This window comes from Clostridium sp. CM037, assembly GCF_055081095.1.
Window position 1 is genome coordinate 1,621,273 of sequence record NZ_CM143650.1, and the last position, 115,343, is coordinate 1,736,615.

The window sequence follows — 115,343 nt, forward strand, 5'->3', positions numbered from 1 at the left end:
CCATAACAGATGGAAAAGTTATAATTCCTTTTGTATCTTCAAAAGATCATAAACAAATATTTGACGATGATAATGGACCTAATACAGGAGGTATGGGAGCTATAGCACCAAATCCATATTGTAATAAAGAGGTATTAGATGAATTTTATGAAAATATATTAAAGCCTACTCTTAAAGGAATTCAAGAGGAAAAAATGGATTATACGGGCATAATATTTTTTGGTATAATGATAACGAAAAAGGGTGTATATTTGCTTGAATATAATGTAAGGTTTGGAGATCCTGAGACGCAAGCGGTCCTTCCACTTATGAAGAGTGATTTTACAGAGCTTGTGATTAGTGCTATAGAGGGGGAACTTAAAAACTTTAATTTAGAATGGAATGAAGGATATTCTTGCTGCCTAATTGCTGCATCGGAGGGTTACCCTGGTATTTATAATACAGGATTTGAAATAAGTGAGCGTAGTAAATTAGAAGGTAAGTTATTTCTAGCAGGTGCAACATGCGATGATGGTATTATGAGGACGGCTGGTGGTAGGGTTTTGGGAATAACAGGTCTTGGTCAAACACTTAAAAAAGCAAGGGAAATAGCTTATGATGATATGAAGAAAATTCAGTTTGATGGAATGTACTATAGAATGGATATTGGGATATTAAAATAACAAAAAAGGTAGATGATTTATAAATCATCTACCTTTTCATTATGTAAGATTATTAAAAAATGCTTATAAGCATTTTCACGGCAACAGCTAAAGACATGGTTACAAATATAGGTTTTATAAGTTTTGAACCCTTATTTAATGCAACGGTTGTACCCACTTTAGCCCCTAAAATCATAGATATCGCAGCAGGTACTCCTATCATGTAATTTATTTTACCACTTATGGCAAACAAAATTAGGGCTGTAATATTGCTTATAAAGTTTAAAATGCGGGCATTAGCGGAAGATACTACAAAGTTAAACCCGAAGATACTTATAAATCCAAATACTAAAAAAGAACCAGTTCCAGGACCGAAAAAACCATCATAAAAACCTAGAGAGAGAGCAAGGATTATACCGTATATAACATTTTTTTTAGTAAGTCCTTGAAATTTATCTTCAAGTCCTAAAGATTTAGAAAAAAGAGTATAAATTCCGATAAATAAGATGAGAATTAATACCAACCCATTTAGAAATTTTTGGTCTATATTTAGTACTGTTCTAACACCTAACATTGCACCTATGAATGTAAAGGGAATAAGATATTTTAAAAGTTTAAAATCAGCCTTGCCTGATTTTATAAATCCGAGAGAACTAGTAAAAGAACCAGCAGTGGCACTGAATTTGTTAGTGCCAAGCACCATGTGAGGAGGCAGACCTGCAAGCATAAAGGCTGGGACGCTTATTAAACCACCACCCCCTGCTATGGAATCTACAAAGGATGCTAAAAAACCAGCTATGCATAGAAGAATAATTTTAGTAATCATATGGCACCTACCTAATTTTTATTATTTAAGAATGAATATAAAGTCCTACTATTAATATATATGATTTCTAAGATGTTGTAAAGGAATACAGTGATGATTTAAGTCAAGTAATAATCAAAATAGACTAGCATACTAATTTGTAATTTATTTGAATACTCCTTAATAGCCTATTGATTTATATGTAATATATACGTATTATATATAGATGGGATTAAAAAATTATAAATATTTCTCTAATGCGAAATTAACAAAATAAACTTTATGAAAATAATATAATATGGGGAGGATTTAAAATGGTAGAACAAAATGAAAAAACAATTGAAGCGGATAGTAACAAACAGGGTATTAGATGTGGAAATTCAAATGAGGTCAAAGCTATTAAACCTACTTTTGTAGATGCTTTTACAGCTAGCCTTATAGATTTGATAGTTATAGGGGCAATATCAACAGTAGGAGTATTTGTGATAGATGCGGTGATTAAATTAGCAGGATATGCTGTAGCTCAAAAGTTCCAAATGTCATTTGTAATCTTTATGGTTGTTATGGTACTATACATGAGCATTATGGAAAGTGGAAAAACGTCTGCTACATTTGGTAAGAAAGTATCTGGACTAATTATTACAAAAAGATAGGAGTTTGAGAAAATAATATGCAAAAAAGAAAAGAGTATGAATTTAATATAGAAAACTTAGAATTTCCAGCACAAGGCATAGCATTTTACGAAGGTGAAAAAGTTTTAATAAAAAATACATTGCCAGGTCAAAAGGTAATTGCTAAAGTAGCAAAAAAGAAAAAAGATGTAGTAGAAGCAAAGCTTGTAAAAGTTCTTGAGGATGTAGACTACAAAATTGAGCCTCCTTGCAAGATTACAGATTTATGTGGAGGATGTAGTCATCAATTTCTTTCTTATGAAAAACAATTAGAATTTAAAAAACAACAGGTGTTAAAGTTGTTTGAACAAGCAGAAATAAAAGATTTTGAGTTTCTAGGTATAGAAAAGAGTCCTGAACAGTTCGAATATAGAAATAAGATGGAATTTACATTTGGTGACTTTCGAAAGGGTGAAGAATTAACTCTAGGAATGCATACCAAAGGAAGAAGCTTTAGCATAGTTACTGTTGATGATTGTAGAATAGTAGATGTGGATTTTAGAGAAATTCTGAAATTAGTATTAAACTATTTTAAAGAGTTAAAATTGACACACTATAATGTAATGGGACGTGAGGGATATTTAAGAAACTTAGTTATTCGAAAGGCACAAAATACTGGTGAAATATTAGTAAATATAGTAACTACATCTCAAGTAGATTTTGATTTTAGTGAAATAACTAATATGCTTAAGGAATTAAAATGTGATGGAATCATTACAGGAATAATACATACATTTAATGACTCATTATCAGATATAGTTCAAGCTGATAAAACTGAAACATTGTATGGAAGAGAATACATTATGGAAGAATTATTAGATCTTAAGTTCAAAATTAATCCTTTTGCTTTTTTTCAAACAAATACAAAAGGAGCAGAAAAGCTTTATAGCTTAGTTAGAGATTTTTTAGGCGAATCAGAATCAAAGGTAGTATTTGATTTATATTGTGGAACGGGAACTATAGGACAAATTGTTGCAGCTAAAGCAAAAAAAGTTTTGGGAATAGAATTAATAGAAGAAGCGGTTGCTGCTGCAAATGAAAATGCAAGAATTAATAAATTAGACAATTGTGAGTTTATAGCAGGGGATATAGCGAAAGTTATTAAAGAGGTAAAAGATAAACCAGATAGCATTATTCTAGACCCTCCAAGAGCTGGAGTACATCCTACAGCATTAGATTATGTAATAAAATTTGATGCCAGGCACATAGTTTATGTTTCTTGTAACCCTAAAAGTCTAGTAGTTGATCTTAAGGAAATGATCAACAGAGGATATAAGGTGCAAAAGGTAATACTAATGGATATGTTCCCACACACTCCTCACATTGAAACTATTGTAGATATAGTAAAAGTTGTGTAGCAATATATATCAAGGGCTAAGGTAGAACTAAGGAGTGAATTTCCTTAGTTCTATTTTTTTGCTTTTTTTAGGGGCGAAGCCAGATAAAAACTCGGAATAAATACGCCGAAAATCCGTATTAGTCAGTAGTTAATTATTGTATAAAATGTTATAATTTATTTATAGAAGTTGTTTTAAAAGCGTAATATTAGGCATAAAGATTATCTGAAAGGTAGCTGTCACCTTTCAAAAATTAGAAATAAACTTTCAATAATGAGTACATCAATCAGTAATCTACGAATTAATATAAGCTAATAAATGGAGTTCTTAAAACTTGTAAAAAAAATTACTTATATATTAGGGGGGGAATATGATTCGATTAAGACCATATAAATTAAGAGATTCGCAATATATTTTAAATTGGTTTAACGATGAGTTAACTTTCGCACAATGGTGTGCAGATAAATTCACATATCCATTAACTAAAGAGCAATTGAATCAGTATTATCATAATTATGAAAAGGATGATAATGCGTGGATAATGAGTGCTCTTAATAAAGAAGGAACACCTGTAGGTCATTTTTTGATGCGTATGGCAGACTATCAAAATGAAAGCATCCATTTAGGATTTATTATTGTAGATTCACAGATTAGAGGAAAGGGGTATGGAAAAGAGATGGTATCTTTAGCCATAAGATATGCTTTTGACATATTAAAGGTAAAGAGAGTTACTTTGGGTGTATTTGATAACAATCTTTCTGCTCATTATTGCTACAAAGCAACAGGCATTGTAGATGAAAAGTATAATGAAGGGATCTTCACGTATGGAAATGACAAATGGGGGATTTATGATATGTCAATAGAAAAATAATTATCCCCATTATGTGCAAATGATTTAATTTAGGATATATGTAGCACTTTTAATTGTAGACCTTCAAAATGCATTAGTAATGAGGAGAGAATTAAGTGAGTATAGTATGTATTGGAGATAGTTTAACCTTTGGCTATGGAGTTAATAAATCAGAAAATTGGGTTAGACTTATAGCTAAAAGAATAAAAGAAAAAATTATTAATAAAGGGATACCGGGAGACACAACGTACGAAATGAAAGAAAGGTTCAGAAAAGATGTTGTTAATTACAATCCATCAAGGGTTTTAATTATGGGAGGAACAAATGATATATTTTCAGAAGTAGGTATTGGTACTATTTTTAAAAATATAAAAAGCATGGTAGAAATGTCTGAAACAAATAATATAGTTCCAATAATACTAATACCATTACCGGTTAAAAAAGATATTTCAATAAAATTAATGTTTGAGGATATGGATTATGCAAAGGTTAATAAGCAGTTAGGAGAGCTGCGAAATTTATTAATTAAGTATGGAAATGAAAAAAGCATTATATCTATAGATTTAGGAAATATTATACCAAAGACCATAAATATAGAAGAATATTTTTTAGCTGATGGAATACATGTATCAAAAGAAATTCATAAAGAAATGGCTGAAATAATATATAAAAAAATTTTACCAATTAAAGAGAGGAAATTAAAAATTATTACTATAAATAATTAGATTGAAAAATAATATATTTAACATGAGCACAAGCACAATTATTTCTGTAATTCAATTAAAACATGTACCCTTTTTTATTTGAATGGCATATTAAAGTAGTATAAACTCAAATAAGGAGGGTACGTGATGGTAGAGATAATTACACAATATGTATTAATAGTGCTTTTAGTAATGGGACTTGGGTATTTAGCTTATTTGTTAAAAGAAAAAGGTGTAAATATTAAGGATGACTATTTTGGTCTTGCTTATATAATACTTGATTCTTTAACAGCTGAAGAATCCACACCTGAAAATGCTAAGAAGATTATTAGAATTGTTTCAAAAGCAGTGCAATATGTAGAAACTAACTATAAAAACAACAAAAATACCCTTAAAGAAGAAGAAGCTCTTAAAATTGTGAAAGAAGAAATTAATTTACTGAATTTTCATAGTAATGTAGATGATGAAAGCGTAAAATATTTAATAAGATTAGCTGCGGCATTATTGCCACCAACTAATAAAAAAATAGATTGAGCATATTGGTGACTAAAATTAGAGCGAATTACTGTATTGACCAGTAGAAAAAGCTTATTCTGCCGGTCAATATTTTTATATAAAATTGGGTAAAAACAATATAAAAAAATAAAAACTCCTCTGAAAACAGAAACTAATGTTCTGATTTTTTATATAAATCCCTTTACCTTTTGCTAATAAACATATAAAATAACAAATGTATGATAAAATTTTATTGGAGGATTTTTATGAGTTTTGATAAAGAAGAAATTCAAACATATGATGTAACAGACTTAACTTCTCTAGAAAAGCTGGAGCCTGTGAGAATAAGGCCTGGTATGTACATAGGGTCTACAGGCAGCAAAGGTCTACATCATTGTATATGGGAGATTTTAGATAATTCTATAGATGAGATAGCTAATGGCTACGGCGATAGAGCTGAAATTATATTAAATAAAGATAAAAGTGTCACTATTGTTGATAATGGTAGGGGTATTCCAACAGGAATACATCCTATAAAAAATAAATCTGGTGTAGAAATGGTATTTACTGAGCTTCATACTGGCGGAAAGTTTAATAATAAAAATTATAAAACTTCTGGTGGACTTCATGGTGTTGGAGCAGCAGTTGTAAATGCATTATCAGAATGGTTACTAGTTGAAGTAAAACAAAAGGGGAAAATTTTTACTCAAAGATTTGAATATGCTTATGATGCTGAGCTAAAAAGACTTATGCCAGGTACACCGGTAGGTAAGCTTGAAATCATAGGAGAAACAAAAAAAACAGGCAGTAAGATTACTTTTATGCCGGATAAAAATGTATTCACTACTTTGGAATTCAGTTACGATTTTATTGATGAAAGATTACAAGAATTGGCGTTCCAAAACAAAGGAATTACATTAGTGTTTAAAGATAAGAGAAAAGACGGAAACATCATGAAGGAATATTACTCTGACAGGGGTCTTCTAGATTTTATTGATTATTTAAATGAAAGCAAAACGCTTCTTCACAAGGACCCTATATTCTTTCAAGGTGAAAAGGAGATAAATGGGATACAATTGTATGGAGAAATATGTATTCAATTTACTGATTCTACTACAGAATACATTGCGAGCTATGTCAATAACATACCAACTACAGAATCTGGAACTCATGAAACTGGATTTAAAACAGGGATGACAAGGGCTTTTAAAGAAGGAGCTAAAAAGCTTAATCTTTTAAAAGAGAAAGATAAGGAATTTGAAGGTGACGATTTGAGAGAAGGCATGACAGCAATAGTTAGAATTAAAATAAGTAACCCAATCTTTGAAGGCCAAACTAAAAGCAAACTAGGAAATAATGAGGCATACAGCATGATGAATGAATTGTGTTATGTTAAAATTTTAGAATGGATAGAAGACAATAAAGAAATGGCTACTAACATAATAAATAATGCACTGTCTGCCGCATCTAGGCGGGATAAAATAAAAAAGATTAATGAAGCGGAAAGAAAAAAAGTAGGTAAGGGAGCAGCTCCTCTTGCAGGGAAGATTGCAGTATGTACAATAAAAGATTCAAATGTTACAGAATTTATAGTAGTTGAAGGAGATTCAGCTGGTGGAAGTGCTAAGCAAGCTAGAGATAGAAGGTTTCAATCTATAATGCCATCAAAAGGTAAAATTATGAATACAGAAAAGCAAAAGCTAGAAAATGTACTAGCTAGCGAAGAGTTAAAAATATTCAACACTGCCATTGGAACAGGAGTTTTAGATAATTACCATGAAAAAGATTTAAAATATGATAAAATAATTATTTTAAGTGATGCAGATGTTGATGGCTATCATATTAGAACATTATGGATGACGTTTATTTATAGGTATATGAGGCCACTAATTGCAAAAGGTCATCTTTATATGGGAATGCCTCCACTTTATAAGGTTTATAGGAACACGAAAAATGGCGAAGTGGCTAAGTATGCATATAGTGATGAGCAATTAGCTGAGACGAAAAAAGAAATTGGGAAAGGGGCTTTTATCCAAAGATATAAGGGGCTTGGAGAAATGAATCCAGATCAACTTTGGGAAACTACACTAAACCCAGCTACAAGGACGCTTCAACAGGTTACTATAGAGGATGCAGCAAAGGCTGAGAAGATGGTTTCACTTCTAATGGGCGATGTTGTTGCACCTAGAAAAAATTATATGTATAAATATGCTGAGTTTTAACGGGGGGATTTGCTAAATGGCAAAAAAAATTGATGTACCTAAAGATAATAATATAGTAATGATTCCAATTGAAGAAGCTATGCCAGATAACTATCTTCCATATGCCGTGGAAGTTGCAAGAGAAAGAGCACTGCCAGATGTACGCGATGGTTTAAAACCAGTGCATAGGAGGATTCTTTATGGAGCATATATGCTAAAGGCATTTCCAGATAAGCCTTATTATAAATCAGCAAGAATAGTTGGAGATATTCTTGGTAAATACCATCCGCATGGAGATAGCTCTGTTTATGGTGCAATGGTAATACTAGCTCAATCTTTTGCCACAAGAAAACCATTGATAGATGGCCATGGAAATTGGGGAAGTCAAGATGGGGATAATGCAGCTGCAATGCGTTATACGGAGGCAAGACTTTCTCCTATTGCTCTTGAGATGATAAGAGATATTGATAAAGGTGTTGTGGATATGGTAGATAATTATTCCGATACAGAGAAGGAACCATCGGTACTTCCATCAAGATATCCAAATCTATTAGTAAATGGAACTTTTGGTATAGCGGTAGGAATAGCAACAAATATACCACCTCACAATTTAGGAGAGGTAATTGATGGGTTACTCGCTTATGCGGATAATAAAGAGATTACAACAAAAGAGCTTATGCAGTATATTAAAGGTCCCGATTTACCAACAGGAGGAGTAATAATTGGCAAAAATGCTATGGAATCTGCCTATGAGACTGGGGAAGGAAAGGTAACGTTACGTTCCAAAATGAAAATTGAAGCTTTAGAAAGTGGACGACTTGGCATAGTTATTACGGAGTTTCCATATAGAAAAAACAAGGCGAAATTACTTCAATCTATTTCTGATATGACAGCAGATAAAAAACATTTAAAATCTTTAGAGTCTATTGTAGACATTAGAGATGAATCTGATAGAAGCGGACTTAGATCAGTAATTGAATTTAAAAAGTCAACAAATAAGGAAACTGCCACCAAGGTACTTAAATATTTAATGATGAAAACAGAACTTCAGTGCAATATATCTTTTAACATGGTAGCTTTAGCCAATGGCAAACCCCAAACTATGGGGCTTAAAACCATATTAATGCACTACTTAAATCACCAAAAGGACGTTGTTACTAAAAGAACCCAAAGAGAACTAGAAGTTGCAGAAAGTAGATTCCATATTGTAGAAGGATTTATTAAGGCTGTAGATGTAATGGATGAAATAATTGCAACAATTAGAAGCTCAAAATCTAAAAAAGATGCTGGACAGAACCTGATAGATAAGTTTAATTTTACTGCGCTTCAAACCGAAGCAATACTTGAACTGATGTTATATAAGCTAACAGGACTTGAAATAAAGATATTTTTAAAGGAATACAAAAAATTAGAAATACTAATTAAGGGGTATAAAAAAATTCTTGGAAATGAGAATGAACTTCTTAAAGTAATAAAAGCAGAAATCTCAGAAATTAAAGAAAAATATAATGATCCGAGAAGAACGGAAATTATTGAGGATGATAGCCAAGCTAAAATAGAAGTAGAAGATATACTAGTAGTAGAGGATGTTATGATAACTTTATCTAACGAGGGTTATATAAAGCGAGTGCCTATGAAATCCTATAATAGATCAAATATTAACATAGAAGATATAGAGTATAGAGAGGGAGATTTTAATACATATTTACTACAGACCAATACTAAAGATACGGTAATTATCTTTACTGATCTAGGCAATATGTATCAACTAAGAGGAGATTTAGTGCCGGAATATAAGTGGAAGGAAAAGGGCGAAAGAATTGATACCCTTATTCGCGGGATAGATTTAACAAAAGAAAAGGTGATTTCTTGTTTTTTATTGGAAAATTTATCAGCTAATAAGGAATTTATGTTCTTTACTAACAGAGGAAATATAAAGAAAACAGAGTTAGATAAATTCATTACGAGTTATACTAAATTATCAGCTTTAAAACTAAGAGAAAATGAAAAGCTTCTTGAAGTTAAGTTAATCCCTGTGGAAAGACAGGAAAGGTTTATAAAGATAGTAACTAAAGAAGGCCTGGAATTTTGTGTAGAGGAACCTATACTTGAAGATGTTCCTAGAAATATATTGGGCACTCAGTTATTTAATTTAACGCAAGGAGACGTTGTGGTAAAATTAGAATTTACAGAGGGTTATGATTATAAAGAATTTAATTTTAGTATAAATGCAAAAGGTTCAATAAAAATATCTAGTAAAAAAACTAATACTCCATTAAGCACTTATACCAAATCATCGGCTACATTGCTTATATTTACGGAAAAAGGATTAGTACATAAACTACCTAGTTATATGGTTCAGAATATTAATAAGAAAGGCATATGTATTAATACTTTGCTGGATAATTTCAATATTGATGATAAAATAATAGGGATTATGTCTGTTGATGATTTCAACGAAGAAAGAAGTATATATCTTTTTACAAAGAAAGGATTTACAAAACGAACTAAGATTTGTGAATTAGATGGGGATTTCTTCTCTACGTTGGTGTGCAAACTTAAAACAGAAGAAGATAAATTAATCTTTGTAAAAATTAACTTAGATAATGTAGATAAAGATGTGTTAATGGTGACAAAAAAGGCAATGTGCATAAGATTTAACGTAAATAACATTAGTTTTATGGGGAAAGTTGCATCTGGGGTAACAGGCATAAGCTTAAAAGATGATGATGAAGTTATATTTGTAGATTTGGTAAATTCAGTAACGGAAAAGGTAGATAGCTGTAATGAAATAGTTGTGACGCTTGACGAGAATTTAAGATTAACAGTCAATTCATTTAAAGGGGAAAAAAAGATTATAAGACTTGAGGATATAAACGTTCAAAATAGAGCAGGTAGAGGTAAAAACTTAACCAGTGCTCTCACAGATGATTATGTAGAGGAGGTTATCTTAGGCATCTGAAAAAATATAAATAAGACATGCAATAAAAGTTAATTTTAGCATGTCTTCTTTTTATTAAAAACAAAAAACTTGTTAATTAAAAAACCAAGTAGGCCTATAATGGTAGAATCTATTAGGATACATATGTTAAACCACAAGTGGTTTAAGTGTATTATATTACTATGGTAATGCAGAAGAGAAATTAAAGGATTCCTACTTGTTAATAGCACTAACATAGAGCTGTTTAAAATCATACTAAAAAAAAGTACAGATGCATATTGAAGGTAGCCTTTTTGCTGCGGAGTTTCTTTAAAGGTGAACTTCTTATTTAATTTATAACTAGAAATTGAATAAACTGAGAATGCAATTATGCTAAAAACAAACAATATTTTTCCATGCGTTATGCCTGTGGTAAATGAAAGAATATTTAGTATTATAATTTCTATTATAATGTTAGTAGCACCAACTAAAGTATAATTTATAAATTGAGATAAGGACTGTAGTGTTTTATTTTTATTATTCATAGAAATTTATTCTTAAATAAAATATGTTAAGAAATTAGTCACCACCCTTTTTATGAAAAGAATATTATGATGCACTCATACACATTAGTGTACAACAAAAGAAAACAAAATAAAAGGAAAATATTTTAAAAACAAATAAAAGAATGAAGGTGGATGTATGGAAAAAATAATATTTGAAAATGGAATAAAGTTATTGTACAAGAAAGCGGAAAATAATTTAACTTCATTTACAATAGGGTTTAATGCAGGTGCAAATCAAGAGAAAAGTGAATATTTAGGAATTGCTCACGTGGTAGAGCATATGCTTTTTAAGGGGACGGTTTCTCGCACGGAATATGAAATAAATAAATTATGTGATGAAACCTTTGGGTTTTGTAATGCGATGACTAATTATCCCTACGCAGTATATTACGGAACCACATTAGATGAAGATTTTGAAAAGGGGTTTGAAGTTTACTCTGATATTCTTTTGAATCCTTCGTTTAAAGTGCATGGGTTCAAAGAAGAAATAGAAGTGATCAGCGCTGAACTAAAAGAATGGAAAGATGATTCGTACCAGTTTTGCGAAGATTCCATGCTCTATAATGGGTTTGAAAAGCGAAGAATAAAGAATTTAATTATAGGTACAGAGGTAAGCATCCGTGCTATAACCATTAAGCAAATCAAAGATTTTTATGAGAAGCATTACACCTCGGATAATTGCGTAGTAAGTGTAATATCTTCCATGAGCCTTAAAAAGGTTTCAGAGATAGTGGAGAAGTATATGGGTAATTTAAATCCTAAATTATCTAGTGGGAATGACCATTTGGAAAGGGATAAAGGGTGTCTATATGAAATTAATAAGCCAGGCACCTATTTTCAATATAGAGATGACTTGCAAGGTGCAAAAATCCAATACTGTTTTCCAATACATGATTTAAACCAGAGAGAAATTAGTGCTTTAAAGCTATTTAGCTTAGCTTTTGGAGAAGGTACAAGCAGTATTTTGTATGATGAAATTAGGACTAAAAGAGGACTTGTATATGATATAAGTAGCAAAATAAAAAATGAAACAGGAATAAAACTTTTCACAATAACCCTTGGAACTTCATGTGAAAATGTTAAAAAGACCATAGGAATTATTAATGATGAAATTGAAAAAGTTAAAGATCTTAGGAATTTTTTTGATAAGCAGTGTATTTTAAAACTATGCAAAAGCTACAAATTAAGAAGAATGATAGCCCTTGAAAAATCTATTCAAACTAGTGTAAATTTATGTGTATATGAAATTATGTATGGGGACAGTTCACAAATTTTCTCGGAATTTGATGGTATGAGAAACATTGTGGATGAAGAAATAGTGAGAGTAATTAACAAAGTTTTAGTGAATGCTACTATACAGGTTTTAACTACATTTCAGCTCCGCAGGAGATGATTTAACGACATTTTAGAAAGAAAGTGGGAAATAAATATGGGAAAAAAGTGGTTGATAAGGAATACCTCTAAAGACATTAGTTCAATAGCTAAAAGTTCAGGTGTAAGTGAGGTTATAGCTAAGATTCTAATTAACAGGGGGTTTAATAATGAAATAGACATAAAAAAATTTATGAGAGCAAGTATAGAGGATTTGTATGACCCATTTTTAATGAAAGATATGGCGAAAGCTACAGATTTAATTAGATTAGCAATTGAAAACAATAAAAAAATTGTAGTATATGGTGATTATGATGCGGATGGTGTTACTAGTACTGTTATAATGTATAAGGCATTAAAATATTGTGGCGCAAATGTAGAATACTATGTTCCGGATAGGGAACATGAAGGTTATGGAATAAATATTGATAGGATAAGAAAACTAAATGAGCAAGGTTTTGAAGTGATTATAACTTGCGATAATGGAATCGCAGCTACTGAGCAGGTTAAATTGGCAAAAGAACTAGGAATGATTGTCATAATAACTGATCACCATGAATTATCATTTGAAGAAGATGATAAGGGCATTCGAACTTTCAAGGTTCCACCAGCGGATGCTGTTATTAATCCAAAGCAAAAGGAATGTAATTACCCATTTAAACAATTGTGTGGTGCAGGTATTGCTTTTAAATTTGTACAAGCACTATATATAAAACTCGGAATTAATAAGGAATATGTAAAGGAATTTATAGAAATAGCAGGAATAGGTACTATTTGTGATGTGGTAGATTTAATTTCTGAAAATAGAATAATTGCTAAAAATGCTTTAGTTATGTTAACAAATACAAAAAATCTTGGGTTAAAATGTTTAAAGGAAATTTTAAGCATTAATGATAAAGAGATAAAATGTTATCATGTTGGGTTTCAAATAGGACCATGTATAAATGCTACTGGAAGGTTAGAATCGGCAGCGATTTCAGTAGAATTACTTCTATGCGAAGAAGAAACTAGAGCAAAAGAACTAGCTAAAACATTATTTGAACTTAATAAAAAAAGACAAGAGATGACAACCGAAAATGTGGAAGAGGTAATAGAACTTATACATCACTCCACTTTTAAAAATGATAAAGTGTTAGTAATTTATAAAGATACTATTCATGAGAGCATCGCAGGAATTGTAGCAGGCCGTGTTAGGGAAACTTTCAATGTGCCAACAATAATATTAACTAAAGGAAAAGAGAACCCAAAAGGTTCAGCAAGATCTATTGATGAATATAATTTATTTGAGGAATTAATAAAATGTGATGAGTTACTTGAAAAATTCGGGGGTCATCCAATGGCTGCGGGTTTATCTATAAAAGAAGAAAATATAGAAAAATTGAGGTGGAAATTAAATTCTCTTTGCAAGTTAACTAATGATGATATTGTACCTAAGGTAAGAATAGACCAGCGAATGCCATTAAACAAAATAAGTTATGAGATGATTCATGAATTAGAAATTTTAGAGCCTTTTGGTAAAGGCAATTCAACCCCATTACTTGCAGAAAAAAATATTCCTGTTTTAAAAATAGATATATTAGGTAAAAATGCAAATACACTAAAAATAAATTGCGTAATGCCTGGTGTAAATAAAACAATTAATGGAATATGTTTTAATAGAGTGGAAGAATTTATAGAAATGCTAAAAGATAGATATGGAGTAGAATATATGAACTATCTTAAGAGCCCAAAAGGAATGAAGATAGATTTAATTTTTTCACCTCAAATTAATGAATATAACGGATATAAATCTATTCAATTAAAAATTTTAGAATTTAAACTTAGTTAAATTATCTCCTACGGAGCTGCATCTTTTTCAAGCTAATCACCTACAGAGCTATCATCTCTTTCAGAGATGTTATCTCCGGCAGAGCTGAAGCCTTCGTTAAATAAAGGTACATAGACCTCGGTCTATGTACTTTTATCATATTATTTTTAAATTATAAATTTTTCTCATATTGCTCTACCATTTTTTTTACCATCTCTCCACCAACAGAACCGCACTCTCTTGAAGTTAAGTTTCCATTATAATCAGTAAAATTTACTCCTAACTCTTTTGCAGTTTCCATTTTAAATGAATTTAATCCAGCTTTAGCTTCAGGTACTAACTTTCTGTTTGACATTTGTTAATCACTCCTTTTATATTTTATTTTTGTTATGATAGTATCTTGTGTAGAAATTTATAAAATATAATAGAATACTTAAGGGAAATAAGGTAAGTACAACATTTTAAATTAATACCTGTTAGCATATGAAATATTTTAATAACATGCATATAATTACATGTAATTAAGTTGGATTTTACTTCAATGTCTTTAAATAAAGAGTACATATATTTATACAACTTAGGTCAAAATAGCAAAGTTAAGAGGCATATAACTAGCATATACCTCTTAACAATTTAGAATTTTAAATTATAAGTTTTTTTCGTATTGTTCTACCATTTTTTTAACCATTTGTCCACCAACAGATCCGTTTTGTCTAGAAGTAAGATCTCCGTTGTAACCCTCTGTTAAATTAACTCCAACTTCCTGAGCAGCTTCCATTTTAAATTTGTTTAAACCTGCTTTAGCCTGTGGTACTAATGTTTTGTTTGACATTTATAAATCACTCCTTCTATATTTTATTTTTTTACTGACATAGTGTTTCTTGTTTCTTATTATAAGTTCTTTTCGTATTGTTCTACCATCTTTTTAACCATTTGTCCGCCAACAGATCCATTTTGTCTAGAAGTAAGATCTCCGTTGTAACCTTCTGTTAGATTAACACCAACTTCCTGAGCAGCTTCCATTTTAAATTTGTTTAAACCTGCTTTTGCTTGTGGTACCAAATTTCTGTTTGCCATAATAAATTCCCTCCTTTTTTTTTGTAATTACTTTATGATAGTAGTTTATCCCTATATTCGATTTTTATATTAGTGAATTGAAGGGTGATTTTGAAAATTATAAACCCTTTAGGAAATTATGGATAAGATGATTTTTAATAAATACTAAACTTTTTAGTCTAATTGGTATATAATGATTTAGTACATACTGCATAAAGTATGTTTTTTAGAAGGGGTGTTAAAGTGGAAAAACACAAAATAATAATGACCGGTGGCGGTTCAGCAGGACATGTAACACCAAATCTTGCACTTATACCAAAACTTAAAATGCTAGGTTATGAAGTTGAATATATTGGTACAAAAGAAGGTATTGAAAGAAAGATAATAGAGAGTGAAAATATAAAGTATTATCCTATATCTAGCGGGAAACTCCGAAGATATTTTGATGTGAAAAACTTTACAGATCCTTTAAAAGTAATTAAGGGTATATTTGAAGCAAAAAAAATAATAAAAACACACAAACCGGATATTGTTTTCTCTAAAGGCGGATTTGTTTCCGTACCTGTAGTGCTTGCTGCATTTTTTAATAAAGTACCTGTAATTGCTCATGAATGTGATATTACACCAGGACTTGCTAATAAATTAGTAGCTCCTTACTGCACAAAAGTATGTGTAACTTTTCCAGAAGCATTAAATGAAATAAAAAATGGGAAAGGGGTAATAACTGGTAATCCTATAAGATACGAATTGTTTGAAGGAAGTAAAATAAAAGGGAACGAAATATGCGGATTTAAAAATAAAAAGCCAACATTAATGATTATTGGTGGTAGTTTAGGCTCTAAAGTTATAAATGAAGTGGTGAGGTCAATGCTTGAAAAATTAATTTTGGAGTATAATATTATTCATATCTGTGGAAGTGGTAATTTTGAAAAATCACTTCAAAGTAAAAATGGTTATAAGCAGTTTGAATACACGACGGATGAATTGCCTCATTTATTAGCTAGTGCAGATATTGTAGTCTCTAGAGCAGGAGCAAATGTCATTTTTGAACTCTTAGCACTTAGAAAACCTAATTTATTAATTCCATTATCAGCTAAGGCTAGCCGTGGCGATCAAATACTTAATGCAAAATCTTTTGAAAAAAGCGGTTATAGTATGGTTATTCAAGACGAGGAGTTAACGCCTGAAAATTTAGAAATGAAAATTAAAGAACTGTATAATGGTAGGTATAAATATATTGAAAAAATGAATTCTAGCAACACTGAAAAAAGCATTGATTTAATAGTAGAATTAATAGAGAAATATAGGAAAAGATGAAGAAAGTAAAATTTCTTCATCTTTTTTTATTTAATAAAATCATAAATATTATTTAAAAAGCAACATTTTTTATATAAAAAACAAAAAAGAGTGCAAACTGTAATTATAAGAATATGTTTTTGCTTATTATATAAATATAAAATATTTTTACAATGTAAAATAAAGGAGAAAAAAGATGGAACTTCAATGTTTAGGAGCAGCAGAATGCGTTACAGGGTCATGTCATTTGATAAAAGTGCGAAATAAAACTATTTTATTGGATTGTGGATTATACCAAGGAAGAGACGGAGACCATGGAAAAAATGAAAAGTTTCAATTTAACCCGAAAGATATAGATTTAGTTATATTATCTCATGCTCATATAGACCATAGTGGTAGAATTCCTTTACTATATAGGAAGGGATTTAAAGGCGAAATAATTTGCACAAAAGCTACAATGGAATTATGTCAGGTGATGCTAACAGATAGTGGTCATATTCAGGAGATGGAAGTAGCGTGGAAAAATAGAAAACTCAAAGAAAAAGGGTTACAACCTAAAGAAACCTTGTATTCTTCCAAAATTGCAGAAGAATGTTTAAAACTCTTTAAAAGTTATTCATATAACGCAGAAATAAAACCTTTTGATGGATTAACAGTTATATTTAAGGATGCAGGGCATCTATTGGGGTCAGCTATTATAGAGCTTCAAGTGGAAGAGAAAGAAGGCTCAAATATTAAACTTGTTTATAGTGGCGACTTGGGTAATTTTAACATTCCGCTTATAAATGATCCTACATTTATTGGCGCTGCAGACTATGTAATTATGGAAACAACCTATGGAGATAAAGTGCATAATAATTTCGAAAATGCAATGAAAGAATTATCAGATATAGTAAAAAAAACTTTCGATAGAGGAGGAAATGTTATAATCCCATCTTTTGCAGTAGGTAGAACCCAAGAGGTTCTATATGCATTGAATAAGTATATTGAAGAGGGGCTGGTTAAAAACTGCTACGTATATGTGGATAGTCCTCTTGCGGAAAAAGCGACAAAAATATTTGAAAATAACAGAGAAATTTTTGATGATGAGGCAAAGGAATTAGAAAAACATGATACTAACATACTGGATTTTGAGGGGTTAAAATTTACTCATTCCTCAGAAGAATCTATGGAATTAAATAAAATGCAAAGGGGGATAGTAATAATATCTACAAGCGGAATGTGTGATGCAGGTAGAATAAAACATCATTTAAAGCATAATTTATGGAGAAGCGAAAGCTCCATAGTATTTGTAGGATATCAAGCTGAGGGTACTTTGGGTCGTGAAATTTTAGAAGGGAATAAAATGGTAAAAATTTTTGGGAAAGATATTTCGGTTGCAGCGTCAATATATAATTTGCAAAGCCTTTCTGGCCATGCAGATAGAAATGGTTTAATTAATTGGATAAAAAATATTGAGGGAAAACCTAAACAGGTTTTTCTTGTACATGGTGACGAAAATTCTCAAAAAAGTTTTAAAGAATTATTAGATTTAAAAGGATACGAGTCTGTAATTGTTAAGAGTGGAGAAAAATATAAGCTAGAATAACGAGTAAGACCTTATAGTATTGATAAAAAAATAACAATTAATGGCTAAAATTGATATATTCTAATATGTAAACGTACAGTAGGATGCTAGTGGAAGTCAGTTGTTTTATTATTGTATGAAAAAAATAAAGAAGAATACACCAATTATAACAAAAAAACTTGAATATTTTTCATTTTGATGTATAATTAAGGGGTAATATAAACTATCTAATAATATGAAAGTATGGGGTGATAGTAATGAAAAAATTAGCAATAATTTATTTGAGCAATGGTGGAAACGTTGAAGTTTTAGCTAATCACATTGCTAAAGGTGCAAAAGATGCAGGGGCTGAGGTTCTAGTTAAATTAGCTAGTGAAGCTACAGTTGAAGATGTAACTAGAGCAGATGCAGTTGCGTTTGGAAGTCCATCAATGGATAATAATAGAATTGATCAACTAGAGATGCAACCTTTTATTGATAAGTTTAAATTAATCCCAATTAATAATAAAGTCACAGCTTTATTTGGATCTTATGGATGGGATAATGGAGAATTTATGAACAAATGGGTAAGTCTAATGAAAGAATATGAATTTAATGTTATACAAAGCTTAACTGTTAATGAAGCTCCTACTAATGAACAATTAGTTAAAGCAGAAGAAATTGGTAGAATGTTAGCTAAGTAACTTTTTATTACAGAAATATGTAATAATGAGGTAGTTTGCAAATTATGTAGATTATAAAAGCCTATCATGGCTAGCTAATGCTTAGGAGTGTTAGCTAGTTTTGCACAAAACCTGTTAGAAAGTTATTATTTTAGGTGTAGAGTTATTTTTAATACAATACGCTTATTTGTAATTCTGATAAAATTATTTAAGAAAGAAGGCCTATTAAATGAGAAAAATGAAAACTATGGACGGGAATACAGCAGCAGCACACGTTGCCTATGCATATACTGATGTGGCAGCAATTTACCCAATAACACCATCTTCAACAATGGCAGAGTATTGTGATGAATTAGCAGCTAAAGGAACAAAGAATGTATTTGGTCAAAAAGTTAAAATGATGGAAATGCAATCAGAAGCGGGAGCTGCAGGAGCAGTTCATGGTTCACTTCAAACAGGAGCATTAACTTCAACTTTTACTTGCTCTCAAGGATTATTATTAATGATCCCAAATATGTATAAAATAGCAGGAGAACTTTTACCTGGAGTATTCCATGTAGCTGCTAGAGCATTAACTACTCACGCACTTAATATTTTTGGAGATCATCAAGACGTAATGGCTACAAGACAAACTGGATTTGCTTTACTTGCATCTAATAGTGTACAAGAAGTAATGGATCTTTCACCAGTTGCTCATTTAACAGCTATCGAAGGGAAAATTCCTTTTGTGAACTTCTTTGATGGATTTAGAACTTCTCATGAAATACAAAAAATTGAGGCATGGGATTATGAAACTCTAGGAAGTTTGTTAAACAAAGAATCACTAGAAGCATTTAGAAATAGTGCAATGAATCCAGAACATCCTGTAACTCGTGGAACAGCACAAAATCCAGACGTTTATTTCCAAGGAAGAGAAGCTTCAAACACATTCTATGATGTTCTTCCAGAAAAAGTTGAAACATGTATGGGAAAAATAAATTCATTAATCGGAACTGACTACCATTTATTTAATTACTATGGTGCACCTGATGCAGATAGAATAATAATAGCAATGGGATCAGTTTGTGAAACAATTGAAGAAACTATAGATTATTTAAATGCAAAAGGAGAAAAGGTTGGAGTGCTTAAAGTACATCTTTTCAGACCATTCTCATTAGATCATTTCTTTAAATACATACCTAAAACAGTTAAGAAAATATCAGTACTTGATAGAACAAAAGAGCCAGGATCAATTGGAGAACCATTATTCCAAGATGTTAGAAGTGCTTATTTTGATAAAGAAAACAGACCAGTTATAGTTGGTGGAAGATATGGACTCGGTTCAAAAGATACTACTCCAGCTCAAATTGTTGCTGTATATGATGCTTTAAAAGCGGAGTCTCCAGTAAATAACTTTACTATAGGAATAGTTGATGATGTTACTAACAAATCACTTACAATTGGAGAAGCTATAACAACAACACCTGAAGGAACTAAAGAATGTAAATTCTGGGGCCTTGGATCAGATGGTACTGTCGGAGCTAACAAAAGTGCAATAAAAATCATAGGAAACCATACAGATATGTTTGCTCAAGCGTACTTTGCATATGATTCTAAAAAATCAGGTGGAGTAACAATTTCTCACTTAAGATTTGGTAAGAAAGCTATAAAATCAACATATTTAATTAGTTCTGCAAACTATGTTGCTTGTGGTAATCAAGCTTATGTAACTAAATATGATGTTTTAAAAGGAATTAAAGATGGTGGAACATTCCTATTAAATTGCATATGGAATATGGAAGATTTAGAAATACATTTACCAGCTTCAATGAAGAGATATATTGCTAATCACAATATCAACTTCAATACTATTGATGCAGTTGGAATAGCTGGAGCGATAGGTCTTGGAGGAAGAGTTAACATGATAATGCAATCTGCTTTCTTTGAACTTGCAGACATTATCCCTGTAGAAGATGCAGTTAAGTATCTTAAAGCAGCCGTTATTACATCTTACGGTAAAAAAGGCGAAAAAGTTATCAATATGAATAATGCAGCAATTGATAAAGGTGTTCAATCAGTTGTTAAAATTAATGTTCCAGAGAGCTGGAAAACTGTTAAAGATAATAATGAAACAGAAGAAGCTAGACCAGATTTCGTTAAAGATATTGCTGATGTAATGAACAGACAAGAAGGAGACTCTTTACCAGTTAGTGCATTTGTTGGAATAGAAGATGGAACACTAATGCCAGGAACAGCTGCATTTGAAAAGAGAGGAATTGCTGTTAATGTACCAGAATGGCAAGTAGATAAATGTATACAATGTAATCAATGTGCGTATGTATGTCCACATGCTGTAATAAGACCTTTCTTAACAAATGATGAAGAACTTAAAAATGCTCCAAAGACTTACGAAAGTAAAAAAGGTGTAGGTAAGGGTTTTGAAGGTCTACATTTTTCAATAGGTATAAGTAATGAAGATTGTAGCGGCTGTGGTAACTGTGCAGAAGTATGCCCTGCAAAAGAAAAAGCTTTAATCATGAAACCATATGCGTCTCAAGTAGATAAAATACCAAATTGGAAATTCAATATAAATTTACCTAAGAAAGAAAATCCAATGGGAACATCAAATGTTAAGGGAAGTCAATTTGAGCAACCATTAATGGAATTCAGCGGAGCTTGTGCTGGATGTGGAGAAACACCATATGCTAAACTTATTACTCAATTATTTGGAGATAGAATGCTCATTGCGAACGCTACAGGATGTTCTTCAATTTGGGGAGGAAGTTCACCAGCTTCACCATACACAGTTAATAAATGTGGTAAGGGACCAGCTTGGGCTAACTCATTATTTGAAGATAATGCTGAATTTGGATTTGGAATGTTCCTTGGAACTAGCCAATTAAGAAATAAAGTTGAAATGTCAGCTAAAGAAGCATTAACAATGAAAACAAGTGATGAATTAAAATCAGTTCTTAATGAATGGATTGAAAATAAGGAAGATGCTGAGGGTTCAAAAGCTGCAACATCTAAAATGCTACCATTATTAAACGCTGAAAAAGACAATAATGAAGCATTAAAAGAAATATTCAGCAAAAGAGATCATTTAGTTAAAAAGTCTCAATGGATATTTGGTGGAGATGGCTGGGCTTATGATATAGGATTTGGTGGAGTTGATCATGTATTAGCATCTGGTGAAGATGTAAATATATTTGTATTTGATACAGAAGTATATTCAAATACAGGAGGTCAATCATCAAAATCTACTCCAACTGCTGCTGTTGCGAAGTTTGCAGCAACTGGTAAGAGAACTAAGAAAAAAGATTTAGGTATGATGGCAATGACTTACGGATACGTTTATGTTGCGCAAATAGCTATGGGTGCTGATAAAGCTCAAACACTAAAAGCTATAAAAGAAGCAGAAGCTTATAAAGGACCATCACTTATAATTGCTTATGCTCCATGTATCAATCACGGTCTTAAGGTTGGAATGGGTTGTACACAACTTGAAACTAAGAGAGCTGTTGAATCTGGATACTGGGCTATGTATAGATTTAATCCAACTTTAAAAGAAGCAGGAAAGAATCCATTTATATTAGACTCTAAAGAACCAACTACTTCATTTAGAGAATACTTAATGGGTGAAGTAAGATATTCTTCACTAGCAAAAACATTCCCAGAAGTAGCAGAAGAATTATTTGTTAAAACAGAAAATGATGCTAAGGAAAGATTAGCAGGATACAAAAAACTTGCTAGTGAAAAATAGTATTTAAAATTATAAAGTAAAAGGAAGATGGATTAAATTTCATCTTCCTTTTACTTTTAAATAAAATAATAAAAAGAATTCAAAAAACCCTTTTATTATTTTATCATTTAGGGTAGAATTAAACTATACTCAAAGTAGGAGGTACTACATTATGAATGAAGATAAAAAAACATCATGCGGATGCGGATGCGGTGATCACGAACAGGACCAAGAAAATAAAGGTTGTGGATGCGGTGGTCATGAACATGACGAGAATGAAGGCTGTGGATGCGGTGGTCACGAACATGACGAGAATGAAGGCTGTGGATGTGGTTGTGGCGAGGGCGAGGCTTTAACAGTAGATTTAGAAGATGAAAATGGGAACATAGTTCCTTGTGAAATAGTAGATGGATTTACTTATAAAGATAATGAATTTGCGCTAGTTCAAAATCCTGAGGATGATTCAATATATCTTTTCAAAGTAATTGGAGATGAAGAAACAGGTGAGTTAGTTATCCCTGAAGATGAAGAATTCGCAGAAGTAACTGCATATTATGAAGAATTGATTAAAAGCGAAAAGTAATTCTTAAAAAGAGTCGTTGCAAATGCATCGGCTCTTTTTAAGTTTTTTTAAAAGAATTAATAGCGATCTTATGGTAATAATATTAATATTGCAGCGGCCAGGAGAGGATTAAAGGAGGATAAATAATGAAAGAAAAATTAGCTATTTTTGATGTGGATTACACTTTAACAAAACGAGAGACCTTAGTGGAGTTCTATTTTTTTATGATAAAAAAGAACCTTAAATTCATAAGATATCTGCCTAAAAGTATATTTTCATCTATATTTTACGTTTTCAAGATATATGATGCTTCAAAAGCTAAAAAAACCTTTATAAGATTTATTGATGGTATAGAAGAAAATGAAATGAAAAAGATAGTCAAAGAATTTTATGAAACACGTTTAAGTAAAATATTATATAAAGATGCTATAGATACCATAAAAAAAATGAAGATACAGGGATACAAAATTTATTTAATTTCTGCATCTGCTGAATTCTATTTAAATGAATTCTATAATATAAAGGAAGTGGATAAAGTAATAGGGACGCGGTTCGTTAAGGAGAATGGCTTACATAGGAATAAAATTTGGGGAGAAAATTGCAAAGGGGAAGAAAAAGTAAAAAGACTAAAAGAAATCTTGAAGAGAGAAAATATCCAAATTGATTTTGAAAACTCCTATATGTTTTCTGATTCTCTATCAGATTTACCTCTTTTTAATTTAGTGGGACATCCTTATTTAATAAACTTCAAAAAAACACACGATAAGATTGAAATTTTAAAATGGAAGTAGTAGGATATTTATAGAGGTTAACTTTAAATTAGCATTACTCGTGATGGGTTGATATTAATTATTATAAGATACAATTAAAACAAGGAGGGGTTTATATGGATAAGTGTATAAATGCATATTTTTTATTCGGAGGGGAAATTAAAAAATGTGAGGAATTTGAAAATTACCATAGAAGTAAAGGGAAATCATTATATGAAGTTATAAGGATAAGTGACGGAATCCCCATTTTTCTTATGGAACACTTAGATCGTCTTCACGATTCCGCAAAAATTATGAAATACAATTTAACTATTACTAGGGATGAAATTATAAATGAAATTCTTAAACTAATATATAAGAATAAAGCTCAGGTTGGAAATATAAAATTAGTTATAAATTATAGCCCAAGCGACGAGAAATGCAATAATAAAAATGACTTTAATGAAAAGGTTTTATTGTATTTTTTGCCACATGATTACCCTTCAAAAGAGCAGTACGTGGAAGGCGTAAAAACTATTACTTATCATGGAGAGCGAAGTAACCCAAATGCTAAAGTTATTAATAGTGTTTTTAGAGACAAAGTAAATGAGCGAATAAATAGTAAAGACGTATATGAAGCAATTTTAGTGGATGATGAGGGATTTATTACGGAAGGCAGTAAATCTAATATTTTTATGGTCGAAGGCTCAACAGTCGTAACATCAAAGGTTGCAAATGTATTACCTGGCATCACAAGACAATTTGTTATAAAAACCTGCGAAAAGTTAAATATCGTGTTTGAAGAAAAAAACATTCATGAAAGGGATCTTGAATCATTGACGGGTTTGTTTATTTCCGGAACCTCGCCAAATGTACTTCCAATAAAAAATGTGGATGAATTTTCTTTTGATTCATCAAAAAGTCAAATAATAAATTCAATAATGAAGAAATTTGATGATGAATTAACAGAAGATAAACAGAAATTTGTAAAGTTTATTCACAATAGAACGACTTAGGCTATTGCCAAGATACAACAATTAAGATTTTAGGAACAGTTAACGGGAGACGTTTTAATGGATATAAGTGTACTATCAATGGTAATGAACCAATCAAGGGTACAACAGTCAGCTGGGATAGTAGTGATTTCTAAAAAATAAATCCATCTATTTTTATTTTTTGATCATTTTAATATAATACTTTTAACATAATTGCTACATTGATAATACTATATGATGTAGCCCTTTATTTATATTAAAAATCAAAAATAAAATATGAAGGTGGAGATTATATGTATTTAGATAGTGTAAACACCTCAATTTCTTCAAAAATAGAGTATCTACATTCTAATCATAAAGAAATTTCTCACTCTGATTTGAAAGATATGTTTGAAAAAGGAATAGCTCAGCATGGGTTAAGCAATCAGCATGATGAATTTTTAGATCTTACTGCCAGACTTTTAATAAAAACTCACAAGGATAAAACGATTTTACATACTATAGTAGACATGATTTTTTTTAGAAATAGAGAAGGACTTTTTACTCATGATCTAATTTGGGCTTTCTTCCAAGCAAGAGAGCCCTGTAGCTTAATGTTAATTGCAAATTATTTAGATTCAGATGACGTAAACGATGTTAAATTGGCACGCAAACTTCTAGACTTTGTACCTTCCATAGATATGAATGTGGGAGAAGGTAGTAAACAACATAAAGCTTTTTTTTACTGGCTTAAAGAGAATTATCCGTTTTTATATTTTACTGGGGAAAGTTTTCAAAGAACCAGTAAACCAATACCCTATATCGTAGTTTTAGATGCAAAATATCTGTGCAGACGGGTATCACTTTATACTAAAAAACCACTCATACCATACACTGCAAAAGAAAAGAACTTATTAGGTTATTTTAACAACTTAGATGAAAACAACAAGCTATTGTTATCGAGATTCTCACTTAGAATTCATCATGAAAGCATATATTTATGGAAATCATGGATTAACCATTCCATAAATAAACAAATACGCATTGCAAAAGCTAGCTTAAGAGATTAGTAATCTATAATTATTGTTCTTAATATAAGGAATACAGGGAGGTTAGTAAATGATAATAATTTCCAATAATACTTATAAATCTGATACTTTTATAAATGAATATAAACCAAATAATATTGAGAAAGATATCATTAGAAAGATGGGTTTAAGTAAAGAAAAGTATGAATATAATTCATTAGATCAATTACGGTTCGAGTTAAAATTACGAAATAATATTGTTATTGCTGCTAAAAAACTCAATGAAGGTGATATGTCCTTTAAAACCTTTCGTAAATCAATGTGTAATCTTGATTATTGGGATCGTACTGATGAAGGTGGGTTTATATTGAAAAAGGGAATAAATCCCAGTGAAGCTATTGAGGATATTTCTATAAATAGTTCAAAATATGGTACTGAATGTGCCACTGCAATAATCATTATTTATTATCAAGCATTGCTTAATATATTTTCTGAGAAACTTTTCAATGAATTGTTTCCAGAAATACAATTAATGAATTGGCATTATATGGATAAAATGCTTGAGAGTGCAGGTTATTTAGAGAAGCAAAGTGATTATTTCCCAGGGGATAGAAGATACTTTGATAACCCTGATGTAGATCCAGTAAGGCCTGAATGGCAAGGAGAAAATGTTATAGACCTAGGTAATGGAATTTATTTTGGACATGGTATAGGCATAGGAACTGCTAATGAAATAATTAGTGGTTTAAATGAACTTAGAATAGAGGGTGCAAAAATATCATCTTATTTATTAGATTCAGCTGCACGACTAGATTTTAAAGCTTTAGCTGCTATAAAATAGCTATTGATGTCCATTAGATTTGGAGGTTATTCCTCAAATATTGAGACATAAAACTGATGTTATATCAGTTGAGCAGGAAGATTCGAAGCATGAACTTGCAGAAACTAAAGGTGAAGTTAAGTGTATGAAAAAAGACAATTTTAGTGTGGATTCACATGGTGTTGTAACTCAAAGAGCGCTTTAACTTAGATCTACTACTTTAAAAACTGCTGATGAAATCTGGTAAATGGCTAATAACCTTCGGGGCAAATAAATTTATTTTTGTATAAGATGTACTTCTAATAGTATGTCTTATTTTTGCTTGCCAGAAATAATTAAAAAATAGGTTTAATTAAAGCAGACCCTTCATATATTATTAGTAAGTACATAATAATATAATCGATAGTGGTAACTAACTTAAGAAAAAAACAGGGTTTAAAATAAATAAACAAAAATAGTGTTAACACTATCATATAATCATAGGAGGGATGAAAATGGGAATGGGGTATACAATTGGATGTTTAATTAGTATATTGCTATGGAGAGTAGATAGGCAGGGGTTGTTTGGTTTTATTAATGTAAAATTGAAGGAAAAAATTAAGAATATATATATGCTGCAGTTTTTATATTTATGTGGAGTAATAGCTATATATAGTGGGATTGCTTTTCTGGCAGACGTTACTTTTATAAAAAGCAATCAAGTATTTAATGCTATAACAGCGTTTATGGTAATAGATATAAGTAATACAGAGCGGAAGAGTTTAAATAATACTGAAAGAAAGCATTTTTACGACACAATATCTACTATATCTAGATCACTTATATGCGGATTTATTGCGCCTTTGTTTTATATTCTAATACTAGGAAATGGCGCAGCTATTGTATTTACTTTACTCTATATTATAACCCTTGACAAGGAATTGAACATACTAGGTATATTGCTGACATGTGCTACGATAATCCCAGCAATAATCGCAGAAATATTTTTATATATAATTTATGTTTTTAGAAACCAAAAAGTAAAGATAGATTTTAAAGGAGATTACGCTAATAATATTTGGAATAAACCTACTCTAAACGTTGATATTTTAGCCGCATATATAGAATCTGTTAATTTTTATTTTCATTATAATGGTAATGACATGCACTATCTGAAAAGTTATGGTGGTTATAGTGACAAGGTTGATGATGCATGCGTTAAGGATTATTTAAGTATAAGTTATTCTATATGTTTTATAGTTTTTACGGTATTCTTAGTTCTACAATTTTTATAGGGGAATTTTTAGAATTATAATATATATAAATAAAAACAAAGCATATATTATAAATAATATATGCTTTGTTTTTATTTGTTTATTTTACTTAGGGCAGCTGTAATAGGGGGTATAACTTGTTTTTTTCTTGAAACTATACCAGGAATATATACACCGCTATCAGTTAGAGTAACATCAAAGGCTTTTGAAATAATGTCCTTATGTTCCCCTGTAGCTATTAATACTGAACCGCCATTTAATATATCAGTTAGCATTAGTAAAATCAAGTCAAAGCCACCTTCTTTGGCTTTTTTATTCATTAAATCTATCATGCTATCTTTCAGTGGGTCAAAGCCTTCAATATACATTGTACCAACTTGTGATACTCCTATTTTAAAAGTATTAAGGGTAAAGGTCTTAAAGTCTTGGTAAAAAATTTCTTGAGCGGTTTTACCCTCAAGTGATGTACCGGCTTTAAACATTTTTTTTGCAAACTCTTCCACATTTAAATTAGCAATTTGAGCTAATTTATTTAAAATAAGTTCATCGACTAGTGTAGAAGTAGGAGACTTTAGTAGTAATGTATCAGAAATTATTGCTGCACATAGAAGACCAGCGGTGCTTTTTGAAGGCCTAATTCCATTATCAAAGAATATGGATGCTACGATTGTTGATGTGCTACCTACAGGTTCATTTCTAAAATATATAGGCATGCCAGTTTGCACATCTGCAATTCTATGATGATCAATTATTTCTAGTATTTCAGCATCTTCTATTCCTAATACAGATTGGGCTTTTTCATTATGATCTACAAGTATGATTTTTTTTCTGTTTTCTGATATTAAATGGTATCTAGATATACTTCCAATGACTTTACTATTTTCATCAGTAACAGGATAACTTCTGTATCTAGTCTCAATCATAATATGCTTTATTTCATCAATAAAATCTTCTGTATTAAAGCTTACAATATTTTTTTTGCTCATAACATAATCGATGGGGATACTTTGAGTTATTAGTCTAGAAGCTGTAAAAGTATCAAAAGGGGTTACTATTATTGTACAGTTATTAGTTTTTGCAAGTTCAATAACTTCATCTGTTGGAGAATGGTTTCCTGTAATTATTAAAAGAGAAGCATTACAATTAATTATTAAGAGCTGGGTATCTTCTCTATCTCCACATATGGCAACATCATCAGCCTCAATTACAGATTTTGTGCTTTCTGGATGCATAGCAGCTACAATAATCTTTCCAGTTATTTTAAATGCATCTTTTGGTTTGCACACGCATTTAGCTGATAGAGTATCTAAAATATTATCAAGAGTTGTATTGCTTTTGGCAAGAATAGTATTGTCCCAAACATCTAAATAGCTTGCAGCAAGATTCGAAACTGATGCCACACCAGCTAATTGATCATGTTCGTTGATAACAGGTAGAGTTTTAGTGCCATTTTTTTTCATAATGGACCAGGCCATTTTAAGAGAAATATCTGGTGAAATTGGAGCTACAACGTCTATATCTAAATCAGAAATTTGCGTTTTAACTGTAGTTATAAGCTCAGGCTGATCTACATTAAAGTAGTTAAGAATAAATTCCGTTTCGCTATTAACTTCACCGAGTCTTATAGGAATTGCAGGTATTTTCCCCATTTTATTTTTAAACTCTGCATAAGCAATAGCAGAGCAAATAGAATCAGTATCTGGATTTCTATGGCCAGTAATATAAATAATGTTTTTCACGTATGGGCCTCCTTGTATTGTTCTTGAGAGTATAACAATTATTAGTTGTTATACTCATTGTCATTTTTAATTAGCAATCGTTGCTAATATTATTTTATAATCAAACTCCTATATTGTAAAGAAAAAACCAATGTTAATTAAATAATACACTATATTCTGTTCATATGTAAGTGAATAAATACATATATTAGTATGAATAGAAAATATAGTGACTTATGGGAGCGGCATTGGTTAGTAAATGTTATCTATCTTAGACAAGTATAAGGAGGGTAAGAAAGTGATTAACGAACAAGTGCCAAATAATAATACAAAGGATTATAATAAGCCAAGAGGATCTGTACGTGATAGTAAGACATTATCAATGGGTCTTACCATAGAGGAGGCTGAAGGTAGATTAAAAAAATATGGATTTAACAAATTAGAAAATAAAAAAAAGATATCCGCGCTTAAAATATTCTTTTCACAATTCAATGATTTTATTACTTGGATATTAATTGTAGCAACAGTGCTTTCAGGACTTATGGGAGAAAAAGCGGATGCAATAACTATATTTATTATAGTTATAATGAATGGAATACTAGGGTTTATTCAAGAGTTTCGAACTGAGAAATCACTGGAGGCACTAAGTAAGCTAGCAGCGCCAACGGCTAAAGTGATTAGAAATGGTGGAATATTGGTAATAAATGCAATATATTTAGTGCCAGGTGATTTAGTGATTTTAGAAAGTGGAGATAGAGTTCCGGCTGATTGCATTTTGACTGAGGAAAATAGTGTAATGCTAGATGAATCTTTACTTACTGGAGAATCTGCTGGAGTAAACAAAAGCGCCAGTTCTAAGGATAATAACATTTATATGGGAACAATACTTCTTACAGGAAAAGCTAAAGCAAAAGTTATAACAACAGGTATGAATACAGAAATGGGGAAAATAGCAGATATGCTTCATAGTATTGAAGAGGAGAAGTCTCCACTTAAAGAGAGACTAGCATATCTTGGGAAAATATTAGTTATGCTTTGTATAATAATTTGCGTAGTTGTAACTTTTATGGGCATCTCGCGTGGACAAGATAAATATGCAATGTTCTTATTGGGAGTAAGCCTTGCAGTAGCTGCAATACCAGAGGGGTTAACTGCTATAGTTACGGTTGCCTTAGCACTAGGTGTATCTAGGATGCTTAAAAGGAAAGCTTTAGTTAGAAAATTACCAGCAGTCGAAACTTTAGGTTGTACTTCTGTAATATGTACAGATAAAACGGGAACTCTAACTGAAAATAATATGACAGTAAAATCATTGTATTTTGATGGACAGGTTTACGATGTTGATAAAGGTAAAATTCCATCGAATTTAGTTATGAAAAAAGCATTTACATACTGCAATGATTGTAATTACGATTTTAACGCAAAAAAATTTGAAAAATGCTTGTTTGGTGATCCTACAGAAACTGCTTTAATTAAAGTTTTTTTTGGAAATTCCAAGGAATTACAGGTATTTTTGAATAAATCAAGACGTTTATATGAAATACCATTTAACTCAACAAGGAAAATTATGTCTGTCGTTGTTAAAGAAAATGATAAAGAAATTTGCTATGTAAAGGGTGCTCCAGAAAGGGTTATAGAAAAATGCAATTATATATTGCTAGACGGATTGGTGCAGCCGATGCTTCCGAATTATAAGAATCATCTAATAAGGGCTGTAGAGTCAATGTCCTATAAAGCATTAAGGTGCATTGCTTGTGCCTATAAGGTGTCTGGTATCATAAAAAATGATAATTTGGAAACTAATTTAATTTTTATCGGCGTAGCGGGTATAATTGATCCCCCAAGAAAAGAAGTAAAAGATGCAGTTATAAAGTGCAAGATTGCAGGTATAAAACCTGTAATGATAACAGGGGACCACAAAAATACAGCTTATGCCATCGGAAAAGATTTAGATATATGTAAATATTCGGAGGAGGTTATAACTGGAGATGAGCTGGATAAATTAAGTGATAAGGAACTAGATAAGAATATTGATAATTTAAAAATATTCGCAAGGGTAAGTCCAAAACACAAGCTAAGAATTGTAAAAGCTTTTAAACATAAAAATCATATTGTGGCAATGACTGGAGATGGTGTAAATGATGCCCCGGCTATAAAAGAAGCAGATATTGGGATAGCTATGGGGATATCTGGAACGGATGTAACTAAAGAGGCGGCCTCTATGATTCTTTTAGATGATAATTTTGCAACTATTGTTGCAGCAGTTGAAGAGGGACGTGTAATATATGACAATATAAGGAAATTTATCAGGTACTTACTATCCTGTAATTTAGGGGAAGTGCTTACCATGTTTTTGGCTTCATTATTCTACTTAGAAAATCCTCTACTTCCAATACAAATTTTATTTGTAAATTTAGTCACAGATGGACTTCCCGCTATTGCTTTGGGCGTGGATCCAGCTGATAGTGATATCATGTTTGAAAAACCTAGAGGAAAGAATGAAAGTGTATTTTCAAGAGGGCTTACAGAAAAAATTGTCATTCGCGGGTGCCTAATTGGTGTTTGTACAATAATGGCGTTTATCGGTGGTAAATATTATGGTATGAATATTAAGGCATGTAGAACATTGGCTCTTGGAACATTAGTTTTGTCTCAACTCATACATGTGTTTGAATGTAGATCAGAAAAACAATCTTTATTTGAAATTAATCCCTTTACAAATTTGTACCTAATTGGGGCTGTAGGTATATCCATAATTATGCTGATTAGCATAGTGTATATTCCATTCTTACAGAGTGTATTTCATACCATACCACTTAATTTAGGGCAATGGTTAATTATTTTATTTTTCTCGGGCATTATTTCCTTTATAAATAGTTTATATTTGTATTTGATGCATAAGCACTAGGCATCACCTAGCGGTGATGAAGTATCACTTAACGGTGATATAAGCATCACAGTGAGGTGTTGATGCAATTTTAAATAATGAAAGCTATATGACATAGTCATATAGCTTTCATTATTTAAAACGTCTGTCAGATCTTATTCTTTGAACTTTTGGAGCATTCCCCTGCATTGGAACCAGGTCCTTTTTGGTAGTCATATTTCTAATGTTTGCAATTTGAATATGCTCGCTGTGTTCTTTACCTTTTTTACCCTTCATTCCTTGAATTATAACAGAATGACCTTGAAGCACAGATATAAAGTTAACTTTTTTGAACCAACGGTGCTTTTTGAATATGCACTTAGAAATAGATTTACTTCCTTCGGCCTTTACTAAGATGGTTACAGTTAATTTATAAAATATTCTTAGATAATTTTTTTCTGCTACTTTGACTGATAGAACTCGACCCTGTGCTTGAGTAAGTCTATCGCCATATCTCTTTAAATAAGCCTGTGTATAACTATTAGTAATTTTGTCTTTAAATCCCATCAGTATTACTCCTTCACAACAAAAATTATAAAAAATATAAAAAGTCAATAAGCTTATTATATCGTATGTTGTAATTTAACTCAAGTATTAAAAAAATGGCTACTATTAATATTTATTATTAAAATTCTATAAGAAAAAAAATATATACACATAAATTTAGAAAATATTATTATTTCTTAATGATAATATTTGTTCCTAAATTGGTGATTTGAGAATATTAATATAATAAAGAATTGAAAGGAGGAGGAATATGAATAGAGAATTAACTCCAAAAGATATTATATATGAATTTGACATTGAAGATATGAGTACAAAAGAAGAATTATATACTATGCCTCAATATTATGATGTAATAGAAAATATTAAAACTGCCATGAGTATAGATAAAGAGGGTTTTAATATTTATTTAATAGATGACTTTTCAAAAGAAACCATTAAAGAGATTATGAAATATGTAAATAAAAGTTTCGAAAATAAGAGCAAACCAAAAGACATTTGTTATGTACTATATGAAGATGAAAAATCTCCTAAACCTATTTTCGTAAGTAATGGAGGGGCTAATAAGCTAAAAGAGACATTTGAAGAAATGCAGAATGAATATTTAGGGTGCACATTTCAGTTTTATAACAATTCTGCAAATAAGGAAATTGAAGACATTCAGGAAAATATTCAAAAGAAAAGAAATAAATTAATTGGTAAGCTAATAGATACAGCAAAAGAGAAAGGTTTTGATATAAAATCCACTAATAGCGGATTCACATTCATTCCTTTAAGTGATGAAAAGGAAATGTCTGAAAATGAATATGAAACATTGGATAAAGGGGAAAAAGATAATATTTTATACACGGCAACTATGTTAAAAGAGAATGCTCGCGAAACATTAGAGGAACTAAAAGATTCTGAAGGAGAAGACTTAGAGAAAATAAAACAACTAATGGAAGTGTACTATAAAAATGAAATGAATGATTTAAAAGAAGAATATAAAAATTTGTTTATGGAAGATGAATCTGTACAAAATTATTTTGATATAGTATGCAATGATATTGAAAAAAGACTTATAGATAATTATTCTTTAAGTTATGATGATGACGAGGAAAAGATAAATGAAATTATATACAAATATGCTATAAATGTAATGGTAGATAATAGTGAAAATCAAATTCGGCCAGTAATATTTGAACAAGATCCTAATTTGACAAACTTACTTGGAAATATAGAGTATGAAAATCACAAAGGGGTTTATTCTACAGGTATAGAATTTATAAAAAGCGGTAGTATACTAAAAGCAAATGAAGGGTGTTTGATAATTAGAGCAAATGATTTACTAAAGGATGCTGCGGCTTATCATAATTTGAAAAAAACATTATTAACAGAAGAGGTAGATTCGGCTTATAACAGAAACTCTTATGAGATTGGATCTTTAAATGCATTTAACCCAGAACCTATACCAGTTAAGGAAAAGATAATTCTTATTGGAAACTATGAGACTTATGACTTGCTTTATAACTATGATGAAGACTTTAGAAAAATTTTCACTATAAAAGCAGAATGTAATCCAGTGCAGAATATAGACAATTATTTAAAGAAATCTCTTGTATTTGAGATAAATAAAACTTGTTGCGAAAACAATTATAAGTTTCTTACAAAAGGAGCTATAAGAGAAGTAGCAAAGATTTTATCACGGAAAGCACAGAGTAGAGAAAAGATATACTATGACAAATATGAAATAAATAAGCTACTAATCTTAGCTAACAATAAGGTTATAGGAGAAAATAAAAAAGAGATTAGTGAAGGAGATATAATTGAGGTAGGCTATAAAAAAGACATCATGGAAAAGGAGATTTTAGACAATTATACTGAAAAAAAGATGCTTATTGATGTTATAAATAGTAGAATTGGACAAGTGAATGGATTATCGGTAATGGATACAGGATATTTTAGTTTTGGTAAGCCAATAAAGATTACCTGTTGCTGCTATAAGGGAGAAGGTAATATTATAGATGTCCAAAAGGAGAGCAATCTAAGTGGAAGTATCCATAGTAAATCTATTAATATTTTAAAGGGATATATAAGTACTATTAATGGCGGATTTACTAAATTACCGGTAGATTTTCACCTAAGCTTTGAACAAATTTATGGAAAAATAGATGGTGATAGTGCGTCGGTTGCAGAAATAATGTGTATGCTCTCAGCTCTAAGTAAGATACCTATAAAACAGAGCATTGCAATCACTGGTTCGGTAAATCAATTTGGTGAGGTCCAACCTATAGGAGGAGTAAACGATAAAATAGAAGGTTTCTTTGCAGCATGCAAAGCAATTGACTCAATAAAGGATAAAGGTGTAATGATACCTTTGTCAAATGCAGTAGACTTGGTTTTAAATGAAGAAGTTGAAAGCGAAATTAAAAATGGAAACTTTCATATATATACGATGACATCTATAGAGGATGCAATTGGAGTGCTAATGGGAAATCCTGATATTAGCTTTGATGCTGTAATGATAGCTATTAACAAAGAATTAAAAAAATATAGCAAAAAATGATGAACAGCTCCTCAGGAGATGAAGCTTCCCAGGTTATTATTTAATAATAGATATTAAATAAGCAGGACTAAATTGTCCTGCTTGCTTTGCTACACGTTAAATCTAAAGTTAACTACATCGCCATCTTGCATAATATACTCTTTTCCTTCAAGTCTATACAGTCCTTTTTCTTTAGCAGCAGCTTCAGAGCCACATTCAACTAATTTATCAAAGGAAACTATTTCTGCTCTTATAAAACCTCTTTCTATATCCGAATGGATTTTCCCAGCGGCAGCAGGGGCTTTAGTTCCAATGTTTATAGTCCATGCTCTTATTTCTTGAGGTCCTGCAGTTAAAAAGCTCATTAAACCGAGTAGTTTATAACTTGAGTGGATAAGTTTATCAAGGCCCGTCTCAGTAAGACCATATTCCTTTAGAAGTTCCATTTTTTCATCATCATCCAAAGTGGATAATTCTTCTTCAAGTCTGGCGCAAACTACAATTACTTCTGAATTCTCATTCGCAGCAAATTCTTTAACTTTTTTTACCATATCATTTTCTGTGTTACCAGACATTAAATCATCTTCGCTTATATTTGCAGCATATAATACTGGTTTTGCAGTAATTAAGAAAAGAATACTTACAAAAGCGGCTTCTTCTTCGTTAAACTCTAATGTTCTTACTGGAAGATTTGCTTCAAGGTGTTCCTTTATTCTTTCCATAAGAGCATATTCCATTTTTGCTGTTTTGTCACCAGAACGAACAAGTTTTACTGACTTTTCCATTCTTCTTTCTAATACATCAAGATCAGAAAAAATAAGTTCTAAATTAATAGTATCTATATCACGTGTAGGATCGATATTGCCGTCTACATGTATGATGTTGTCATCATTAAAACATCTTACCACATGAACAATAGACTCTACTTCTCGGATGTGAGATAAAAATTTATTACCTAAACCTTCTCCTTTGCTTGCTCCTTTTACAAGGCCTGCTATATCATAAAATTCAATTGCAGTACGAATTATTTTTTTACTATTATAAATAGTTTGTAGTACATCCAATCTTTTGTCAGGTACACTTACAACACCTATATTTGGTTCTATAGTACAAAATGGGTAATTAGCAGATTCTGCACCTGCCTTTGTTATTGCATTAAACAGTGTGCTTTTTCCTACATTTGGTAAACCTACAATTCCTAGCTTCATATATATGTACATTCCTTTCTTGCATTTAATATTATTAATTTCTTATAAATTATACCCTACATCGTAATGCATTTCAAGAAAGTAAATTAGCACAATTGTTTAATTTGATATGCGTAGCCTGATAATTATGTATTTTAAGTTAATAAATTCAAATAAAATCATAAAAAAGTTTAATTGTTTTTAAAAAATAAAAATAAAACAATAAAACAAGAAGGAATTTTCATTTTTCTATAGAATTATACTTGTTAGTGGTTTAAAATGGTTTAAAGTGGTTCGAAGTGGAGTAAGTTCATAAGGTAGGGGATAAAATGTTTATTGGTGAATATCAACATGCCATTGATAGTAAAAACAGAATGATTATTCCCACTAAATTTCGAGAGGGATTAGGCAGTGAATTTATATTGACTAAGGGCCTAGATGGATGCTTATACATATATACAACACTTGAGTGGAATATAATGGAGGAAAAATTAAAGAAACTTCCATTGACGAGTAAAGATGCCAGGGCATTTGTACGGTTTTTCTTCTCAGGTGCTAATGAAATAACAGTAGATAAGCAAGGCAGAGCTTTAATACCACAGAATTTATGCGAATATGCAGGCCTTCAAAAGGAAATAGTAAGCATAGGAGTATCAACTAGAATAGAAATATGGTCTAAGGATAAATGGGATAAATATAATGAATCAGATATTAATTTTGATGAAATAGCAGAAAAAATGAATGAATTAGGCATATAAAAGGAGATTAAAAATGGAATTTAAACATGTATCAGTTTTATTAAATGAGTGTATTGATGCGCTAGATATTAAAGAAGATGGAATTTATGTTGATTGTACATTAGGAGGTGCAGGGCACTCCTTAGAAATCTTAAAAAGACTGTCACCTAAAGGACGGTTAATTGGAATTGACCAAGATGAAGATGCATTAAAAGCTGCAAAGGAAAAAATCAAAGAATATAACAATGTTACATATGTACATGATAATTTTTATAACATTGGGGCAATACTTGACAAACTTAAAATAGAAAAAGTAGATGGGATTTTTATGGATTTAGGGGTATCGTCATATCAATTAGATAATGCAGAACGTGGTTTTAGCTACATGAGGGATGCGAATCTTGATATGAGAATGGATAGAAGCAAAGGTATAACAGCATATGATGTGGTAAATAACTACGAAGAGCCACAGATAGCAGAGGTTTTAAGAAATTATGGCGAAGAAAAATTTTCGAAAAGAATTGCTAATTTCATAGTAGATAGAAGAAAAGATAAACCAATCAATACTACCTTGGAACTAGTGAATGTTATAGATGCAGCGATTCCCGCAAAGTTTAAGAGAGATGGAGGCCATCCAGCTAAAAGAACATTCCAAGGAATAAGAATCGAAGTTAATGGGGAATTAAAAATATTAGATAAAGCAATTGAGGATGGAATAGCTAGACTACATCGCGGTGGGAGAATGGCTATAATTACATTCCAGTCACTTGAAGATAGAATTGTTAAAGTTAAATTTAAAAGTTTAGAAGATCCATGCAAATGTCCAAAAGAGTTACCTATGTGTGTGTGTGGTAAAACACCAATCGTGAAACTTATAAGTAGAAAACCTATAAGGGCAACAGAGACAGAGATAGAAATAAACTCAAGAAGTAGAAGTGCAAAACTAAGAGTGGCGCAAAAAAATTAGTTCTAAATTGTGGATGGGGTGAATAAAGTGATAATAGAAAAAAATAAGTTTATAATGGATGGAAATACAGTTTTAGCACCATATGAGCCATTAAAAAAACGAAATTATGAAGATTTAGAAAAATCACGAAAACAGACACAAAGCAGTAAAAATCTGAAGGAAATGAAAAAGAAAAAAAGAGTTCTTTTAAATATTAGTTTAGGGTTTGTTATTGGAATGATAACCATTGCTAGATATTGTATGATTTATAATTATCAAGATGCGACTTCTAAAGTTAAAGCTGAAATAGAAATGGTCAGTAAAGAAAATGACGCGTATGATGTAGAACTAATGAAGTTTAGAAATATAAGTTACGTTGAGAAAACAGCGACGACAAAACTTCATATGGTTAACCCAAAGGTTAGTGACATACAATACTTAAATTTGAGTAAAAACAATTTAGAAACAAAAGAAGAGTTAGAAGCGAAAACAAGTAACGACGTAATAGATAAAATTAAAAATATTATTTTTTAATTACTGTTTGCTTTGAAGAATTAGCAAGGAGGACATAAATTGGCAAAAGGAGAGTATAGAGACAAGGTAGTAGTTAAGCGTAGAATGTTGGTTGTCTTTTTCATGCTTTTTCTTTTGCTTTTTCTATTAATTAGTAGGTTGAGCTACGTAATGATAGCTAAAGGGAAGGAATATAAAGAAAAAGCAATTTTGCAGTGGACAAGTGACGTTCGGATTGCACCAAAGAGGGGAAGGATCTTAGACAGAAATGGAGAAGATTTAGCTATAAGTGCAAATGTATTTAGAGTGGATTTAGATCTTAATTCGCTACGTGAAACTACTAAAAAAAATAAGCTAAGTATGAACGATATTGCACCAGAAATCGCTAAAATACTTGGAATGGAATCTAGTGAAGTTTTACCTGTTTTGACTAAGACTAATTCAAAGGGGAAACCTATTGGAGCAGCGATTTTAAAGAGAAGAATAGATAAAGCTACAGCTGATAAAATTAATGATTTTTCGAAAAATCAAAAGCTTCGAGGAATTGTTATTACTGGAGATACAAAAAGATATTATCCCAATGGGAATTTCTTAGCAAATGTTGTAGGGCATACGAATTCTGATGGCAATGGACTTACAGGTGTTGAATTGTATTACAATAAATATCTATCAGGTATACCTGGAATAAAAATTTCAGAAACCGATAGAAAAAGTGAAGAATTGCCTTATACAATCTCAGATTATACAAAGCCTATAGAGGGTAAAGATGTAGTGCTTACTATTGATGAGATGATTCAATATTTTTGTGAGAAAGCAGCTTCGCAGGCTATGATTGACAATAAAGCGAAAGCAGTTAGTATAATTGCAATGAATCCTAAAAATGGAGAAATATTGGGGATGGTTAATAAACCAGATTATAATCCTAATGACCCTTGGGACCTTACTAAAAATTTTGATGAAAATCAAAAGGCATGGAGAAATAGGGCAGTAAGTGATACGTTCGAGCCGGGGTCTATTTTTAAAGTAGTTACGGCTACAGGGGCTATGGAAGAGGGGCTAGTTAAGGAAGATGATAAATTTAACTGTACTGGCAACACTGTAATTTTAGGTAAAACAGTAAAGTGTTGGAAAACAACAGGGCATGGATCTCAAAATTTTGTGGATATATTAAAAAACTCTTGTAATGTTGGATTTATGGAACTTGGTAGAAGACTTGGACCAGAAAAACTAAATAAATACATTGAATTATTTGGATTTGGTAAAAAAACTGGTATTGATTTAAATGGAGAAGCACTCGGAATAATTAGAAAAGCTAAAGATATGACTGCTCTTGATGTAGCAGTAACATCCTTTGGGCAAGGGAATACCTTATCTTGTATACAGTATATGAAGGGCTTTAACGCTATTGCAAATGGGGGAAAACTTATAACGCCTCATGTTATGAAAGAGATAGTAAATTATGATGATTTAAATAATAAAAAAGTTCTGCAAAAATATTCAAATTATAATGAAAGAAAAATAATGGATGAAGGAGTTGCAAAGCAGCTTCGATCTTACCTTGAGCAGGTTGTAGAAAATGGTGGTGGTAAAAAGGCATTTATTGCAGGATACCATATTGCCGGAAAGACAGGGACAGCTCAAAAAATTAATACTACAGGAGCTGGCTATGCACCAGGAAAATATGTATCATCATTTGCAGGAATGGCGCCTGCAAATGATCCTCAGATAACCTTATTAATTAATATTGATGAACCAGACCCCTCTTGGTATTATGGTGGTCAGATTGCAACAGTAGTTGGAAAGCAAGTTTTTAATGATGTTTTTAATTATTTATCATTTAAATCTGATGCTTCAAAGGAGGAAACTTCAAAAAGCTTATTAAAGGATGTTATTGTGCCTGAAGTAAGGGGACTTAAGAAGTCGGAGGCAGAAAAGTCATTGAAAGATAATAATTTAAAGGTAAAATTAAGTTCAGATGGAGAAGTTATTACTGATATGACTCCGAAACCTGGATATACGGTTAAGGAAGGAACTGAAATTATTTTACACACTGGTGAATTAAAAAAAGATAATAATATGGTCATGGTTCCAAATATAATAGGAAGTAGCCCGGAAAAAACTACTGCACTTCTAGGAAGTCTTGGACTAAAAGCTAAATTCGTTGGTAATGGAATAGTCGCAGAGCAAAGCATAGAATGCAAAGAAGTGAAAAAAGGAACTACGATAACAATTCATTTAGATATTACGGCTGATTAGTTAAAGCATCATCTTCGATGCTGTAATATTAATGACTTCAGAAGTGAATTTATATCCCACTGAATATTTTACTTTGTTATAGTATGTAACACCTACTTTTAGAAAAGCGTGATTTTACTTCTGAAATGTCATTAAATATAGTGTATAATTAGGTGATAGGCACATGAAAATAAAACCGACAGGACTCAGCAATTCTGAGCTGTCGGATTTGCCATGTAAAAGGGGAATAGATATTTTTTTTGTTAAGCATATTTTATGTGATGATTTAAAGGAGTGGTAATATGAAGTTTGAAAAAATTATGGAGAATATTAATTTCAATTTAATCCAGGGTAACATTGATATTGATATAAAGGGAATTCAATATGATTCAAGAAAAATTAAAGAAGGGGATGTGTTTTTCGCTGTAGAAGGGTATAATCTTGATGGTCATAAATATATACAAAATGCAATTAACAATGGAGCAGTTGCTGTTGTGTGCCAGAAAAATATAGAAGAGCATTTAAACTGTGTGGTGATTAGAGTAGAAGATAGCAGAAAAGCATTGGCCATAAGTGCAGCTAATTACTATGAAAATCCAAGTCGTAACATGAAAATGATAGGAGTTACAGGTACTAATGGAAAAACAACTTCAGCTTTTATGATTAAAGCTATTTTGGAACAGCAAGGGTACAAAGTTGGACTTATTGGAACTATAGCAAATTATATTGGAGAAAAGAAAATTCATACAGAGAGGACTACTCCTGAATCACTTGAATTACATGAACTTTTCAAGGAAATGGTGGAGTCGGGTGTAGATTATTGTGTTATGGAGGTGTCTTCGCACTCTTTAAGTTTAGATAGGGTATATGGAATAGAGTTTTGTGAAAGTATTTTTACAAATTTAACTCAGGATCATTTAGATTTCCATAAAACCTTTGAAAATTATTTTAATGCAAAATTAAAGTTATTTAAATTAAGTAAAAGCGCTGTAATTAACATTGATGATATATATGGAGCGAAAGTCTATAGTTTAATTAAAAGTAGCAAATTAAGCTATGGATTAAATAGCAATGCAGATATTATGGCAAGTGATATAAAAATGCATTCAAGGGGAAGTGAATTTACATTAGAGTACAAAGGAAACTCTTTTGAAATAGAATTGAGTATACCAGGAAATTACAATATATATAATGCGCTTGGGTCTATAGCAGTTTGCTTAAATCAGGGAATAGACCTAGCTAAAATTAAACTAGCTCTACAAAAGATTCAAGTGCCTGGGCGTTGTGAACTTGCTTACAATAACCATAAGTTGGGATTTGAAATAATTTTAGATTATGCACATACGCCAGATGCATTAGAAAACATACTAAAAACTGTCAGGGAATTTACAAAGGGTAAACTTATAAGCGTTTTTGGTTGTGGTGGAGATAGAGATAAAGCCAAAAGAGCCATAATGGGTAAAATTGGAACTCTGCTAAGCGATTTTTCATTAATAACTTCAGACAATCCAAGAACTGAAGATCCTATGCAAATAATTAATGATGTAGCATCCGGTATTGAAAAACATAATTTCGAAATTATAGAGAATAGGCGCGCGGCTATAAAACGAGCAATTGAAATTGCAAGATGCGGTGATATAATTGTTATCGCAGGAAAAGGGCATGAAGACTATCAAGTTTTGAAAGAAAAAACTATACATTTTGATGAGCGAGAAGTTGTCTCAGAGATAATAAAGGAGCTATTTTAGATGGAGTATATTAGTTTTGACGAGATATTAGAGGCAACTGGGGGTAAAATAGTAGTTAAAGGTGAAAGCGCCTTGCATCAAGGCGAGAATACATTATATAATAATGTTTGCATAGATACAAGAACTATAAAAGAGAAGGATATTTTTATAGCATTAAAGGGTGAAAACTTTAATGCTAATGATTTTATCGTTGAGGCTAGCAAAAAAGGAGCTTCAATTTGCATAATTGATGAAATGAAGTTTGATAAAGCGCTGCTTAATAAGAAAACAGCTGTAATTAAGGTGGTGGATACTAGAAAAGCACTACTTAATATTGCAAAATTTTATATAAATAAGCTAGATTTAAAAGTAGTAGGAATTACCGGATCTACAGGCAAAACGTCCACAAAGGATTTGGTTGCAGCAGTTCTTGGCGCAAAATTCAAAGTTTTTAAAACTTTGGGCAATTTTAATAATGAAATAGGGTTACCTATGATGATATTTAAGTTAGATAAAAGTTATGATGTTGCAGTCCTCGAAATGGGTATGAGTGATTTCGGAGAAATTCATAACTTATGTGAGACTTCAAAACCTGATATTGCTATTATTACTAACATTGGAATGTCTCATATTGAAAATCTTAAAACTAGAGAAAATATATTAAAAGCTAAAATGGAGATAACAGATTTTTTTAGTAAAGACAGTATTTTAATTGTAAATTCAGATAATGATTTATTAGAAGATGTGAACACGGCAAATTATAGACTTATAAGAACAGGAATTGATTCTGAAGCTGATTTAAAAGCATGCGATTTAAATGTAGAAGAAAATAAAATAACATTTCGCATAATGGACAAGAAAAATTTAATAGATAATATTATTGAGGTGAATATACCAGGACGGCATAATATACTAAATTCAATGCTAGCAGTAGCTTGTGCAAGGGCAATGGACATGAGTTATAATGAAATTGCTCAAGGGTTTAAAAAGTTAGAAGCTACGTCTATGCGTTTAGATATAACAAAAGGTAAAAAGTTTACTATAATTAATGACTGCTATAATGCTAGCCCAGATTCAATGATGGCTGCAATTGATGTGCTTTGCAATATTAGTGGGAATTATAAAATTGCGATTCTTGGTACTATGAGGGAACTCGGAAATAGCGCCACGCAGGCACATAAACAAGTCGGAGAATATGCAAAACGTAAAAAAATTGATTTATTAATTACTTTAGGTGAATTTAATGAAGCATATAAAGAAGGATTTAACGATATAGATAAATATAGAAGTTTTCAAACCTATAATGAGGTAGTTTCCTTTTTGGATGGAATGATCAATCAAAATGATGTTGTTTTAGTTAAAGCTTCAAGATATATGAAATTTGAGAGCATAGTTAGCGAACTAACGAATTTACATTCGTTCACGAATATAAATGCTAAAGAGGTGATAGAAAAATGAGCTTAATTATTTATTCGGTTTTAATTGCATTTTTCCTATCAATTATACTAGGGCCATTAATAATCCCTATGTTACATAAGCTTAAATTTGGTCAAAATATAAGAGCAGAAGGACCTAAAAGTCATCTGAAAAAAGCAGGGACACCTACTATGGGTGGCATAATATTTATGATTTCTACAATAATTACAATGTTAATCCTTGTTAGACATACAAGTGCTGAAGCTAGGATTGCAGTGTATTGTTTTATAGCATTTGGATTAATAGGACTTATTGATGATTTGTTAAAAATAATACGTAAACAAAATGAAGGACTTACATCTAAACAAAAGATGTTACTTTTGGTTGTAGTATCAGGTTTAATTGGTTATTACTCTTCACTTAAAATAGGAACGGATATAATGTTACCATTTTCTGATAAAGTTATAAAATTGGGTGTTTGGTATGTGCCTTTTATTATTGTATATTTTGCAGCAACCACAAACGCAGTTAATTTAACAGATGGATTAGATGGTCTAGCTACCTCAGTTACAATAGTAGTTATGACATTCTTTGCATTGGTTAGTAATATGATGTTTCATACGACTCTTGCGATATTCTGTGCTGCGCTTGCGGGTGCATTATTAGGGTTCTTAAAATACAATTCTTATAAAGCACAAATTTTTATGGGAGATATGGGAGCACTTGCACTTGGTGGCGCAGTAGCTGCAGTTGGTATGATACTAAAATCACCTTTTTTAGTTGCAATTGTAGGTGGCGTATATGTTATAGAGACTCTATCTGTTATTATTCAAGTGTTAGTATTTAAGGCTACAGGTAAGAGAGTATTTAAAATGTCTCCAATTCATCACCATTTTGAATTAAGTGGATGGCACGAAACTAAGGTTGTTGCAGTATTCTCCATTGTAACGGTGATTTTTTGTTTAATTGGATTTCTATCCTTTTCCTATTAGTGACGTAAGGAGGATATAGTATGAAAAAATACAAGGTTAAAATGGGGCAAATAGATTTTGTATTATTTGCAACCATAATGCTTCTTGTGGCAATCGGAGTGGTAATGGTTTATAGTTCTAGCTCATATTATGCGGCTTTTAAATCTAACGATCCAGAATTGTTTTTTAAAAAGCAATTTATGTGGGCATGCATTGGCTGTGTTTTTATGGTTACAGCTATTAAAACTGATTATCATATTATAAAAAAATACACTGGAATTATTATGATATTTACTGCAATATCTTTACTTGCTGTATTTGCATTCTCCCCCATAAACTTCTCTAGACGGTGGATTCCATTAGGATTTGCAAAATTTCAACCATCAGAAGTTGCAAAATATGCTATAGTATTATATATGGCTAAAAGCTTAGATTTAAAAGGGGAAAAAGTCAAAGAATTCGTTAAAGGGGTACTTCCATACCTATTAGTTTCGGGTTTTTATGCAGGTTTAATTTTGTTGGAGCCAAACTTAAGTATAGCAGCTATTATAATGATCGTTACTGTAATTATTTTATTTGCAGTAGGGGCAAGATTTCAACATCTTTTTGCTATAGGGTCATCGCTAGTAGCTGCGGTTGTTGCTCTAGCAATTTTTGAACCATATAGATTGGCTAGGGTTATGAATTTTAGAAACCCTTTTGATGATAGTCAAGGTAAGGGGTATCAATTAGTTCAATCATTACTTGCACTTGGGTCAGGAGGGTTTACTGGTTCAGGAATTGGACAATCAAGGCAAAAATGTTTATATATACCGGAACCACATACGGATTTTATTTTCGCAATAATTGGAGAAGAATTAGGGCTAATCGGATGCGGTTTTATAATTTTATTATTCATTATTTTTGTATGGCGTGGTATTAAAATAGCAGTTACAGCGAAAGATATGTATGGTACTATTTTAGCTATAGGGATTACCTCTGTTATAGCGGTTCAAGCAATTATTAATATAGCAGTAGTTACTGGGTCAATGCCAGTAACCGGTGTGCCGCTGCCTTTTATAAGTTATGGAGGTTCAGCTCTGCTTTTCAATATGTTTGCGATGGGAATACTTTTAAATGTGTCAAGGCAAACTGTAAATAAAAATTAGAATAAAAGGCATGCATATGTGCATGCCTTTTTCTATGCTTAATATTGCAAAATATTAATTTTTTTTAAATACTGATAAATACATTGAAATTGAGATGTAAATAATTAAGTTAAGTGTTATTATATAATAGAGGCAAATTTTAGACCACATTTATGTAAATAAACTTGGTTATTCGGTATAATCTACAAATTTAGTATGTTGTATTTTAATAAGCTGATTTGTAAAAAAATATATATTATTGAATGCGGGGAAGTGAATGACAAAAAAGAGTAATAATCTTAAAAAAGGGAATTATATTATAAAAAATAAAGAAAAATTATTACATAGAAGAAAAAGCAAAAAAAAGGTAAAGTATTTAATGTTACTAGTAATAATTATGATATCTACATTAATTACATTATGCATTAAATTACCTTATTTTAACATTGAAACTATTGAAATTGTAGGAAATATGAATGCTTCTAAAGTCGAAATAAATGATACGGCGAGTATTCACTTAGGGGGTAATATTTTTTCTGAAAGTTTCAACGATAGCAAGCAACAAATCATGAAAAATCCGTATATAGTAGGTGTAAAAGTTAGGAAAGACCTTCCTAATAAGATTGTAATAGAAATAGAGGAAAGGGTAGCTGTGTTTTATGGTAAATTAAACAACGCTTATTATATTCTAGATAACAAAGGTATTTTGCTTGAAAAAAGGTCGAATGTTAAAGATATGAACTTAGTGAATTTAATTGGATTCAATTTTGAAAAGTGTGAAGTGGGCAATTTAATTGCGTCAAAGGATGATAGAAAAATAAATATTGCAGTGGAAATAACAAATATTATTAATGATTATAGAAAGAATAAAGGCAATAATATTATAACAATGGTAGATGTAAGCAATGTATTGGATATCAAGGTTTATGCTGGGGAAATGTGTATTAAATTTGGTACAAGCGAAGACTTGAAAAACAAATTTAATAAGTCAATAAATATTATTACAGAACCTCAATATAAGAGTGCAAAGGGATATGTAGATGTTAGTTCTAAAAGCAATCCAGTTGTTTTTATAGAACAAAAGGGTAAAAAATAACAATATTTATCTCCCCCAGAGAGTAGCAAGGAGGAAGTCTATGAAGAAGTTTAGAGCCCAAATATCTATTGGTATAGTATGTGTATTATTAGGATTTATGATCTCTTACCAATTTAAAATGATAGGAAAACAAAATTCAGCAGCAGTAGTAGATACCAATAAGAATACACCAGAAATTATAACTGAAAACGAGCAACTTAAAATAAGCAAAGAAGTTATGCAGAAAAAGATAGATGATTTAGATGCTAAAACGGCAAAATATGAAAAGACGAACATGGGAGATAATGAAAAAAGTGAGTTACTATATAAAGAATTGGAAGAAACAAGAATTCTTACTGGACAAATCGAAGTAGAAGGTCAAGGTATAATAGTTTATATAGATCCTAAGAGTGACATTTTTGGTAGTAACACTGAAAATCAGCAGGCGATAAACGATGTGGATTTAGCTCATATAGTAAATGAGTTAAATTCAGTAGGTGCTGAAGCGATTTCTATTAATGATATTAGGTTAACTACCCGGAGTGGAATAAGAAATGCTGGAAATGCAATTATTATAAATGATGAAAGGATTTCTTATAGTAAAAGGGTCACTATTAAAGCAATTGGAGATAAAACTAGATTAGAAGGCGCTATAAAATTCCCAGGAACAATCTCACAATTCTTGAGTAGTGCGTGTGATGTAACTACGAATACAGTAGATAAAGTTGTGATTTCTAAATATAACAAAGTATATAAATTCGAGTATGCAAGACCAGTAGAAAAGAAGTAGAGGTGATTAAATGGTTGCTTTCGTAGGGTTATTAATAGGAATTATATTAGGAGTTGTGTGGAATGTTGATATTCCAGTTGGATTTTCTCCGTATATTTCTGTAGCAATTTTTGCGTGTTTAGATTCAGTTTTTGGTGCATTAAGAGGTTCAATTTCACATAATTTTAGAGCCGATATTTTTATATCAGGGTTTTTTGGAAATGCAGTGTTAGCTGTAGCGATGGTGTATCTAGGCGATAAATTAGGAATTCCAATTTATTTAGCTGCAGTTATAGTATTTGGCGGAAGAATATTTGAAAATTTTGCGATTATTAGGCGGCTTTTAATAGATAAAACAAAATCTCATTAATGAGGTGATTAAATGAAAAATAATGAAGCTACCGTTTTTGTTTTTGTTGCTTCAATAATCCTAGGACTTCTTATTGCTATGAATATCGGATTTGAAGGGAAAAATACTGTTTTAGATGTAAAACAGTATGATGTAGCCTACAATGAGAGAACTAAATTATATTCTGAATTAAGCAATTTAAAAGAAGAATATTATAAAACTTATTCAAAGCTCGAAAAATATGATAGTAGCGATGAAAAAAAAGCTGAAATTACTAAGGTTATTCAAGATGAGGTTAGTAATAATAATATATTCTTAGGGAAGACTGATGTTGAAGGTCCTGGAATTGAAATTATATTAGATGATGCTGATAATTATGTTAATAGTGATCAGTTAATTCATGATAATGATGTTATTCAAGTGATAAATGACCTCAAAAATGCAGGGGCAGAAGCAATTTCTGTTAATGGAGAAAGGATTATTTATGATAATTATGGATTTTGCGGTGGGCCTTATATCAATTTACATGGGGTTAAGATAGTAAGCCCATTTTATATCAATGCCATAGGGAATAAAGATGTGTTGTATAATTATTTAACGCTAGACCAAACATATATGACATTATTGAAGACTAGAAATGTTAAAGTTAATATTCTTAAGACGGATAATGTAGAAATAGCGGCATATACGGGCTATTTTAAATATAATTATATGAATCCCACAAAAAAATAAATTGGTATAATTAAAAATAATATTAATTTATAAAAAAATGAAGGAATTTTATGTTTAATGAAGAAATAAGTAGAAATAGGAGATGACAATTAATAATTGTTTTATGTCAGAAAGATTATTAAGGAGGGGACGGATAGTTGACTATTGGGGAAGCTTATAACAAAATAAAAAGCGAGATTCCAGAAAATGTAACACTAATATGCGTTTCTAAGACTAGACAAATTGATGAAATAAAAGAAGCATACACATCTGGGGCTAGAGATTTTGGAGAGAATAAAGTACAAGAATTAATTGGAAAATATGATAGCTTAGACATTGATGCTAGATGGCACTTTATAGGACATTTACAGACAAATAAGGTGAAATATATAGTTGGAAAAGTTTATCTTATTCATTCTTTAGATAGCGTACATTTATTGCAAGAAATTGAAAAGCGTTATGCTTCTAAAAATGAAATTGCCAGGGTTTTAATTCAAATTAATATAGGAAAAGAAGCTGCAAAGACAGGTATAGCTGTTGAAGAAGTAAGTGCTATAATAAAAGTGTGTGAAGAATGTAAAAATGTGAAAATTAAAGGACTAATGGCTACAATTCCTATCGGTAACGATGAAAGTTCTAGAGGATACTTTACCCAGATGAAAACTATATTTGATGATCTAAAAACTTTTAAATATAAAAATGTTTCCATGGAAATCCTATCATTAGGTATGAGTAAAGATTTTCAAATTGCGTTAGAACAAGGCGCTAATATGATAAGACTTGGTGAGAAAATATTTGGTAAACGAGATTACAAGAAACTGGAGGTATAAAAATGTCAAGTAAAGTAATGAATAAGGTTATGGGTTTTTTAGGTATGGCAGAGGAAGAAGAGGATGAAGTTCAAGAAATGGAGAATGAAGAGGAAAATGTGGATATTGAATCATTGATGAATGCAAACAAAAAGCAAAGTAAAGTAGTTAATATTCATACCTCGACATCTACAAAAGTAGTTATCATAAAGCCAGATGATTTTGATGAAGCAACTACCATAAGCGATAATTTAAAAGCTAGAAAAATCGTAGTAGTTAACACTAATGGATTAGAGGCTAAAACTGGTCAAAGATTATTAGATTTTGTTGGAGGAGTATGCTACGCTTTAAGTGGTGAGCTTCAGCAAGTAGAAAAAGGAGTGTATATAATGTCTCCTTCTAATGTAGAAGTTGATAATGCATTGAAAAATGAACTAAGCTCAAAAGGAATTTTTAATTGGAATAAATAAAATGAAAGCATTTTAAGGGGAGCAATGAATAATTGTTGTTATCATTTGAGAAGTTCAGGAGGTTATAAAACTTGTATAGATTAATTGGAATGATTTTTAATGTGTTAGAGTATGCAATTATCATAGAAGTTGGTTTGTCTTGGGTTTATAGGGGGAGGTCAAACCAATATATAGAATTATTACATAAAATCACTGGACCTCTATTAGAGCCAGGTAGAAAAGTTCAAGAGAAATATTTTAGTAATACAATGGTAGATTTTTCACCAATAATTGCACTTGTTATTTTGATGATTTTAAGAAAAATTGTGTATATTATACTGTGAATAATTTAGTAAGGTAGGATTTAAATGGACAAAAAAGAATTTCTTAATAGTATAGATTGTTATGATAAAAATTTAATTTCTAATATATTTAATAAAATGCAAATAGCTGAAAAGACAAATAAAATCATATTTACTAATGATTTTATAACTCCAGCTATATGGAATCAAACTTCCGCTATATGCGAAAATTATAAAACAAAAGCATTCACTAATGGTATATTTAAAGAGGCTGACAGGAGAATGTTATCATTTTCAATTGGCGGAGAACCTGAAGAATATCCTATAAATTTATTGAAAATAATCAACAAATCCAAATTTAACAAATTAGATCATAAGGATTATTTAGGTGCAATAATGTCTCTAGGAATTAATCGAGAAAAACTAGGTGACTTAATAATTCAAGATGCAATATGTTATGCACCAGTTACTAGTGACATTAGTAATTACATAATTAATAGTTTGAATAATATAGGAAATTGTCCATGTGAAGTTAGTGAATATGATTATAAATTACAGGGCCTTCCAGAGAGAAAATTCCAAGAAAAAATCATTATATCTACGTCACTTCGCCTTGATAGTATGGTTTCAGCTATATGTAATATTTCAAGAAATAATTCAGTTGCACTAATATCTTCAGGTAAAATATTAGTGAATTACTTTCAGTGTTTAAAAAAAGATAAGGTTATCAAAAGCAATGATACTTTAACAATTAGGGGATATGGAAAGCTAAAAATTGCAGATATTAGAGGAGTCACTCAAAAGGATCGTTTAAAAGTTGCAATAAAGCAATATATTTAGTTGAGGGGGAGCAAGATGAGAATAACATCTATGGATATTAACAATAAAGAGTTTAAAAAAGGCTTAAGGGGATACAATGCTGATGAAGTCGATGAATTTTTAGATAAGGTATCTGAAGAATATGAAATTATGTATAAAGAGAATTCAACTTTAAAAGAAAAAAAGAACTTTTTAGAAGAAAAATTAGAGCATCATGTTAAAATAGAATCTACAATTCAAAATACATTAGTATTAGCTCAAAATGCAGCAGAACAAGCAAAGTTTTGCGCTCAAAAGGAAGCGGAATTGGTTATTAAAAATGCAAATGACTCTTCTCAAAGATTGATAGATAAGGCTCATAATGATGTACTTAAGATAAATGATGAATATGAAATAACTAAGCAAGAATTTGCAAAGTTTAGAACGAAATTTAGAAATTTTATGAATTGTCAATTTGAGATGTTTGAAGGCTTAGAAAATGACTATTTTAGAAATTACAATTTGGGTAATGAAGTTTATGAAAATAATGATAATATAAGCGATAGTGAAACAGATGTTTCGTTAAAATATTCTGATGTAACACTCAAAAACATTCACGAAAAAGAGTTTAATAGCAATGATATAGAAGAAATAAAAACATTTTTTGCAAAAGGGTAAAACATAGAAATCTCACTCACTGGGTGAGATTTTTTATGTAACGAAACAGCTAAATCGAATGAGTGTAGCGTGTACTACACTAGATATTTTAAGGAGGAATAGAAAAATGAATATAGGTATTATTGGAGCAATGAAAGAAGAAGTTGAATTTTTAGTTAGGGATATGGATTTTAAAAGAAAAGATGTGAAGGCCGGAATGGAATTTAGGCTTGGGGTTATACATAGTAAAAATGTAGTTATAGTTACTAGTGGTATTGGCAAAGTAAATGCTGCGGTGTGTACTCAAATATTAATTGATGATTTTAATGTGGATTATATTATAAATGTTGGTATTGCAGGTGGGACTGTCGATAATATATATCCGGGTGATGTTGTAATAGGTGAAAATTTAGTACAACATGATATGGATGTGTCTGCATTTGGTGAAAAAAAGGGACAGATTCCAAGATTAGATACTTTTGATTTCAAATGTGATAAGACACTAATTCAATATGCGAAAGAAGCATGTAAGGATATAAAAGGACATAAGTATTTTACTGGAAGAATTGTGTCAGGAGATCAATTTATTGCAGAAGCTTCTAAAATAAATTGGCTTAATTCTGAATTTGAATGTTTGGCTTGTGAAATGGAAGGAGCAAGTATTGCTCAGGTGTGCTTTTTAAATGAGATTCCATTTATTGTTATTAGATCGATATCGGACAATGCAAGTAATGGGGCTCATATGGAGTATGATGAATTTAAAGATATTGCTGTGGAGAATTCTACAAACATTTTAAATAATATGTTGAAACTTATTTAAAAAAAATTAATTATTATTAAATAAGTGTAATAAAATTCTTTCCATGAGAAAACATAAGCATATAGAAGTTTTATTTGTTTAATATTACGACTATATTAAAACTAGAGGAGTTGTTATCATGGAAAAGAATAAAATACAATATTTTAAAGAAAAATTAATAAGTGAACAGGTGCGGGTCCTTGATATTATTAATCAAATGAAACAAAATGGAGTTATAGATTCTAACAGTGAGATGGCAACTGAGTTGTCTTTTTATGACAATCACCCATCTGATACTGCATCTGAATTATTTGATAAGGAAAAGGGGCTCGCACTTAAGGGAAATGAGATGTCAACTATCAAAAAAATTGAAGATGCTTTAAAAAGCATTGAAAATCATACCTATGGTAAATGCAAGAGTTGTGGCATCGATATAAGTGACGAACGGTTAGAATTTACACCATACGCAGAAAACTGTGTGTTATGTCAAAAATCCATAGATAATAACAAGCCAGCAGAACAAAACAATAGATGCGTTGAGGAAGATGTACTTGGGATACCCTTTAGATACAGTAATAGCGGTGAAGTAGGTATTGATGCTGAAGATACTTACCAAACAGTAGAACGTTTTAATAAATTAGAAAATATATCTGAGTTTTATGATGACGACGACGACGGTTATGTTGAACCTATAGAGAAAATAAGCAATGAGCAATATAAAAATCAGTTACCAGATTAATTTAGGCAGACTAAAAAAGTATATATTGCAAAGAAATTTTAGTTTAAAACTACATTTGTAGCAATATGTACTTTTCTTTTTTATATTAAATAGGAGGAAGGGTATGGAGGCATTAATTATTTTCTTAGGGCTTATATTGGACAGATTAGCCAAAGTTTGGGCACTAAGTTCTTTGAGAGAAAAAAATGGAGTTGTATTAATTAAAGACTTTTTTAGATTTGAATATTTAGAGAATAGAGGAGCGGCTTTTGGGATTTTGCAAAATAAATTGATATTGTTAGCTTTAGTCACGTTACTTATTATATCAGGTATGATATATTATATTATTAAGTACAAGCCAAAATCGAAATTTTTAAGGATAAGCTTTGCTTTTATTATAAGTGGAGCACTAGGAAATTTATATGATAGGGTATTTTATAAATATGTAGTAGACTTTATTTTAATTCATTATAAAGAGGTATATTACTTCCCAACATTTAACATAGCTGATATGTTAGTAGTTGTGGGAACCGCGATTTTGGCAATTTCTATAGTAAAGGAAGAGGTATAAATGGACAGATATGAGTTTAAAGTTGATGAAAGTTCAGTTGGTACAAGATTAGATGTTTTTGTTTCTAGTAAGTTTGAAAATAAATCTAGATCGTATATTCAAGGAATAATTGAAGGTGAAAATGCGGCTGTTAATGAAAAATGCAGAAAAAGTAATTATAAATTAAAACTAGATGAATTAATTACATTAGGTATTCCAGATCCCGTAGAGTTAGACGTAAAAGCAGAAGAAATACACTTGGACGTTTTATATGAAGATAGTGACGTAATTGTAATTAATAAACCACAGGATATGGTTGTTCACCCTGCACCAGGCAATTATAGTGGTACCTTGGTTAATGCACTCTTAAATCATTGCACAGATCTATCAGGCATCAATGGTGTGCTTAGACCAGGGATAGTTCATAGGATTGATAAGGACACATCTGGAGCATTAGTGGTAGCTAAAAATGATAACGCCCATAATTCTCTTGCAGCACAGCTTAAAGATCATTCAATGACAAGAAGTTATTTAGCTCTTGTAGAAGGTATAATTAAAAATGATATAGGCACAATAGATGAACCGATCGGAAGACACCCTAAAGATAGGATAAAAATGGCAGTAGTTGAAAGTGGTAAGAAGGCTGTTACTCATTTTAAAGTAATAGAAAGATTTGATAGTAATACATTAGTAGAATGTAACTTAGAGACAGGGCGAACTCATCAAATAAGAGTACATATGGCAAGGATAGGACATCCTTTAGTTGGCGATTTGATATATGGTTATAAAAAGCAGAGCTTTAATTTAAAAGGGCAAGCTCTTCATGCGAAAAAACTTGGATTTATACACCCAAGTACTAATGAATACATGGAATTTATTTCACCCCTTCCAAGTTATTTTGAAAAACTGATTACTAAGTTGAAAAATAGTTGAAATAGCGCATAACATGTGATATTATGGTGGAAATACAATATCATATGTCAGGTGTATTGTGTTATTAATATAATATTTATCCCTTTAAATGTTCCAGAGAGATCATAAGGATAAAGATAGTAATACTATTATTCAAGTATAGTATGCCTTTACCTTTTGGTGAAGGCTTTTTTATATTAAGCTCATTAAAAGAAATAATACTATTAAGTAGGAGGCTAGGTTATGGAATTTAAATCAGTGCTGTTAGATGAAAAAGCCATAAAAAGAACATTGACAAGGGTAGCACATGAAATTATTGAAAAAAACAAAGGAACAGAAAACATTATGCTTGTAGGAATTAAAAGACGAGGAGTACCAATTGCAGAAAGAATTGCTCTTTTAATAGAACAGTTTGAGGAAATTAAAATTCCAGTAAGCAGTGTCGACATTACTTTATATAGAGACGATCTTACATCAATAGACAATCAGCCAGTATTAAATAATGTAGACTTGGGCATAGATGTAATAGGTAAAAAAATCATTTTAGTAGATGATGTTCTGTATACTGGAAGAACTGCAAGAGCTGCTATTGATGCCATAATAGATAAAGGTAGACCTCAAATGATACAATTAGCTGTTTTAGTAGATAGAGGACATAGAGAACTACCTATTAGGGCAGATTATGTAGGAAAAAATATACCTACTTCAGGTAAAGAAATTATTTCTGTTGAACTTTTAGAAATTGATGGGAAAGATTCAGTAAGCATATTTGAACTATAGCTTCGAAGAAGATGCATAGCTTCGAAGAAGATAAATAATCTTTTAATATAGTCTAGCGAGACTAAAAGGGGAACTAAATGAAAAATTTTGTAGATGTTGATGAAAAATTACCTATAATAAAGACTATCCCATTAAGTTGCCAACACTTATTTGCTATGGTGGGTGCGACTATACTTGTACCAATGTTAACAGGTCTTAGCCCATCAATTGCGCTATTCTGCAGTGGTGTGGGAACACTATTGTATATTTTATGTACAAAAGCTAGGCTTCCAGCATATGTAGGATCATCTTTTGCATTTATAGGACCGATGTCAGTTGCAACAAAGTTATATGGACAAAGTTCTATGTTGTCGGGCATTATTGCAGCAGGGTTTGTATATGTAATTGTAGCTTTAATTATTAAACTTGCAGGAACCAAATGGCTAGATAGAGTACTGCCCCCAGTTGTGGTAGGTTCCGTTGTAATTGTAATAGGACTTAGCTTAGCTAGCGTAGCAATAGATTGGTCGGGTCTTAATGCATCATTTACAACCTCAGCACTTGAGGGTGTATCTAGAGGTACATGGGTATTTATATCAATGGCAACACTTGTCATAGCAATAATGGGTACTATGTATTTTAAAGGATTTTTCGGGGTAGTACCAATTTTGATTGCAATGGTAGTAGGATATACACTTTCTGTATTTTTAGGAGTAATTCCGAGTGAAGTTTTAAAGGAAATATGGTCTGCAAAATTTATTACATTACCAAGTTTTGTTATGCCTTCCTTTAACATAAATGCTATTATGCTTATTGCCCCAGTATCTTTCGTAACACTCGCTGAACATATTGGTCATGTATATGTTACAAGTAATGTTTGCGGAAAAGACTTCGCAAAAGATCCGGGGCTTCATAGATCAATCCTTGGGGACGGTGTTGCTACCATGTTTGCTGGGTTTGTAGGTGGTCCTCCTAATACGACTTATGGTGAAAACATAGGAGTTATGGCAATCACAAAGGTTTATAGTGTTTGGGTAATTGGAGGAGCCGCTATCATCGCAATTATATTATCATTCATAGGACCAGTATCTGCGGTAATAGGAAATATTCCACTACCTGTAATTGGGGGAGTTAGTGTAATGTTATTTGGAATAATTGCATCCTCTGGTTTTAGAATTTTTGTAGAAGATAAAGTTGATTTTAGTAAAAAGAGAAATCTGATAATTGCTTCAGTAATAATAGTTTTAGGTATTGGTGGAGGCGGCATTAAGTTTCCATTAGCAGGGGCAGAGGTAGAAATTGCAGGAGTGGCTTTAGCAACTTTAGTGGGTATAATATTGAACTTAGTTTTACCTGAAAATAGTAAGTCAGGAGATAATTAACGACATTTCAAAGGGAAGGTATCCCACTTCTATAAATGGGAGTTAATTACTCTAGCAAAAATAAAATTTCAGTGGGGGGATAACAATTGAGAATTGTTATCTGCTCCAGAGGGCTACAAAGGGGTAAATCTCCTTCTGAAGCCGTCAATTCATCTTCTGCGAAGCTGTGCAGCACCGCAGGTGATGATTAATAAGGTTTTCAAACAAAAGTGCCAGAGTAGTTCAGGCACTTTTATTTCAATGTGCTTAATTTAAAAATTCTAGACAATACTAACAAATAGAGATATTATAATATAAGAGAGATACGAGAAATAACGTAAGAAGAAATGGGAGAGATAATATATGATGTATACTTTAATTGCCACTACTACTTTTGGAATAGAAGCGGTTACAGCAAAGGAACTAAAGGCACTTGGATACGAAGATTTAAAGGTTGAAAATGGAAGGGTAACCTTTGAAGGGGATGAAATGGATATTGCTATATGCAATACTTGGCTAAGAACAGCAGAAAGACTTTTTATAAAGATGGCTGAATTTAAGGCATTGTCTTTTGAAGACTTATTTCAAGGAACACTCGCAGTCGATTGGGGTAATTTAATACCAGAAGACGGCAATATGCATATCGTAGGTAAATCTGTAAAATCACAACTCCACAGTGTGCCAGATTGTCAAGGCATAGTAAAAAAAGCGGTAGTTGAGTCTATGAAGAAAAAATATGATAAAGAGTGGTTTTCAGAAGAAGGACCTGAGTATAAGATAGAGGTTGCAATCTTAAGAGACGTAGTAACTTTATCAGTAGATACTTCGGGTGCGGGATTACATAAGAGAGGATATAGAGAATATGCTGGTGACGCACCACTAAAAGAAACTTTAGCTGCAGCCCTTGTGTTAATAAGTAAATGGGATAGCTCAAGAGTTTTAGCTGACCCGCTTTGTGGTTCGGGAACAATTGCAATAGAAGCAGCTCTTATAGCTAAAAATATTGCCCCAGGGATAAATAGAAAATTTGTAAGTGAAACTTGGCCTAATATAGAGAGTGATATTTGGAAGCAAGTTAGGGAAGGTGCAAGAAAAACTGTAAGTCCTAATGAAGTTGATATACTAGCTTCTGATATTGATGGAAGACTATTAAAGACAGCAATTGACAATGCGGAGAAAGCAGGAGTCAAGGATTTTATAAAATTTCAAAAAATACCAATGCAAAGTTTTGCGTCTAGGCAGAAATATGGAGTTATAATAACAAACCCACCATATGGAGAAAGATTAGGTGAAGCAGAAGAAGTAAAAAGACTGCATGTTGATCTTGGAGAAATGTATTCAAGCTTAAATGAATGGTCTTGCTTTGTTATAACAGCTAACCGTGAGTTTCAGAGGGACTTTGGAAAGAAAGCAGATAAAAATAGGAAATTGTATAATGGAAGATTACTATGTTATTATTATCAATATATAAAAGAGATACCTAGGAAAAAAAAGGAAGACTAAGAGTGTAGCCGTATGGAAATTCTCCTACGTGCCTTGAAATAAGACTCAAAACGTGAAATTCAATCAATAAATTCTAATCTTTTGCGAATATAAAATTTTCTGACGTTCGCACTCCATTTATTGTAAGGTTCATGAGAATTTTATATTAGCAAAAGAAGAATTTCTAAATGAAGATAAGACAAGTGATATATACATATATCACTTGTCTTATCTTTTGACTTAAAGTTCGTTGAATGGATTAGAAAAGTAGTTATATAATTTCAAAAAAATGCTGGGTTTAACGATGATTTAATGTTGAATACGGAAACAAAACACATCATAAAATGTTATTTTATGGTATTAGACCTAAATAAAAAAATATATTTAGTATTAACAACTAAAATTATTTGCGAAGGAGAGAGTTTTTATGAGTATTATTAATATTATTATTCCATTATTTTTTATTGTGATTATTTTAAAACAGTTAAGAGATATGAAAGCATTAATAATGCCAACAAGAAAAGGGTATGTAGAAATTATTACTGTATTATTTGGTGTGATTATTTTCATAGGCATTATATATTTTTATGCGAATACCTGGGTTCATTATGTAACAGGGGTACTAGCTATTTTTATGTTTGTAAGCATGTGGATTAAAGAAGGAATTAACTCAAAAGGGTTCATATCAATGAATAGATGTAAAGAGAGTATATTATGGAATGAAATTGAAAAAGTTATGGTAATTAGTTCAAATGATATAAAGGTTAAGTTAGTAGGTGGGTTTATGGAGCAGACATTTCATTTTAAAAAGAGTGATTACGATAAAGTTATTACTATTCTAAAAGAAAATTTACCTATACAAGCAGAGTTACAAACTAATCCTCAATAGGGAGATGAAAAACATAACTGTCCTGTACTGAAAACTCAATTTCTAAATATGGTAATAGCTAAACCAATCTTTAAATTAGAAGTTCCGGTTTTTATTTTGGAAAGTGAACTTAGGTATATTAAAAGCATTTTGTTGAGTATTTTAGGTCGATATAGTAAACTAAGCTCAAAAATATTCAGGTCACAAAAGCAGAAAACCCCACGATATATATTCTGTTTTATCAATATAAGGTATTGAATTTTCAGTAAGGCACAGTTATTGCCTTTATACCGTTAACTACTAGTGACTTTAGTCATGGGTAGTTAACGGTATATCTATACTAATTTTATTCATATTAGTACCATCTGTATTAATTAAATATAGTTCGTATGCAGGAGATACATCAGGCCAGTTTGTATACTTAAAAAATAAAAGTTTATCGCTCTTATGATAATAAGTAGGACTATTTGCAGATAATCTTAGACTAGTTAATTGTTTAGCTCTTCTCGTTTTAATATCCATAGTATATAGTTCATATTCAAAGGGGCTAAGACTTTTAGCGACAGCTGAAAAAGCAATAGAATTATTATCGGGTGATAATTTTATATCGCCAATTGTGTCATTTTTTTCAATTGTTCCATAATCTTTTATGGATAGAATTGAAATTGGATTGTTTAAAGCATTTAATGAAATTGTGGAAATGTTATTTCCTACTTCATCAGACCTGTTAAAGATTAAAGTGTTTCCATCTTTTGTGATATTTAAATTTTTTAGTTGATACTCTTTAATAAAGGTAAGTTGCTTTAAGTTCTTTCCGTTTATGTCAACAGAGAAAATATCATATTCATGTGGAGCAGTTGAAGCTATAGGTGAATAATGTTTATAAGTCCTTGCTTTTAAAATAAATATTTTTTGATTATTAGTGGACAAAATAATTTCCGTGATTAAGCCATCTACTTCTAAAATCTTATGGTCATTTTTCCCGTTTTCATTCATAACACATATAGATGACATTAGCTTCTTTTTATTATTAGGCGTTTTTATATAAAAAATTTTAGAATCATCTGAAGAATAAATAGGAGATAAATGTGAATATTGCTTCTTCGCGGTTGCTAACTTAATTAAATTTGTTCCATCCGTTTTTGTTGTATATATTGATGCTGACCCATTTTTATAATAAGAAAATGCTATTCTTTCATCATTTGAATTAATACTTACATGGTTATCTAATCCCGTGTATTCATCATCATAAGGTTTGAAAATCAATATTAGTGAGCCTATAATTAATAAGCCTGTAATTAATGTAAAAATAAAAATACGTTTCATGCTTTTTATCCATCCTTTCATTTTTCTTTATGGTTTTAGACTAAACATTAGTTTTACGCATATCATCCTATTCTATTATATTCAATTTCATTCCAATTTCCAACACATACGCTACTGGGGGTAATAATATGGTAGCTGTTACCGGGTGTAAATTCACTTTCTAGTATTTAATATAACTGCATGGTATATTAAAATAAATAACAAGTCAATTTTACACAGTATTATGATTACATGTATTCATATATATAATAATAGTTAGAATTTGTCACCAATTTATTGTATATTTTTTATGGGTTGGAAAGATGAATGCAAATATTTTTATGCGCAAAAAAAGTATATATTACGTATAATTCAATTGAGCAAGCTTTAGAACTTCTTATTTTAGTTTTAATTAAGATGCGTTATGAAAACATATGCTTGAGCGACAGCGAGTTTATGTTTTTAGCAGATTAATTAAAACTAAGATTAGTAGTTCTTAGCGAAGTGAATGCATTAATCGTATTGCAATACGCGTAATATATACTTTTTTTACTTATTCAACTCTTTCTAAAGTACTTTCTATAGGGGTTATATACATAGTTTTATTTGTAGAGTAAATAACCATACCAGGTTTTGAACCAGAAGGTTTCTTTACATTTCTCACCTGGGTATAATCAACAGGTACACTAGAGGAATTTTGGGATTTACTATAAAATGCTGATAAGTTTCCAGCTTCTAAGAGGGTGTTTTCAGGTATATCACCAATGTTTTTAATAATAACATGAGAACCAGGTATATCCTTTGTGTGAAGCCACATATCGTTTTTATTGGCAAGTTTTAAAGTTAAAAAATCATTTTGAATATTATTTCTACCAACATAAATATCAATACCTTCACTTGAGATGAAGTGCATAGGTTTGGTCGGCTTTGCCCTTCTATTTTTACCTTTACTGTGTTTTTTTAATGTAATATAGTCAGTTTCTATTAATTCATTTTTAATATCTTCAATTCCATTATAATTTTCTACATTTAGTATGTTAGTGAGTACAGAATGAAGATATTTTAACTCGTTTTCAGTGAGAGTCATTTGAATTAGGCCCATTTCTTCTGCTATCTTAAATTTATTATATTTTTTGTAATAGTATTGAACATTCTGCGATGGAGTTTTGTTTTCATCAAGTTTAATTTTAATGTACTCACCATCTTCACTGTAATAATTTAAAAGATTAGCGACTTTGTCACCCTTTTTAAGGGAGTGTATATTTGCAGTTAAGAGTTCACCATGTAATTTATAGGTGCCTTTAGTTTTACAGTCATTTAAGGTCGCGTTTAGTATTTTCACTTTTTTATCACAACGATTAATATTGTTATTAACTATTTTTTGAAGGTTTGAGCTTTTAGAATTTAATCTATCATGTTTATCTTTTCTAAAATAAAAAGTCTCTATTAACATAGATGGTGACTCAAATTCTTCAAAATCACAATCTTTTAATGAAGTAAGGTTTATACAATGGAAATCTTTTAGTTTATCATTCATAGCATAGGCCGCTAAAAAAATATTATCATGCATGTTTTTAAAGATGCTTATAGTGAAATCATAAATGTTTTTAGCGTGATCTAAATCAAAAACAATATTCTCCTCATAGCACCTATAAACAAGTTCTGATGATAAGTTGGAGCTTATTCCTGTAAAAGCACCAGTAAAAAATTTTTCAGCGAATGGTATGTTTTTATCTATTAGATATTTATAGAATTCATCATACTCAAAATTAAAAGGATCTAGTTTTGTGGAAGTGGGAGGGTATATATATTCTACACCTGTGTATAAAACACGATAACTGTTGACGTCTGAACTAACATGCTTAATGCTATCCATAATTAAATTATCTCGGGTACGAACTAGGCTAATATTACTGTGCCTACCCATTATTTCAATTATTAATGAGTATACACTATCAAAGCCTAATTCATCGCTGCTTTTAAAGTCAATAACTAGTAATCTATCTGAATTTAGTTGTCTTACATCTAGAACTGTGGCAGTATTTAAATATTTTCTTAGAACCATGCAAAATTTAGGGGCCTGTATTGGGTTTTGCTTATTAAAGTCTGTAAAATGAATTCTAGGATAATTGGAGCTTGAACTTATTAATAACTTATAGACTTTTCTATTTTTTTTGAAACTTAATATAATTTCATCTTTTTCTGGTTGGGTTACTTTATCAACTCTACAATCTATGATTATATCTTTTATTTCCTCAACGAGGCTAGATAAATAAATTCCATCTAATGCCATATATATCATCCTTTCCTTCTGAAATGTAGTTAAATCAGCATAAATTTATATTTACGCTTTGTAAATAATACATTATATAATATACTATTATTAAGATGTATTACTATTAATAGTATACCATTAAAGAAAATTATTGAAAAGTCATGGTATGCGGATAGCAAAGAGGAGGAGTTATATGGAAATTATAAAGTTTACAAAAATGCAAGGAACGGGAAATGATTTTATTGTTATTGAAGATTTTGAGGGTAAATATGACAATTTAGAGCAGTTAGCTAGTAAACTTTGTGATAGGCATTTTGGAATAGGTGCTGATGGTATTTTAATGGTTAGAAAAAGTAATATAGCAGATATACAAATGATAATTATTAATGCTGATGGTTCATATGCATCTATGTGTGGTAATGGCATAAGATGCTTTGCCAAATATATTTGGGAAAAAAAATATGTGCAAGGCGAAAATATAAAAATTGAAACTGGTGATGGTGTAAAGCTCGCAAGTATACGTATTAAAGATGGATTTGCTGAAAGTGTAATTATAAATATGGGAAAATATAATTTTAACACTAAAAGTATTCCAGCTTTAGAAAAGGGAGAAATAGTTAATAAAAAGTTAGAGATTAACAATAAGGAGTACTATATTACGTCATTGCTTATGGGTGTGCCACATACTATTGTTTTTGGGAAACATGAAGATTATAAGGTAGAGGAAGGGAAATTAATTGAGAATTACGGTTTATTTCCTGAAAAAACAAATGTAAATTTTTGTGAAATAGTAGCTAAAAACATGATAAAGGTTAAAACTTGGGAAAGAGGTGCAGGGCCAACTCTCGCCTGTGGTACGGGCAGCTGTGCATCAGTGGTAGCAGCCAATAGATTAGGGTATATAGAGAAAAAAGTATCGGCACAGGTTCCAGGTGGATTACTTAATATAGAGATTGTTAAAGAAGAGGTTCTAATGGAAGGGCCTGCAGAAATTACATTCGACGGAAAATTTTTTCTAAATTAATTTGCATACAACTGTCTATTTACTAATAGTGCAGTTGTTTTTTTATGGAATTTGTTTTTTTAAAAGTGAATATAATTTCCAAAAGTGACAATGATTACAAATATGATGCGCTTTATAAATTTTACACATTAAGGAAAGGTAAAATAACATGAAAAAAAATTTACTAAAGTTATTATTAGATAAAAACCTAATTACCGCAGAGAGTTATAAAGAGGTAAAGGAGATTTCACTTAAGAAAAATTGTAGTGAAGAACAAATAATACTGTATGACATAAAGATAGATTTAAATGCTCTTATTTCAATAGTAGAGAATGATTTTAGCATACCATGTGTTGATTTAGAATCTATTTGCACAAAGAATAAAGCATTTAATCTAGTTTCAAAAGAAATAGCAAAAAGATATTGTTTAATACCTTTTTATGATAAGAACAATGAAGTACATGTGGCTTTTTCAAATCCCTTCGAAATAAAGGTTATTGATGAACTAAAATTTATAACAAATAAAAAGATTAAAATATTCTTTGCCCTAGCTAGCCAAATCTCGGAAGCTATCGAGAATTGTTATGGAAAACAAATTGTCGATGTTGCAGTTGAAGAAATGAAACAAGAATACATGCTAGAAGCCGAGCAAAAAAATGAAGAGGGGAATTCAACATTTTCTATTGAAAACGCACCTGTTATAAGGATAACAAAATCCTTACTAAAACAGGCTGTAAATGAAGAAGCTAGTGACATTCATCTGGAGCCTTTTAAGAATTTTACTATAATTCGCATGAGAGTAGATGGAATACTAAATGAAATAAACCAAATTCCTAGTAATGTATATAAATCTTTATGTACAAGAGTAAAAATAATGGCGAATATGGATATAGCTACCAAGCTAATCCCATTAGATGGCAAGATAACTGAAAATATAGACGGAATAGACTACGATTTCAGAGTATCCTCGTTACCAACAATGTATGGAGAAAAACTAGTTATAAGGGTTTTATACAAAGCAGAGAGATTCATTAATTTGGACTCATTAGGATTTAGCCCTGATAAAGTTATGCTTTTAAGGGATACATTAAAACTTTCCCATGGAATGATAGTGGTAGCGGGACCCACAGGAAGCGGGAAATCAACAACATTATATGCGCTACTAAATGAAATTAATAGCAAAAGTAAAAATATTATTACTATAGAGGATCCTATAGAATATAATATGCCTAGAATTAATCAAGTAAATGTAAATAATAAAGCGGGCCTTACTTTTTCAAATGGGCTCAGAAGTGTATTAAGGCAAGATCCAGATGTAATAATGATTGGAGAAATACGAGATGAAGAAACAGCACAAATAGCTGTGAGGGCATCAATAACGGGACATTTAGTTTTATCAACGCTACACACGAATAATGCCAATACTTCAATATCTAGGCTGATAGACATGGGTATTCCATCATATTTAGTCGCAGATTCATTAGTCGTGGTAGTAGCTCAGAGATTAGTAAGAAAATTATGCCCTTATTGTAAAATTGAATATGAGATTACTTATGAGCAATCTAAGCGTTTAGGATTTAAGGGCGGAGAAAAAACATATAGTGCTTTAGGATGTAATAAGTGCAATGAGACTGGATATAAAGGGAGAACTGTGATATATGAATTATTAAAATTAGATAGTAACCATAAAGCTATTATAGCAAGAAGTGGAATAAGTGATGAGCTTTGGAGATATTGCAATGAAAAAAAATCAAGTTCGTTTATGGGGAGTTGCAAAGAGTTAGTGATTAATGGTGTAACCTCAATAGAAGAATTTGTAAATGCTACTTATAGCTACAATTTAAAATAAGGTAGCTGAAAATAATAACAAGTCAAGTATGACAAGTGATAGGTGAAATATAATATGAGATATAAATACACAGCTAAAACATCAAATGGAACTTTAATAAAGGGCAGTATAGAAAGCGACAGTGCTTACGAATTAGCATTAAGCTTACGTGAAAAAGAAATATTTTTAATAAAAAGTAAGAGGATAAAAAAAATAACTAGTATTTCAAGTAAACCTAATTTAAAAATGATATCTATATTTTGCAAGCAATTCTCAATATGTATTAAATCGGGTATACCAATATGTGATATCCTTAATTTGCTTTACGAGCAAATGATTCATAAATCTATAAAAAAGAGTCTTATTAGCATTAGAGAAAATGTACAAAAAGGTAATTCACTATTTGTAAGTATGAAGAAGACTGTAAATGTATACCCTGAGTTTATGTTAAATATGATTTATTTGGGTGAAGAGAGTGGAAAACTGGATATAATTCTAGGGGAATTGTCTAAGTATTATGAAAAAGAGTATAAGCTCTTAAAAAAGTTTACTAATTCTATGATTTATCCCTGCACAGTATTTCTAACATTAATGGTTGTATCATTGTTTTTGATTATAAAGATAATCCCAGTATTTATATCAAACTTAAATTCTCTTGATGCAGATATTCCACTAATAACTAGACTTGTTTTAGAATTCAGTAATTTTGTGCGTAGCAATTCATTATGGATTTTAATAACTTTTTTAATTCTTATTTTTGTTTTTATCGAATGTCTTAAAACTGAAAGTGGAAAGATTATTTTTGACAGATTTAAATTTATGTGTCCTATAGTAGGTCCGGTGCATAAAAGGATTATTTATACAAGGTTTTCTAGAGGACTTAATATTTTATTAAGCAGTGGAGTGGGGCTACTTAAAGCGTTTGAAATAATTGATGATGTTATTGGTGATAGATATTTTAAGTTAAAGCTTAAAACAGTTTTTAATGATATAAAAAAAGGAGAAAGTTTATCGAATTCATTAGATGCAATGAACCTATTCCCACAATTTTTTGTGGCTATGATAAAAATAGGCGAAGAAACGGGGAATTTAGATGAAATGTTTTTAACAGCTGCAGATATATTCTATGAAGATGCTCAGGAAAATGTAGAGAAAGCCACAGTACTATTAGAGCCAATTCTAATAATATTTTTAGGAATTATGATTGGCACAATTATATTAGCGGTTATGCTACCTATGCTTAATGCTATGGACTCTGCGGGTAAATTTTAATGATGAAAAAGAGTGGATTTACATTAATTGAGACGATAATTGTTATATCGATTGTGAGTATAATTGGTGGATGTAGCGCTATTTCTGTTAGGTATTATAAAACAATAAGAAACAAAATAGATGCGGATTATTATTGTAATGCTGTAGTAGGTTTTATTAATAATTCAAAAATGTATTGCAAAGAAAATTCTTGTAGTGCCGTTATAACTTTTGATATACCAGGAAATCAAATGATGTTACATGCTGATGGTGTGCCGATAAACAATCTAGCATTATCAAATAAGATAATATTAGATAATGTAAATGTGGACCAAAGTAAAATGGGTATTGATAATGAGGGCTATATTAAGGAGGCGTACACAATAACCTTAAAGGAAAATAATTTAGTGAAACATAAAATTACAGTGAGAGTAGGTACGGAATATATTAAAATTATTGAGTAAAAGGGGATTTACATTAGTGGAGGTATTGTGCAGCCTCGCAGTATTCTCCATCATTTTCATTTGCATGATGTCCTATGAAATAGCTTCTTTAAATATGAAAAAGGATATTAAAACTATGAATAATAATGTGCTTCTAATGGAAAGTTTAAAAAACAATATTATATACTCTATGACATATGAAGAATTAGAGCAGTTAAAAACGGATAAGAAATTTTTCGTAAACAAAGAAAATCTAAGTTTTGATAAGAGTGAAACTGATATGAGGAATGTGTTTTCAAATCAGCGGCCTGTTTCGAGTCCGTATATGGAATTAACATTTTCAGATCCAGATAAGAAGGTTTATAAGTTAAATCTTTCATTATACTCTGGAAAGCTAAACAATGTTTCAGAATTACAGTGCAGTTTCTATAAAGGTGACCATAAATGAAGAAAAAGGGATTTACACTTATAGAAATAGTAGTTGTTATGGCATTGGCATTTCTAATGATAGGGGTGGTAGGTAGTTTGCTTATATCTTATGTGAAAAGCTATAAAAGCAGTATATTACAAAACAGGGGGTTTAATTATTTGAATGATGCCATATGTATAATAGAAAAAGGAGTGAATCAGAATGCTAGAGAAGTAGAAACATCTGGAAATATTATTACGATAAATTATTACAAAGGAAGTAGCCCCAAATATATAAAACTGCTTAATGAGAAACTTATTGTTTCTTCTAACAAAACGAGTAATTTGGGCAATAATACAATTATTGATGATGTGAAAGAATTTGTGGCTATAAAATCCGGGAAAATTCTTTATATTAAAGTGGTTTGGTACAACGGGCAAAGTATTGAGAGGTGTTTAGCGATAGAAAATGCAAACTAAAAAGGGGTTCATATTGATTTATACGATTTTGTTAGGGATTATCTGCTTAAATATCATGATGTATATATTTGATATTCAAATGTCAGAAGTGGAGTATTCTGCAAGTAATAAAAAACATATATTAAAAGAGGATAATTATCAAAGAGACAAAGAATATTTAATGACTTTATTTTTTACTTATATTAATGAAAATAAGGACAAAATAAAAACAGATGGAACAACTAAGGTTTTTTGTGATTCTACAGGCGACATATCAGAGTATAAAATAATTGAGTATGATACAGCTAAGGCGATTTACTCTAAAAAAACAAATGAATTAATTATTAAAACATTTGACCAATATAGAACAACTAGAAATGATTATTTTAAATTAGAGATTATAGATGAAAAGTTTCAGATTATATTTATACAAACTGAATATATTTATAAAATCTGATTATTTTGTAAATAAAGGAGGTAAAAAATGAAATTTAGAAAAAATATGATTTTAGAAGTTTCAAAGCAAAGAGTATCAGGCATAGAATTTTCTAAAAGCTCTATATTAAATAAAGCTGTAAAGATTGCTTGTGAAAATACATATTATAAGGATACTCTAAATATAAAAGATTTCAAAATTGATTTAAAAGATAAAAATTTATATGTTCTTGTTGAAGGAGAGACAGTATATATTAAGCTGGTAAAATTGCCTTTAGTTAAAAAATATCTAATTAATGATATGATTAAAAATGAATTAAGATATTATTATAAGGACATAGATCATATTGCATATACCTATAAGTTGATTAAACAAGACAAATTCAATATGGAAATATTAGTTTTTTGCCTAAATGGAAATAGATTAGATATTTTAGGAGACAGCATTAATAATAATATTAATCTGAAAAAAGTAAACTTAATTCAGTTTTGCTTTAAAAACTATTATTCTAACCAAATGAATATGGAAAACTATGTTCTAGTTTTCTATTATAATTGCAATTTGTATTTCTTAATATGTCATAATGATGAAATCGTGGTTAATAATATTATAGGTGTTAAGGACTTACTATTATTTAAATTTTCAAATGTAATGAACAAATTTTTAGAAAAGTACAATGATTATGCAAAACTATGTGAGAAGATATATTATGCAAATATTGAGGAATTGAATATTGATGAATTTAAATATTTAGGATTAAATTATCAAATATTAGGTGAGTTAAAGCGGGAAGAATTGCTGAAATACATAGTAATAAGAGGTAGAAATGTATGGTAAAAAGAACATTCATTCCAAATTGGTACATAGATAAAAAAGATAAAATAAGAAATAAAAAAATAAAAGTATGTATTATAGCAACTTTAATAGCAAACATTTTTTTATTATTCCTTATACTGAATATTTCCAATAAAATAAAGATTATAGAGCAAGAGCAAGAGCAAGTTAAAGAAAATAAAAATAATATTAGTGTGGTAGAAGCTGCTGAGACTGATATAATTACTAGAGAAAAATACAAAGAACTCAGTGATTTTTTTGGGGAAAACAAGTTTAGTTACAAAAATATTATTATAACTAAAGCTGGTTTGGAAATAGACATTGAAGTTAAGAGTTATGAGGAATATGTTAATGTGATAAGATATATAGAAAATAAGTATTCAATAAAAAATTTAACTCCAAATAATAAAGATGAAGGGGATTTTAACTTCAAAGTTATATTAGAGGTATAAAAATGTGTAAAACTAGAAAATTCAAGGGAACATTAGCTATATTATTAATGTTAATGGCAATGCTATCTTTTAAACTTATGTTTGTGAAGGATAAATTTATTGCATATAAAAAACAGGTCGTATTTAATGTTACAAAAAACGCAAATATTACAAAGGACGAAAATGATAATAATGTAGAGAAATATGGATACAGTGATATTTTGGAATGTCTAATAGAAAACAAAGATTTTGAAATGAAATCTATTAATATGATGGAAAATGAGAAATGTAATGTTGAAGTGAATTACAACGGAGATATAAAATTATTGAGAAGTTCTTTATCTGCTCTAAATGAAAGTGAAAATTTTTTAGGGGTTAAGAGTATTAGTATTAATAAAGATACTAATACTACAAATATAAGTATTGATTTTAAAAAGAATAAGTAAGTTATAAACATATCTAATTTTTTTATAAAAGGAATTGGATATGTTTGTTTTTATGAAGCTATATGGTCTCAAAATGGTGTTTTTATAAAAAAGATGCAACATTTTTAAATAATATATAATTATATTTGCAAATGTCATTAAGTTTTGATAAAATAACATTGTTCCACAGTAATGTTTTTATCTAGAGTGGTTATAGAAATTGGTATTAATTTATCGAGTAAGGTTATAATATAAAGGTTAATTGAATTACTAATGAATTTTGGAGGGATACACAATGATATCAGCGGGAGACATAAGAAAAGGAACTACATTTGATGAAGGTGGACAAGTTTACACCGTAATAGATTTTTTGCATGTAAAACCAGGTAAGGGAGCTGCATTTGTTAGAACTAAATTAAGAAACGTTATTAATCAAGGGGTTACAGAAAAAACATTTAACCCAACTACAAAATTACAAGAAGCAGTTATAGAAAGAAAAGAAATGCAATATTTATATGCATCAGAAGGATTATACTACTTTATGGATCAGGAAACATTTGAACAAATACCACTTAATTATGAAAAAGTAGAAGATGCCATAAAATACTTAAAAGAAAATATGTTTGCTATAATAAAATTTTATAAAGATGATGCTTTTTCAGTAGAAGCTCCAAACTTTGTAGAACTAGTTATAACTAGCACTGAACCTGGGGTTAGAGGTAACACATCTTCAAGTGTAACAAAACCCGCTACTGTGGAAACAGGAGCAATAATTCAAGTTCCAATGTTCGTTAATGAAGGTGAAACTATTAGAATAGACACTAGAAATGGCGACTACATGCTAAGAGTTTAAATTATATATTTAAAAAGAACCAATTTGGTTCTTTTTTTTTGTTCTTTTTTTGAGCGGGAAGACATATATTTTTTTCAGATGACTAAATTAATTTAAATCACATTAAGTCATCTCCTGGGCCGCTGCACAGCTTTGCAAAAGATGAATTAATGAACTTCAGAAGGCGATTTATACTCAAACTTATAGAGGTGGAAGACTTTCCTTATGGAATGTCATTAAAAAAATTCGATTATATGGAATATTTTACGAGGTGGTAAAATACAAATTATATATGAGAGGGTGAGAAAAATGTTGGCTACAAAAGATTTATTTGAAATATTACCTAAGACTATTAGAAGTAAAGTGGAACAGATTGATAATTTGCAGCAACTTGAAGAAATTAGAATAAAAGTAAACAAGCCTCTGTTTATTCACATTGGAGGTAAAGAAGAAATCTGGGATTATATCGCAACTCCAGAAGATATAAAATACATAATGCAGAGGATAAGCAATTACTCAATATATGCTTTTGAAGATGAGATTAGGCAAGGATATATAACTATAAAAGGTGGACATAGAGTTGGACTATGTGGGATTTGTGTTATTGAAAACAATAGCATTAAAACTATTAAAGACATTTCATCTATAAACATAAGAGCATGTAAAGAAATTATCGGTTGTGCTGATAAAGTGATGCCTTATATTACTTATAATAATTCAGTACACAATACAATTATTATATCTCCTCCTAAATGTGGTAAAACAACTCTACTTAGAGATATTTCGAGGCAAATATCGCAGGGGGATAAAAACAAAAACTTTAACGGTAAAAATGTTTCTATAATTGATGAACGATCAGAAATAGCTGGTTCGTTTAAAGGAATACCGCAAATGGACGTGGGAGTGCGTTCGGATGTGTTAGATAATTGTCCAAAGAGCCAAGGAATTATGATGGCAATTAGAAGCATGTCACCTGATGTTATAGTTTGTGATGAAATTGGCACCCAAAATGATATGGAGAGCATTTTAATGGCATTAAATTCTGGAATTAGTTTAATTACAACTATTCATGGGTTTGGAATTGAGGATTTGTATAAAAGATTAGTGTTTAAAGAGATTGTTGAAAATTACGTATTTTCAAGAGCTATAGTTCTTAGTAATAAAAAAGGAATTGGAACAATAGAGTGTATTTATGATTTTACTAAGGGTAAAGATATATGGAGGTCATAATATGATTAAAATAATTGGATGTGCTGTAATATTAGGTGCTTCAACTATGGCAGGATTTATATACAGTGAAAGATTAAAGTATAGAGTTTTTCAGTTAAATGAAGTTCAAAGGGCAGTTTATCAACTTCAAAATGAAATAACTTATGTACATGCTCTTTTGCCAGATGCTTTTAAAAATATAGCACACAAAAGTAAAGAGCCTATAAAGGAACTTTTTAATAAAACCAGTGAATTACTATCTGACAATGAATATGAGAATGTATATGAGGCCACGAATAGTGCAGTAAACTTAATGAAAAATAGATTATATTTAAACTCTGATGACATAAATGTTATTTTAGATTTAACTAAAACCTTAGGAGAATCTGATATTGAAGGGCAAAATAATATTTTTTCTTTGACTATAGTAAATTTAAAAAAACAAATTAAAATATCAGAAGAATTTATGAACAAAAATATAAAAATGTACAGATATTTAGGATTTTCTTTTGGAGCGATGCTGGTAATAGTATTAATATAGGGAGGAGGTTTTTAAGTGTTAGATGTTGGTTTGCTGTTCAAAATAGGGGCAACAGGTATTCTAATCATTATTATTGATAAGGTTTTAAAAAGTGGCGGCAAGGAGGACATTGCTGTAGTTGCAAATTTAGCAGGAGTAATTCTACTCCTTATAATGGTGATAAATTTAGTAAACAAGCTATTTGCTTCTGTAAAAACTTTGTTTCAGTTTTAGGAGGATATAATGGAAATAATTAAAATTGTTGCATTTGCTTTCACAGCATTATTTATTGTACTTATATTTAAAGGTAGAAGGGATGATTTAGCTATTCAAGTTAGCATTGCAGCCGGAATATTAATTTTTTTATTTATGATAAACAAACTTACAATAATAATGGGTTTTTTGCAAACATTAGCAAATAAGGCCAATATTGATGTTGTGTATTTAAACACAGTTTTTAAAATACTGGGCATTGCCTATTTAGCTTCCTTTTGTAGTGAAATTTGCAGGGATGCTGGTGAGAATAGCATTGCAACTAAAGTGGAATTTTCTGGGAAGATATTAATTTTAGTTTTGGCGATTCCTATTTTGATGGCAGTAATGCAATCTATTTTGAAAATAATGTAGAGGTATAGTATGAAAAAAATATTACTAATTTTAATGCAGAGGTATAATATGAAAAAAATAATAATAATTTTACTATTTTTAATATGTTTGCCTATTGGTGTACAAGCCACACAACCAGGTAAACTAGGAGAAAAAGAAGAAAAAGAAATAAGCAATTTATATGAGTATATTACTAACATAAAAACAAAATATGAAATATTTAATGATATGGACCCACGAACTTTTGTAGAACAATTTATAAAAACTGGTGAAAATGGTTTTAGTTTTAAAGAAACCTCTAATTACGTTATTAGATTCACATTTAAAGAAGTAGTTGCATCAATGGAGTTAATAGGTAGTCTTATGATTATTGCGATTATTTGTGCGTTACTTAATAATCTTCAAAGTGCCTTTAATAAAGAGGGTTTATCTAATATCGCTTATTTTGCGTGTTATGGTGTAATGATCGTGATGATAACTAAAAGCTTTTATATAGTAGTAGAACTGGCTAAAAGTACTATTCTTAATATGACAGATTTTATGGCGGCACTTATGCCAGTACTAATGATGCTCCTAGCTAGCGTGGGAGGATTTGCAGAAGCAACCTTACTAGATCCTATAATAATGGGTTTTGCTACCCTAAGTTCTAGAATTTATGTAGATATGATCATTCCTATAATATTTATGAGCTTTGTTCTTCAATTTGTTAAGAACATATCCAGTGATTATAAGATAAATAATTTAACAAAGCTTTTTAAGCAAATTGCTATTTGGTCACAAGGAATAGTGATGACAGTATTTATTGGGGTAATTACTTTAAGAAGTATAGCAGCAAAAACCATAGATCAAGTTACTATAAAAACAGCAAAGTTTGCAGTAGATAATTTTATACCTGTAGTTGGAAAATGTTTATCTGATGCGATTTCAACAGTAGCCGGATACTCACTTCTTTTAAAAAATGCTATAAGTGGGTTAGGTTTAGTTATTATTATAGTAATTGTTTTATTCCCTATTATAAAACTGTTAATTATGGCATTTTTATATAAAGTAGCAGCTGCATTAATTGAACCAATAAGTGATGGCCGTACAGTAGATTGTATGAATTCAGTAGGTGATTCTATTCTTCTTTTAATGTCCTGTGTAATATCAGTAAGTGTAATGTTTTTCATAATGGTTGCAATAGTAGCTTCAACTGGGAAAGGCATAATAAGCTAATAATCAATAAAGTGGTTACTATCATATATAAATTTATTCATAAAGGAGGTGGTGATAATTTGATAGAAGGATTAAAAGTCTGGGTAACAAACATTACCATTGCTATATTTTTTATTACTGCAGTGGAGATGATTTTGCCAGACAATAGCATGAAAAAATATGCTAAATTTGTATTAGGACTGATGTTAATCGTGGTAATTATAAATCCCATAATGAAGATTTTTGATAAGGACTTTGATTTTAACTCTTATTCAAGTAAAGCAACAACTTACATGGAGGGTAGTAATCCCCAAAAGGGTATTAAAAAGTATAAAGATATTAACATAATTAATACAACAGAAAATTTTAAAAAAAATTTAGAGAATGAATGCATTATAAACTTAGAAGAGGAATATCCAGAGAATAAGTATAATGCTGATATAGAGATTGTTTACGATAGTAAAAATCAAACATTTAAGATTAATACGGTTGAAATTGGAATAGTGGAAAAAGGGGTTAAAAAGATAGAAAACATAGAAATTAATACAAAAAGTGTAAATGCATCTAAAAAAAATATTATGCAAGGTGAACAAGGAAACAAAATAAAGAGGCTCCTAAGTAGTAAATTCAAGATATCTGGTGAAGCTATTACTGTTTATAAATTAAATTCATAAAACCTATAATTGTTAATCAGTATATAAAAATAAGAAAGGAGGGGGGGATTCTATGAACAATGATAATTTGCTTAGTAAATTTACTGAGTATATTAAAACAGAATTATTAAATAGTGGTCAAGGCAACAATAAAATCAAAAAATCTGACAAGTTATTGGGAAACTTGGTATTAGTGATTTTAGTGGCAGTTGTAATAATTTTAGCAAGTAGTTTTTTTAAATCTCCAAAGCAAACTTCAGCTGTCGCAGGCGATGCACAAAATGATAAAATTGTTAAGGAGAATAAAGCACTACAATTAAATGATTATGAAGCACAATTAGAAAGCAAACTTAAATCAACACTTGAAGGGATTCAAGGAGTAGGAAAGGTACAGCTTATGATCTATTTTGAGAGTGGAGAGGAGAGTGTTCCAGCTGTAAATGTTAATGATTCTAAAAGTCTTACACAAGAAAATGATACAACAGGCGGAAAAAGAAACATCACTCAAGAAAATAACGGAAGTGCTGTTGTTATGTCCAATAATGGGAATGAAAATGCACCATTAATTGTAAAAAAAATTAAGCCTGTTATTACTGGTGTATGCGTAGTGGCAGAAGGATCTAATGAAAAAGTCACTGAACTTAGAATTAGGCAGGCGGTAATTGATTTATTTAATTTACCTAAAAACAAAGTTAATGTATATCCTATGAATAAGTAGCATATAATTTCAAAGAAAGGTAGATGGGGGGGAATATTATGAATAAAAAACAGTCTGGTATAATTGTTGCGTTGGTAGTACTTATTGTGTTTGCAGGGTATCTTGCGGCAAAGGTGAATGGACCATTATATGTAAATGATGGTGATTTTAGCAGTGAGAAGAGTGCAATATCTTTAAAGGAAACTAAAAGTAATTCATCCTATTTTGAAGAAGCAAAATTATCAAGAGATCAAGAAAATGTAAGTACTCTTCAATCGATTAAAGCTTTAATTGATGATACTAATACTCCAAAAGCACAAAAGGCAACTGCGTCTGAGCAATATCTAAACATATCAATGGCTTCACAGAATGAATCAGACATAGAACTTGCACTAAAAGCTCTAGGGTTTGAAGAAGCAATGTGCAGTATAGTAGATGATAAGGTACAAATATTAGTTAAAAGTGATAAAAAACAACTTTCAGAGGAAGAACTTCGTAGCATTAATGATGTTGTAATGAACAAAACAAAATTAGAAAAAATTGAAGTTAAAATCAAACAATAGTAATTGTAAATGCTATATTTATCTGATATAATAAATATAGCATTGTCATGTTTTACCTAAGCTAAATAAGGGGGTACTAATATGGAAGATAAAATTTTAAATGAAACAGAAATGGGCACTGTTAAGATATCCGAGGATGTGGTTAGTGTAATAGCAGGACTCGCTGTTGCTGAAATACAGGGAATCGTTGGTATGAGTGCTAGTCTCGTTGGTGGAATAACTCAAATATTAAGCGGAAAGAAGAATTTATCTAAGGGCGTTAAAGTCAATGTAGGAGAAAGTAGTGCAGTAATTGATTTACACGTTGTAGTTGAATATGGTATTAAAATTCCGGAAGTAACTGAAAAAGCACAAATAAATGTGAAAAAATCTGTAGAGCTTATGACAGGCCTTACAGTAACGGCCGTAAATGTGTATGTACAAAATGTTGTATTATCTAAAACAGAAAAGCTAGAGGAAATAGAAGCATAGTAATAAACACCCTCTGTAATCAGAGGGTGTTTATTACTATGCTTGTTATTTTTATATTAAAAGTATAATTTAAGATGAGAAAATTAGGAGGATTACTAATGAATAGAAGAAAGTCAAGAGAAATAGCAATGAAATTACTTTTTGAAATGTCAATAAATAAAGAAAACTATGAGGATATAATTGAAAATTTTAAAGAGAACACAGATGTTGATTTAAATGAAATTGATATGTCGTATATTACCAAGATACTAGCCGGGATTCATGAAAATAGCAAGGAGATTGATGAAAATATTGAAAAGCACTTAATTAAGTGGAAGTTGGCTAGACTATCAAAAATGAATCTAGCTATTTTAAGAGTAGGTGCATATGAAATATTATTCGAGGAAGAAATACCAGGTAAGGTTTCTGTAAATGAGGCAATAGAACTTGCTAAGAAATATGGGGAAGATAGTTCCCCAGCTTTTATAAATGGTATCTTAGCGAAGATGATTTAAAAAGGCAAGATAATTAAATAACAATAAAATAACTAGGGCATCTTTGACTAGTTATTTTTTTTGATAAAAGAGGAATTTTGAAAGCGTGTTAGAACTGTATTATAATAACTAGTATTAAAAAAAAAACACATAACAAGGAGAGGATAATATGGGAATTAAAGTTAATGGCAAGGTGATAGTTGAAAAGTACAGAGATGAAATTAAATCAGTTATAAACGGCGGTATTAGTAAGGGACTTAGGGTGCCATCAATTAAAACCATATTAGTAGGTGACGATGGAGGTAGCACGTCATATGTAAAAAGTCAGAATAACCTCTGTAATAAATTAGGTATATCTTATACTTGTATTCACTTGGATAAAGACGTTGATCAAAAATATATTGTAGATATTATAGAAAAATTGAATGAAGATAATACTGTGGATGGTGTAATCATTCAATTGCCTTTACCGAAAAAGTTTAATGAGAAGGAAATCACTTCTAAAATTTCATATAAAAAGGATATTGATGGATTAAGTGATGTAAATATGGGCAGATTTTATAAGGGAGAGAAAAGTTTTATTCCTTGCACTGCTTTAGGAGTCATTGAAATGATTAAAAGTACTGGATGCGTTATTAAAGGGAAACATGCTGTTGTTATTGGTAGAAGTAATATTGTTGGAAAACCAGGAGCACAATTGCTACTTAATGAAGATGCAACAGTAACAATATGTCATTCTAAAACAACAAACTTAAAGGAAATTTGCAAAACAGCAGATATAATAGTTGCCGCAATAGGTAAACCAGGTTTTGTAACAAGTGATTTTATTAAAGAAGGAGCAGTTGTTATAGATGTTGGGACAACAATGGTGAATAATAAAGTAACTGGGGATGTATCTTTTGATGATGTTATTAATCATGCAAGTTATGTTACACCAGTACCAGGTGGAACGGGACTAATGACTACGACAATGCTTATAAAAAATGCTTGCATGGCATGGAGGGATAATGTTTATTAAAGTATTAACAGTAACTGATCTTAATGGATATATTAAGAAAATAATAGACAGTGACTTTATATTAAAAAACTCAAATGTTAAAGGCGAACTATCTAATGTAAAATTGCATTCTAGCGGGCACATATATTTTTCATTAAAAGATGCATTTGGAAAGATAAATTGTGTAATGTTTAAATCGCAGGCTTTTAAACTTAAAATTGCACCTAGAGATGGCATGAATGTTATCATTAGTGGTAGGGTTTCTGTTTATGAAAAAGAGGGGTCTTATCAGCTTTATTGTGACTCCATGGAGCAGGATGGAGAAGGCCAGTTATATTTGACTTTTCAAAATCTAAAAGAGAAATTAGAGAAAAAAGGATTATTTGATAAAAAACACAAGAAAAGTATACCTTCATTTCCTACTAGAATAGGAATAATTACATCCCCAACAGGAGCTGCAGTTAAAGATATTATTAATGTTGCAACAAGACGTAACTTAAAGGTTAACATGCTTATATACCCAACAATTGTTCAAGGTGTAAATGCTAGCGAGAGTGTTGCGCAAGGTGTAAAATATTTTAATGAACTAAAAAATGTTGATTTAATCATTATTGCAAGAGGAGGAGGCTCAATTGAGGAGTTATGGGCATTCAATGAAGAAAATTTAGCAGTCACTATCTATAATTCTAAAATACCTATAATTACTGGAATTGGTCACGAAACGGATTTTACTATAGCAGATTTCGTAAGCGACCTTAGGGCGCCGACTCCATCGTCCGCAGCAGAAATTGCTGTGAGAAATTTAAAAGAGTTAAATAATGAAATTAAATCACTTAGAGAACTCTTACTAAAATCTGTGGAATTTAAGGTTAACAAAGAATATAATAAAGTTAATTTATTAAATAAAACTTTGAAAATAAATAGTCCTTTAAATTTTATAGTTAATCAATATATCCATATAGATAATTTAAAAGAAAATCTAAGTTACAGGTTTAATGCGAAAATTTCACTAGAAAAGCAGAAACTTTCCAAGTTCAATGCTCTTTTGCATGCTCATAACCCCTTAAATGTATTGAATAAGGGATATGCGGTACTTCAAAACAATGAAAATGAAGTTATTAGTGAAATTAGTGATTTGAAAAATATAAAAGAGGTGAAAATTACATTAAAGGACGGTAGTGGTAGATTTAATGTAAGAAATTTGGAGGAGTTCTAATGGCAAAGAAAAAAGAATCTTATGAAAATATGATGGTTCGTCTTGAAGAAATTGTAGACCTGATGAATGGGAATGAAGTTACGTTAGAACAAACTATGATTAATTATGAAGAAGGTATAAAAATCTGCAACAGTTTATACAAAATTTTAAATGATACAGAAGGTAAAATAAAGATATTAACAGCTGAAGGTGAAAGGGATTTTATGACTCTTGCGGAGGTCGTTAAAGATTAGATTACACTATATTATTTTTACAACCTATCATGAAAAGAAGGGATATAATGAATATAAAATTGCTAAAAGATGTAGTAGAACACTGGATAAATGATTATTTTGATAATAAACCAGAAATTGACAATAGAAATTTCGAATCGATGATTTATAGTATAAAAGTCGGTGGGAAAAGAGTCAGACCGATTTTAATGCTTCTTACATACAATATGTACAAGGAAGATTATAGAGATATTTTACCTTTTGCAGCGGCCCTTGAAATGATTCATACATATTCCCTTATTCATGACGATCTGCCCAGTATGGATAACGATGATTTGCGCAGAGGAAAGCCTACAAATCACAAAATTTATGGAGAGGCAATTGCAATACTCGCAGGAGATGGATTATTAAATGAAGCTATGATTATAATGCTAAATCAATGTTTAGATGGAAGTTTAAATAAAATTAAGGCAAGTGCCTTCATAGCAAAAGCTTCTGGAGCTCAGGGGATGATAGCTGGACAAATCTGTGATATTTTAAGTGAAGGCATCGCAATATCAGAGGAAGAACTTCTGTATATGCATAGAAATAAAACTGGAGAATTAATTAAAGTAGCAATAATATGTGGTGCTATATTAGGCAATGCCAGTGAAGAAGAGTTAAGTGAATTAAAAGAGTATGGTGACAAATTAGGTTTGGCATTTCAAATTAAGGATGATATATTAGATGTAATTGGAGATGTTAGTGTTTTAGGTAAAAATGTAAAAAGCGACGAGTGTAATAATAAAACTACTTTTATAACCATGTATGGTTTGGAAAAATGTAAGGAAAAGTGTAATGATTTAAGCGAAGAGTGTTTTGAGATATTAAAAAATCTTAAGGTGAATACAAAGTATTTAGAAGAAATGACGGAATTTTTATTAAAAAGGGAATATTGAAAATTTACTAATATTCTTTGATTAATGAACTACACCTTAAATGTCATTAAATTGTATTTTAAGTCGAAACAGCTTTTGAATTAAATATTATTATATGATATAATATCTCCATAAATGTGGGTATAATAATATAATTAATAAAAGAGGATAGATGTATATGAGTAAAATTTTAGATGATTTTAATGACATAAATTCAGTGAAAAAAATGTCTATACAAGAGTTGAATGTTTTTGCAGGAGAAATTAGAAGTTTTCTAATTGAAAAAGTATCTAAAACTGGAGGACATTTAGCTTCTAATTTAGGTGTAGTAGAATTAACATTAAGTTTATACAATGTTTTTAATTTGGATAAAGACAAATTAATATGGGATGTAGGTCACCAATCTTATGTACATAAAATTCTTACAGGAAGAAAAGATAAATTTGATGCACTTAGAAATTTCGGTGGATTAAGTGGTTTTCCTAAAAAAGAAGAAAGCAAATATGATATATTTGAATCAGGACATAGTAGTACTTCTATTTCTGCAGGGCTGGGCATTGCAAGGGCTAGAGATTTACAAAAGGAAGATTATAACGTTATTTCGGTAATAGGTGATGGTGCACTTACAGGAGGTATGTCTTTTGAGGCATTAAATGATATAGGCTTTAGGAAAACTAAAATGATTATTGTGCTTAATGATAATCAAATGTCTATTTCTAAAAATGTTGGAGGCATGTCTAAGTACCTAAGCCAATTTAGAATTGACCCAACTTATAATAGAATAAAAAAAGAAATAAATTCTACGCTTAGAAAAATTCCTAGCGTAGGAGACGGTATGGTTAGTTCAATTCAAAAGATTAAAAATGGAATTAAGCAGGTTATTGTGCCAGGGATGCTCTTTGAGCATATGGGTATTAAATATTTAGGACCTATAGATGGACATGATATTAAAGAGGTAAGCAAGGTATTGAAGCTAGCTAAAGAAATAGACGGACCAGTGATTATTCATGTTATAACTAAAAAGGGCAAGGGTTATAAATTTGCTGAAAACCAGCCACGTAAATACCATAGCGTAGGTCCATTTAACCCCTTAATTGGAGAGCTATGTGGTAGTTCTAAGAAAAGTTACTCTGATGGATTTGGGGAGCAGATTGTAAGCCTTGCAAAGGAGAACAAAAATATAGTGGCAATAACAGCTGCCATGCCTGAGGGTACTGGCCTAGAAATGTTTTCAAAACAGTTTCCTAATAGATTTTTTGATGTAGGAATTGCGGAGCAACATGCAGTTACTATGGCAGCAGGAATGGCATCGCAAGGTTTAAAACCTATTTTTGCGGTTTACTCAACTTTTCTTCAGAGAGCTTATGACCAAATTGTACATGATGTATGCATTCAAAAGTTACCTGTTATTTTTGCTATAGATAGAGCGGGCATTGTTGGAGCCGATGGAGAAACACATCAAGGAGTATTTGATTTATCATATTTATCTCATATTCCCAATATGACAATTATGGCTCCAAAATGTATAAGTGAATTGAAGACTATGTTAACTTTTGCAGTTAAACAAGATTACCCAATTGCTATAAGATACCCAAGGGGTGGGGATAATTGCAATGTTAAAATGTCTCCTATTGAAAACTTTAAGAGGGGGAAATGGGAAACCCTTTTAGGCGGTGGAAAAATAGCCTTTATAGCTACAGGTAAAATGGTTCAAAATGCTATATTGGTTAGAGAAAAATTAAACAATATGGGAATAGAAGCTACTGTAATTAATGCGTGTTTTATTAAACCTATTGATAAAGAACTACTTTTAGAGCTAGTGAATAAAAAATATTCTTTAGTAACTATAGAGGATAATCTTGTGCATGGGGGATTAGGTTCTTTAGTACTAGAATATGTGAATTCACTTACGACAAAAACAAGGGTCATTAATTTAGGATTTAAAGATGAGTTTATTCCTCACGGAACAGTTGACATACTGTATAAATTACATAAACTAGATGTAGATGGGATTTTTGAAAGTATTTTAGGGTTAGTTTAAATAATGCACTTTAGTGGAGTCTTAAGGAGTTTTTTATGTTAGAAGATAAACAAAGATTAGATGTTCTTGTAGTTAAAAGGGGAGTTCTATTTTCAAGAGAAAGAGCAAAGGAAAATATAATTTCCGGAAATATATTTGTGGATGGTATTATGACTACTAAATGTGGGAAAAAAGTAGATATATCATCTAGTATTGAATTCATAGGAGAAGATATTCCTTATGTAAGCAGGGGTGGATTAAAGCTTCAAAAGGCTATAAATTCTTTCGATATTGAACTTAAAGATAAAGTTTGCCTAGATATAGGTGCATCTACAGGCGGGTTTACAGATTGCATGCTTCAACATGGAGCATGCAAGGTATACGCTATAGATGTTGGAACAAATCAGTTAGATGATAAATTGAGAGGCGACGTGCGAGTAGTATCCATGGAAAATACAAACATAAGATATTTAAATGTAGATAGTATAGGAGAACTTGCCGATTTTGCAAGTATTGATGTATCATTTATATCCCTGGAAAAAGTTATTCCCAATTTACTTAACCTATTAAAAAATGATGGTAGCGTTGTAGCACTATTAAAGCCACAATTTGAAGTAGGTGTAGGCATCGTAAATAAAAAAGGTGTGGTTAAAAAACCTAGTGAACATGTAAAGGTAATAGTTAGAGTTTTAAACTTTCTGAGATGTCTAGATGTAAAGGTTATTAATGTTAATTACTCATCGATAAAAGGACCTAATGGGAATATTGAATATTTAATTTATTTTACAAAATCTAAAGAGAACTATGTGAATTATATTGAAGATAATATAACTCACATAGTTAGTGAAGCTCATAAAGATTTAAATAGGGTAAGCGAGGATAAAAATAATAGTTGATATATGATATAGAAGGCGGCAAGGAGGGAATATGAAAAAAATTGGCATTAATATAAATACAACTAAGGATGAAGATGGGAAAATAAGTAAGTATGTAAAAAATATTATTAGTAAGTATATAGATGATACTAACATATTTGTATTTAAAGATTCCATTGGCCTTGAAAATATAAAATATAACGATTTAGATATTATTATTGCTTTAGGTGGAGATGGAACTATTTTAAGAACATCGCGAAATTTAAACAACTCTAATATCCCAATTTTAGGTGTGAATATAGGCAATCTGGGATTTCTTTCTAGTGTGGAGTTACTAGAGTTTGAAAATGCTATGAAAAGATTTAGTGAAGATGATTATTATGTAGAAGACAGAATGATGCTTAATTGCACTTTGCCATATCGAGATAAAACTGAAGAATATACTGCTTTAAATGATATAATTGTATCAAAGGGAACACTAGCGAGAGTTGTTAAATATGAATTACACATAGATAATAAGTTTTACATTGAGTTTACAGGGGATGGGCTTATAATATCTACGCCAACAGGGTCTACAGCATATTCATTATCTGCAGGAGGGCCTATAATTTATCCTAACTTAGATGTTATAGCTGTAACTCCTATTTGCCCATTATCTTTATATATGAGAACTATAGTGCTGGACTGTAAAAGTGAAATATCTATAAATATAAAAAGTGAACATGAAAGCATATTTTTGACATTAGATGGACAACGGGCAATAAAGCTAAATAACTATGAGAAAATATTAGTAAGTGTTTCAAATAAGAAGTGTAGATTGGTTAAATTTAATGATTATAATTATTTTGAAATTTTGAGAAAAAAAATAATTTCTAGAACAATGGATTGTGAGGGAGAAAAAAATGAAGATTTCACGTCATGCAAAAGTAATTGAGATTATCCAAGCTAATGAGATTGAAACTCAGGAGCAGTTAGCAGAAGAACTAAAAAACAATGGATTTGATATTACTCAAGCAACTGTATCGAGAGACATAAAGGAATTGAAATTAATTAAGGTTATGAATGCACATGGAAGTCACAAGTATGCAACTAGTTCTCCGGCGGATACCTTTTTATCAAATAAATTGGTTAATATTTTTTCTCAAACAGTTCTTTATGTTGACCATGTAGATAATTTTATAGTATTAAAAACGATTTCTGGAGCTGGAGCTGCTGCTGCTGAAGCTTTAGATTCTTTAAAGTTCAATGGTATTGTAGGTACTATAGCTGGAGATAATACTATATTTATTTTAGTTAGAAAAGAAGAAGAGACAAAAGAGATAATCCAAAAAATTAAAAAAATGATTAGTGAATAGGAGGAGGTAGTATGCTCCTACAATTAAATATTATGAATTTTGCCCTAATTGAAAAGTTAAGTATTAATTTTGAAAAAGGATTTAATGTCCTTTCTGGTGAAACAGGAGCGGGAAAATCAATTTTAATTGATGCTATAAATTATGTATTAGGGGGTAAATTCAATAAGAACTTAATCAGGACAGGTGAAAACAAAACTTATGTTGAGGCAATATTTAGCATTGATACTAAAAATAACAAAAATGCTTTAGATGAGATGGATATTGATTATGAGGACATGGTATTTATAAGTCGCGAAACTTTTCAATCTGGGAAAAGTATTGCAAAAGTTAATGGTAAATCATTGCTACTCTCAAAGGTTAAGTATATTAGTAAAAATTTATTGGATATTCATGGTCAACATGATAATCATAATTTATTAGATAAAGTCAATCATATATTTTATGTGGATTCCTTTGGAACTGATAAAATTCATAAGGTTCTTGTGGGATATAATGAGAAATATGTAAGAATGACTACAATCAAAAATAGAATTAATAAACTTGAAGGAAATGAAGGACAGCGAGAAAAAAGAATCGATTTCTTGAATTACCAGTTAGAAGAAATTAAAAGCGCCAATCTCAAAATTGGTGAAGACCAGGATCTTTTAGAAAAATATGCAATCATTAGCAATGCAGAAAATTTGGAAAAACATTTATCAAAAAGTTATGCATTATTAGATACCAGTGATGAGGAAAATACTTCGGTTTTTTATAATTTAGCTATGGCTATTAAGGAATTAAGAAGTATAGAAAAGCACATGGAAAAAATAAAATTAATTGCAGACTCTATAGAAGAAAGCTATTTTAATATAGAGGAAAATATTACGGATTTAAGAAACTTAAAAGAGACAATTTATTATGATGAAAAAGAATTAGAGTATATGAATAGTCGAATAAGCCTGATTAACACTTGTAAGAAGAAGTATGCACCTACCATTGAGGAAATTTATGAATATAAAGAAAAAATCCAAATTGAATATGAAGAATTAATTAATAGTAGTGATATAATCATTGTTCTTAAAAAAGAAAAAATAGCTCTTGAGCGTGAAATGAAAATTATAGCAGATCAGATTCATGAAATTAGATCTGATACAGCAAAAAAACTCCAAGGTAAAATAAAAGATGAATTAAATTATATTGGCCTTGAAAAAAGTGAGTTCTACATAGAAGTAAAACTCGTAAATGAATTTTATGAAAATGGCTGTGATAAAGTTCAATTTTGTATATCTACTAATCCTGGAGAACCACTAAATCCATTAGAAAATATTGTGTCTGGTGGGGAATTATCACGTATAATGCTTGCACTCAAAACTGTATTCGTTAATAAGGATGAAATACCTACTGTTATATTTGATGAAATAGACACTGGTATTAGTGGTAGAATCGCGCAATGTGTTGCAGAAAAGATGTATTCAATATCATTAAACCATCAAATCCTTTGTGTAACACATTTGCCCCAAATAGCTAGTATGGCAGATACAAATTATTTAATATCTAAAAATGTTTTAAAAAATAAAACTTATACCAATGTTATAAAAATGAATGATGAAGAAAAGCAACAAGAAATAGCTAGAATGATTGGTGGTACACAGGTTACTAAATTAACCTTGGAAAATTCTAAAGAAATGATAAATATGGCAAAGAAACAAAAAAAATATTAATTTTGTTTTTTAGGTTAGCATAGTTATAAAAATAGGTTAATAGGGAAAAGTAAAGTCATAATTTTATGGCTTTATTTTTTTCGTTTTTTTTAACCTAAAGTATAAAGCCTCTAAGTTTGTATAATTAATAAAAATGTAAAAATAATTGCAATAGAGGGTAATTTTTTTAATTTAGTATAAATTAGTTTTGAATCTATGTCTTTGACTATTTTTGAATTAATGTTATAGCATAATATGGAGAATTCGAGGGTAACTTAAAGTTATAAATATAAGAGAAAAGGAGGTAAAGCTTATGAAGAAAAGGTTAAATATAATATGTTGGATTATAACACCTTTAGTAGTAATAATTGCTTTAAGTGCGTATCTTAAAGTCCAAAATAAAATTGTTGCAGCATATGATAGACCAATGGAAACATTATATTCTAACAAACTTGTAAAAGTAAAAGACGATAAAGACATTATTCTTAATAAACCAGATATAAATAATAAAAAGAAAAATGAGAAAAAAGTTAATTTAGAAAATAGCTTAGAAGTTGAATCAACATTTATAAAAGACAAATCAGATTTAATGGTTTATCCAGGAGGACAACCAATTGGTGTTAAATTGAATACTAAAGGTGTTTTAGTAGTAGCTTTATCTGATATTCAAGGTATAAATGGTAAAACACCAAGTCCTGCCGCAAATGCAGGTGTACAAATAGGTGATAGTATAATAAGTATAAATAATGTTGAAATAAATCATGCAGAAGATGTAATAAGATTTATAAATAAAGAAAAAAATACAGAACTCACTCTTAAATTACAACGTAAAAATGATTTAACATTTTTTCAAGTTAAAATTAAACCAACTATTGATTCAGAAGATGGAAAACAAAAAATTGGTTTATGGGTACGCGACTCAACTGCTGGTGTAGGAACATTAACGTTTTATGATGATAAAACTAAAAAATTTGCTGCGTTAGGTCATCCTATTACAGATGCTGATGCCGGAACAATATTGAATGTTAATAATGGTGTAATTATATCATCTAATATTGTATCAGTAAAAAAAGGAACAAGAGGAACTCCAGGAGAGTTAAGAGGACTTTTCATAGATGAAAGCAAAATAAAAGGTCAAATAACCAAAAATACTGAATGTGGTATATTTGGAGAAGGAACTAAAAGTCTTATAAATAATAAATTTAGTAAAGCTATGAAAATAGGACTAAGAAATGAAATTAAAGAAGGAAAAGCTCAAATTTTAACCACTATAAATGGTAGTGAACCACAATTGTTTCAAATAGAAATTCAGAAACTATTACCTCAAAATAAATCCGGATCGAAAAGTATGGTCATTAAAATTACAGATCCTAGGCTTCTAGAAAAAACTGGCGGCATAGTGCAAGGTATGAGTGGTAGTCCAATAATTCAGAATGATAAGATTATTGGTGCGGTAACCCATGTTTTAATTAATAAACCTGATTTAGGATATGGAATATATATAGAATGGATGTTGAAAGATGCAGGTATTTTATCAAATTAACTAGCATTATTTAAAAAAAGGGGTTAAAATAGATATTAAGCAATAAAGGATAGCGGATGCTATCCTTTATTTTATAAAAAATGATAAATAATGATAAATAATTATTTATTTGTAAATTTTCTTAATATAAGAAGGAATTGTAATTCTTTTGTCGAATTAATATTTGTTAAGATATGGGAATTTATTTATAAAGGGGAGTTATAATATGGAAGAAGCTAGAATTAGTGTGCTTATTGCAGATGATAATAAAGAATTTTGCAATATTTTAAATGATTATTTATTAAGCCAAAGAGATATTATGGTTACAGGTATTGCAAAAGATGGAATAGAAGCTCTTAAGTTAATAAAAGAGAGAAAGCCTGACTTGGTAGTATTAGACATAATAATGCCACATTTAGATGGTCTTGGGGTACTAGAAAGATTGGGTAGTATGGACCTTGAACCAATACCAAAAATAATAGTATTATCTGCAGTTGGGCAAGATAAGATTACACAAAGAGCTATTGCATTGGGAGCAGATTATTATGTAGTAAAACCATTTGATATGGAAGTTTTTACAAAGAGAATAAGACAAATGTTTAATAATACAATTTCAAGTGATAACAGCAAAAAATCAATATCTTTTATTGATACATCTGAAACTAGAAAAAGTAATCATAACGAACCAATGGATTTAGAAGCTGAAATTACAAATATAATTCATGAAATTGGTGTTCCAGCTCATATTAAGGGATACATGTATCTAAGAGAAGCAATCACTATGGTAGTTAATGATATTGAACTTCTATCCGCAGTGACGAAGGAATTATATCCATCTATTGCTAAAAAATTCAACACAACTGCTAGTAGGGTAGAAAGAGCAATAAGGCATGCTATAGAAGTAGCATGGGGACGTGGTCAAGTTGAAACAATAAATAAAATATTTGGTTATACCATACATAATGCTAAAGGTAAACCAACCAATAGTGAATTTATAGCTATGGTAGCCGATAAGTTAAGATTACAAAACAGGGTTTCTTAGCCTTATATAACGACGGTTTCAGACCGGTTTGTTTTTTATCGAAGTTAATTATTTAGTTAATATTGAGTTATAAAACAAAAACTAATAGACTTATTCATTTATTAAGTAAATGAATAAGTTTATTTTTATGGAAATGATTGATACTCATAAAATGTAGTAGATTAGCCAATAGTTTCATAGGGGATTTTGATATAGAAATATGAGTTTATTTTTTGAAAATCATACTTCTTATTATATAAATTCTATTCGGAGAAGCGTATCCCATAGCTAAATAGGACTTTCCATATTCTAAAGCAAAAGTTAAACCCTCACTTTCTCCTGGGTTATTAAAATGATAAGTTGCAATTATTATGCCTTCATAATTTAATATTGTAATCTTATTATTTGTATATAAATAAATGTATTTGCCATCTGTTTCTAAGCCTTGTGGAACACCTTGCGTAGCAATATTAAAAGTATTTATTACATTCATGTTGGCTAAATTTATAATAGTAAATGTTGGATTACCAATATCGGCTCCACTTGAAATGGTATGGAGTATTAAATAATCATGGACATTATCTATAGCAAGTAAGGCTGATGTTCCCAAACGTTCATAGCTTAAATTACTTAATATTGTACTTGTAGTATAATCAACAACATAAATATGAGTTAAATTAGTTCCTCCACCATTAGCAATATAAATTTTGTTTGTTTTGGTTCTATATCCAAGTTCAGCACAATGGCCTACAGACATAGATGCTGTTTCACATATTTTCTTTCCTGACATATCATATTTAATTATTTTCCCGTTTCCAGCTCCTAAATCAAAGCCACAATAAAAATGTCCATCAAAAAATGTTAATCCTTGAAAATTTTTAGTGGATGGAATACGAAATAGTAATTCATATTGAAATTTTTCTGTTTTATTATTCGGAGATATTCTGTCATTTTTAATAGCAAATGTTAAATTATTATCGAAAGTATTAATAGATAAGGCCAAGGCACACACGCATAAGTATCTTCTATAAGTTTTCAATTTAATAACACCTACCTTTTATTTTATAGTATGTTTATAATCATAAATTTTAATGCTAGCGATTTCTGGGACATGGCAAAAAAATATTCACTTATGTAGTAAAGTAAATTAAATATGCATATAACCATCTTTGATATCATAAATATGAATTAAGTTATAATATTGCAGCACCGCAGGTGATAATTTAATTCATATAAGGGGAATTTTAGCATACATATAACGTAAGTGAATTTTAACAATATATTATGAATAGCTAAAAAACAAGCAGAGTGATCAACAAAAGGGGGAAAAATTATGTCATCTAATACTTTAATGGGAAACATAAACAAACATATACAAGAAAATTTTTGGCTATATATTATAAGTATTCTTTGCGTATTTACAGGTATAATTTTAGGAATCTACAGTGTGAAGTACATGGGGGATTTTGAACGAAATGATTTAGTAAATTACTTGATGAATTTTATTGATCCTTCAAATACAAGTGGGATTAGTTATAAATTAATATTTTTACAATCGATTAAAAATAATCTGCCTGTGATTATTTTTCTTTGGTTTTTAGGTTTAACTATTGTCGGGATACCAATAATTATAATTATTGATTTATTGAAAGGATTTACAGTTGGATTTACCTTTAGCTTTATGATTAGCGGCCTAGGAAAGAATGGCATTGGTATAGCAATACTAGGGGTGATACCTCAGAATTTAATTTATATTCCATGCATTATTTTTGCATCTGTAGTATCAATGGAATTTTCTATAATGCTACTTAAGAGTAAGTTCAATAAACAATGGACAAGTAGTTTATCTAGCAGAATAATATATTATAGTGCAATATTCATTGTAATAATAATTTTCTTGTTTATAGGGATAATTATAGAATCTTATATTGCACCGCATTTTGTTAAAAATCTTATTAATAATTTGGGAGCAGTAAGCAAATGAAGCATAAGGATGTATTGCACTTTATAATGTTAACAATAAAATGTTTTGTGATTTTACTAGTAATTGGAATTTACTTGCCTAAAGCTGTGGATTACTTGCTTCAAAATTTAATTAATAATACAAAAATCTACAAAAATAGTGTTGTAGTTTACAAATTAGTTGATAATAATTATAAATTAATTTATAATTATATTCTTACATTTTATTTATTCTTTAGAGTATAATGTATGTATATATTAATATTCTCTATAATATGGGAGATACATTATGAATGATTTATTAAAAATCTATAGCGATAATTTAAAAAACAATAAACTAACGAGAAATACTATTGAAGCTTACACTCGAGATGTTAAACGTTTTATTGAATTTATGGAATATAAAAATGAAAGTATAAAAACGGTTGATTGCATAACAATAATGGCATATTCTGAGTATCTTAGAAAAGAAGGTCGTGCAAATAGTTCCATAGCAAGAAGTATAGTTTCCATCAGAAATTACTATAAATATCTTATTAAAAACGATTTTGCAGAACATGACCCAACAGCCTATTTTTCAATTGCAAAAATTAAACGAAATATACCTCAAATTCTATCTATCGAGGAGATAGATGAATTATTAAATCAACCAGAAGAGTCAACGATTAAAGGATGTAGAGATAAAGCAATGCTAGAATTAATGTATGCTACAGGCATAAAGGTTTCAGAACTTTTAAGTTTAACAACATATGATATTAATTTAGAATTGCTATACATAAGGTGCAATAATGGTAAGAAAAATGAAAGAATAATTCCTATTGGTACCCAGGCGGTTAGATGTCTATCGCAGTATTTAAAGACAAGATCTATTATAAACTTAAATAATTTAAGTTTACTCTTTTTAAATATAAAAGGGGATAAAATGACAAGGCAAGGCTATTGGAAAATTATTAAAGAGTATGCTAAAAAGACTAATATTAAAAAAGCTATAAATTCTTATACAATAAGACATTCATTTGCTGTGCATTTATTGCAAAATGGCGCTGGTATAGCCTCAGTTCAAGAACTATTAGGTCATAATAGTATGACTACAACTCAAATTTACTCAACTATAGTTAAAAAGAGCAAAATTGCTGAAATTTATAAGAATACTCATCCTAGAGCATAAGATAAATGATTTAACTACAATGTAGAATTTAAATAGAATATGGAAAAATCCGCTTTCACTAATTATGAAGGCGGGTTTTTATTTTTGTTTGTAACTATAATAATTTTTTTATTTTATTATAAATAAATAGTGATAATATTAATGCAAATTGGTAAAAATAATGTTATGAATTTTAAACAACGCAGACATTTTTGTCTAGCGAAAAGTAATAAGAGGAGGATACATATGAAAAGGAACTTTAGGAACGTATTATGTTTAATTTTAACGTTGATTTTTACAACACAGTTTTTCTGCCTGCCAGCTAAGGCAGAAGGAGAAAATAAGGATGATAAAGGAATTGTAGTAGAAGCAAAGTCAGCACTACTAATGGAACCATCCACTGGCAAAATAATATATGAAAAAAATTCTCATGAGAGATTTGCACCAGCATCAGTAACTAAAATAATGACTATGTTATTAGCTATGGAGGCCATAGATTCTGGTAAGATTAAATTACAAGATAAGATAACCGTAAGTGAAAACTCGAAAAAAATGGGTGGAAGTAGTATGATTCTTGAAACTGGTGAAATTAGAACCGTGGAAGAAATTTTAAAAGGGATTGCCATTGCATCAGGAAATGATGCAGCAGTGGCAATGGCAGAATATCTAGGTGGCAGTGAAGGTGCTTTTGTAAATATGATGAATGAAAGAGCAAAAAGTCTTAATATGAAAGATACTGCTTTCAAAAACTGCACTGGTCTAAGTGCAGTAGGGCATTTTACAACTGCCTATGATATTTCAATTATGTCTAGAGCGCTATTAAAACATCCTAAAATATTAAAATATTCAGGAACCTACATGGAAACTATTTCAGAGGGCAGAAAGTCACCTATAGGTCTTGTAAATCATAATAAGCTTGTTAGATTCTTTGCTGGATGTGATGGACTCAAGACTGGATTTACAAATGAGGCAATGTATTGTATGTCTGCGACTGCAACACGAAGCAATGTAAGGATGCTTGCAATAATTATGGGTGCGCCAACTTACACAAAAAGAAATAGAGATGCTAGCATGTTAATGAATTACGGATTTACAAAATTTGAGACGAAAAAAGTAATAGAAAAAGATCAAGGATTAGAAAAAGTAATTTTAAATAAGAAAGGTGATAAGTTCCTAATAGCTAAAGCACATAAAGATTTCCTTATAACCCTTGAAAAAGGTAATAAAAATAAAATAACTAAAAAATTTGTTATGAAGGAAGGTTTGAAAGAGTATAAAAAGGATGTCGCAATTGGATTTTGTGAAATATATGTCGATAATAAGTTAAGTGGTAAGATTGTTATTTACAGCGATAGGGATATAAAAAAATCTAGAGTGTGGGATAATATTAAAAATAACTTTACAGACTTATTTGATAAGGCGATTTAACAAAACTTTATAGTAGTGTTTACAGATTTATGTAGATATAAAAATATAGCTTCTGGGCAATAAATTATTTGCTTAGAAGCTAAGTTTTTATAAAATAATATACTTTAGGAATTAAAATGTCAGACTTAATTGGGAATATTACAAATATTAAAGGACTTGAAAAGTGTAATATGAAATAAAACAAGCTAGTAAATTGACTAGTTATTTTTCCATAGATGAATTATACTTAGAATAGACTTGATATAAAGAAATCAAAGTAAAACTTATATTTCTTTAAAATTATTTATTTAGGAGAGAGTGTACATGCCATTAAGTATAAAGGTAACTAATTTTGAAGGCCCATTTGACTTGTTATTACATCTTATTAAGAAAAATGAGATGAACATATATGATATCAATATTGTTGAAATCACAAATCAGTATTTGGGGTGTCTTAAAAGTATGAAGGAAATGGATTTAGAGGTGACATCAGAATTCATAGTTATAGCCGCAACTTTAATTGAAATTAAATCGAAATATTTGTTGCCTAAAAATAAAGAGGATCATAGCGAAGAAGAAGAAATTGATGTAGAAAGGGAATTGCTAAATAAATTGATAGAATATAGAAAATATAAAACTATAGCTGAGAATTTAAAGGTGTTGGAACAGGGTACAGGTATAATGATTAGTAAAAAACCAGAAATAATTGAAGAGGATAATGAAAACACTAAGGAAATGGATTTTTTGAAAAATATTACAATGCTTGATTTGTACAATTCATACAATAATTTAATGCAAGTATATATAAATAAAATGAATACTGATAATATTATAAATAAAAAAATCCTATTAGATGAATATAAAATAGAAGATAAAATGGAGGAATTAAAAAGAGAGCTTGAATGTTTTGGAAAAATTCATTTTACAAAGTTAATATATGGATATTCATCAAAATTAGAAATTATTGTTACGTTTCTAGCATTACTTGAGCTTATAAAGATTAGAAGTGTGATAGTAATTCAAGAAAGTAATTTTAAAGATATATATTTAGAAAGGGTAAATGAATATGAACGAATTTAACACTAAACAATTAGAGATTGAAGAGGTTTCTACTAAAAATATATATTTTTCTATTATAGAATCATTGCTGTTTGTTGCCGGTGAATCATTAAAGCTAACTGAAATAGCAAATATATTAGAATGTAGCATTGGTTTTACAAGAGAATTAACAAATGAATTAAGAGCAAAATATGAAGAAGAGCAAAGAGGAATTAAAATTATAGTAACTAATGATGAATACCAATTTGTTACAAAATCTTGCAATAGTGAATATGTACAAAAGCTATTAAAGACAAGTATTAGACAATCTTTATCTCAAGCGTCTATTGAAACTTTAGCAATAATTGCGTACAAGCAACCCATAACCAGAGTGGAAATCGAGGAGATAAGAGGAGTTAAGAGCGATAGAGCAATTTATACATTGTCAGATAAAAAATTAATTAAAGAAACTGGACGAAAAAATGTTCCGGGAAGACCAATTATTTATGCAACCACGGATGAATTTCTTAAACATTTTGATTTTCAGAGTCTAAATGAAATGCCTTCTTTAGAGGAGATTAACAAAGAAAAAGTACAACAAAATATTGATAGCAATCAAACTGAGTAGATATTTTTTGAAGGCAACTGATGTATACACTTATTAACCCCACTATAATAAAATTTCCAGTGGAAAATTCTTATTATGGTGGGGTTAATATTTTTAATATATAATTTGAACAATTAAGAGAAGTTATTCAGAATACTTATCGCTATCTTCGCATTCTGTATTCTTATCACAACTATCTTTAAACATACCCTTAATAATATCGATAACCTGTGGTACAGTATCAACGATTTTATCATATGTATTTTGCTGATCTACAGGCAATAGTCTTACTGAATCGTTTTTAACAACTAAAAATGCAACGGGCTTAACAGTGACTCCAGCTCCAGAACCACCACCAAAAGGATAGTTATTACTTGAGTCAGAAGACGTAACACTATTGAATTCACTACCTCCAGATGCAAAACCAAAACATACTCTTGAAATAGGGATAATTGTAGTCCCATCTATTGATTGGATAGGTTCTCCTACAATGGTATTCACATCTATCATATCTTTAATGCTTTCCATCGTGCTCCTCATCAAATTTTCAATTGGATGATTATCCATGTATATTTCCTCCTTTATATTTTTTTATATTCATTTTGTTATGTTTTATGGTTATAAGGCAAATTAACATAATAAATGCTATATAAGTAATTTTTGCTAAATTGACGTAAATTATACTCGAAATTTTCATAACAAAATCATTTTTTTTAAAATGAGGGTTAACTTTAAGATCAATATTTTTAACTTTTACAAAATCTGTTAATATTAAATACAAAAAACTATAAGTTGAATGAATTAAGCCAAATAAAATAGCGACCAATGCAGCATCATCAAATCCATATTCTAGTTTAGTATTTAAAGTTAATGTTGGTTTGAATTTTAATTTCTTAATTTTATAGGTAATTAATTTTATATCGCTTAAAATTAAAGACTTAAAGAAATTTTCTTTTAGGCTACCTTTTAAATCATTTTTATTACCATTTTTTAAAACTTTTTTAACCTTTAATTTCTTATTATAAATGTAAATTCCCAAAATTTTATTTGAGTACTTAAGGGTTATTTTTAAATGGATTGGAAATAATATAATTATTATAGTTAAAAGAAATACTATTATACATTTAAACATCTTAACCTCCCAATCTATCTAATAACTGGTATTATGTCCAATAATTTATAAAAATATCAACTTGTGTATATAATATTCGAATTTAAGAGAGGTGAAATAATGAGAAAAAATTTTAAAGTATATTTATCATTATGTTTAAGTTTGTTTTTTCTATTTTCGTCATTTGTTGAAAATGTTTTTGCGCAAGATATATATGTTAATGCTATAAGTGCTATAGCAATAGATGCTGATTCGAAAATTGTTTTATATGAAAAAAATGCATATACACCAATTGAAATTGCAAGTACTACAAAAATACTAACGGCGCTTGTAGCAATAAAATGTGGAGATTTAAACAAGAAAATAATTGTATCAGAGAAAGCAGCATCTATACGCGGTTCAGAAATAGGATTAAAAAAAGGCGAGGAAGTAACCTTAAAAGAATTGTTGTATGGACTCTTGTTGAGATCTGGAAATGACGCCGCAATTGCAATTGCTGAAGGAATTAGTGGAAGTGTTGATGAGTTTTCAAAGCTTATGAATGAGTATGCTTTAGAAATTGGATTATTGAATAGCAACTTTGAGTCACCTCACGGGTTAGACAGTGCAAATCACTATTCTACAGCGTATGATTTAGCTTTAGTTACTGCAAAGGCAAAAGAAATTAAATTTTTTAATGATATAGTAGGATCTAAAGATGTGGATGGTAAACAGAATAACTTTACTAGAAGTTACCACAATATAAATAAAATTTTATATCTTTTACCAAATTCAACAGGAGTAAAAACAGGATCTACTGGAAAGGCAGGTAAATGTTTAGTAACTTCTGTTAAAATTCAAAATAGAGATGTTATTATAATTACACTAAATTGTACACCTAGATGGAAGGAAACTGAGAAAATAAGTAAGTATGTTGAAAAAAATTATGAATACAAAAAAATAATCAGTAAAAATGACATTTTAGAACATCTAAGCATAAAAGACGGAGTGGGTAATGTTGAAATAGTAAGTAAAAGAGATATTATAATTCCAGTAAAAAACAATCAAAAAATAGAAGTCAAAATTAGAAAGCCACTAAATGAGATTTATGCCCCAATACATGAAGGGGAAGAGGTTGGTAGGATAGATGTATATGCAAATAATAAACTCTTATTTACAGAAGCCTTAGTGGCTAAAAATTCTATAAAAAAGAAAAATAAGGTTAGACAAGAATTTGATAAAATTAAAGATTTAATTATACCTAACAAATAAGAGAGAATATAAGTCTCTCTCTTATTTGTTAGAAAACTTTAACAGTGTACAAATACAATTTCTGGTTATTTTTCAAGGTGATTCATTGATAATAATGATTTATATAATTTAGATTTTTCTAATATGTGGCAATGATTAATTATGAATATTAAATTTAAGTTGTAACAAATTTCACAATTTCAAATATTTTAATAGTATAGTACTTTAGGAGGTTAGAATGATGAGTTATGAACCCTACGATTGCATTGATGTAGGAAGTGAATTTTGTCCTTGCCACACTAAACTGCGATAATCAGTTTAGTGTTTTAATTTTTACAATGCCTCTAGCGCCATCCCAGTATATTGAGTTTACAATATTATTAATTAATAAGCGTTTGTTATTAAAATCTAAGATATCCATTATTGATGAAAAGCTATTTGAAGAATTTAAAAATTTATCTACAATCGGATTATTATTTTTAAATTTATAGGAAGTAGAGGCTAAGTCTTTATATTTAACACTTAATTTTTCTAATTCAATTCCTAATTTGTAAATTTGAGGCCTTATATATTTGGATATTTCATTGTCCAAAGATAATTGATTTACTAGAATATCTATTTGATCTTGTTTTATATTTATTTGTGATGATAAACTCTCTATTTCAGATTGTACCAAATTAGTTTTTGATAGTTCGGATTTTATTTTATTTAACTCCTCTAATAAAATATTTCTTGAAATTGTGATATTTTTTAAATTATCTATAACTACCTTTTCGAGTTCATCTACGCGTACATTAGGATTATTACATCGCTCGCCTTTTGAATAATCTTTAGTACTACAAACATAATACTGGATTTTTTTATTAGTTGTTGCACTAATATGACCATGTTTAACAATCATACTTTTACCACATTTAGAACATTTTAAAATTCCGGTAAGTAATGCTGCTGCAGAGGTTCCGAGCCGTGGTGCCTTGTTTTTATTATCATCTAATATTTGTTGAACCTTAAGCCAATTGAAAGCATCAATAATTCCTTCGTGTTTAGAAATAGCAGCTATCCATTCAGTTATATCTCGTTTAATCCTAGCACCTTTACTCTTATTATAAGTTATAATACCTTGTTTATCATTAGCTTTTCCCATTACATTCATGCCAATAAGCTGAAGGTGATTCATAACAGCTTCATTTGCTCTAACGTAAAGGGGGTTTCTTAATATAAGTTGAATCCTTTTCTTATTAAAGTCAGCGCCGTTTTTTGTTTTAATATTCTTTTTAAAGATGAAAATAAAAACCTGGCTAATAGATTTATACTGTAGATATTTATCATAAATAATTTTTACTACATCTAATTCCTTTTTTATGGGTGATAATGTATACATAGATTTTTCTCTAAATTCACCATCCAAATAGGATAGTTTTCTACTTTCATACCCCAAAGGGGTTTGACCTCCTAACCATCTTCCACTTTTAGCGAGTTCTAACATATTGTCACGAACCCTTTCACCAATAGTTTCACGTTCTAGCTGCGCAAAAACAGATGCAATATACATCATGGCACGACCCATAGGGGTTGATGTATCAAACTGTTCATTAACACTTATAAAGCTAATGTGTAAACTATCTAATTCATTTATAAGAGTAGTAAAATCAGAGATATTCCTACTAATTCTATCCAGTCTATAACAAATTAGTACATGAAATTTTTTTTCCCTTGCATCAATGAGCATTTTTTGAAACTGAGGCCTTTTGATATTTTTTCCTGAAAAACCTTCGTCCTCATATATTATAAATTTTTCGATTTCTAAATGATTACATTCATGTTTACATAATTCAATTTGGTTAATTATCGATTCGCCTTTTCCTGTGATTTTTGATTTTCTGGAGTATATAGCGGCAATTTTCAATTTATTACTCCTTAATAATTGATTTATAAAATTTATAAAAGCTTATATAAGCATTATAAATAATTATGATATATTCTATAAACTATAATTTCTTCACAAAATAAAGATATGTATTTTAGAAAAATAATATTACGTAATCATGTATATAATTAAATATATATGGGTATATACATGATTACGTAACACTAAGGTTAAAGATGCATACTATAATATAATAGTTTATTTGGAGGATTATAAATGAAAGTTAATTCTACAATTGTTTTAGAATTAAATAAAAAAGAAGTAGAACTCTTGGATGAGCAGTATACAAGGACTGTTGCGAAAATAATAGCTTCAGAGCTTACGTTACAAGAAATGAACGAATTAATAGAAAAGTTAATGATTAGCTAAGATATTTCAAATTGCAGGAAAAATAGCACTACAATAAAGAGGAATATATGTATAATAGTAGAATAAAATAGAAAAGTAAAAGAGTTAAAATAATAAGGAGCAGTTATTCTATTAATGAGAAATAAACAATCAGAATATATCGAACAAATTCTATTGAAAGATGATATACTGTTATAATATTGTATACAACATAAAATATGGAGATGATTTATATGAAGTTATGTGAAATATGTAAAAAAAATATTGCAATGATATTAACATCAAGAATTGAGAATGGAAAAACCGAAACTATAGGATTATGCATAGAGTGTGCTAAAAAAAGGGGTATTCCAGTTATGGATCAATTAGTGCAACAAGCTGGATTATCCTCAGAGGATATTGAAAACTTAAATGAACAAATGGGTAATATGTTCAAAAATATGAATTTAGAGGATATAGATCTTGAGGATTTAAATGCTCCCAATATGGATATTGAGAATGGTGATAAAAAAAAGACCATTGGTAATATTTTTAATGGATTATTTTCACCTGTTGATGAAAATAGTGATTTTATAGAGGATGAAGGTCAAATCTCATCAAAGATTAAAGAAACAGCTGAAGATAAATCAAAAAAGAATTGGTTTAAAAAGAAGCGAAAGAATTTAGATACATATGGTATAAATCTAACTAACAAAGCAAATCAAAATGGCGTTGACAAGGTTGTTGGACGGGATAAAGAAATCGATAGAGTGGTACAGATTTTAAATAGGAGAAGTAAAAATAATCCAATATTAATTGGAGAAGCAGGTGTTGGTAAAACAGCTATTGCAGAAGGGTTAGCTGTAAGAATTGTAGAAAAACAAGTTCCAGAAAAATTATTTAATGCGGAAGTTTACCTGCTTGATTTAACTGCGGTGGTTGCAGGTACACAATTTAGAGGGCAATTTGAAAGCCGCATGAAGTCAATTATTGAAGAAGCTAAGGAAAATGGAAATATAATATTAGTTATTGATGAGGTGCACAATATTATGGGTGCTGGTGAGGTTCAGGGGGGTGCAATGAATGCAGCAAATATTTTGAAGCCAGCTTTGGCCAAGGGGGAAATACAAGTTATTGGAGTTACTACATTGGAGGAATATAGAAAATATATAGAAAAAGACGCAGCACTCGCGAGAAGATTTCAGCCAGTCCTAGTTGAGGAACCTAGTATAGCTGAGACAATAGAAATTTTAAAAGGAATAAGAGGCTACTATGAAGAATACCATAAAGTTAAAATATCTGATGAAGTAATTGAAGAAGTTGTAAATTTATCTGAAAGATACATAACAGAAAGATTTCTGCCAGATAAAGCCATTGATGTTATTGATGAGGCCGGTTCTAGAGCTAATTTAAAAAATAAAGGTCTTGTCGAACTTGCAGAATTAAAAGAGGAATCAGAAAAAATTCAAAATGGAAAGAAGGAAGCTGAGGTTGCCGGAAATTTTGAAAAGGCTGCAGAATATAGGATGAAGCTATGCAAAGTAAAAGAAGATATTAACGAAACTCAAGAAAAATATAGTGATGTTCAAATTACTCTAGAGGATATTGCTTTTGTGATTGAGTCATGGACTAGAATTCCAATTAAAAAAATTACAGAAAAAGAAGCGAAAAAGCTATTAAATTTGGAAGGTAGGCTACACAAACGAGTTATAGGTCAAAATGAAGCTATTATAAGCTTATCTAGAGCAATTAGGCGGAATCGTTCCGGATTTAGAAAAAAGAAAAAGCCATCTTCTTTTATTTTTGTAGGACCAACAGGAGTTGGAAAAACAGAGCTAGTTAAAGCACTATCTTGTGAGCTTTTTGGAAGTGAGGAGTCATTAATTCGTATAGATATGTCTGAATACATGGAAAAACATACAGTTTCGAAGCTAATTGGTGCACCACCAGGGTATATAGGATATGATCAGGGTGGACAATTAACTGAAAAAGTCAGAAGAAAGCCATATTCAGTGATTCTTTTAGATGAAATTGAAAAGGCTCATCCGGATGTATTTAATATGCTGCTTCAAATTCTTGAAGATGGAATACTAACAGATAGTCAAGGCAGAACTGTTTCCTTTGAAAACACTGTAATAATAATGACGTCTAATGCAGGTACTAAGTTTAATTCAGGTAATATTGGTTTTGTTCAAGGTGATTATGATATCTTAGAATCACGTGTAAAGGACGCTTTAAAAGAAACATTTAGACCAGAATTTTTAAATAGAGTAGATGAGATTATTGTATTTACCACTCTTAAAAAGGAAGAGCTACGTAAAATAGTAGATTTAATGATGATGGAAGTAATAGGAGAGGTAAAGGAAAAGAAAATTACAGTGCATGTTTCAGAAGATGTAAAGGACTTTATATTAGAAAAAGGATACGATGATAAATACGGTGCAAGGCCACTTCGAAGAACTATTCAAAAATACATTGAAGATGAAATTGCAGAGCATTATCTTGAGAATAAATTTAGTGAAGGATCAAATATATCCATAGAATTAAAAGATGACAAAATTGTTATAATATAAAGTTAAAAAGCTGCTGAAAATTATTCAGCAGCTTTTTGATTGTGCGCCCGGCATGGGCGCAATCTAATGGGTGAAAGTCCCTAGCACGGGTTAATAGTGCCAAGTGCATAGCTTAAGACAAGGGTGTCCACCGCGAGGTGGAATCTGAAGGAAGTCGGCGGCGAAACTCTGGTCTGACGAACAGAAACTACATATAAGGCATATGCTTGTGGGTAAGTTTGCAATACAAAATGAAGCCCAAAACTATTCGAAACAGGCGATGTAAATGTAGCAGATAGATGGAGTGAAAGATTGCGTTCTTACCCGGGGAGATCTGATAGGTAAGTTGTGGATATGAATTTAGAAATAACAAACTATACAGTGATGTATGGCTGAACTATCAGAAGTCAGCAGACGTCATAGTACCATGCTAAACGCGTTAGCGTGGGAAGGACTGAACAATAGGAGGTTTTGAAATTTTGAAAGATACGAAGAAATATGATGAAAGCAGACAACTTCATAAAGAAGGCTCTCTACGAGAGAATAAAGTGGAACTTAAAGGTAACGTAGAAGTGCATAGTATTTCTCCTATGTCAGAAGAAGGAAGAAACGATGTGAATAGATACGGTAATGATTTACTCGAACAAGTATCGTCGAGAGATAATATGAATAAAGCATATAAAAGAGTAAAAGCAAATAAAGGAAGTCATGGTATTGATGGGTTGACGGTAGATGAACTTCTACAACACCTAAAAGAGCATGGACAAGAATTAAGGCAATCATTACTGGAAAACAGATATAGACCTCAAGCAGTAAGAAGGGTGGAAATACCCAAACCTGATGGGGGAATAAGACTACTTGGAATACCTACTGTAGTAGATAGAGTTGTTCAACAAGCAATCTCACAAGTTCTAATACCAATATATGAAAACAAATTTTCAGATAATAGCTATGGTTTTAGACCTTTAAGAAGTGCAAAGCAAGCTGTTGAAAAATGTAGGGGATATATTAATGCTGGACATACATGGACAGTAAATATAGACCTTTCTAAATACTTTGATACGATAAATCACGATAAATTAATCACGATAAATTAATAAGGATACTATCGGAAGATATTAAAGATAGTAGAGTAATCTCTCTGATACGAAAGTATCTACAAAGTGGAGTGATGATAAATGGGGTATTTATGAATACTGAAGAAGGAGCACCTCAAGGTGGACCCTTGTCCCCATTATTGAGTAACGTAATGTTACATGAACTTGATGTAGAACTAACAAAGCGAGGACTAAACTTTTGTAGGTATGCTGATGATGCTAATATATATGTTAAAAGTGAGAAATCAGCAAATAGAGTAATGAAGAGTATTACAAGATTTATTGAGGAAAAATTAAAGCTTAAAGTGAATAAAGAAAAGAGTACAGTAGATAGATCTTGGAAACTTAAATTTTTAGGATTTTCGTTTTACCGAGCAAAAGGTGAATACAGAATGAGAGTTCCTCAAAAACCTATAAGTAAATTCAAAGCAAAGCTAAAGGAATTAACTTCAAGAAGTAATGCGATGAGCATGGAATATAGATTTATGAAACTTAAGCAAGTGATAGTTGGATGGGTAAATTATTTTGCTATCGCAGATATTAAAAGCATTCTCAAAACACTTGATGAATGGTTAAGGCGAAGGATTAGAATGTGTTTTTGGAAACAATGGAAAAAGATTAAAACCAAATATAAAAACCTTGTTAAATTAGGCTTGAACAAGAATAAAGCCTGGCAATATACAAACACAAGGAAGAGCTATTGGAGAACATCCAATAGCCCTATATTAAACAAAACATTGACCAATAAATACCTTAAAAATATAGGATTAGTTTCTATATCTGAGACATATTTATTAAAACATTAATTCTTATTGAACCGCCGTGTACCGAACGGTATGCACGGTGGTGTGAGAGGTCGCTAAATAAACTAATTATTTAGCTCCTACTCGATTAGCAGTATTATTGTTCAATATCTTGTTTTGTGAAGGTATAAACTTTTTTGGAATTATAAAGTTTGTAATGTTCTTCTACATAAATGATTGAAGTGAATATCACATTACATAAGAATATTGCGAAAAAAATATCCATTATTACGTGTTGTTTAACAAATTCAGTGGATATAATAATGAGAAATCCTAAGATATTAACTGGAATTTTAATACGTTTTCTAGCATTAGCAGCGTTAATCCCTTTAACAGCTAGGTATGCAGTAATTACATGGATGCTTGGAAAACAATTATATGGTCCATCAGAATTATAGGTAAATAAAATCAGCTTCGAGAATATATCATCCCCTGTAACAATAGGCCTTGGAACAGTTGTTTGAAAAAAGTAATAAGTGACAAAAGCAACAACATAACATAGGACTAAAGTAAGCATAATCCTATAATAAACTTTTCTGTTCTTAAAGCATAAATAAATAAAACAAAATGCTAAGAAAAACCACAAAGTCATATAAGGTATTATAAAAATTTTTATAAGTGGTAAAGATCTATCTAAATCAGTAGTTAGATCATAAACTCCTCTTTGAGTATTATTTAATGTCCAATAGAATAAATTGGAAAAAGGAACAGAACCAATAAGTAATAATGGCAATAATTTTTTTAAAAGAGCTTTCAAATAATCAGTCCTTTCTTCAATGACCATTTTAACGGAAAATAACAATAATTTCAATGATTTTTGTAAAAAGTTTTTATGAATATTATGTAATTAATATGAAAATTAAGTGATTGTATGTATATAAGTATAGACTTGATTAAAAGAATATCGTAGTTTGGCGTCTCAACCATGTCCTTGCCATCTGGCAGAAACAGGGGACTGCATATTATGTTCACAGCTAGCAGGTAAAGATTTCTGCGACTGCTGCAACTTTAATGGGGTATGTATATATCAAGAATATGTTTCAAACAATTTTAAAGCTAAAGAGGGTAGGAAATATTATCATTGTAAAATATTAGAAAAAAATAAATTAGAGGACAATGTTATTATACTTACAGTAGGTGCAAGTGATAAATTGGTAAGTGAATTAGTTTATGCGGGAAGTTATATTTTTGCACGAAGACCAGATACAGAAACGAGGTTTGATACGCCAATATCAATATTGGATACTGATACCAGAAATAATACTATAACTATTGCTATAGAAATTAAGGGGACTAAAACCAAAGCATTAGATTTGTTAAAGCTAGGGGAAGAGTTGCTTGTAAAAGGGCCATTTTGGAATGGTACTTTAGGACTAAAAAACATATATAAAGTTAAAAATAGTATATGCTTAATTGTAGCACGAGGTATAGGGCAGGCACCTATGATACCAGTACTTAAATATTTGCATGCAAATAATAATGAAAATATAGTTGTGCTTGATAATTCGCCTTATAAAAATAGTTTTGTGAGTGAGTATTTAGAAAAGTATGCTTCAAAAGTTATACAGTGCAATACTATAGAGAATGGAAGAGTAACAGATGAATTTAATAATATATTAAATGATTTGATTAGTAATAATAACATTAGTTTAGTTCACTGTGATGCTGCAGATGTTTTAAATTATGAATTGATGAAGGTCGTAGAGGATATGGACAAAAACATTAAATATTCTTGTTGTAATAATGCCAAAATGTGCTGTGGAGAAGGTGTGTGTGGCTGTTGCACAAGAATAAATAACGACCTTAAATTAAGGCGGCTCTGCAAAATGCAGACAGAACCTAAATATGTATTAGAAGGGAGGAGAATATTTTGAAGGTTATCGTAATTGGTGGTGGGTGGTCTGGTTGCAGCGCGGCAATAATAGCAAAAAAAGCAGGAGCTACGGTTGCGTTATATGAAAAAACAGATATGCTCTTAGGACTTGGCAATGTAGGCGGTATAATGAGAAATAATGGAAGGTATACTGCGGCAGAAGAAATGATAGCGCTTGGGGCAGGAGATTTAATACATTTGACTGATGAAAACACTAGACATAAAAATATTGATTTTCCGGGGCATAAACATGCCTGGCTTTACGATGTAAACAAGATCGAACCAGCAGTAGTAAAATATTTAAAAGCTATGGATATAGAATTAAACATGATAACAAGAGTGGTAGATGTTGAAAAAGAAGGCAATAGAATAAAAGGAATATATCTATCAGACGGGGAATATGTTGAGGCAGATGTATTTATAGAAACTACAGGTTCAACAGGGCCAATGGGTAACTGCTTAAAATATGGAAATGGATGTTCAATGTGCATTTTAAGATGTCCAGCTTTTGGGCCAAGGGTAAGCATAAGCTACAGAGCAGGAGTTGAAGACTTAAAAGGAGAAAGACAAGAAGACGTATATGGAGCTTTTAGCGGCTCGTGTAAACTAGCTAAGGATTCTTTAGCCGATGACGTTGTAAAACAACTAGATGAAGCAGGAGCAGTTGTTTTGAAGATTCCAGAAGAAGATATAAATTTAGAAAAACTTAAATTAAAGGTATGTCAGCAGTATGCCCTTAAAGAATTTGCAGAAAATGTAATTTTATTAGATACAGGTCATGTAAAGCTTATGACTTCATATTATCCATTAGATAAGTTAAGAAAAATTAAAGGACTTGAAAATGCAAAATATATAGATCCATATGCAGGGGGAAAGGGAAACTCTATAAGGTATCTATCAGTAGCTCCAAGGACAAATAGTATGAAGGTTATAGGCCTGGATAATTTGTTCTGTGCAGGCGAGAAGTCTGGATTATTTGTAGGTCACACAGAAGCAATGATAACAGGGGCTTTAGCCGGACACAATGCCATAAGAAATTATATAGGAATGCCTCTTTTGATGTTGCCAAGGTCCCTTGCCGTTGGAGACATAATGGCCTATGCGAATGAAAAAATGAAATCTAAAGAAGGAAGAAGAAACAGATATACTTTTGCGGGAGCGGGGTATTTTAAGAGAATGCAAGAACTTGGACTTTATACTTTAGATATAGATGAAATTAAGGGGAAAGTAGAAAAACTAAATTTAACTAATATATTTAATGAAAAACTTATATAAAAGAGGGTTAGTAGTATATTTTACAAGGTAATACACACAATATTCTCATGTGGAAAAGATTTATTATATACGGATTTTTAGGGCTTTTAGCAGAGATTTTGTGGAATGGGTTTGGAGCAATGATTAAGGGCGATGTATTACTTAGGGGCACTACCTGTATCTGGATGTTTCCTATATATGGGCTTGCTGTATTTCTTGAACCTGTGCATTATAGGATAAAACATCTTCCGCTTATTGTGAGGGGAGGCATATATATGGTCCTTATATTTGCAGTAGAATTAATTAGCGGACTACTGCTTAGGGCGTTTTTAGGTGAGTGTCCATGGAACTATGTAAATAAAAAAAATTCAATATGTGGGATAATTACATTAGGTTATGCACCGGTATGGATGGCCTACGGAATTATGTTTGAAAAAATACATGATGTTATAGTACGCATTGAAAACAGTCTCAGTGGTAATGCTAATTAGGTTTAGATTAGGTCTTAAAAATTATAAAAACTTGATGACGTAGGTTTAATGTAACAAGTACATTAAACTTACTTCATCAAGTTTTCGTTTATTATATAGGAAACAGCTTGCGGAACTGAAATGATGCATTAATAGAAATATTTGCTTTTTTCTTTTTTATTATGAGTTTACTGTTAATATAATTTGAAATTGGAATTTAAAAATAAATGTATAGCATTTTATAAGTATAGTAAAGTAATAACATAGCTAGAATACCCACTATAATCCAAAAAACAGCTAGTTTATAATCGTTTTTTTTTACCTTTGGAGTGAAAACATCAACAATATTATTAAGTGGTTTATTAATTTCTTCATGTATAATTTTTTTAAAGTCATTGTCCATTTAATACACCTCATTAATCAATTACTTATTTATATATATTATCTACATATAAATTAATATTCCATTTGTGAATAATTCCATGATTATTATAAATTTTATCATTCAATTGTGGAAATAAACTAAAATAATTGATTGTAAAACTAAAACTTTGACATATATGAAAATAAATTCTAAGTAAAGATGCTGGGTATAATAAATATTATATTGAGGAAAATAATAAAGTGAATGTAAAGAATTTTAACACAAATATCGTTATTGAGGTAAAAGTTTCAGACTTTATTTAAAAGCGGAACATAATTAAATTTGAAGGGAGTTTTAACGATGCCTGATCATCAACATGTTGGAGGTAGTAAAAATAGTAATATTGATGTTAAACGCGACGATATCAATAAACCTAAGAAAAGCAAAGGGGATAAGAAAAAACCACCTTTGTATGAAAATTTCAATGGAAAAACCCTTGATTAGGTTATAAAACTAGTGGCTAGTATTGCGTGCCTAAATCAAATGAATACATGTGGCTTAGATTATATTAGATATATGAAGGAGGTTAATAATATGCAAAAAGGCAAAAAAAGTGAAGTTAATGGTCAAGAAATTAATATTGGGACTAAAAGAACAGATGCTAGCGATAAGCAGAAAGGTGTGAAGAAAGAAAAAAGTAATTAAAATAAATTTTCATACTAAAAGCTACAGTTTTTTTAGTTTAAAGTCTTAACTATAAAAAGAAAAGGAGTGTGATTTAATGATAAGTAAAATAGAGGATTTTATAAGTGAAGGTTATAAAATAATGAAGTTTGAACGTGATATTGATAAAGTTACTGGTCAAGAGGTAGGGAAGATCGAAGTTAAGGCGTTAGACGGATATAGGCAGTATATAACCTTAGATGATAATTGTGCCGATGAAATAGAAAAAAAATTATTTGAATATTTAAAAAGTAAATAGTAAGGTTCTCTAGCTACCAAATCCATAAACGATTATGTAGTAATAAATTATGTATAACGAAAATGATGTTAATAAGATATGCTTATAACTATAAGCATATCTTATTTTTTTTGTTAGACCGGCAGGTGAGTATGCAAATACACGAAAAATTCATTTGCTAATATTTGTGTGATAAGCTATTTAAGGTTATAATTATTTTACAGTTTAAAAATAAACAAAAAAATATCTGTTTTTAATAAGGGTAGGAGGAATTTTAATTGAAAAAAGTTGTGGTTATTTTTAATGGAGGAACAATCTCTATGACGGTTGACCAAAGAATAAAGGCTGCGGTTCCAACGCTAAGTGGAGAAGAAATAATGTCTATGGTTACGGGAATTGAAAATTATGCAGAAATAGAATCACATACTTTTTCAAATTTACCGGGACCTCATGTGACACCGGAACTAATGATGGATTTATCTAAATATATACAAAGTTTTTTATGTAGAGACGATATATGTGGGGTTGTAGTTACTCATGGTACAGATTCACTTGAGGAAACAGCGTATCTGTTACACCTAACTATTGATAATCCAAAGCCTGTAATTGTTACAGGATCAATGAGAAATAGTTCGGAGCTTGGATATGATGGCCCAGCAAATTTATCAGCTTCCATCTGTACCGCTATTTCGGAAGATGCACGTAATAGGGGCGTATTAGTATGTTTAAATGACGAACTTAATTGTGCTGGAGAGGTTACTAAATCACATTCAATGCACTTAAATACTTTTCAGAGCCCAGAGTTTGGACCAATAGGGATTATAGATAATAATGAAGCAATATTCTATAGGGAAAGTTTAAAAAAAGAACATATTATAACAGAAAAAATAGAAACTAGAGTAGATTTAATAAAAGCTTGTGCTGGGATGGATTCGAAATTAATTGACTTTTGTGTGCAGCAAGGGGCAAGAGGGATTGTTATTGAAGCTATGGGAAGAGGAAATATTCCACCTAAAATGGCGGATGGAGTAAAATCAGCTATAGAAAATGGAGTGACAGTAGTTATGGTATCTAGATGTTTTAAAGGACGAGTATTAGATTCTTATGGATATCCAGGTGGTGGAAAAGAACTTAGGAATGATGGTGTGATTTTTGGAGATAGCCTGCCAGGCCAAAAAGCTAGAATTAAACTTATGCTTGCACTTGCAAGTACAACAAGGAGAGAAGAAATTAAATGTATATTTGAAAGCGGTCGGTACAAAAGCCGAATTTAAAAAACAAATTAAGCTTAAATATTCGTGATGGTATTGACGTACATGCCTATTTTTGTTATTATGTTTGTATAAAAGTAAAATAACCACTATGGTTTATTAATAACCATAGTGGTTTTATTTTGTATTGCAAACACATGGAGGGAAACTAAATGGAATATTTTAAATTGAAAGAAAACGGAAGTGACGTAAAAAAGGAAGTTATTGGAGGGATAACTACATTTTTAACCATGGCATACATTATTGCGGTTAATGCAAACACATTAGGTAATCCTGGTGTAGGAATGCCTGTACCCGCTATAGTAACAGTAACTTGTTTAACAGCGGCTTTCGCTACTATATTTATGGGGTTATATGCTAACTTGCCCTTTGCTTTAGCACCAGGAATGGGATTAAATGCATTCTTTGCATATACTGTAGTAATAGGAATGAAAGTTCCGTGGCAAGTAGCATTAGCAGCTGTCTTTGTAGAAGGAATTATTTTTATTATATTATCATTAACTAATGTTCGCGAAGCTGTAGTTAATGCTATACCAACAACTTTAAAATTGGCAGTTACCGCAGGTATTGGACTTTTCATTGCATTTATTGGTTTTGTAGATGCTGGTATTGTAGTTACTAATAAAGCAACAAAGGTTTCTATGGGTAGTTTTAGAAGTCCTACAGTATTAATAACTGTAATAGGAGTAATTATAATAGTGGTGTTGTCTAAAAAGAAAGTTAAAGGGGCTATATTATGGGGAATAGTTGCAAGTACAGTATTGGCTTGGTTATTTGCAATAATATTACCAGAAGCTGCAGCAACTTATAAAATAGGTACACCACAAGGTATATTTAAATTTGAATCAATAAAACCAATTGCAGGTAAACTAGATTTTTCATACTTAACTGATACAACTAGAATATTGGGATTTATGACAATAGTCTTAACGTTTTTATTTGTTGACTTTTTTGATACTGTAGGAACTTTAGTAGGAGTTGCTTCAAAGGTTGGAATGCTTGATAAAGATGGTAAGGTAAAAAATGCTGGACGTGCGTTACTAGTAGATGCCGTTGGTACTACTGTGGGAGCTTTTCTTGGTACATCAACTGTAACCACTTTTGTAGAAAGCTCAGCGGGAGTTGCAGAAGGTGCTAGGACTGGACTCGCTTCCGTTGTAACAGGAATATTATTTTTAATAGCAATGTTCTTTTCACCTTTGTTCATTGCAATACCATCATGTGCAACTGCACCTGCTTTGATAATTGTAGGATTCTTTATGATGGAGAATATAGTTAAAATAGATTTCAGTGATTTTACAGAGGGAGTTCCTGCTTTCCTAACAATCGCATTAATGCCTTTGACTTATAGTATTGGAGATGGTTTAACTATAGGTATTCTTTCTTATGCGGTGTTAAACCTAGTAAACAATATATTTACTAGGGATGCTAGTAAAAAGAAGAAGGTTTCAGTTGTAATTTATATCTTAGCAGTATTGTTTATTATCAAATTAATTGTAACTGGTTAAATTATCTGTAAAGCAGTAATAATATGTGTATTATGAATATACTAGAGCATGATAGTATAACTTATCGTGCTTTAGTATATTTTTTAACGAAAATTTAGAAGTCATTAATATTGTAGTTTTGAATATGATAAATAACTCCGACAGTGATTTAACGCGGATAAGTAAAATAACTGTAACAAGGTTAGTGCCGCCCGAATAACATAATAAAAGAAATGAGTGTACTCGAAAAACAATAATTAACAATTCCCATATTTGAGGAATAAAAGTATTTATTTGGATGAAATGCTATACTTGAATTAATAGTAGGCATGATAAAAAGGCTTTTTTATACACTATTTTAAAAAAGCCGTAGGCTGGTTATTGAGTTAAAACTGATTATAAATTAGGCAGCTATTTTCTTGAAAACCGGGAAGATATCAGCAATTGTTACCTCTTTTTCATTAGCCCAAGCATCTATAAAACAGCAAAATGCACCAAGAAATACTCTTGTTATTCTGCGACCAACGGAATAGATAATCGCTTTTTCAGCATGGAAGTCGTTGTTTATTCTATCCCAACACCTTTCAGTAGTTGAACGTCGTTTATAAAGAGATTTCCATTGCTTTGAACCTCTTAGTATAGGAGTAAAATATCTTGGATTATCTAATGTTTTAGTGTAATAAATTTTCTTGCTTTTAATAGGACATTTTTCACAGTGGTCACATTGAACTGGGAATAACCATTTATGCCTAAATTCCTTACGGACGATTCCCCAATTACGAAGCTGATGTCCACAAATTTTCCCATGAGGAATGCCCTTATCGTCAAGTTCAACAAAATCACTGCCTGATGAAGGTTTTAAAGAACGTGAATTTAAATCAATAATAGGATTTATTCCATAATGCATGCATAAAAGATAAAATGCATTAGCATCATAGGCAGAATCTAAGGCTACGGAATAGAATTTAATTTCAGGGTATAAATCTACAATCTCTTTAAGTGCATAAACACCGGTAACAGAATCATGCCGTGCTGCACTAACAAATTTAATATGGATAGGTAGGCTGTAAAAACTATCACAGGCAGTGAACCCGTGATAAGTTTGACCATAGTAATAGTGTTCATTAAAGCTATCCCAACCCCAGCTAGCACTGGGATCGGTAAACTTTCGATAACAAGCACAATGCTCTCCTGGTTTAAGTTTGCAATCACAAACTTTTTTACCATAAGGCGAAGCCTGTGTAGGCATACAAGTTCCATCACCAGCAATATTTAGTTTAGAAGGGTCACCCAAAATGCCCATTGATAAGGAAGGAATAACAAATAATTCCTTAAGTATGTTGTTCATTTTGGATTCTATTCTGTCAGAAAGCTTAGAATTATCATATTTTAAGATTCTTTTAACTAAACGTTCGACTACACCAGATTTGGAGTTATTCATCTTTTGGTTTTTCTTTTGTTTTTTACTTGGTTTACGTTTCAATTTACGCAGTTTGGATTTATATAGGATTTTATCCTTATGAATCAGCCTATCCATAAAATCATAAAAAGTACCTATGCCAGGTATTTGATCAGCAACTATGCCTTCGGCTTTAAAAGGCGAGTAGCAAGCAGGGATAAAGCCTGACAGAATTGCATAAAACGGTTCTGAACGTAATGTCTTTATCCAAGATGATATGCTGGTTTCTTTACAATAAGCCATAATAATAAGTGATCTGAGTAAAGCTACCGCATCTTTGGGCGGAGCCCCTTGATTGGATTTAGAATAAGCACTTTGTATTAGAGGGACAATTCCGGTTAGGTCGGCAGACCAGATTTTTGTTATTATTGAACTACGCTCAAACAAAGTAATTTCTTGATTATTTTGAATAAAGAATTTTTCTAGAAATGTTTCAACAAAATTTTGATATTGAGTATGTGAGGCCTTAACAGTTAACATAAAAATCACTCCTTATAAATGAAAAATGGTAATAATATACAAAATTCATTTTGCGAAATTTTTACTGCTGTCAAGTCTTATTTAAAACTATTTAATTAAAAAAAATCGATAATACTAGGGATAGCTTAGACTATCTATGCTACCCGAAAGATATAAAACCCGAAGAAATTCTGGGGTGAAGTTGATATATGAATAAAAATGAACCTAGAATTAGCAATGGCTTGAGAGTTTCCGAGAGTACTAAGAAATATATAAAGGGTGATATTATGAAAATAAATAATAGACTATCCAATGTTTATGAATATCATTTTAAAAAGATTAACGATAAAAAAAACGAAGCTTTGCTGAATGGGAAAAAAATTATTGACCTTAGTATAGGGGATCCAGATTTAACAGTTCATTCAAAAATTACCGATGCCTTAATAGAGGGA

At 30.4% G+C, this 115,343-nt stretch carries 115 protein-coding genes (2 of these 115 only partly in view); 98 read left to right on the forward strand and 17 right to left on the reverse strand.

The features are described from left to right. Positions 1–662, forward strand: the 3' portion of a protein-coding gene (gene purD, locus ACWJKP_RS07700; RefSeq protein ID WP_165412149.1) for a phosphoribosylamine--glycine ligase. The gene continues 589 nt to the left of window position 1, outside the view; the window shows 662 of its 1,251 coding nt (coding positions 590–1,251); the start codon falls outside the window, past its left edge; it ends in the stop codon at positions 660–662. Between the two features lie 52 nt (positions 663–714). On the opposite strand, the gene ACWJKP_RS07705 is transcribed toward purD, so the two are convergent. Then, positions 715–1,467, reverse strand: coding sequence for a TSUP family transporter (locus ACWJKP_RS07705; RefSeq protein WP_165412148.1), 753 nt, complete (start codon positions 1,465–1,467; stop codon positions 715–717). A gap of 293 nt (positions 1,468–1,760) precedes the next feature. On the opposite strand from ACWJKP_RS07705, the gene ACWJKP_RS07710 reads away from it, so the two are divergent. The 7 genes from ACWJKP_RS07710 (at position 1,761) to ACWJKP_RS07740 (ending at position 10,666) form a co-directional block, all read left to right on the forward strand. Next, a complete protein-coding gene (locus tag ACWJKP_RS07710) occupies positions 1,761–2,099 on the forward strand; it encodes an RDD family protein (protein WP_165412147.1) in 339 nt (112 codons plus the stop codon). A 17-nt stretch (positions 2,100–2,116) separates the two neighbouring features. Further along, the gene (rlmD, locus tag ACWJKP_RS07715; protein WP_462961478.1) at positions 2,117–3,475 is read left to right on the forward strand and encodes a 23S rRNA (uracil(1939)-C(5))-methyltransferase RlmD; all 1,359 of its coding nucleotides are present in this window, start codon (positions 2,117–2,119) and stop codon (positions 3,473–3,475) included. Between the two features lie 349 nt (positions 3,476–3,824). Then, a complete protein-coding gene (locus tag ACWJKP_RS07720; protein WP_165412145.1) occupies positions 3,825–4,325 on the forward strand; it encodes a GNAT family N-acetyltransferase in 501 nt (166 codons plus the stop codon). Positions 4,326–4,420: 95 nt separating this feature from the next. Further along, entirely contained in the window at positions 4,421–5,029 is a 609-nt protein-coding gene (locus ACWJKP_RS07725; RefSeq protein WP_165412144.1) for a GDSL-type esterase/lipase family protein, read from the forward strand. 126 nt (positions 5,030–5,155) lie between these two features. Next, the gene (locus ACWJKP_RS07730) at positions 5,156–5,542 is read left to right on the forward strand and encodes a hypothetical protein (RefSeq protein WP_165412143.1); all 387 of its coding nucleotides are present in this window, start codon (positions 5,156–5,158) and stop codon (positions 5,540–5,542) included. Positions 5,543–5,769: 227 nt separating this feature from the next. Beyond that, positions 5,770–7,725, forward strand: a complete 1,956-nt coding sequence (locus ACWJKP_RS07735) for a DNA gyrase/topoisomerase IV subunit B (RefSeq protein ID WP_165412142.1) — start codon at positions 5,770–5,772, stop codon at positions 7,723–7,725. Positions 7,726–7,741: 16 nt separating this feature from the next. Then, on the forward strand, positions 7,742–10,666 hold the full coding sequence (locus tag ACWJKP_RS07740; RefSeq protein WP_462961479.1) for a DNA topoisomerase IV subunit A: 2,925 nt from the start codon (positions 7,742–7,744) through the stop codon (positions 10,664–10,666). A 35-nt stretch (positions 10,667–10,701) separates the two neighbouring features. Here the strand turns inward: ACWJKP_RS07740 and ACWJKP_RS07745 are convergent, their stop codons facing one another. Further along, positions 10,702–11,169, reverse strand: a complete 468-nt coding sequence (locus ACWJKP_RS07745) for a GtrA family protein (protein ID WP_462961480.1) — start codon at positions 11,167–11,169, stop codon at positions 10,702–10,704. Between the two features lie 157 nt (positions 11,170–11,326). Here ACWJKP_RS07745 and ACWJKP_RS07750 point away from each other — a divergent pair, with 157 nt between their 5' ends. Together ACWJKP_RS07750 and recJ are read left to right on the forward strand one after the other, a co-directional pair. Further along, positions 11,327–12,583, forward strand: coding sequence for a M16 family metallopeptidase (locus ACWJKP_RS07750; RefSeq protein ID WP_165412139.1), 1,257 nt, complete (start codon positions 11,327–11,329; stop codon positions 12,581–12,583). A 36-nt stretch (positions 12,584–12,619) separates the two neighbouring features. Beyond that, the gene (recJ, locus tag ACWJKP_RS07755) at positions 12,620–14,389 is read left to right on the forward strand and encodes a single-stranded-DNA-specific exonuclease RecJ (protein ID WP_165412138.1); all 1,770 of its coding nucleotides are present in this window, start codon (positions 12,620–12,622) and stop codon (positions 14,387–14,389) included. Between the two features lie 151 nt (positions 14,390–14,540). Here recJ and ACWJKP_RS07760 read toward each other — a convergent pair whose 3' ends face one another. From ACWJKP_RS07760 to ACWJKP_RS07770, 3 genes are all read right to left on the reverse strand, one after another. Then, on the reverse strand, positions 14,541–14,723 hold the full coding sequence (locus ACWJKP_RS07760; RefSeq protein ID WP_165412137.1) for an alpha/beta-type small acid-soluble spore protein: 183 nt from the start codon (positions 14,721–14,723) through the stop codon (positions 14,541–14,543). Positions 14,724–15,014: 291 nt separating this feature from the next. Further along, on the reverse strand, positions 15,015–15,200 hold the full coding sequence (locus tag ACWJKP_RS07765) for an alpha/beta-type small acid-soluble spore protein (RefSeq protein WP_165412136.1): 186 nt from the start codon (positions 15,198–15,200) through the stop codon (positions 15,015–15,017). Positions 15,201–15,259: 59 nt separating this feature from the next. Beyond that, on the reverse strand, positions 15,260–15,445 hold the full coding sequence (locus ACWJKP_RS07770) for an alpha/beta-type small acid-soluble spore protein (RefSeq protein WP_165412135.1): 186 nt from the start codon (positions 15,443–15,445) through the stop codon (positions 15,260–15,262). Positions 15,446–15,667: 222 nt separating this feature from the next. Here ACWJKP_RS07770 and ACWJKP_RS07775 point away from each other — a divergent pair, with 222 nt between their 5' ends. From ACWJKP_RS07775 to ACWJKP_RS07825, 11 genes are all read left to right on the forward strand, one after another. After that, positions 15,668–16,741 carry an undecaprenyldiphospho-muramoylpentapeptide beta-N-acetylglucosaminyltransferase gene (locus ACWJKP_RS07775; protein ID WP_187351401.1) on the forward strand — a complete coding sequence of 358 codons (1,074 nt, stop codon included), beginning with the start codon at positions 15,668–15,670 and terminating at the stop codon, positions 16,739–16,741. 175 nt (positions 16,742–16,916) lie between these two features. Continuing rightward, on the forward strand, positions 16,917–18,308 hold the full coding sequence (locus ACWJKP_RS07780) for an MBL fold metallo-hydrolase RNA specificity domain-containing protein (protein ID WP_165412133.1): 1,392 nt from the start codon (positions 16,917–16,919) through the stop codon (positions 18,306–18,308). A 236-nt stretch (positions 18,309–18,544) separates the two neighbouring features. Continuing rightward, entirely contained in the window at positions 18,545–18,970 is a 426-nt protein-coding gene (locus ACWJKP_RS07785; RefSeq protein ID WP_165412132.1) for a flavodoxin, read from the forward strand. A gap of 208 nt (positions 18,971–19,178) precedes the next feature. After that, entirely contained in the window at positions 19,179–22,691 is a 3,513-nt protein-coding gene (nifJ, locus tag ACWJKP_RS07790) for a pyruvate:ferredoxin (flavodoxin) oxidoreductase (RefSeq protein WP_462961481.1), read from the forward strand. A gap of 151 nt (positions 22,692–22,842) precedes the next feature. Next, positions 22,843–23,253: a DUF1292 domain-containing protein gene (locus tag ACWJKP_RS07795; protein WP_165412130.1), complete on the forward strand. Its 411-nt coding sequence runs from the start codon at positions 22,843–22,845 to the stop codon at positions 23,251–23,253. A gap of 125 nt (positions 23,254–23,378) precedes the next feature. Beyond that, positions 23,379–24,023 carry an HAD-IB family hydrolase gene (locus ACWJKP_RS07800; protein WP_165412129.1) on the forward strand — a complete coding sequence of 215 codons (645 nt, stop codon included), beginning with the start codon at positions 23,379–23,381 and terminating at the stop codon, positions 24,021–24,023. Between the two features lie 95 nt (positions 24,024–24,118). Beyond that, complete coding sequence (locus tag ACWJKP_RS07805) at positions 24,119–24,997, forward strand: aminotransferase class IV (RefSeq protein ID WP_165412128.1); 879 nt, start codon at positions 24,119–24,121, stop codon at positions 24,995–24,997. A gap of 272 nt (positions 24,998–25,269) precedes the next feature. Beyond that, the gene (locus ACWJKP_RS07810; RefSeq protein WP_165412127.1) at positions 25,270–26,025 is read left to right on the forward strand and encodes a hypothetical protein; all 756 of its coding nucleotides are present in this window, start codon (positions 25,270–25,272) and stop codon (positions 26,023–26,025) included. 49 nt (positions 26,026–26,074) lie between these two features. Next, positions 26,075–26,824 carry a protein-glutamine gamma-glutamyltransferase gene (locus ACWJKP_RS07815; RefSeq protein ID WP_165412126.1) on the forward strand — a complete coding sequence of 250 codons (750 nt, stop codon included), beginning with the start codon at positions 26,075–26,077 and terminating at the stop codon, positions 26,822–26,824. 40 nt (positions 26,825–26,864) lie between these two features. Beyond that, positions 26,865–27,008, forward strand: coding sequence for a hypothetical protein (locus ACWJKP_RS07820; protein WP_165412125.1), 144 nt, complete (start codon positions 26,865–26,867; stop codon positions 27,006–27,008). 289 nt (positions 27,009–27,297) lie between these two features. Beyond that, positions 27,298–28,077: a hypothetical protein gene (locus ACWJKP_RS07825; protein WP_165412124.1), complete on the forward strand. Its 780-nt coding sequence runs from the start codon at positions 27,298–27,300 to the stop codon at positions 28,075–28,077. A gap of 71 nt (positions 28,078–28,148) precedes the next feature. On the opposite strand, the gene ACWJKP_RS07830 is transcribed toward ACWJKP_RS07825, so the two are convergent. Continuing rightward, positions 28,149–29,795 carry a putative manganese-dependent inorganic diphosphatase gene (locus ACWJKP_RS07830; protein WP_165412123.1) on the reverse strand — a complete coding sequence of 549 codons (1,647 nt, stop codon included), beginning with the start codon at positions 29,793–29,795 and terminating at the stop codon, positions 28,149–28,151. A 361-nt stretch (positions 29,796–30,156) separates the two neighbouring features. On the opposite strand from ACWJKP_RS07830, the gene ACWJKP_RS07835 reads away from it, so the two are divergent. Then, positions 30,157–32,682 carry a calcium-translocating P-type ATPase, SERCA-type gene (locus ACWJKP_RS07835; protein WP_165412161.1) on the forward strand — a complete coding sequence of 842 codons (2,526 nt, stop codon included), beginning with the start codon at positions 30,157–30,159 and terminating at the stop codon, positions 32,680–32,682. A 111-nt stretch (positions 32,683–32,793) separates the two neighbouring features. On the opposite strand, the gene ACWJKP_RS07840 is transcribed toward ACWJKP_RS07835, so the two are convergent. Continuing rightward, positions 32,794–33,207: a hypothetical protein gene (locus ACWJKP_RS07840; RefSeq protein ID WP_165412122.1), complete on the reverse strand. Its 414-nt coding sequence runs from the start codon at positions 33,205–33,207 to the stop codon at positions 32,794–32,796. Between the two features lie 250 nt (positions 33,208–33,457). Here ACWJKP_RS07840 and ACWJKP_RS07845 point away from each other — a divergent pair, with 250 nt between their 5' ends. Further along, positions 33,458–35,749 (forward strand): AAA family ATPase, encoded by a 2,292-nt coding sequence (locus ACWJKP_RS07845; protein ID WP_165412121.1) that lies wholly within the window; start codon positions 33,458–33,460, stop codon positions 35,747–35,749. 89 nt (positions 35,750–35,838) lie between these two features. Here ACWJKP_RS07845 and ychF read toward each other — a convergent pair whose 3' ends face one another. Continuing rightward, positions 35,839–36,936 (reverse strand): redox-regulated ATPase YchF, encoded by a 1,098-nt coding sequence (ychF, locus tag ACWJKP_RS07850; protein ID WP_165412120.1) that lies wholly within the window; start codon positions 36,934–36,936, stop codon positions 35,839–35,841. Positions 36,937–37,244: 308 nt separating this feature from the next. On the opposite strand from ychF, the gene mraZ reads away from it, so the two are divergent. From mraZ to ACWJKP_RS07975, 25 genes are all read left to right on the forward strand, one after another. Then, positions 37,245–37,673: a division/cell wall cluster transcriptional repressor MraZ gene (gene mraZ / locus ACWJKP_RS07855; protein WP_165412119.1), complete on the forward strand. Its 429-nt coding sequence runs from the start codon at positions 37,245–37,247 to the stop codon at positions 37,671–37,673. A 13-nt stretch (positions 37,674–37,686) separates the two neighbouring features. After that, positions 37,687–38,619 (forward strand): 16S rRNA (cytosine(1402)-N(4))-methyltransferase RsmH, encoded by a 933-nt coding sequence (rsmH, locus tag ACWJKP_RS07860; protein WP_165412118.1) that lies wholly within the window; start codon positions 37,687–37,689, stop codon positions 38,617–38,619. 27 nt (positions 38,620–38,646) lie between these two features. Further along, complete coding sequence (locus ACWJKP_RS07865; RefSeq protein ID WP_165412117.1) at positions 38,647–39,132, forward strand: hypothetical protein; 486 nt, start codon at positions 38,647–38,649, stop codon at positions 39,130–39,132. 39 nt (positions 39,133–39,171) lie between these two features. Further along, complete coding sequence (locus ACWJKP_RS07870; protein WP_165412116.1) at positions 39,172–41,367, forward strand: stage V sporulation protein D; 2,196 nt, start codon at positions 39,172–39,174, stop codon at positions 41,365–41,367. A 281-nt stretch (positions 41,368–41,648) separates the two neighbouring features. Next, positions 41,649–43,094, forward strand: a complete 1,446-nt coding sequence (locus tag ACWJKP_RS07875) for a UDP-N-acetylmuramoyl-L-alanyl-D-glutamate--2,6-diaminopimelate ligase (RefSeq protein ID WP_165412115.1) — start codon at positions 41,649–41,651, stop codon at positions 43,092–43,094. Continuing rightward, positions 43,095–44,531, forward strand: coding sequence for a UDP-N-acetylmuramoyl-tripeptide--D-alanyl-D-alanine ligase (locus tag ACWJKP_RS07880; protein WP_165412114.1), 1,437 nt, complete (start codon positions 43,095–43,097; stop codon positions 44,529–44,531). It abuts the gene before it with no gap. Further along, positions 44,528–45,481, forward strand: a complete 954-nt coding sequence (gene mraY / locus ACWJKP_RS07885; RefSeq protein ID WP_165412113.1) for a phospho-N-acetylmuramoyl-pentapeptide-transferase — start codon at positions 44,528–44,530, stop codon at positions 45,479–45,481. The genes ACWJKP_RS07880 and mraY overlap by 4 nt, the downstream gene beginning before the upstream one ends. Before the next feature lie 20 nt (positions 45,482–45,501). Continuing rightward, positions 45,502–46,608, forward strand: a complete 1,107-nt coding sequence (gene spoVE / locus ACWJKP_RS07890) for a stage V sporulation protein E (RefSeq protein WP_165412112.1) — start codon at positions 45,502–45,504, stop codon at positions 46,606–46,608. Between the two features lie 256 nt (positions 46,609–46,864). Continuing rightward, positions 46,865–47,683, forward strand: a complete 819-nt coding sequence (locus ACWJKP_RS07895; RefSeq protein WP_165412111.1) for a cell division protein FtsQ/DivIB — start codon at positions 46,865–46,867, stop codon at positions 47,681–47,683. Positions 47,684–47,723: 40 nt separating this feature from the next. Continuing rightward, on the forward strand, positions 47,724–48,452 hold the full coding sequence (locus tag ACWJKP_RS07900) for a DUF881 domain-containing protein (protein WP_165412110.1): 729 nt from the start codon (positions 47,724–47,726) through the stop codon (positions 48,450–48,452). A gap of 10 nt (positions 48,453–48,462) precedes the next feature. Continuing rightward, on the forward strand, positions 48,463–48,801 hold the full coding sequence (locus ACWJKP_RS07905; RefSeq protein ID WP_165412109.1) for a small basic family protein: 339 nt from the start codon (positions 48,463–48,465) through the stop codon (positions 48,799–48,801). A 12-nt stretch (positions 48,802–48,813) separates the two neighbouring features. Then, on the forward strand, positions 48,814–49,512 hold the full coding sequence (locus tag ACWJKP_RS07910; RefSeq protein ID WP_165412108.1) for a DUF881 domain-containing protein: 699 nt from the start codon (positions 48,814–48,816) through the stop codon (positions 49,510–49,512). A 137-nt stretch (positions 49,513–49,649) separates the two neighbouring features. Further along, positions 49,650–50,321: a YggS family pyridoxal phosphate-dependent enzyme gene (locus ACWJKP_RS07915; RefSeq protein WP_187351400.1), complete on the forward strand. Its 672-nt coding sequence runs from the start codon at positions 49,650–49,652 to the stop codon at positions 50,319–50,321. A gap of 2 nt (positions 50,322–50,323) precedes the next feature. Next, complete coding sequence (locus ACWJKP_RS07920; protein ID WP_165412107.1) at positions 50,324–50,770, forward strand: cell division protein SepF; 447 nt, start codon at positions 50,324–50,326, stop codon at positions 50,768–50,770. A 71-nt stretch (positions 50,771–50,841) separates the two neighbouring features. Next, entirely contained in the window at positions 50,842–51,093 is a 252-nt protein-coding gene (locus tag ACWJKP_RS07925; protein ID WP_224578986.1) for a YggT family protein, read from the forward strand. Between the two features lie 24 nt (positions 51,094–51,117). Beyond that, positions 51,118–51,891, forward strand: a complete 774-nt coding sequence (locus ACWJKP_RS07930; protein WP_165412106.1) for a YlmH family RNA-binding protein — start codon at positions 51,118–51,120, stop codon at positions 51,889–51,891. Positions 51,892–51,906: 15 nt separating this feature from the next. Then, on the forward strand, positions 51,907–52,527 hold the full coding sequence (locus ACWJKP_RS07935) for a DivIVA domain-containing protein (RefSeq protein ID WP_462961482.1): 621 nt from the start codon (positions 51,907–51,909) through the stop codon (positions 52,525–52,527). A gap of 106 nt (positions 52,528–52,633) precedes the next feature. Beyond that, positions 52,634–53,326: a 5'-methylthioadenosine/adenosylhomocysteine nucleosidase gene (locus ACWJKP_RS07940; protein ID WP_165412104.1), complete on the forward strand. Its 693-nt coding sequence runs from the start codon at positions 52,634–52,636 to the stop codon at positions 53,324–53,326. Between the two features lie 118 nt (positions 53,327–53,444). Next, complete coding sequence (locus ACWJKP_RS07945; RefSeq protein ID WP_165412103.1) at positions 53,445–54,044, forward strand: TraR/DksA C4-type zinc finger protein; 600 nt, start codon at positions 53,445–53,447, stop codon at positions 54,042–54,044. 103 nt (positions 54,045–54,147) lie between these two features. Further along, positions 54,148–54,594 (forward strand): signal peptidase II, encoded by a 447-nt coding sequence (lspA, locus tag ACWJKP_RS07950; RefSeq protein WP_165412102.1) that lies wholly within the window; start codon positions 54,148–54,150, stop codon positions 54,592–54,594. Beyond that, a complete protein-coding gene (locus ACWJKP_RS07955) occupies positions 54,595–55,506 on the forward strand; it encodes an RluA family pseudouridine synthase (RefSeq protein ID WP_165412101.1) in 912 nt (303 codons plus the stop codon). Between the two features lie 222 nt (positions 55,507–55,728). Further along, positions 55,729–56,265, forward strand: coding sequence for a bifunctional pyr operon transcriptional regulator/uracil phosphoribosyltransferase PyrR (pyrR, locus tag ACWJKP_RS07960; RefSeq protein WP_165412100.1), 537 nt, complete (start codon positions 55,729–55,731; stop codon positions 56,263–56,265). A 77-nt stretch (positions 56,266–56,342) separates the two neighbouring features. Continuing rightward, complete coding sequence (uraA, locus tag ACWJKP_RS07965) at positions 56,343–57,626, forward strand: uracil permease (protein WP_165412099.1); 1,284 nt, start codon at positions 56,343–56,345, stop codon at positions 57,624–57,626. Between the two features lie 342 nt (positions 57,627–57,968). Continuing rightward, positions 57,969–59,108: a THUMP domain-containing class I SAM-dependent RNA methyltransferase gene (locus ACWJKP_RS07970; protein WP_165412098.1), complete on the forward strand. Its 1,140-nt coding sequence runs from the start codon at positions 57,969–57,971 to the stop codon at positions 59,106–59,108. 406 nt (positions 59,109–59,514) lie between these two features. Then, positions 59,515–59,976 (forward strand): hypothetical protein, encoded by a 462-nt coding sequence (locus ACWJKP_RS07975; RefSeq protein WP_165412097.1) that lies wholly within the window; start codon positions 59,515–59,517, stop codon positions 59,974–59,976. A gap of 288 nt (positions 59,977–60,264) precedes the next feature. Here the strand turns inward: ACWJKP_RS07975 and ACWJKP_RS07980 are convergent, their stop codons facing one another. Beyond that, positions 60,265–61,281: a TolB family protein gene (locus tag ACWJKP_RS07980; RefSeq protein WP_165412096.1), complete on the reverse strand. Its 1,017-nt coding sequence runs from the start codon at positions 61,279–61,281 to the stop codon at positions 60,265–60,267. Positions 61,282–61,813: 532 nt separating this feature from the next. Then, positions 61,814–63,553: an Rqc2 family fibronectin-binding protein gene (locus tag ACWJKP_RS07985; RefSeq protein WP_165412095.1), complete on the reverse strand. Its 1,740-nt coding sequence runs from the start codon at positions 63,551–63,553 to the stop codon at positions 61,814–61,816. 184 nt (positions 63,554–63,737) lie between these two features. On the opposite strand from ACWJKP_RS07985, the gene dapF reads away from it, so the two are divergent. From dapF to spo0A, 32 genes are all read left to right on the forward strand, one after another. After that, positions 63,738–64,559 (forward strand): diaminopimelate epimerase, encoded by an 822-nt coding sequence (gene dapF, locus ACWJKP_RS07990; RefSeq protein ID WP_165412158.1) that lies wholly within the window; start codon positions 63,738–63,740, stop codon positions 64,557–64,559. Between the two features lie 148 nt (positions 64,560–64,707). Then, a complete protein-coding gene (locus tag ACWJKP_RS07995) occupies positions 64,708–66,387 on the forward strand; it encodes a GspE/PulE family protein (RefSeq protein ID WP_165412094.1) in 1,680 nt (559 codons plus the stop codon). A 54-nt stretch (positions 66,388–66,441) separates the two neighbouring features. Continuing rightward, positions 66,442–67,638 carry a type II secretion system F family protein gene (locus ACWJKP_RS08000; protein WP_165412093.1) on the forward strand — a complete coding sequence of 399 codons (1,197 nt, stop codon included), beginning with the start codon at positions 66,442–66,444 and terminating at the stop codon, positions 67,636–67,638. Then, complete coding sequence (locus ACWJKP_RS08005; protein WP_462961483.1) at positions 67,638–68,081, forward strand: prepilin-type N-terminal cleavage/methylation domain-containing protein; 444 nt, start codon at positions 67,638–67,640, stop codon at positions 68,079–68,081. Before ACWJKP_RS08000 ends, ACWJKP_RS08005 begins: the two co-directional genes overlap by 1 nt. Beyond that, the gene (locus tag ACWJKP_RS08010; protein WP_224578984.1) at positions 68,074–68,508 is read left to right on the forward strand and encodes a type IV pilus modification PilV family protein; all 435 of its coding nucleotides are present in this window, start codon (positions 68,074–68,076) and stop codon (positions 68,506–68,508) included. The genes ACWJKP_RS08005 and ACWJKP_RS08010 overlap by 8 nt, the downstream gene beginning before the upstream one ends. Next, positions 68,505–68,948, forward strand: a complete 444-nt coding sequence (locus ACWJKP_RS08015) for a type II secretion system protein (RefSeq protein WP_165412090.1) — start codon at positions 68,505–68,507, stop codon at positions 68,946–68,948. The genes ACWJKP_RS08010 and ACWJKP_RS08015 overlap by 4 nt, the downstream gene beginning before the upstream one ends. 13 nt (positions 68,949–68,961) lie before the next feature. After that, positions 68,962–69,384, forward strand: coding sequence for a hypothetical protein (locus ACWJKP_RS08020; RefSeq protein ID WP_165412089.1), 423 nt, complete (start codon positions 68,962–68,964; stop codon positions 69,382–69,384). A 27-nt stretch (positions 69,385–69,411) separates the two neighbouring features. After that, complete coding sequence (locus ACWJKP_RS08025) at positions 69,412–70,200, forward strand: hypothetical protein (protein ID WP_165412088.1); 789 nt, start codon at positions 69,412–69,414, stop codon at positions 70,198–70,200. After that, positions 70,194–70,649 (forward strand): hypothetical protein, encoded by a 456-nt coding sequence (locus tag ACWJKP_RS08030; RefSeq protein WP_165412087.1) that lies wholly within the window; start codon positions 70,194–70,196, stop codon positions 70,647–70,649. Before ACWJKP_RS08025 ends, ACWJKP_RS08030 begins: the two co-directional genes overlap by 7 nt. Positions 70,650–70,651: 2 nt before the next feature. Next, the gene (locus ACWJKP_RS08035; RefSeq protein WP_165412086.1) at positions 70,652–71,074 is read left to right on the forward strand and encodes a hypothetical protein; all 423 of its coding nucleotides are present in this window, start codon (positions 70,652–70,654) and stop codon (positions 71,072–71,074) included. 274 nt (positions 71,075–71,348) lie between these two features. After that, positions 71,349–71,906 carry an elongation factor P gene (gene efp / locus ACWJKP_RS08040; protein WP_165412085.1) on the forward strand — a complete coding sequence of 186 codons (558 nt, stop codon included), beginning with the start codon at positions 71,349–71,351 and terminating at the stop codon, positions 71,904–71,906. Between the two features lie 291 nt (positions 71,907–72,197). Then, positions 72,198–73,115 carry a stage III sporulation protein AA gene (gene spoIIIAA / locus ACWJKP_RS08045; RefSeq protein WP_165412157.1) on the forward strand — a complete coding sequence of 306 codons (918 nt, stop codon included), beginning with the start codon at positions 72,198–72,200 and terminating at the stop codon, positions 73,113–73,115. Position 73,116: 1 nt separating this feature from the next. Continuing rightward, entirely contained in the window at positions 73,117–73,635 is a 519-nt protein-coding gene (gene spoIIIAB / locus ACWJKP_RS08050; RefSeq protein WP_165412084.1) for a stage III sporulation protein SpoIIIAB, read from the forward strand. Between the two features lie 15 nt (positions 73,636–73,650). After that, a complete protein-coding gene (spoIIIAC, locus tag ACWJKP_RS08055) occupies positions 73,651–73,848 on the forward strand; it encodes a stage III sporulation protein AC (protein ID WP_165412083.1) in 198 nt (65 codons plus the stop codon). Between the two features lie 9 nt (positions 73,849–73,857). Beyond that, the gene (gene spoIIIAD, locus ACWJKP_RS08060; protein ID WP_165412082.1) at positions 73,858–74,241 is read left to right on the forward strand and encodes a stage III sporulation protein AD; all 384 of its coding nucleotides are present in this window, start codon (positions 73,858–73,860) and stop codon (positions 74,239–74,241) included. Positions 74,242–74,289: 48 nt separating this feature from the next. Further along, complete coding sequence (gene spoIIIAE / locus ACWJKP_RS08065; protein WP_165412156.1) at positions 74,290–75,435, forward strand: stage III sporulation protein AE; 1,146 nt, start codon at positions 74,290–74,292, stop codon at positions 75,433–75,435. Positions 75,436–75,494: 59 nt separating this feature from the next. Further along, positions 75,495–76,088, forward strand: a complete 594-nt coding sequence (spoIIIAF, locus tag ACWJKP_RS08070) for a stage III sporulation protein AF (protein WP_165412081.1) — start codon at positions 75,495–75,497, stop codon at positions 76,086–76,088. Positions 76,089–76,140: 52 nt separating this feature from the next. Next, positions 76,141–76,785, forward strand: coding sequence for a stage III sporulation protein AG (gene spoIIIAG, locus ACWJKP_RS08075; RefSeq protein ID WP_165412080.1), 645 nt, complete (start codon positions 76,141–76,143; stop codon positions 76,783–76,785). 38 nt (positions 76,786–76,823) lie between these two features. Beyond that, the gene (locus ACWJKP_RS08080; protein ID WP_165412079.1) at positions 76,824–77,327 is read left to right on the forward strand and encodes a SpoIIIAH-like family protein; all 504 of its coding nucleotides are present in this window, start codon (positions 76,824–76,826) and stop codon (positions 77,325–77,327) included. Between the two features lie 81 nt (positions 77,328–77,408). Then, a complete protein-coding gene (locus tag ACWJKP_RS08085) occupies positions 77,409–77,798 on the forward strand; it encodes an Asp23/Gls24 family envelope stress response protein (RefSeq protein ID WP_165412078.1) in 390 nt (129 codons plus the stop codon). A gap of 98 nt (positions 77,799–77,896) precedes the next feature. Next, positions 77,897–78,292, forward strand: coding sequence for a transcription antitermination factor NusB (gene nusB / locus ACWJKP_RS08090; RefSeq protein ID WP_165412077.1), 396 nt, complete (start codon positions 77,897–77,899; stop codon positions 78,290–78,292). Between the two features lie 148 nt (positions 78,293–78,440). After that, on the forward strand, positions 78,441–79,289 hold the full coding sequence (locus ACWJKP_RS08095; protein ID WP_165412076.1) for a bifunctional 5,10-methylenetetrahydrofolate dehydrogenase/5,10-methenyltetrahydrofolate cyclohydrolase: 849 nt from the start codon (positions 78,441–78,443) through the stop codon (positions 79,287–79,289). Beyond that, a complete protein-coding gene (gene xseA / locus ACWJKP_RS08100; protein WP_165412075.1) occupies positions 79,279–80,484 on the forward strand; it encodes an exodeoxyribonuclease VII large subunit in 1,206 nt (401 codons plus the stop codon). Before ACWJKP_RS08095 ends, xseA begins: the two co-directional genes overlap by 11 nt. Further along, positions 80,484–80,717 carry an exodeoxyribonuclease VII small subunit gene (locus ACWJKP_RS08105; protein WP_165412074.1) on the forward strand — a complete coding sequence of 78 codons (234 nt, stop codon included), beginning with the start codon at positions 80,484–80,486 and terminating at the stop codon, positions 80,715–80,717. Before xseA ends, ACWJKP_RS08105 begins: the two co-directional genes overlap by 1 nt. 44 nt (positions 80,718–80,761) lie before the next feature. Continuing rightward, a complete protein-coding gene (locus ACWJKP_RS08110; protein ID WP_187351402.1) occupies positions 80,762–81,634 on the forward strand; it encodes a polyprenyl synthetase family protein in 873 nt (290 codons plus the stop codon). A 157-nt stretch (positions 81,635–81,791) separates the two neighbouring features. Then, positions 81,792–83,654 carry a 1-deoxy-D-xylulose-5-phosphate synthase gene (gene dxs, locus ACWJKP_RS08115; RefSeq protein ID WP_462959607.1) on the forward strand — a complete coding sequence of 621 codons (1,863 nt, stop codon included), beginning with the start codon at positions 81,792–81,794 and terminating at the stop codon, positions 83,652–83,654. A 35-nt stretch (positions 83,655–83,689) separates the two neighbouring features. After that, the gene (locus ACWJKP_RS08120; protein ID WP_165412071.1) at positions 83,690–84,529 is read left to right on the forward strand and encodes a TlyA family RNA methyltransferase; all 840 of its coding nucleotides are present in this window, start codon (positions 83,690–83,692) and stop codon (positions 84,527–84,529) included. A 31-nt stretch (positions 84,530–84,560) separates the two neighbouring features. After that, positions 84,561–85,442, forward strand: coding sequence for an NAD(+)/NADH kinase (locus tag ACWJKP_RS08125; RefSeq protein ID WP_165412070.1), 882 nt, complete (start codon positions 84,561–84,563; stop codon positions 85,440–85,442). Further along, on the forward strand, positions 85,411–85,863 hold the full coding sequence (locus ACWJKP_RS08130) for an arginine repressor (protein ID WP_165412069.1): 453 nt from the start codon (positions 85,411–85,413) through the stop codon (positions 85,861–85,863). The genes ACWJKP_RS08125 and ACWJKP_RS08130 overlap by 32 nt, the downstream gene beginning before the upstream one ends. A gap of 11 nt (positions 85,864–85,874) precedes the next feature. Beyond that, on the forward strand, positions 85,875–87,563 hold the full coding sequence (gene recN, locus ACWJKP_RS08135; protein ID WP_165412068.1) for a DNA repair protein RecN: 1,689 nt from the start codon (positions 85,875–85,877) through the stop codon (positions 87,561–87,563). A 292-nt stretch (positions 87,564–87,855) separates the two neighbouring features. Then, complete coding sequence (gene spoIVB, locus ACWJKP_RS08140; protein ID WP_165412067.1) at positions 87,856–89,085, forward strand: SpoIVB peptidase; 1,230 nt, start codon at positions 87,856–87,858, stop codon at positions 89,083–89,085. A gap of 205 nt (positions 89,086–89,290) precedes the next feature. Further along, positions 89,291–90,106 carry a sporulation transcription factor Spo0A gene (gene spo0A, locus ACWJKP_RS08145; RefSeq protein ID WP_165412066.1) on the forward strand — a complete coding sequence of 272 codons (816 nt, stop codon included), beginning with the start codon at positions 89,291–89,293 and terminating at the stop codon, positions 90,104–90,106. A 205-nt stretch (positions 90,107–90,311) separates the two neighbouring features. On the opposite strand, the gene ACWJKP_RS08150 is transcribed toward spo0A, so the two are convergent. Further along, positions 90,312–91,124 carry a hypothetical protein gene (locus tag ACWJKP_RS08150; RefSeq protein WP_165412065.1) on the reverse strand — a complete coding sequence of 271 codons (813 nt, stop codon included), beginning with the start codon at positions 91,122–91,124 and terminating at the stop codon, positions 90,312–90,314. A gap of 294 nt (positions 91,125–91,418) precedes the next feature. On the opposite strand from ACWJKP_RS08150, the gene spoIIM reads away from it, so the two are divergent. The 5 genes from spoIIM to scpB all read left to right on the forward strand — a co-directional run bounded on the left by spoIIM (position 91,419) and on the right by scpB (position 96,267). Continuing rightward, positions 91,419–92,069 carry a stage II sporulation protein M gene (gene spoIIM, locus ACWJKP_RS08155; RefSeq protein ID WP_165412064.1) on the forward strand — a complete coding sequence of 217 codons (651 nt, stop codon included), beginning with the start codon at positions 91,419–91,421 and terminating at the stop codon, positions 92,067–92,069. Positions 92,070–92,336: 267 nt separating this feature from the next. After that, the gene (locus tag ACWJKP_RS08160) at positions 92,337–93,215 is read left to right on the forward strand and encodes a tyrosine recombinase (RefSeq protein WP_462961484.1); all 879 of its coding nucleotides are present in this window, start codon (positions 92,337–92,339) and stop codon (positions 93,213–93,215) included. Positions 93,216–93,440: 225 nt separating this feature from the next. Next, positions 93,441–94,622, forward strand: coding sequence for a D-alanyl-D-alanine carboxypeptidase family protein (locus ACWJKP_RS08165; RefSeq protein WP_165412062.1), 1,182 nt, complete (start codon positions 93,441–93,443; stop codon positions 94,620–94,622). A gap of 303 nt (positions 94,623–94,925) precedes the next feature. Next, positions 94,926–95,681 (forward strand): segregation/condensation protein A, encoded by a 756-nt coding sequence (locus tag ACWJKP_RS08170; protein WP_165412061.1) that lies wholly within the window; start codon positions 94,926–94,928, stop codon positions 95,679–95,681. After that, the gene (scpB, locus tag ACWJKP_RS08175; protein ID WP_165412060.1) at positions 95,668–96,267 is read left to right on the forward strand and encodes an SMC-Scp complex subunit ScpB; all 600 of its coding nucleotides are present in this window, start codon (positions 95,668–95,670) and stop codon (positions 96,265–96,267) included. Before ACWJKP_RS08170 ends, scpB begins: the two co-directional genes overlap by 14 nt. A 123-nt stretch (positions 96,268–96,390) precedes the next feature. Here scpB and ytfJ read toward each other — a convergent pair whose 3' ends face one another. Together ytfJ and ACWJKP_RS08185 are read right to left on the reverse strand one after the other, a co-directional pair. After that, positions 96,391–96,813: a GerW family sporulation protein gene (ytfJ, locus tag ACWJKP_RS08180; protein WP_165412059.1), complete on the reverse strand. Its 423-nt coding sequence runs from the start codon at positions 96,811–96,813 to the stop codon at positions 96,391–96,393. Further along, positions 96,806–97,378 (reverse strand): DUF2953 domain-containing protein, encoded by a 573-nt coding sequence (locus ACWJKP_RS08185; protein WP_165412058.1) that lies wholly within the window; start codon positions 97,376–97,378, stop codon positions 96,806–96,808. Before ACWJKP_RS08185 ends, ytfJ begins: the two co-directional genes overlap by 8 nt. A 99-nt stretch (positions 97,379–97,477) precedes the next feature. On the opposite strand from ACWJKP_RS08185, the gene ACWJKP_RS08190 reads away from it, so the two are divergent. Beyond that, complete coding sequence (locus ACWJKP_RS08190; protein WP_165412057.1) at positions 97,478–98,608, forward strand: D-alanyl-D-alanine carboxypeptidase family protein; 1,131 nt, start codon at positions 97,478–97,480, stop codon at positions 98,606–98,608. 292 nt (positions 98,609–98,900) lie between these two features. On the opposite strand, the gene ACWJKP_RS08195 is transcribed toward ACWJKP_RS08190, so the two are convergent. Next, on the reverse strand, positions 98,901–100,493 hold the full coding sequence (locus ACWJKP_RS08195; RefSeq protein WP_165414966.1) for a recombinase family protein: 1,593 nt from the start codon (positions 100,491–100,493) through the stop codon (positions 98,901–98,903). A 237-nt stretch (positions 100,494–100,730) separates the two neighbouring features. On the opposite strand from ACWJKP_RS08195, the gene ACWJKP_RS08200 reads away from it, so the two are divergent. From ACWJKP_RS08200 to ACWJKP_RS08215, 4 genes are all read left to right on the forward strand, one after another. After that, a complete protein-coding gene (locus tag ACWJKP_RS08200; RefSeq protein ID WP_165414967.1) occupies positions 100,731–100,883 on the forward strand; it encodes a hypothetical protein in 153 nt (50 codons plus the stop codon). 212 nt (positions 100,884–101,095) lie between these two features. Further along, the gene (locus tag ACWJKP_RS08205; protein ID WP_165414968.1) at positions 101,096–103,414 is read left to right on the forward strand and encodes an ATP-dependent Clp protease ATP-binding subunit; all 2,319 of its coding nucleotides are present in this window, start codon (positions 101,096–101,098) and stop codon (positions 103,412–103,414) included. A 458-nt stretch (positions 103,415–103,872) separates the two neighbouring features. Beyond that, positions 103,873–104,490, forward strand: a complete 618-nt coding sequence (locus tag ACWJKP_RS08210; protein WP_263492324.1) for a reverse transcriptase domain-containing protein — start codon at positions 103,873–103,875, stop codon at positions 104,488–104,490. Between the two features lie 38 nt (positions 104,491–104,528). Beyond that, positions 104,529–105,296, forward strand: coding sequence for a group II intron maturase-specific domain-containing protein (locus ACWJKP_RS08215; RefSeq protein WP_318038342.1), 768 nt, complete (start codon positions 104,529–104,531; stop codon positions 105,294–105,296). Between the two features lie 94 nt (positions 105,297–105,390). Here the strand turns inward: ACWJKP_RS08215 and ACWJKP_RS08220 are convergent, their stop codons facing one another. Further along, positions 105,391–106,050, reverse strand: coding sequence for a phosphatase PAP2 family protein (locus tag ACWJKP_RS08220; RefSeq protein ID WP_224579351.1), 660 nt, complete (start codon positions 106,048–106,050; stop codon positions 105,391–105,393). Between the two features lie 154 nt (positions 106,051–106,204). Between ACWJKP_RS08220 and ACWJKP_RS08225 the strand changes: the two genes are divergently transcribed. From ACWJKP_RS08225 to ACWJKP_RS08235, 3 genes are read left to right on the forward strand one after another with little or no spacing between them, the layout of a single operon-like run. Then, positions 106,205–107,167, forward strand: a complete 963-nt coding sequence (locus tag ACWJKP_RS08225; RefSeq protein WP_462961485.1) for a sulfide/dihydroorotate dehydrogenase-like FAD/NAD-binding protein — start codon at positions 106,205–106,207, stop codon at positions 107,165–107,167. Then, positions 107,164–108,441 (forward strand): FAD-dependent oxidoreductase, encoded by a 1,278-nt coding sequence (locus ACWJKP_RS08230; RefSeq protein WP_165413673.1) that lies wholly within the window; start codon positions 107,164–107,166, stop codon positions 108,439–108,441. The genes ACWJKP_RS08225 and ACWJKP_RS08230 overlap by 4 nt, the downstream gene beginning before the upstream one ends. A gap of 47 nt (positions 108,442–108,488) precedes the next feature. Further along, positions 108,489–108,911, forward strand: coding sequence for a putative ABC transporter permease (locus tag ACWJKP_RS08235; protein WP_165413674.1), 423 nt, complete (start codon positions 108,489–108,491; stop codon positions 108,909–108,911). A gap of 196 nt (positions 108,912–109,107) precedes the next feature. Here ACWJKP_RS08235 and ACWJKP_RS08240 read toward each other — a convergent pair whose 3' ends face one another. Next, a complete protein-coding gene (locus tag ACWJKP_RS08240; protein ID WP_165413675.1) occupies positions 109,108–109,293 on the reverse strand; it encodes a hypothetical protein in 186 nt (61 codons plus the stop codon). A gap of 321 nt (positions 109,294–109,614) precedes the next feature. Here ACWJKP_RS08240 and ACWJKP_RS08245 point away from each other — a divergent pair, with 321 nt between their 5' ends. The 4 genes from ACWJKP_RS08245 to ACWJKP_RS08260 all read left to right on the forward strand — a co-directional run bounded on the left by ACWJKP_RS08245 (position 109,615) and on the right by ACWJKP_RS08260 (position 112,994). Next, on the forward strand, positions 109,615–109,758 hold the full coding sequence (locus tag ACWJKP_RS08245; RefSeq protein ID WP_165413676.1) for a hypothetical protein: 144 nt from the start codon (positions 109,615–109,617) through the stop codon (positions 109,756–109,758). Between the two features lie 277 nt (positions 109,759–110,035). Continuing rightward, positions 110,036–110,236, forward strand: a complete 201-nt coding sequence (locus tag ACWJKP_RS08250; protein ID WP_165413677.1) for a hypothetical protein — start codon at positions 110,036–110,038, stop codon at positions 110,234–110,236. Between the two features lie 257 nt (positions 110,237–110,493). Next, positions 110,494–111,489: an asparaginase gene (locus tag ACWJKP_RS08255; RefSeq protein WP_165413678.1), complete on the forward strand. Its 996-nt coding sequence runs from the start codon at positions 110,494–110,496 to the stop codon at positions 111,487–111,489. Positions 111,490–111,638: 149 nt separating this feature from the next. Beyond that, positions 111,639–112,994 (forward strand): NCS2 family permease, encoded by a 1,356-nt coding sequence (locus ACWJKP_RS08260; RefSeq protein ID WP_165413679.1) that lies wholly within the window; start codon positions 111,639–111,641, stop codon positions 112,992–112,994. A 382-nt stretch (positions 112,995–113,376) separates the two neighbouring features. Here the strand turns inward: ACWJKP_RS08260 and ACWJKP_RS08265 are convergent, their stop codons facing one another. Then, complete coding sequence (locus ACWJKP_RS08265) at positions 113,377–114,912, reverse strand: transposase (protein ID WP_224578683.1); 1,536 nt, start codon at positions 114,910–114,912, stop codon at positions 113,377–113,379. 188 nt (positions 114,913–115,100) lie between these two features. Here ACWJKP_RS08265 and ACWJKP_RS08270 point away from each other — a divergent pair, with 188 nt between their 5' ends. Then, positions 115,101–115,343 carry the 5' portion of an aminotransferase class I/II-fold pyridoxal phosphate-dependent enzyme gene (locus ACWJKP_RS08270; protein ID WP_462961486.1) on the forward strand. 990 nt of this gene lie beyond the right edge of the window, so 243 of the gene's 1,233 nt are visible here — the first part of the coding sequence; its start codon is at positions 115,101–115,103; its stop codon lies off the right edge, out of view.

Excerpts from the sequence above, each read along its gene's own strand:
- ACWJKP_RS08265 (WP_224578683.1), bottom strand. The coding sequence starts at position 114,912 with ATGTTAACTGTTAAGGCCTCACATACTCAATATCAAAATTTTGTTGAA.
- ACWJKP_RS07805 (WP_165412128.1), top strand. The coding sequence starts at position 24,119 with ATGGATAAGTGTATAAATGCATATTTTTTATTCGGAGGGGAAATTAAA.
- ACWJKP_RS08250 (WP_165413677.1), top strand. The coding sequence starts at position 110,036 with ATGATAAGTAAAATAGAGGATTTTATAAGTGAAGGTTATAAAATAATG.
- ACWJKP_RS08165 (WP_165412062.1), top strand. The coding sequence starts at position 93,441 with ATGAAAAGGAACTTTAGGAACGTATTATGTTTAATTTTAACGTTGATT.
- ACWJKP_RS07795 (WP_165412130.1), top strand. The coding sequence starts at position 22,843 with ATGAATGAAGATAAAAAAACATCATGCGGATGCGGATGCGGTGATCAC.
- dxs (WP_462959607.1), top strand. The coding sequence starts at position 81,792 with ATGAGTAAAATTTTAGATGATTTTAATGACATAAATTCAGTGAAAAAA.
- ACWJKP_RS07780 (WP_165412133.1), top strand. The coding sequence starts at position 16,917 with ATGGAACTTCAATGTTTAGGAGCAGCAGAATGCGTTACAGGGTCATGT.
- ACWJKP_RS08105 (WP_165412074.1), top strand. The coding sequence starts at position 80,484 with ATGGCAAAGAAAAAAGAATCTTATGAAAATATGATGGTTCGTCTTGAA.
- ACWJKP_RS07940 (WP_165412104.1), top strand. The coding sequence starts at position 52,634 with ATGAATATAGGTATTATTGGAGCAATGAAAGAAGAAGTTGAATTTTTA.
- spo0A (WP_165412066.1), top strand. The coding sequence starts at position 89,291 with ATGGAAGAAGCTAGAATTAGTGTGCTTATTGCAGATGATAATAAAGAA.
- ACWJKP_RS08035 (WP_165412086.1), top strand. The coding sequence starts at position 70,652 with ATGTGTAAAACTAGAAAATTCAAGGGAACATTAGCTATATTATTAATG.
- ytfJ (WP_165412059.1), bottom strand. The coding sequence starts at position 96,813 with ATGGATAATCATCCAATTGAAAATTTGATGAGGAGCACGATGGAAAGC.
- ACWJKP_RS07970 (WP_165412098.1), top strand. The coding sequence starts at position 57,969 with ATGATGTATACTTTAATTGCCACTACTACTTTTGGAATAGAAGCGGTT.
- ACWJKP_RS08125 (WP_165412070.1), top strand. The coding sequence starts at position 84,561 with ATGAAAAAAATTGGCATTAATATAAATACAACTAAGGATGAAGATGGG.
- ychF (WP_165412120.1), bottom strand. The coding sequence starts at position 36,936 with ATGAAGCTAGGAATTGTAGGTTTACCAAATGTAGGAAAAAGCACACTG.
- ACWJKP_RS07785 (WP_165412132.1), top strand. The coding sequence starts at position 18,545 with ATGAAAAAATTAGCAATAATTTATTTGAGCAATGGTGGAAACGTTGAA.
- ACWJKP_RS08015 (WP_165412090.1), top strand. The coding sequence starts at position 68,505 with ATGAAGAAAAAGGGATTTACACTTATAGAAATAGTAGTTGTTATGGCA.
- spoIIIAG (WP_165412080.1), top strand. The coding sequence starts at position 76,141 with ATGAACAATGATAATTTGCTTAGTAAATTTACTGAGTATATTAAAACA.
- ACWJKP_RS08080 (WP_165412079.1), top strand. The coding sequence starts at position 76,824 with ATGAATAAAAAACAGTCTGGTATAATTGTTGCGTTGGTAGTACTTATT.
- xseA (WP_165412075.1), top strand. The coding sequence starts at position 79,279 with ATGTTTATTAAAGTATTAACAGTAACTGATCTTAATGGATATATTAAG.
- scpB (WP_165412060.1), top strand. The coding sequence starts at position 95,668 with ATGAACGAATTTAACACTAAACAATTAGAGATTGAAGAGGTTTCTACT.
- ACWJKP_RS07875 (WP_165412115.1), top strand. The coding sequence starts at position 41,649 with ATGAAGTTTGAAAAAATTATGGAGAATATTAATTTCAATTTAATCCAG.
- rsmH (WP_165412118.1), top strand. The coding sequence starts at position 37,687 with ATGGAATTTAAACATGTATCAGTTTTATTAAATGAGTGTATTGATGCG.
- ACWJKP_RS07975 (WP_165412097.1), top strand. The coding sequence starts at position 59,515 with ATGAGTATTATTAATATTATTATTCCATTATTTTTTATTGTGATTATT.
- recN (WP_165412068.1), top strand. The coding sequence starts at position 85,875 with ATGCTCCTACAATTAAATATTATGAATTTTGCCCTAATTGAAAAGTTA.
- ACWJKP_RS08085 (WP_165412078.1), top strand. The coding sequence starts at position 77,409 with ATGGAAGATAAAATTTTAAATGAAACAGAAATGGGCACTGTTAAGATA.
- efp (WP_165412085.1), top strand. The coding sequence starts at position 71,349 with ATGATATCAGCGGGAGACATAAGAAAAGGAACTACATTTGATGAAGGT.
- ACWJKP_RS07980 (WP_165412096.1), bottom strand. The coding sequence starts at position 61,281 with ATGAAACGTATTTTTATTTTTACATTAATTACAGGCTTATTAATTATA.
- ACWJKP_RS08235 (WP_165413674.1), top strand. The coding sequence starts at position 108,489 with ATGTGGAAAAGATTTATTATATACGGATTTTTAGGGCTTTTAGCAGAG.
- ACWJKP_RS07770 (WP_165412135.1), bottom strand. The coding sequence starts at position 15,445 with ATGGCAAACAGAAATTTGGTACCACAAGCAAAAGCAGGTTTAAACAAA.
- ACWJKP_RS07825 (WP_165412124.1), top strand. The coding sequence starts at position 27,298 with ATGGGAATGGGGTATACAATTGGATGTTTAATTAGTATATTGCTATGG.
- ACWJKP_RS07900 (WP_165412110.1), top strand. The coding sequence starts at position 47,724 with ATGAAGAAGTTTAGAGCCCAAATATCTATTGGTATAGTATGTGTATTA.
- ACWJKP_RS08170 (WP_165412061.1), top strand. The coding sequence starts at position 94,926 with ATGCCATTAAGTATAAAGGTAACTAATTTTGAAGGCCCATTTGACTTG.
- ACWJKP_RS07735 (WP_165412142.1), top strand. The coding sequence starts at position 5,770 with ATGAGTTTTGATAAAGAAGAAATTCAAACATATGATGTAACAGACTTA.
- ACWJKP_RS08240 (WP_165413675.1), bottom strand. The coding sequence starts at position 109,293 with ATGGACAATGACTTTAAAAAAATTATACATGAAGAAATTAATAAACCA.
- ACWJKP_RS07835 (WP_165412161.1), top strand. The coding sequence starts at position 30,157 with ATGGGTCTTACCATAGAGGAGGCTGAAGGTAGATTAAAAAAATATGGA.
- ACWJKP_RS07845 (WP_165412121.1), top strand. The coding sequence starts at position 33,458 with ATGAATAGAGAATTAACTCCAAAAGATATTATATATGAATTTGACATT.
- ACWJKP_RS08030 (WP_165412087.1), top strand. The coding sequence starts at position 70,194 with ATGGTAAAAAGAACATTCATTCCAAATTGGTACATAGATAAAAAAGAT.
- ACWJKP_RS07910 (WP_165412108.1), top strand. The coding sequence starts at position 48,814 with ATGAAAAATAATGAAGCTACCGTTTTTGTTTTTGTTGCTTCAATAATC.
- ACWJKP_RS08095 (WP_165412076.1), top strand. The coding sequence starts at position 78,441 with ATGGGAATTAAAGTTAATGGCAAGGTGATAGTTGAAAAGTACAGAGAT.
- ACWJKP_RS07920 (WP_165412107.1), top strand. The coding sequence starts at position 50,324 with ATGTCAAGTAAAGTAATGAATAAGGTTATGGGTTTTTTAGGTATGGCA.
- nifJ (WP_462961481.1), top strand. The coding sequence starts at position 19,179 with ATGAGAAAAATGAAAACTATGGACGGGAATACAGCAGCAGCACACGTT.
- ACWJKP_RS08190 (WP_165412057.1), top strand. The coding sequence starts at position 97,478 with ATGAGAAAAAATTTTAAAGTATATTTATCATTATGTTTAAGTTTGTTT.
- ACWJKP_RS07985 (WP_165412095.1), bottom strand. The coding sequence starts at position 63,553 with ATGGCATTAGATGGAATTTATTTATCTAGCCTCGTTGAGGAAATAAAA.
- spoIIIAE (WP_165412156.1), top strand. The coding sequence starts at position 74,290 with ATGAAAAAAATAATAATAATTTTACTATTTTTAATATGTTTGCCTATT.
- ACWJKP_RS08005 (WP_462961483.1), top strand. The coding sequence starts at position 67,638 with ATGATGAAAAAGAGTGGATTTACATTAATTGAGACGATAATTGTTATA.
- ACWJKP_RS07945 (WP_165412103.1), top strand. The coding sequence starts at position 53,445 with ATGGAAAAGAATAAAATACAATATTTTAAAGAAAAATTAATAAGTGAA.
- ACWJKP_RS07905 (WP_165412109.1), top strand. The coding sequence starts at position 48,463 with ATGGTTGCTTTCGTAGGGTTATTAATAGGAATTATATTAGGAGTTGTG.
- recJ (WP_165412138.1), top strand. The coding sequence starts at position 12,620 with ATGGGAAAAAAGTGGTTGATAAGGAATACCTCTAAAGACATTAGTTCA.
- ACWJKP_RS07995 (WP_165412094.1), top strand. The coding sequence starts at position 64,708 with ATGAAAAAAAATTTACTAAAGTTATTATTAGATAAAAACCTAATTACC.
- ACWJKP_RS07955 (WP_165412101.1), top strand. The coding sequence starts at position 54,595 with ATGGACAGATATGAGTTTAAAGTTGATGAAAGTTCAGTTGGTACAAGA.
- nusB (WP_165412077.1), top strand. The coding sequence starts at position 77,897 with ATGAATAGAAGAAAGTCAAGAGAAATAGCAATGAAATTACTTTTTGAA.
- ACWJKP_RS08130 (WP_165412069.1), top strand. The coding sequence starts at position 85,411 with ATGAAGATTTCACGTCATGCAAAAGTAATTGAGATTATCCAAGCTAAT.
- ACWJKP_RS07745 (WP_462961480.1), bottom strand. The coding sequence starts at position 11,169 with ATGAATAATAAAAATAAAACACTACAGTCCTTATCTCAATTTATAAAT.
- spoIVB (WP_165412067.1), top strand. The coding sequence starts at position 87,856 with ATGAAGAAAAGGTTAAATATAATATGTTGGATTATAACACCTTTAGTA.
- pyrR (WP_165412100.1), top strand. The coding sequence starts at position 55,729 with ATGGAATTTAAATCAGTGCTGTTAGATGAAAAAGCCATAAAAAGAACA.
- spoIIIAB (WP_165412084.1), top strand. The coding sequence starts at position 73,117 with ATGATTAAAATAATTGGATGTGCTGTAATATTAGGTGCTTCAACTATG.
- ACWJKP_RS07720 (WP_165412145.1), top strand. The coding sequence starts at position 3,825 with ATGATTCGATTAAGACCATATAAATTAAGAGATTCGCAATATATTTTA.
- ACWJKP_RS08160 (WP_462961484.1), top strand. The coding sequence starts at position 92,337 with ATGAATGATTTATTAAAAATCTATAGCGATAATTTAAAAAACAATAAA.
- ACWJKP_RS07730 (WP_165412143.1), top strand. The coding sequence starts at position 5,156 with ATGGTAGAGATAATTACACAATATGTATTAATAGTGCTTTTAGTAATG.
- mraY (WP_165412113.1), top strand. The coding sequence starts at position 44,528 with ATGAGCTTAATTATTTATTCGGTTTTAATTGCATTTTTCCTATCAATT.
- ACWJKP_RS07810 (WP_165412127.1), top strand. The coding sequence starts at position 25,270 with ATGTATTTAGATAGTGTAAACACCTCAATTTCTTCAAAAATAGAGTAT.
- ACWJKP_RS07760 (WP_165412137.1), bottom strand. The coding sequence starts at position 14,723 with ATGTCAAACAGAAAGTTAGTACCTGAAGCTAAAGCTGGATTAAATTCA.
- lspA (WP_165412102.1), top strand. The coding sequence starts at position 54,148 with ATGGAGGCATTAATTATTTTCTTAGGGCTTATATTGGACAGATTAGCC.
- ACWJKP_RS08245 (WP_165413676.1), top strand. The coding sequence starts at position 109,615 with ATGCCTGATCATCAACATGTTGGAGGTAGTAAAAATAGTAATATTGAT.
- ACWJKP_RS07750 (WP_165412139.1), top strand. The coding sequence starts at position 11,327 with ATGGAAAAAATAATATTTGAAAATGGAATAAAGTTATTGTACAAGAAA.
- mraZ (WP_165412119.1), top strand. The coding sequence starts at position 37,245 with ATGTTTATTGGTGAATATCAACATGCCATTGATAGTAAAAACAGAATG.
- ACWJKP_RS07880 (WP_165412114.1), top strand. The coding sequence starts at position 43,095 with ATGGAGTATATTAGTTTTGACGAGATATTAGAGGCAACTGGGGGTAAA.
- ACWJKP_RS07930 (WP_165412106.1), top strand. The coding sequence starts at position 51,118 with ATGGACAAAAAAGAATTTCTTAATAGTATAGATTGTTATGATAAAAAT.
- ACWJKP_RS07710 (WP_165412147.1), top strand. The coding sequence starts at position 1,761 with ATGGTAGAACAAAATGAAAAAACAATTGAAGCGGATAGTAACAAACAG.
- ACWJKP_RS07895 (WP_165412111.1), top strand. The coding sequence starts at position 46,865 with ATGACAAAAAAGAGTAATAATCTTAAAAAAGGGAATTATATTATAAAA.
- ACWJKP_RS07765 (WP_165412136.1), bottom strand. The coding sequence starts at position 15,200 with ATGTCAAACAAAACATTAGTACCACAGGCTAAAGCAGGTTTAAACAAA.
- ACWJKP_RS07705 (WP_165412148.1), bottom strand. The coding sequence starts at position 1,467 with ATGATTACTAAAATTATTCTTCTATGCATAGCTGGTTTTTTAGCATCC.
- ACWJKP_RS08025 (WP_165412088.1), top strand. The coding sequence starts at position 69,412 with ATGAAATTTAGAAAAAATATGATTTTAGAAGTTTCAAAGCAAAGAGTA.
- ACWJKP_RS08185 (WP_165412058.1), bottom strand. The coding sequence starts at position 97,378 with ATGTTTAAATGTATAATAGTATTTCTTTTAACTATAATAATTATATTA.
- ACWJKP_RS08120 (WP_165412071.1), top strand. The coding sequence starts at position 83,690 with ATGTTAGAAGATAAACAAAGATTAGATGTTCTTGTAGTTAAAAGGGGA.
- spoIIM (WP_165412064.1), top strand. The coding sequence starts at position 91,419 with ATGTCATCTAATACTTTAATGGGAAACATAAACAAACATATACAAGAA.
- ACWJKP_RS07815 (WP_165412126.1), top strand. The coding sequence starts at position 26,075 with ATGATAATAATTTCCAATAATACTTATAAATCTGATACTTTTATAAAT.
- ACWJKP_RS08260 (WP_165413679.1), top strand. The coding sequence starts at position 111,639 with ATGGAATATTTTAAATTGAAAGAAAACGGAAGTGACGTAAAAAAGGAA.
- ACWJKP_RS07840 (WP_165412122.1), bottom strand. The coding sequence starts at position 33,207 with ATGGGATTTAAAGACAAAATTACTAATAGTTATACACAGGCTTATTTA.
- ACWJKP_RS07800 (WP_165412129.1), top strand. The coding sequence starts at position 23,379 with ATGAAAGAAAAATTAGCTATTTTTGATGTGGATTACACTTTAACAAAA.
- ACWJKP_RS07740 (WP_462961479.1), top strand. The coding sequence starts at position 7,742 with ATGGCAAAAAAAATTGATGTACCTAAAGATAATAATATAGTAATGATT.
- uraA (WP_165412099.1), top strand. The coding sequence starts at position 56,343 with ATGAAAAATTTTGTAGATGTTGATGAAAAATTACCTATAATAAAGACT.
- ACWJKP_RS08205 (WP_165414968.1), top strand. The coding sequence starts at position 101,096 with ATGAAGTTATGTGAAATATGTAAAAAAAATATTGCAATGATATTAACA.
- ACWJKP_RS08200 (WP_165414967.1), top strand. The coding sequence starts at position 100,731 with ATGAAAGTTAATTCTACAATTGTTTTAGAATTAAATAAAAAAGAAGTA.
- ACWJKP_RS07935 (WP_462961482.1), top strand. The coding sequence starts at position 51,907 with ATGAGAATAACATCTATGGATATTAACAATAAAGAGTTTAAAAAAGGC.
- rlmD (WP_462961478.1), top strand. The coding sequence starts at position 2,117 with ATGCAAAAAAGAAAAGAGTATGAATTTAATATAGAAAACTTAGAATTT.
- ACWJKP_RS08000 (WP_165412093.1), top strand. The coding sequence starts at position 66,442 with ATGAGATATAAATACACAGCTAAAACATCAAATGGAACTTTAATAAAG.
- spoVE (WP_165412112.1), top strand. The coding sequence starts at position 45,502 with ATGAAAAAATACAAGGTTAAAATGGGGCAAATAGATTTTGTATTATTT.
- spoIIIAD (WP_165412082.1), top strand. The coding sequence starts at position 73,858 with ATGGAAATAATTAAAATTGTTGCATTTGCTTTCACAGCATTATTTATT.